We start from the raw sequence: 108,415 nt of genomic DNA on the forward strand, positions 1-108,415 counted from the left end.
CCGGGCTTGTAGTCGCCGGGCACGCCGGGGTCGTTGCGGGTGCCCTCGGGGAAGATGACGATCTGGCGGCCCTCGGACAGTCGATCGTGCGCCTGGCGGGTCATGTCTTTCAGCGCCTTCGCGTGGCCGGCGCGGTCCACCGCGATCATCTTGGCCTTCCAGGCGAACCAGCCGAAGAAGGGCAGGGGCATCAGTTCCTTCTTCATGATGAAACAGGCGTCGGGCAGCACGGCCAGCAGGGCCACGATGTCCAGCATTCCCTGGTGTTTGGACGCGATCAGGGCGGCGCCCGACGGGGCGTGCTCCAGTCCCCACACCTCAACCTCGACCCCGGCGATCCAGCGCAGGCCGAAAAGGACGATCTTGGCCCACAACCGGCACACGCCCTGGGCATAGCGGTGCGGACCCAGCAGGGCGGGCGACAGGCCGACGGCGATGACCGGCATCGACAGATAGAGCCAGGCGGTGAAGAGCAGGGAACGCAGGGTGTTCACTTAGGCAGGGGCCTTTTCGTCAGGAGACGGGTCTGTGCTGGGTGTCTGGGCGGCGGGCCGGTCGCGGGTGATGCGACGCACGCCCTCACGACCCAGGACGGCGAGATATTTCATATACTCCAGCGTCATGCGCCGCGCCGTCACCGCCGCCCGCCACCAGCGGACATTGTCTAGCGACGGGGTAGAAATGGCGTAGGGCGTCAGCTTCACGCCCGGCAGCTGGCCCCGGATTTCGACCAGAGAACGCGGCATATGATAGTCGGAGGTGACCACGATCAGACTGCGATAGCCCTTGGCGCGGGTCCAGGCGGCGATCTCCTGGGCGTTGCCGACGGTGTCCTCGGCCTCGAAGCCCAGATCGACGCAGCAGTTGAACAGACGGCTGGAGCCGGGCGTCAGCTCACGCAGCTCGCGGCGACGCACCTCGCGGTTGACGCCCGAGATGAGGACCCGCTCGCCCTTGCCCTGTTCCAGCAGGCGGATGGCGGTGTTGACCCGTTCGGACGACGGGCCGGTCAGGGCGACGATGGCGTCGGCGCGTGCGGGATCGTCGGCGGGCGTCAGCTCGCGCACCCGATGCGCGAAGGCGAACAGGCCGACCAGCCAGATCAGGGCCGCGATGGCGATGACGCTCAACAGTCTCATGCGCCTCCTCCATCCTTGCTCGAAGCCAGCACTCGCATGGCGGCGAATCTGGCCGCGAGAACCGCAACCGTAGCCGCGAGCAACGGGCATGGCGAGAGCAGCGCAAGGTCGCTCCAGGTGATCGGCAACGCCGCCGACAGCCCGCCCGATCCCCCCAGGAAACGCAGAAAGGCCAGCAGGACCGCGGCCAGCCCGGCGCCGATCGCTCCCGCGCCCGCCGCCATCAGGCCGAATCGCCGCTGGAACAGCCAGGCGATGGCCCCGTCCGTCGCGCCGTTCAGGCTCAGGGTCTCGATCACGCCTTGTCCGGCCGCCAGACCCGCGCGGGTGGCATAGGCGATGGCGGCGGCGGCGGCGAAGGCGATGGCCAGGAAGGCCGCGCCGGCCAGGGCCGTGATCAGGGCGGCGGACCGCTCGACCTCGCCGCGCCACAGGCTGTGGTCGTCCACCGTCGCGTCCAGTCCGGCTTCGGCCAGGGCGCGGCTCAGGGTCACGGCGCTGGCCGGCGCCTGGGCGTTCAGCCGCACCGTCACCAGATGCGGCACCGGCAGGTCGGGCAGGACCGCGTCGCCCAGCCAGGGCCGCAGCAGGTCCTCGGCCGCCTTGCGGCTCAGGGCGGCGGCTTCTTCCACCCCATCGACGCCCGACAGGGTCTCCGCCGCGCGGGCGGCGGCGGTGTCGCCGGTCTCGCCGACACTGGGGCGCACCTGCACCGTGGCCTCGGCGCCCAGTTGCCGGGCCCAGCCGTGCGCGGCGCGATCCGCAGCCGATGCGGCGACGGCGGCCAAGCAGGCCAAGAAACACAGGACCGCGATGACGGTCATCAGCCACGGCTCGCCTGCTGCGGCGGGCGGCAGCAGACCGGGGCGGCGGCTGGACAGGCTGAAGTCGGACAGGCGGATCATGCGGCGGCCCGCGACGGTTCGCTCAGACGCCCGGCGTCCAGCCTCAGGACGCGCGCGCCCGACCGCTGGGCCAGGGCCTCGTCATGGCTGGCGATCAGGACGGTGGCCCCCAGCTTGTTCAACGACTGGAACAAGCGCAGCAGCTTGTCGGCCATGACGGCGTCCACGCTGCCGGTCGGTTCGTCCGCCACGATCAGGCCAGGGCGGGTGATGACGGCGCGGGCGATGGCTAGCCGCTGTTTCTCGCCGCCGGAAAGGGCGGGAGGTCGCGCGTCCATCCGACGGCCCAGGCCGACCCATTTCAGCATCTCCTGCACATCAGCGGCGTAGTCGGTCTCCGACCCGCCGGCCAAGCGCAAAGGCAGGGCGACATTGTCGAAGGCGGACAGGTGGTCCAGCAGGCGGAAATCCTGGAACACCACCCCCATGCGCCTTCGAAAGGCGGGGATGTCGCGCCGGTCGATGTGGGTGACATCCGATCCGAACAGGCGGATGATTCCCGTCCTGGGCCGGTCCGCCAGCGTCAGCAGGCGCAGCAGCGAAGACTTTCCGGCCCCGGACGGCCCGGTAAGGAAGTGGAAAGAGCCACGCGGCAGAATGAGGTTAACGTCCCTCAGCACATCGGGCGCGCCCACATAGCCGAAGCCGACGCCCGACAGGCGAACGGTCTCAGTCACGGGGGCGGGTTCGGCGGGCGAGGGCGGCATGGTATGTGTTTCAGGAACAGGGCGCGGCGTCGCGCCTTACGGGAGGGGGCGACAGCCTCGCAGTCAGCCACATGATACTGACCTGCCCCGCCTGCGCCACCAGCTATTTCATTCCCGACGATGCGGTCGGCGCGAACGGCCGCAAGGTGCGGTGCCAGTCGTGCGGCGAAGTCTGGCGCGCGACCGCCGACGAGCCGCTGGAACTGACGGTCTCGCCCGAGCCGCGTGTCGTCTCTTCACCCGAGCCCGAGGCGGCCCCGGACGCCACCCTGGCCGAGACGCCGGCGCCGGAACTGCCTCGCGCCTTCCGCGCCCGCGCCGAGCAGCAGCGCAAGCTGCGCCGCGCCGCCGCCCACGGCGTGGTCTGGGCGGGCCTGGCCAGCGTCTTCATCGGCCTCATCGTGTCGGCCTTTCTGTTCCGGGTCGAGATCGTCGAGGCCTTCCCCAAGGCGGCCTCGGCCTACAAATTCTTCGGCGCGACGGTGAACCCGGTCGGGCTGGATTTCGAGGCCCTGACTGCAAAGGCGGCGCCCAACCACCCCGGCATGGTCGTGGTCTCCGGCGCCATCCGCAATGTGCGTGACGATGAGATCGTGTCGCCGCCCGTCCGCGTCGCCCTACTGGACGCCCACGGCGCCGAGGTCGGTTTCAAGATCGTGACCATCGACGCGGCGCCCGTCCTGCCCGGCAAGGTCCAGGGCTTTGCGGCCCTCATTCCCGACCCCGGCGGCCACGCCTCCGGTATCGGCGTCGATTTCGCCCCATCACCCGCCCGCAAGCCGACCGTCGCCCAGGGCGCGCATAAGAAGGAGACGACCCAGGCGTCGCCTTCCGCACCCTCACACGACGCCCCGTCACACGCGGCCCCGGCGGCTGACCACTCCGCCCTCCAGCCGAAGACGGCGGCCGGACCGTCGGGGGCGCACGGCCTGCGCTCGGCGACGGCGCCCGGCGTCGATGCGCCAAATGGCGGGGCGCCCATCGACGCCCGCCCCGTGGCCACGGTGGACAACGACCACGGCGAGGCGGTATCGCCCTCGCATCATGGCTGAACCCTCCCCGACGCCGACCGTCCTTCTGCCCGAGGCCGAGGTCGCCTGCATCGTCGCCGACCTTGCCGGGCGCATCGCCCCGGTCATCGACGACGACACCGTCGCCGCCGTCCTGCTGACCGGCGGCTTGTGGTTCGCCGCCGACCTGACCCGCGCCCTCGCCCGCGTCGGCCGCAACGTCCGCTTCGACGCCCTGTGGCTGGCCTCCTACGGCGACGAACAGTCCAGCCGGGGCCGCATCGACGTCTATGCGCCGTTCCAGCGTCCGATCGCGGGCCGTCGCGTCCTGATACTGGACGATGTGTTCGACACTGGCCTGTCGCTGGCCGAAGCCGTGCGCATCGCCCGCGAGGCCGGAGCGTCCGAGGTCCTGACCTGCGTCTTCGCCCGCAAACCCTGGCCCGCGCCCCGCGCGCCCGAACCCGACTTCGTCGGCTGGGAAGCCCCCAACCGCTTCCTTGTCGGCTACGGCCTCGACCACGCCGGAACCCTGCGCGGCCTGCCCGACATCTGCGCGCTGGACTGAGGCGCCAAGACTGAGGATGTTGGGGCGCGACGGCGGGGGATAATCCGTCCGGGGCTGAATTTCAGCCGGGTTCGGCGTTGACTCTCGAACGCCCTTCCGTATATGTCGCCGCTCTTCGCCGCCGGGGTGTCCTCGGACGGCGTATCTTTTTTTGCGTTTGCGCTGAGGCTTCAACATGTACGCGGTGATCAAGACCGGCGGCAAGCAGTACCGGGTCCAACCGGGCGACACCATTGTCGTCGAAAAGCTCGACGGCGACGCCGGCTCGGAGCTGAAGTTCGACAGCGTCCTGATGCTGGGCGGCGACAAGGGCGTGACCCTGGGCGCTCCCCTGATCGACGGCGCCTTCGTCGGAGCGACCCTGGTCGAAACCCGCAAGGGTGAGAAGATCAAGATCTTCAAGAAGACCCGTCGTCAGGGCTATCGCCGTACGAACGGCCACCGCCAGATGGAATCGGTCCTGCGCATCACCGGCATCGACGGCGCCGGCGAGACCGCCAAGTGGGACGGCAAGGTCGATCTGACGACCAAGGCCGAGATCAACCTGCGGGCCCGCAACCTGGCCGCCCGTGACGCCACGTCTTCGCTGGGTTCGACCGAGACGGTCGTGACCGACGTGGACGGCGCCGAGGTCAAGGGCGTCGTGGTCGAAAGTTCGGCCCCCGCCAAGAAGGCCCCGGCCAAGAAGAAGGCTGCGCCCAAGGCTGAAGCCGCCGGCGACGAAGCCTAAGACATTCACCGGCGCCCCACAGCGCCAGACCTAGTTACGGACGCGCTCAAGTAGGCCGAAAGGCCGGTAGCGCCCCAAGAAAGACGGAGCGGCAAGATGGCTCACAAGAAATCCGGTGGTTCGTCGCGTAACGGTCGCGACTCCGAGTCGAAGCGCCTTGGCGTGAAGAAGTACGGCGGCGAGCGCGTGCTGGCCGGCAACATCATCGTGCGCCAGCGCGGCACCACCTTCCATCCGGGTGAGAACATCGGCATGGGCCGCGACCACACCCTGTTCGCCCTGACGCACGGCGCGGTGAAATTCACCAAGAAAGCCGGCGGCCGATGCTACGTATCGATTCTCGCGGCCAATGACGACGCCGCTCAGGCGCTCGCCGCCGAGTAACGCAGTCTGGACAACTCCGGATCGCGTTGCTCTCCAAGCAGCCGATCCGGACCAGGGATGATAATCCGCGGGGAGTCTGGATCACCAGGCTCCCCGTTTGCGTTTCCCCGCCTCGAAGACCGTCCGAGCCCTTCAAGGAGACGGTTGAGCATCCGAGGCAACGCCCATGTGCGTCATCGAAACCTCTCCCGTCGTCGAGACCCGACGCCTGGTGCTGCGCGCGCCCGCGCCCCAGGACGCCCCGCGTATCGCGGCCCTGGCCAACGATCTCGAGATCGCGCGCATGACCAAGCGCATGCCCCACCCGTTCCACATCGGCCATGCCGACGACTTCGTGCTGCAGGTGGCGTCCCAGGATCCCAGGCGGGCCAACACCTTCGTCATCGCCCATGAGGACGTGGGGCCGATCGGCGTCATCGGCCTGTTCGAAGGCGAGGATCGCGTGCCCGAGACGGGCTACTGGATCGGGCGCGAGTATTGGGGTCGGGGCTTCGCCACCGAGGCGCTGGACGCCGCCCTGGTCTGGGCCAGCCGTAAGTGGAAGCGCCGGGCGCTGGTCGCCGGGCATTTCGCCGACAACCCGGCGTCGGGCCGCGTGCTGGAGAAGGCGGGCTTCCTCTACACCGGCGAGACGCGCCGGGCGTGGAGCAAGGCACGTCGGGCCGAGGCGGACACCCGCATGATGGTCTGGCTGGCCTGAGGGCCGGTCAGCCCGCCAGGCTGGGTCCATAGACGGCGACGGCGGCGACCAGGCCTGCCAGCAGCATGGCGCCCGCGCCGGCGATGAAGGTCGCGACGGTCTTGGTGCGGCGCCGCCGCATGCCGCCGGCCTTGTATTTGCGGATGATGACCGACGGCCCTCGCGTAAAGGCCTCGGACCCTATGATGTTGTGTTGGGACAAGAAAGCGCTCCCCGAACTCTCGCACAGAAGCGATGACCAGTCCGGGGCGCTCGTGGTCAGAAGATGGCGATCCGCGTTACCGGGGTCGCATCTTCGTGAATCAGGACCTGACGATCACAGGCTGACGGCGACGACGCGGCCGCCGCGCGTCTGGACGTGGCGCATCAGGACCAGCGGCGCGTCGCCCGCCGTGACCGGCACGATCAGGAACCAGCCGCCGTCCGGCAGGCCGTCGAAGCGGAAACGGCCGTTCTCGCATCGGGTGTCGCGCACATAGGTCCTGTAGTCGGCGTTGACGTCCGGCACGGTGCGGGCGCGGACCACGGCGGCGGGAACGGCCGCGCGCTCGGTCGAGCCGTACAGGGTGCGGAAGCGGGCGCGGGTGTAGGGAGTGTCCGGCGTCAGGCCGACCGAGGCGACGCAGGCGAAGGTCTTGCCGTCCTGGGCGAAGGCGACCTGGCCCTCGATCGCGTTGCGGCCGGGCGCCTGGGACCAGCCGAAGTCGGCCTCGTCGAAGGTCGCCGGTCCGGCATAGGGCAGGCCGCCTCCGGTCGTGGGGGCGCAGGCCGACAGGGCGGCGGCGGTCAGGGCGAGGGCGAGGCCTGGGGCGGCGAAGGGGCGGATCGACATGGGCTTTCCTCCGGGGGATTTCGCGGTCGGGGGGACGACGCGCCCACTATCGCAGACCCGGCCTCCCACTTCCACGGTCAAGACGCCCGCCTCTGGACCCGGACCCGACAACGCGCGAAACAGGCCCGAACAACGCGCCCATTCGTCGAGGCGCGACAGCTCGGAAACGCCCGCATGACCGTCACCTTCGCCGACATCCAAGCCGCCCGCGCCCGGATCGCAGGCCAGGTCGACCACACCCCGACCCGCTATTCCAGGAAGCTGTCGCAGCTGACCGGGGCCGAGGTCTGGGTCAAGTTCGACAACCTGCAATTCACCGGCAGCTTCAAGGAGCGCGGCGCCCTGAACCGGCTGCTGATGCTGAGCCCCGAGGAGCGCAAGCGCGGGGTGGTGGCGGCCAGCGCCGGCAACCACGCCCAGGCCCTGGCCTATCACGGCGGTCGGTTGGGGGTGCCGGTGACCATCGTGATGCCGGAGGGCACGCCCTTCGCCAAGATCAACGGCACCCGGTCGCATGGGGCGACGGTGGTGATCGAGGGGCTGGACTTCACCGGCTCGACCGAGGCGGCCCAGCGGCTGGAGGTCGAGAAGGGCTATGTCTTCGTCTCGGCCTTCGATGACGCGGGCATCGTGGCGGGCCAGGGGGTCTGCGCCATCGAGTTCCTGGAGGATGCGCCGGACATCGAGGCGCTGCTGATCCCCATCGGCGGGGGCGGGCTGATCGCCGGCTGCGCCATCGCGGCCAAGGCGATGAAGCCGGACATCAAGGTGTTCGGGGTCGAGGCGGCGCGCTATCCGTCCTTCACCGCGCGGCGGGCGGGCAAGCCGCCGGTCTGCACCGGCCAGACCATCGCCGAGGGCATCGCCATCAAGGCGGTGGGCGACATCCCGTTCGCCCTGGCCGACCCGTTGGTGGACGAGGTCTTCGTCTGCGAGGAGGCGGACTTCGAACGGGCCGTGGCCCACTACGTCACCTATGAGAAGACGGTTTCCGAGGGCGCGGGCGCCGGCGGTCTGGCGGCCCTGCTGGCCTATCCCGAGCGGTTCAAGGGGATGAAGGTCGGGCTGGAGCTGTGCGGTGGCAATATCGATGCGCGGATGCTGGCCGTGGTGCTGAACCGCGAGATGGTCCGTGAACGGAGGTTGCTGGTTTACCGGATCCTGGGCGATGACCGGCCGGGCATGCTGTCGGCCATGGCGGCGGTGATCGGGGGACTGGGCGGCAACATCATCGACGTGGTCCACAACCGTCTGGCGCTGGATGTGCCGGCCAAGGGCGCCGAGTTCGACATCATGGTCGAAACGCGCGATAGCGCCCACGCTGACGAGATCGGCGAGGCCTTGAAGGAACGCGGCTATGAACTTCGGATGGGGTAAGGCGGTACTGTTGAGCGCGGTGCTGCTGGCGGGCTGCGGCCAGGCCGAGCCGGTCGATCCGAACGCGGGCAAGGCCGAGGCGGTCGCCTTCATGGCCGAGAACGCCAAGGCCGAGGGAGTCGTGACCCTGCCCAGCGGCCTGCAATACAAGGTGGTGCAGGCGGGGCCGGCGAGCGGCGTCAGCCCGGACCGCAACGACCTGGTCAAGGTCGATTACGAGGGCAAGCTGGTCGACAACAGCGTGTTCGACAGCTCGTTCGCGCGCGGCGCGCCGGCGGTGTTCACGCCCGAGGAGGTGGTCAAGGGCTGGACCGAGGCGTTGCAGAAGATGCGCGTAGGCGACGAATGGCTGCTCTATGTGCCGCCCGAGCTGGGCTATGGCGAGCGCAGCAGCCCCAAGATCCCGGCGAATTCGGTGCTGATCTTCCGGCTGAAACTGCTGGACGTGGCCAAGGTGCCGGGCGGTGGATCGGGCACAGGCACGGCGATGGGGTGACGGCTGCCGTCTCCTCCCTGCGAAGCGGGGAGGTGGCGCGGCGCCGCTTGGCGACGTGACGGAGGGGTTCTGAGCCGCATCTCAGGCGCCTGTGGGGCGTCGAGAGCCCCTCCACCACTTCGTGGTCCCCCTCCCCATTTCATGGGGAGGAGACGTGCGCACATTTTTTTAGAGTGCACTTTCGTGCACTTTCTTCGCTGACGAATTGAAGTCCGATGGCGATGTCAAAGACCCGGGCGCAGTATAACCTATTGCGGGACGGCGTTAGGACGAACGGCCACCTCGAAGGCCAGGGCCTTGAAATCGTGGAGTTTCGTCAGCGACATCATGCGCGATGTGGCGTCTCGGGGCCGCGCCATTCGGACAGGACCTGGGGGTCGGTCTCGGTCGTCGCGGCGGACAGCGCCGCGAACGCCGGCTCCGGCATCAGCCGCGACAGGGCCCAGACGGCGGCGCCGCGCACCAGGGGCGAGGGGTCGCCCAGCAGGGCCTGCGTCGGGGGGATCAGGGTCGGGTCGCCCGCGTTGCCGACGGCGTAGAGGACGTTCCGCAGGAAGCGGTCTCGGCCGATCCGCTTGACCGGGCTCTTGGTGAACAGGGCGCGGAAGGCGGCGTCGTCCAGCGCCAGCAGGTCATGCAGGCGCGGGCTTTCAAAGGCCGGGCGGGGCGCCAGCCGGATTTCGCGGGCTTCCTGCGCGAACTTGTTCCACGGACAGACCGCCAGACAGTCGTCGCAGCCATAGATGCGCGATCCGGTCAGGGTGCGGAACTCGATTGGCCAGGGACCGGCGAACTCGATGGTCAGGTAGGACAGGCAGCGCCGGGCGTCGAGCTGGAACGGGGCGGGAAAGGCCTTGGTCGGACAGGCGTCGAGACAGGCGGTGCAGCGGCCGCAGTGTTCAGTCTCGGCCGCGTCCGGTTCGATCTCGGCGGCGGTCAGGATCGTGCCCAGGAACAGCCAGTTGCCGTGGGTGCGGCTGAGCAGATTGGTGTGTTTGCCCTGCCAGCCCAGGCCGGCGCGCTGGGCCAGGGGTTTCTCCATCAGGGGGGCGGTGTCGACGAAGACCTTGATATCGGCGCCGTTGCGAGCCGCGATCTGGCCCGCCAGCTGTTTCAGCCGGCCCTTGATGACCTCGTGATAGTCGTCGCCGCGCGCATAGACCGAGATGTAGCCGGACGCGCGGTCGGCCAGCTGATCCAGCGGGTTCTGCTCAGGCCCGTAGTTCATGCCCAGGACGATGGCGGTCTTCGCCTCGTCCCACATGGCGGTGGGGTGCTGGCGGCGATCCAGCGTCGTTTCCATCCATTCCATGTCGCCATGCCGGCCTTCGTCCACGAAACGCCGCAGCCGCTCGCCCGCCGGCCAGGCGTCGGCCGCCGAGGCGAACCGGCAGACTTCGAAGCCGAGCTCGGCCGCGCGCTGGCGGATGAAGGTTTTCAGGCGGTCGGACACGGGGCGGGGGATAGCACACAATGATGATCGCGATCTTGTGAGACCGGCGCGCGATCCACGCGCTTGCTAAGTCCCTAAGAATTGGCGACCCTTAAGTGGGTCATCCAGCCCAGCTGTCCACAATGGCGAAGCCCAAAGCAGGATATCATTTATCTAGCAACTGACCTTTCCAGGTGCTGGCAGGCCTTGTGGACACGTCTTAATAACGCACCGCTGGATTGGATCAATGCGCCTTCATTTTGCTAACTTGTCGCGGCCTAAGGCTGCTGCACGTCTTTTGTCATCTTCGTCTTTGCACAAGTTGTCGAGTGTGCAGGAGGCCATTGCGCGCTCCTGTGGATACCGCAATTGGCATGACCTGAATCTCAATCACGCCGCATCTGAGGCCTACCCGGATAAAGAGGTAGACGCTTCTGTCGTCGCTTCATTGGCTGATCAGCTCGATACCCTCAGTGATATCGTGCAACGCGCAATTGCAGAGTCGGGTATGATCGACGGTGAAGCATGGGATGATCGACGACATCAAGATTGCCTTAGGCAACTACGGAAATCTCGCGGCCGTCTGACAGCGAACGATATTGCTAGAGGTAAAGAGGCAGCATCTTATCGATCAGATGATCGCTATCATGAGAGCGATGATTGTATTGTTATGGCCTATGAATGGCTTGACGCTCAAGTGATTACTAAGGGTGTTCCAAAAACCACGAGACCAATCAAGCATATCATTGAAAAATGGTCAGGGCGTTATGTTTCATCGTCTGATGTTACAGTTGCAGCCACGCTTCACCCTGATATCAAGGGTGCATATCCTCATTTCAACATCAGTAGTCGGCTAGTTGAGCCTTCCAAAGAACGGCTTGTAGGCGTGGAGCAAGCTTTCAAACATGACTACCATGACCGGTTTGATCCGAAAGCCTATAAGAGCATCGAAAGATCATTCTGATCGTAAGGTCTGATCAGAAATCCAGATCCGCATACCAGGCCGACGGCGGCACGCCGACAAAGCGATCCGCCAGCAGGGGACGGAAGCAGGGGCGGGATTTAAGCTTGGAGTACCAGGTCTTCAGACCGGGCCAGGTCTTCCACTGGATCTCGCCGAAATAGTCCAGCACCGACAGGTGGGCGGCGGCGATCAGGTCGGCCTGGCTGAGGCGGCGGCCGGCCAGCCAGTCGCGGGCGGCGACCAGGTCCTCCAGCATGGCGAGGTGGGATTTCAGGGCGTCGCGGCCGTCGCGCAGAGCGCGGGCCTCGGGCGGGCCGAGCTTGAGCAGGGGTTTCTCCATCCGCTCGTGCAGCAGGACGGCGTCGACCTCGTCCATGAAGCGGCGCTCGAACCAGCCGGTCAGGCGGCGCGCCTCGGCGCGTTCGGCGAGGTCGGCGGGCAGCAGCAGCGGCCCCTTCTGCTGATCCTCGATCCACCCCAGGATGGCGGGCAGTTCGCACAGGACCAGGGGGCGGCCGCGATCCATCGTCTGGATCACCGGCGGAAGACCCGACGGATTGAAGTCGTTGACCGGGCAGTCGGCCTCCCACGGACGGACCGGGGTGTCGGTCCATTCGATCCGCGCCTCGCCCAGAGCCAGGCGCGCGGCGCGCGAGGCGGGCTGGAAGGCGAAGTGGAAGAGAACGCAAGGGTCGGCCATCAGGGGTTGATGCGCCCCGACCCGTTAATGCGCGTTTACCGCATTGAAATTGGACGCAAGGTCAGGACCAGGGGCCCTTTGGCGCGGGTCCGGTTGGTGTTTCGACAGCTTTGGTTTCGGCCGGCGCGGGCGTCGCGACGGCGGGAACGTCCGTCTGCGGACGGGTGCGGCCGCGCGGGTCGGCGTGGATCAGGATGTCGGCCGTGGGGAAGAGGGCCAGCACCCGGTTCTCGGCCGCGACGACGATGGCGTGGGCCGCGTCCAGGGTCTGGTGGGCGTCCAGGTCGACGTGCATCTGGATCATCATCACCTGGCCGGCCATGCGGGTGCGCAACTGATGCACGCCGAAGACCTGGGGATCGGCCAGGACGGCCTGGGTGACGGCGGCGCGGTCGGCCTCGGGCACGGCGCGGTCCAGCAGGTGGTCGGCGGCGGCCTTCAGCATGCCGGTCGCGCCCCAGAACAGCCAGACGGCGACGACGATGCCGGCCGCCGCATCCAGTCCCGGCGCGCCCAGGAAGGCGCCCGAGATCACCCCGATCAGCACGACCAGATTGGCCGCCAGATCCGCCGCATAGTGGGCGCGGTCGCCGGCGACGGCCATGGACCCGGTCTTCTTCAGCGCCTGGGTCTGCATCCACACCAGCCAGGCGGTGATGACGATGGCGGCGATCACCACCCCGGTCGCCCACCAGCCGGAGGCGACGGGACGGGGGTCGAAGATGCGCTGCACCCCCTCCCAGCCGATGAAGACGGCCGAGGCGAAGACCAGCCCGGCCTGGACCAGGGCGGCCAGGGCCTCGCCCTTGCCGTGGCCGTAGCGGTGATCGTCGTCCGGCGGGGCCGCGGCCCAGCGCACGGCGAAGAAGGTGGCCAGAGACGCGACCAGGTCGAGCACTGAATCCGTCAGGGTCGCCAGGATGGAGACCGAGCCGGAGGCGCCGAGCGCGAAGGCCTTCATCGCGATCAGCACGATGGCCACCCCGACCGACAGGCGCGTGATGCGGCGCGTGGCCAGATGGGCGTCGTCGAGAGGCGCAGGGGAAGGCGCGGGCGATGTCGGGGGCGTCGTCATTCGCGCCTCTTCTCGCGCAATCGTGGCCGAATGCCAACCGGCGAGCCGATTTGAGACAATTCCCTGTGACGTTAGGGTTAGGGACACAAAACGACGCTATGTCGGTTGCGGATCATTGGGCAGGCATCGGTCGCGGGGACGGCATGGGCGCTGACGAACGCTGGATCGCACGAAACGAGGCCTTGTCGCGCCTGGGCGTCAAGAGCCAGACCCTGTACGCCTATGTCAGCCGGGGGCGCGTCGCCGCCCGCCCCGATCCGCAGGACATCCGCCGCAGCCTGTACGCCGCCGCCGACGTGGCGCGGCTGTGCGGCGACGCCGATCCAGACGAAGGCGTGCGAAAGCCCGCCGTGGGCGCGGCGGCCCGTGGCGAGGCGGTGATCCAGTCCTCGGTCTCGGTGATCGCCGACGGACGGCTGTTCTATCGCGGCCAGGATGCGGTGGCCCTGTCCGACCAGGCGACGGTGGAGGCGACGGCGCGGGTGCTGTGGGACGCCGGCGAGGAGGATCCGTTTGCGGCGCTGAAGCCCCGCATCGACCCCATCGTCGGCGGTTCGACCCGGCGGCGGATATTGTCGGTGCTGGGCCGTCGCGCCGTCGAGGACCGCTCGATCCGCGCCCACGATCCCGACAGCCTGAAACGCGAGGCCGCTTCGTTGCTGAACGAGGTGGTGGACAGCGTGTCGGGGCCGGGGCCGCGTCTGTATTTCCACCAGCGGCTGGCGCGCGGGTTCAAGGTGGTCGATCGCGACGCGCACCTGCTGCGCCGGGCCATCGTCCTGGGCGCGGACGCCGGGCTGGACGACGCGGTGCTGGCCGTGCGGGCCGCAGCGGGCGGCGGGGCGCCGCTGGCGGGGGCGGCGCTGGCGGGGCTGACGACGCTGGGCGGCGCGACTTTGGCCGAGATCGACGAGGTCGTCGCCTATGTGGGCGAGGCGAGGGGCGGCGCGATCCGGCGGGCGCGGCGCGACGCTGGATCGGGCTGAAGGGTTCGGCGCCGGGGTTCGGCGGCGGCGACATCGCCCGCGTCGATCCGCGCGCGGTCGCCCTGCTGGATGCGGCGGACATGCCCGCTGATCTGGCGGCGGTCAGGACCGAGGGCGAGGCGGCGGGGCGTCAGCCGGCCGATCTTTCCCTGGCCCTGGCGCTGATCGCGCGCCGGCTGGACCTGGGGCCGACGGGGGCGGCGGACCTGACGATGCTGGGGCGGCTGGTCGGCCTGTTGGCCCATGCTGTGGATCAGGCCACGGACGGCTCGCCTATTCGGGCGCGCTTGCGCTATGTGGGGCCTCAGCCGGGCGCGCAGTGATCCCGGCCTTCACCTCGGGGTTCTGATGTCTGACTGGCTGGCGGCGATCATCCTGGGTCTGGTCGAGGGGCTGACCGAGTTCATTCCCGTCTCCTCGACGGGGCATCTGCTGCTGCTGGGCCATTTCATGGGCTTCCAGAGTTCGGGCAAGACGTTCGAGATCGTGATCCAGCTGGGCGCCCTTCTGGCCATCGTCAGCGTCTATTTCCGGCGGCTGTGGACCCTGGCGACGCGCTGGCCCTTCGATCCCGAGGCGCGGCGGTTCCTGATCGGCCTGCTGGTCGCCTTCGCGCCTGCGGCCGTGATCGGCTTCTTCGCCTATGACTTCATCAAGACGGTGCTGTTCGAGACGCCGCAGGTGGTGTGCGTGGCCCTGATCGTGGGCGGGGTGATCCTGTTGCTGCTGGACCGGATGGACAAGCGGCCCCAGTGGCTGGACGCCAACCAGTATCCGATGCGGGTCTATTTCCTGATCGGCCTGGCCCAGTGCCTGGCCATGATCCCCGGCGTGTCGCGATCCGGGGCGACCATCGCAGGCGGCCTGCTGCTGAAGACCGACAAGCGGTCGGCGGCCGAGTTCAGCTTCTTTCTGGCCCTGCCCACCATGGGGGCGGCGGTGGCCTATGATCTGTTCAAGAACCACAAGACGCTGGATTTCAGCGATGTCGGGCTGATCGCCGTCGGCTTCCTGGTGGCCTTCCTGACGGCGCTGGTGGTGGTGCGTTTCCTGCTGGACTTCGTGTCCCGCCACGGCTTCGGCCCGTTCGCCTGGTGGCGGATCGTGGTCGGGGTGGTGGGGCTGGCGCTGCTGCAGATGGGGTTCTGACAGCCACACGGTTTCGGGTGATGCAACCTCCTTCCCGCCGTCATCCTAGGCCTTGTGCCTAGGATCCAGAGACACGAGCGTCTGTCGTGGAGTTCGATCCGAAGACCCGGACACACCGGGAGTCTGGATCCTAGGCACAAGGCCTAGGATGACGGGTTGAGGTGTGTAGCGTCTGAGGGCTTGAAGCCCGGCGGCTGGCGATTTTCGCCTTCACCCTCTAAGGGCGGGGCATGACCACGCTTCTCTATGGCCGTCCGCCTGTCGTTTTCGATCCGCCTGGCGATGCCACCCAGATCTCGCCCCTGATCCCGGATTCCGCCGCGCTGGAGGCGCAGGCCCCCGGTTCGGCCGATACGGTGATGATCTACGCCCCGCCCGGCGTGCTGGAGAGGCGCTATGTGCTGGCCCTGGCGCTGAGGGCGCTGAAGGTCGGCGGGCGGCTGGACGTCATGGCGCCCAAGGACAAGGGCGGATCGCGCCTGGGCAAGGAGCTGAAGGCGTTCGGCGTCGAGGTCGCCGAGACGGCCAAGGCCCACCATCGCCGCTGCATCGTCTTCAAGCCTGAGACGGCCGAGGGGCTGGACGCGGCCATCGGCGCCGCCATCGCGGCGGGCGGACCGCAGTTCGTGCCGGGGCTGGAAGCCTGGTCTCAACCGGGGATTTTCGCCTGGGACCGGATCGATGCGGGCTCAGCGCTGCTGGCCGAACACCTGCCGCCGATGAAGGGCGAGGGCGTCGATCTGGGTTGCGGCTATGGCGCCCTGTCGATCGTGGCGCTGCGTTCGCCGGCGGTGACCAAGCTCAAGCTGGTCGATCTGGACCGCCGGGCCATCCGCGCCGCGCGCGAGAACGTCACGGACGAACGGGCCAAGGTCTGGTGGTCGGACGCCCGCACCCTGGAGGCCAAGGGCGACAAGGATTTCGTGGTCAGTAATCCGCCCTTCCACGACGGCGGGGCCGAGGACCGGCGGCTGGGCCAGGCCTTCATCAGGAAGGCGGCCGAGCTGTTGAAGAAGGGCGGCGTCGCCTGGGTCGTCGCCAACCGGCACCTGCCGTATGAGGCCGAGTTGAACGCGGCGTTCAAGCGGGTGCGGCTGGTGGCGGAAGCGGGCGGGTACAAGCTGTTCGAGGCGGTGAAGTGACGCGCTCTTCTCTGAGCCGTCATCCTCGCCCTTGTGGCGAGGATCCAGACTCCCGGTGTTCGAGGGGAGCGTTGTCTGCCGACGCACCGGGAGTCTGGATCCTAGGGACAAGCCCTAGGATGACGGGTTTGGGGTGGATGACGGATGTGGGCGTGACCGCATGAGCAAGACCCCCACATCCCGCGTCGACCGTCTGCTGGGCTCGATGGGCTATGGCTCGCGGGCCGAGATGGCGCGGATGGCCAAGGCGGGCGGGATCGTGCTGGACGGGGCGGATCTGACGGATGTGTCCAAACGCATCCCGGTGACGCGCGACCTGCCGACGCGGATGGAGATCGACGGCGAGCCGCTGGACCCCGTGCAGGGGCTGGTGATCATGCTGAACAAGCCGCTGGGCATGACCTGTTCGCACAAGGAAGAGGGCGCGCTGGTCTATGACATCCTGCCGGGACGATGGCGGGCGCGCGATCCGGCCATTTCGACCATCGGGCGGCTGGACAAGCAGACGACGGGCCTGCTGCTGCTGACCGACGACGGCGACCTGCTGCACCGGGTGATTTCGCCCAAGCGCCATGTGACCAAGGTCTATCGCGCCGGGCTGGCGCGGCCGCTGGCGGGGACGGAAGGCGAACTGTTCGCCGCCGGGGAACTGGTGCTGGAGGGCGAGGACAAGCCGCTGGCGCCCGCCGTGCTGGAGGTGGTGTCCCCGACCGAGGCCCTGCTGACGGTGACGGAGGGGCGCTATCACCAGGTGCGGCGCATGTTCGCCGCCGCCGGAAACCACGTCGAAACCCTGCACCGCGAGCGGATGGGCGGGCTGGTCCTGTCGGCCGATCTGGCACCCGGACAGTGGCGGTTGCTGACGCCGGATGAGATCGCGTCGATCTTTGTGGAACCGACCGGGGGTTGATTGGACTTTTGGCGGCAGATGGCTATCTTGATGGCCATGTCCAGCTACTCCGTCGCCGAAGCCAAGAACAACCTGCCCAAGCTGCTGGATCGCATGCTGGCGGGCGAGGCCGTGACCATCACGCGGCGCGGCGTGCCCGTGGCGCGACTGGAGCCGGCGCAGGAGGTTGAGCCGACGTCAGGGCCGATGGACATGGAGTGGCTGAAACGGGTGCGGATCAAGTCGGAAGCGTCGATGGACTCCGTCACCCTCTTGCGACGGATGCGGGACGAAGAGATTTGACCGTCTATCTGGACACCAGCGTTCTGATGTCCCTGTTTCAGACCGACAAGCACACGGAGCGGGCGTCGGCCTGGATCGCGGGTGTCGATGCCTTCGTCATGAGCAGTTGGACCCTGACGGAGTTCTCGTCGGCCTTGGCGGTGAGGACCCGTATGCGCAACTTGCTCGATAGGGATCGGCGCGAGTTCGAACTACAGTTGGACCAATGGTTGATGGGCAGAGTCGTCCTTTCGGTCGTTGACGCCGACATGGTGGAAGCACGCCGTTTGGTCAGGAACGACGTGAGATTGCGGGCGCCTGATGCGCTTCATCTCGCGCTGGCGGCGAGGCATGGCTGCAGCCTGGCGACACTGGACGAGGACATGGCCAAGGTCGCGACCGACATCGGCCTGCAGGTGATTGTGCCATGACGACCAAGATCAAGATCTGCGGCCTGACCACGCCGGACACCCTGGACGCTGCGCTGGACGGCGGCGCGGATTTCGTGGGGGCGGTGGTGTTTCCGAAAAGCCCCCGGCATCTGGCGCCCGAGGCGGGGGCCGGCCTGTTCGAGCGGGCGCGGGGGCGGGCGAAGATTGTGGCGGTGACGGTCGATCCCGACGACGCGCTGCTGGACGAGATCGCGCGGGTGTTGAGGCCCGACTTCATTCAGTTGCATGGATCGGAGACGCCCGTGCGGGCGGAACAGGTGCGGGCGCTGACGGGGGCGGGGGTGATCAAGGCCCTGCCGATCCGGCATGGGGATGACTTCGTCGCCGCCGACGAGTGGGATTATCACGCAGATCATCTGATGTTCGACGCCAAGCCGCCGGAGGGGTCTGTGCTGCCCGGCGGGGTGGGGCATAGTTTCGACTGGACCCTGCTGGCGGACCGGGCGTTCCGCCACGACTGGTTCCTGGCGGGCGGGCTGACCCCCGACAATGTGGCCGAGGCGCTGAGGATCACCGGGGCGCCCATGGTCGATGTGTCCTCTGGCGTGGAAAGCGCGCCGGGTGTTAAGGACGCCGACCGGATCGCGGCCTTCATCCAAAACGCGCGCCGGACGTAATTACGACGCCTCCCTGCGTGAAAGTTGGACTCGTGAACGCCCAAACCCCCATCCAAGCTCCGACCTCTGGCCAGCCGTTGTCCAACGCCTACGCCTGGCCGGATGCGCAGGGCCGGTTCGGTCCCTATGGCGGGCAGTTCGTGGCCGAGACCCTGATGCCGCTGATCCACGAGCTGGACGCGGCCTACAAGGTGGCCAAGGCGGACCCCGGCTTCCAGGCCGAGCTGGACGGTTTCCTGACCCACTATGTCGGGCGCGAAAGCCCGCTGTATTTCGCTGAGCGGCTGACCGAACATTTCGGCGGGGCCAACATCTGGCTGAAGCGCGAGGACCTGAACCACACGGGCGCGCACAAGATCAACAACTGCATGGGCCAGATCCTGCTGGCCCGTCGCATGGGCAAGACCCGGATCATCGCCGAGACCGGCGCGGGTCAGCACGGCGTGGCGTCGGCGACCGTTTCGGCGCGCTTTGGTTTGCCCTGCACCGTCTATATGGGCGCGGTGGATGTGGAGCGGCAGCAGCCGAACGTGTTCCGCATGCGTCTGCTGGGCTCGGAAGTCTTCTCGGTCACGGCCGGCGCCGCGACCCTGAAGGACGCGATGAACGAGGCGATGCGGGACTGGGTCACGAACGTCTCGGACACCTATTACATCATCGGCACGGCGGCGGGTCCGCACCCCTATCCGGCCATGGTGCGCGACTTCCAGTCGGTGATCGGCAAGGAGATCAAGACCCAGTCGATGGCGCAGATGGGCAAGTTGCCCGAGGCCGTCGTGGCCTGTATCGGCGGCGGATCGAACGCCATCGGCGCCTTCCACCCCTTCATCGAGGACGAGGCTGTGCGCCTGATCGGCGTCGAGGCGGCGGGCCACGGCCTGGATACGCCGGACCATGCGGCCTCGCTGAAGGGCGGGCGGTCGGGCGTGCTGCACGGCAACCGGACCTATCTGTTGCAGGACGAGGACGGAAACATCGTCGAGGGGCATTCGATCTCGGCCGGGCTGGATTATCCGGGCATCGGGCCCGAGCACGCCTGGCTGCATGATATCGGCCGGGCCGAATATCGGTCGGCGACCGACAACGAGGCGCTGGAGGCGTTCCAGCTGTGTTCGAAGCTGGAAGGCATCATCCCGGCGCTGGAACCAGCCCATGCGCTGGCGCGCACGGGCGAAGTGGCGCGCGAAGTCGGCAAGGGCGGGGATGTCGTCCTGCTGATGTCGGGCCGTGGCGACAAGGACATCTTCCAGGTTGCCAAACATCTGGGAGTGGAACTGTGATCCGTAGCCTTCTGGCGGCGACCGCCGCGCTGAGCCTTTCGACCGCCGTTCAGGCGCAGACACCGATGCCGACGCCGCCCGCGCAGGTTCAGCCGGCCGATGTTGGCCTGCTGCCGGGGGCCGAGCTGTCGCCCGACTGCGGGGCCCTGAACAATCTGGCCGGTCGCGCCTGGTGCGTCACGGCGCCGCTCGGCGCGGTCGGGGCCTTGGCTGACGCCTATATCGCCGATCTGGAGACCAAGGGCTGGCTGGCGGCGGGCGGGGATGACAATCGCGTCGTCCTGGTCAAGCGGCGCGAGGCCGGCGGCTGTGACGGCATGCAGATGGTCGCCTTCTACGACACCACCAAGACCGCCGTGGCCGAACTGCCCGGCTATCTGGGCTTCGCCGTGGTGCCCGGCGACGTGTGCGCCCAGGACGCCGCCGCCGAAAAGCCTGCTGGGGAAGCCGCGCCGCAATGACCACCGCCCGTATCGACGCTCGTTTCGCCGCGCTGAAGGCCGAGGGCCGTGCGGCCTTCATTCCCTATGTGATGGGGGGCGATCCATCGCGCGAGGAGGCGTTGGCGATCCTGACTGGCCTGCCCGCCGCGGGGGCCGACATCATCGAACTGGGCTTTCCGTTTTCGGATCCGATGGCCGAGGGGCCGCCGATCCAGCGGGCGGCGATCCGGGGGCTCAAGGCCGGGTTCGGGCTGCGCTCGACCATGGATCTGGCCAAGGAATTCCGCAAAGGCGACGACGCCACGCCGATCGTGTTGATGGGCTATCTGAACCCGATCGAGAGCCTGGGCTATGACGCCTTCGCCGCCTATGCGGCCGACTGCGGCATCGACGGGCTGATCGTGGTGGACTGCCCGCCGGAAGAGGCCGGGCCGCTGATCCAAGCGCTGGACAAGGTCTCGATCTCGCTGATCCGACTGGCGACGCCGACCTCGGACGACGACCGTCTGAAGATCGTGGTCCAGGGCACCTCAGGCTTCGTCTATTATGTCGCGGTCGCGGGCGTGACGGGGGTCAAGGAGGCGAACGCCGAGGTGGTGGCGCCGGCGGTGGAGCGGGTGCGCAAGGCCTCGGGCCTGCCGGTCGCGGTCGGCTTCGGGGTCAAGACGCCGGAACGGGCGGCTGAGATCGCGCGGGTGGCCGACGCGGTGGTGGTCGGTTCGGCCCTGGTGGACGAGGTGGCGGCCGCGCTGGAGGCCAATGAGCCCGCCGCGCCGCGCGTTCTGGCCCGGGTCAAGGCCCTGGGCGACGCGGTTCGATCGGTCGTCAGTAGTGCTTCCGCCGTGGAAACCGTCTAAGAGCCCGCCCATGGTCGACAAGAACAAACCTCAGGAAAAGCGCGGCGGCTGGCTGAGCCGTTTCGCGCCCGGCGTCCGCAAGATCGTCTCGCGCCGTGACACCCCCGACAATCTGTGGGTCAAGGATCCCGATACGGGCGAGATGTTGTATCGCTCGGATCTGGAGGCGTCGCTGTGGGTGACGCCGTCGGGCCGTCACATGCGGATCGACGCGCCCACGCGCCTGAAGGCCACCTTCGACGGCGGCGTGTTCCAGTCCATCGACACGCCGGACGTGCCGGAAGATCCGCTGAAATTCTCGGACGGCAAGTCCTACAAGGATCGTCTGAGCGCGGCGCGCAAGGCGTCGGGCCGCAAGGACACGATGGCCATCGGATATGGCGTGGTTGGCGGTCAGGACGCGGTCGTGATCGTTCAGGACTTCACCTTCATGGGCGGGTCGCTGGGGATGGCGGCGGGCGAGGCCTTCATCAAGGCCGCGCGCGAGGCGGTGTCGCGCAAGGTTCCGATGATCTGTTTCACCGCCGCCGGCGGCGCGCGGATGCAGGAAGGCGCCCTGTCGCTGATGCAGATGGCGCGCACCACCCTGGCCATCGAAGAGCTGAAGGATGCGAAACTGCCCTATGCCGTGGTCCTGACGGACCCGACGACGGGCGGGGTGACCGCTTCCTACGCCATGCTGGGCGACGTGCATCTGGCGGAACCGGGCGCGCTGATCGGGTTCGCCGGTCCGCGCGTGATCGAGGCCACCATCCGCGAGAAGCTGCCGCCGGGGTTCCAGCGCGCCGAATATCTGCAGGAAAAGGGCATGGTGGACCGGGTCGTGACCCGCGCCGACCTGCCGCGCACCCTGGGTCAGATCCTCTCCATGCTGATGGGCGGCACGCGCGCCGCCGCCTGACGCGTCCTGAAGGGCCAGTCGATCGCGGTCGAGGCCCACAGGCACCACCAGACGATGACCGGCTGAAGCAGCAGGCGCGGGCCGTGATAGGCCCAGCCCAGGCCCGTGCCTGACGTCAGGCCGCTGACGGCGTGCTGGATGTTGGCCGGATAGACGCAGACGCAATACAGGGCCAGGGCCCAGCCGGCGACGACACGCAGGCGCGGGATCATCAGCCCCGCCGCGCCGAGCAGCTCGGCTATCCCCGTCAGTGCGACGACCAGGGCGGGGTCCGACACCCAGTGCGGCGTGATCCGCACGAAGGCGCCGGGAACCATCAGATGCAGCACCCCGGCGCCCAGGAAGACGGTCGCCAGGACGATGCGGGCCGCCGTTCTGATGTGCGGCCTGGAAGTCATGTCGCGGTTCTCGAAATCAGGGGTTAAAGGAGGCGGATGGATCCCGTCTCCGAACGTCTACGTGCGCGCCACCCCCAGCGGATCGACCTGTCGCTGGATCGGATGCGCGTGCTGTGCGCCTCCCTGGGCGATCCGCAGCATCGGCTGCCGCCGGTGATCCATGTGGCGGGCACCAACGGCAAGGGCTCTACCGTCGCCTTGATCCGCGCCATAGCCGAGGCGGCGGGTCTGAAGGTGCATACCTATACCTCGCCCCATCTCGTGCGGTTCAACGAGCGGATTCGGCTGGCGGGCAAGCTGATCGAGGACGAGGCGCTGAACGCCATCCTGGACCGGATCGAGGCCGTGATGGCGCAGACGAACAGCGAGGCGACGGTGTTCGAAAGCACCACCGCCGCCGCCTTCCTGGCCATGGCCGAGACGCCGGCCGATCTGGCTATCATCGAGGTGGGCCTGGGCGGGGTGCTGGACGCGACCAATGTGATCGAACGGCCGCTGCTGAGCGTGATCGCCCCGGTCGATTATGATCATGCGGAGTTCCTGGGCACGGACCTGGCGGGGATCGCCTCGGAAAAGGCGGGGGTGCTGAAGGCGGGGGCGCCGGCCGTGATCGCGCGCCAGAAGGAAGAGGCGATGGCGGCGATCGAGCGGCGGGCCGTCGATGTGCATGCGCGGCTGACGGTGCTGGGGGTGGATTTCGACGCCTGGGCCGAGCGGGGCGGCCTGGCGTTCCAGACGGCCGAACTGTTCATGGACCTGCCGGCGCCGGCCCTGGCGGGGGCGCACCAGATCGACAATGCGGCCCTGGCCGTGGCGGCGGCGGTCGAGCTGGACCTGCCCGAGGCGGCGATCGCGCAGGGGCTGAAGAGCGTGCGCTGGCCTGCGCGGCTGCAGCGGATTGCGGCCGGACCCTACGGCGAGGCGGCCAAGGCGGCGGACGCCGAACTGTGGCTGGACGGGGGGCACAATCCCCATGCGGCGCGAGCGCTGGCGGCCTTTCTGGCCGAGCGTCAAGCGCGGGCGCCGCGTCCCCTGGCCCTGATTTGCGGAATGCTGTCGAACAAGGATGCGGGCGGGTTCTTCGCCGCCCTGAAGGACAGCCAGGCGACGGTGTTCACGGTCGGCTTCGACGGGGCGGCGGCCGATCCGGCGGCCTTGGCGGCCGTGGCGCGCGGGCATGGGTTGGCGGCGACGCCGGCCGGGTCGGTCGGCGAGGCGTTGGAGCTGGCGTTGAGGCTGGGGGCCGGCCGCGTGGCGATCTGCGGGTCGCTGTATCTGGCGGGCGAGGTGCTGGGGGCCAGTCGAGAGACCTGGCCGGACTGACAGATCTCCCTCCCCTTCATGGGGAGGGGCGGCGAAGCGAAAGCGCAGCCGGGGTGGGGCAGTCAGGATCTCGCTCACGCCCTTACGGGCCCCACCCTGATCGCTGCGCGATCGTCCCTCCCCATAAAGGGGAGGGAGAGCTTTACTTGCTCATCCAGGGGCGCGACTTGCCGGCGGCGATGCGGGCGTTCTGTTCGCGCTGGAACCGGCCGCCGCGCGGGGCCTTGGGTCGGCCGTCGAGCGCCGCGTTCTTCAGGCGCAGGGCGCGCTGGACGGGGGTCTCGCCGGGAATCTCCTCGTCGGAAACCGGGGCGGGGATGGGGGTGTCGTCGTCGCTCATGGCGGCATCCTAGCATGAAAAACGCCCGCCGGTCGGGACCGGCGGGCGTTCGATCTTCATAGCGGTCGAAAGGATCAGGCGTCGGCCTTGACGCCAGCCTCGGCCAGCCATTCGACGATCTTGCCCTTGGGCATTGCGCCGACCTTCATCGAGGTCATCTGGCCGTCCTTGAACAGCATCAGGGTCGGGATGCCCTTCACGCCCAGCTTGGACGGGGTCATGGGGCTGTCGTCGATGTTGATCTTGGCGACGGTGACCTTGCCGCCCAGTTCGTCGGCGATCTGTTCCAGCGCCGGGCCGATCTGTTTGCAGGGGCCGCACCATTCGGCCCAGAAATCCACCAGCACGGGGGTGGACGATTTCAGGACGTCGGCGTCGAAGCTTTCGTCGGTGACTTTCACTGTCGCCATGAAATGGCTCCTTGGGCGCTAGCGCTTGGCCCGCGGGGCCTCGCTGCTTGAGCGCATGTTGATGTTGGCCGGAGCGTCCGGGTTCGGATGCAGATGTGGGAGCGAATCGCGGGCAATTCAACTCCTGCCGTCACACCCTCTCTCCGTCCGTCATCCTCGGGCTCGACCCGAGGATCGGATGTTCCGCCGCCCGTGCGAAGACGGCGACGCACAGGCCGATCAATGCTCGATCCTCGGGTCAAGCCCGAGGATGACGGGGGTTAAGGCGCCAGCGCTGCGTCCAGCATCGCCTGCGGGATCGGCATCAGTTTCGGGCCGTCAGTCCAGACCAGGGCGGCCTCGACCGGGCGGTCGGGATAGAGGCGTTTCAGCACCGCGACATAGACGGCGGCCTGAAGCACATAGGCGGCGTCCACGGCTTCGATGGCGTCGGGGGCGGGGCGGTTGGTCTTGTAGTCGACGACCAGAACCCGTTCGGGCGTGACCACCAGCCGGTCGATGCGGCCGTTGATGGCGACGCCGGGCGGCAGGCCGGGTGCGGACCCGGTGAGGGCGACCTCGGCGCGCGAGCCCAGGCCGAAAACGGGGGCGAAGCGGGCGTCGTCCAGCACCGAGAAGGCGGCGGCGATCATCTCGGCGCGCTGGGCCTCGTCCAGATCGGTCTCGCGCGCCAGCAGACGTCGGGCGGCGTCGGAGCGCTCGGCGTGCGCGATCTCAGGCAGGCGTTCCAGCAGCCGGTGGATCAGGTCGCCGCGCCGGAACCGGCCCAGCGACGCCCCGCCCGCCGCGCTGCGGGCCAGGGGCGAGGGGGCGGGAATGCGGATCGCGCCGCCCTCCATCCGCGACGGCGAAGCGAAGCGGGCGGCGGCGTCGGCAAGGGGGCGGGCGCTCGCCCAGGCGGGCAGGGCGGTCGCGGTCGGGGCGGCGAGGGCCTGGCGCGGCACGACCTCCGGATCGACGCCGAAGCGCAAGCGGCCGTCGTCCAGCATCTGCACCGCGTCGGGCCGGTCCTGGGCCAGGCGCTCGAAGGTTCCGGCGATCACGTCCCACCAGCTGCCGGCCTCGAAGCCTTCCTTGGGCGACCGGGTCTTTCGACCCATGACGACAAGCCGATCCCGCGCGCGGGTCAGGGCGACATAGAGCAGGCGCAGGGATTCGGCGTCGGTGCGCTCGACCCGCGCCTGGCGCACGTCGGCGGAGGCGATGCAGTCGGACTTGGCGCTGGACGGGCACATCAGCCAGGCTTCGGTTCCGTCCGGCAGGGCGGCGGGCATCAGGGTCGGCCCCTGCGGCTTCGCCTTGCCGGTCGTGTCGGGAAGGATGACGATGGGCGCCTCCAGCCCCTTGGAGCCGTGGACGGTCATGACACGGACCTCGTCGCGCGCGCCCTCCATCTCGCGCTTCACGACCACGTCGGCCTGTTCCAGCAGGTGAAGACAGGTCTCCAGATCACGCCCGCCGCGCTCCTCGGCCGCCAGAACCTGGGCCAGGGTCTCGTCGATGGCCTCCTCGGCCTCGCGGCCCAGCCGGTCCAGGATGCGGGCGCGGCCCGACCGGCCGTCGGGGCCGACGCGGGTCAGGGCGGTGGAGAAGAAGCTGAACGGATCGCGGTCGCGCGCGGCGATCAGGGCGTGCATCAGATCACGCGCGGCGGTCCAGGCGGGATGTTCATGGGCGCGGCGTTGCAACTCGCGCCACAGGCCGCGACCGTCGCGGCTGACCTTGTCCGCCAGCGGATAGAGGGCGTCGGCGGGACCGAAGTCGGCGACGTCGCAGAAGGGGCTGCGCAGGATTTCGGCCAGCGACAGGTCGTCGTCGGGGAAGAGGGCGAACCGGGCCAGGGCCATCAGGTCGTCGAAGACGATGTGCGCCTTCAGCTTCAGCCGGTCGGCGCCGGCGACGGGCAGCCCTTCCGTCTTCAGGGCGCGGATGATCTCCTCGAAGGTGGCGTCGCGACGGCGGACCAGCACCAGGAAGTCGCCGTAGCGGACGGGGCGCATCGCGCCGCGGTTCTTTGGATCGTGGATGGCGACGGCGTCGGCGACCTGACGCTTGATGTCGCGCGCCAGGGCCAGGGCCAGCTTCTTGCGCGCGTTATGTTCGCCCTCCTTGTCCACCGGGGCGTTCCAGGCCTCGCGGTCGGGGGCGGCGGGGTCCTCGAACAGGGGCCACAGATCGACCGAGCCGTACTGGCCCAGGCGGGCGGGACGGTGGACAGCGATGTCGCCGGTCTCGCCGACCAGGGCGCGGGTCCGTTCCGGCCCGGCGAAGGCGGCGTCCACGAAGGTCAGCACCTCTTCCGTCGAGCGGAAGGAGGTGTCCAGCGGCACTTCGCGGAAGTCGGCCCCGGCCTCGCGCACCAGGGCGTCATAGGTCCGGGCCTCCTGACGCAACCGCTCCGGCCGGGCGCCCTGGAAGGAGTAGATCGACTGTTTCTCGTCGCCGACGGCGAAGACGGTGCGGGGAATGGCGGCGTCGCGGCGCTCGGCGCCCGATCCCGCGAAGAAGGGCTCCGTCAGGGCGCGGACGATGTCCCATTGATCCGGCGCCGTGTCCTGGGCCTCGTCGATGAGGACGTGCTCGATGCCACCGTCCAGCTTGTACAGCACCCAGACGGCGGTGGCGCGTTTGGTCAGCAGTTCGACCGTGCGCCCGACCAGGTCGGTGAAGTCCAGCGCGCCTTGCGCCCGTTTGGCGGTCTCGTAGAGGGCGGCGTGGACGCGGGCCAGCGTCAGGACCTTTTCCGTCTCGTCCGCCACGCGGGCGGCGCGCACCCGGTCCAGGGTCGAGAGGTATTTCAACGACACGTTGGCGAGATAGGTCGCGGCGCCGGGCGGGGCCTTGGACGTGCCGAACTTGTCGCGTGGCTGGCCCTTGGAATCGATGAAGATCGGCGTCATGGCCGCAAGCGTCGCGGCAGGCGGGACGGCCTCGCGCATCAGACCGGCGATCTTATTGTCGTTGATACCGCCCATGGCGAAACCTTCGGCGGCGGCCAGCCAGTCGGCGGGGTTCAGCCAGGCCATGAAGTCGGCCTCGATCTGATCCGGCGTTTCGTCGCGGCTGACGCCGACCAGGGCGTGCGGATCCGGCGCGGTCCCGGCGTCGATGCGGGCCAGATAGTCCAGCAGGGGCTCGCGCTTGGCCTCCACCGTATCGAGCAGCGAATGAAACGCGTCCCAGGCCAGTTCCACGGCGAAATGAGCATAGGCGCGGCCAACCGGACCGTCGCCGTCGTTCAGGGCGTAGCGGGCCAGATCCTCGCGCGCGGCGTGCGACAGGTTCAGGGCGGCCTGATCCTCCAGCACCGTAAAGCCGGGCGCGACGCCGGCCTCCAGCGGGAAACGGCGCAGCAGTTTTTCGCAGAAGGCGTGGATGGTCTGGATCTTCAGACCGCCCGGCGTCTCCAGCGCGCGGGCGAACAAGATTCGGGCGTCCGACAGCTCGTCGCCGGTCAGGGCCGCCGGATCACGCCCGTCCAGCTCGGCCAGCTGCTTGGCCAGCGCCCGGTCGTCGGCGACGGCCCATTCGCCCAGCCGTTCGAACAGCCGGGCCTGCATCTCGGCCGCCGCCGCCTTGGTGTAGGTGACGCACAGGATCTCGCCGGGCCGGACGCGCTTCAGCAGCAGGCGGGCCACGCGGCTGACCAGGGTGGTGGTCTTGCCCGAACCGGCGTTGGCGGTGACGAAGACCGACAGGGCGGGATCGGCGGCGGTGGCCTGATGGGCCCGGGCCATATCTACGGGTGAAAGCTCGGTCATTCGGGCGCCTCGTCCTCGCCGCCGACGACGTGCCATTCCCAGACGCGCGCCAGGTGGTCGTAGTTGCCGCCGAAGTTGCCCATGAACTGCGGCGCGACCCATGAGGTGTAGGGCGTGGCCTCGTCATCGAAGGCGGCGACGCCCAGCTTCAGCCGGTCCAGTTCGCGGTGGGCCAGTTGGGCGGCGGTCTGGGTGTTGCCCCGGCCCTGGCGCGAGACGTCCTCGACCTTGCCGGGATCGCGGCGGCCGGTGACCTTCACATAGAGGAGTTCGGTCGCCTCGGTCGGCGGGGCGGGGAAGCCGCCCTCGGCCAGGATGGCGGCGGTCAGTGTCAGCTGGGGGGCGAAACCCTGGACGACCTGTCTCTGGCTGGGCGTCTGGCCGGTCTTGAAGTCGAGGACAGCCGCGCCGTCCGCGTCCAGTTCGATCCGGTCGGCGCGGGCGGTCAGGACGAAGGGACCGCCGGGGGCGGAAAAGGCGATCCGGCCCGACTGTTCGATCAGCAGGGTGGCGCCGCGCGCCCGGCGATCACGCTCGAACCGCTCCAGCCAGCGGGCGCAGTTCCTGGCCAGGGGGCGTTCGCGGGCGAGCGCCGAATCCTCGAACCCGGCCTCGATCATGGCGTCGACGATGAAGTCCGCGATCTGGTCGGCGCAGTCCTCGGGCAGGACGTCGGGCCAGACGCGCACGATCTGTTCGATGGCGTCATGGACCGCATTGCCGCGCGCCATCGCCTCGGCCGAGGCGCCGGGCCGGTCCAGCACCCGCAGACCCAGGATGCGTTGGGCGTAGACGGCGTAGGGGTCGCGCACCCAGCGTTCGACCCCGGTGACGGGCAGTTCGCGCGGACGCCGCTCGACCGGCGGGGTCGGCGCGGGACGGCGGGCGTAGTCGGGCGTGGCGCGCGCGGGGGCGTCCAGGGCGCGGGTCCAGGCGGCGACATGAAGGGGGGCGGCGACGGCGACCGGCGTCTCCTCGGTGTTCGCCCCGCGGGTCAGCATGTCCAGCCGCCACAGCCAGCGCGAGCGCAGGGCCGGCTGGCCGCCGCGCCGTTCGGTGTGGATCAGTATGGCTTCGTCGGCGCAGGCGGCCTGGACGAAATCCTGGGCGCTCTGGCCGATGCGGCGCTCGGGCGGGGGCAGGCCCAGGGTCTTGCGCATCGGGCGCGACAGGAAGGGGTCGATGGGCGCGCCCTGGGGCCAGACGCCTTCCTCCAGTCCGGCCAGGATCATGCGGTCGGCCCGCACCAGACGCGCCTCGATGGCGCCGAGGATGCGCAGGGACGGATGGGTCGCCCCGCCGGTGCGAACCACGGCGTCGGCCAACAGGCCCTGGACCAGCTCGACCAGATCCTCGGGCGTCACGGCGCCCAGCGAGGCCCCGCCGGCGATCAGGTCGGACAACAATCCGGCGGCGCATTCCCCGTCCGGCCCGCCCCAGGCGTTCTGGCCCGCCAGCGCCTCGATCAGCAGGGTCAGGGCGCGGGCGGCGGCGTCCAGCGGCGCATCGGGCGTGAACGATGCACGGGCGGACGTGACCAGGCCTTCCAGATGGTCCGACAGGGCGCGGGCCAGGGCGATGCGGTTCAGCTTGCTCTCGGACGGGGGCTGGCCGTCGCGGTCGGGACCGGCGGCCTTTTCCAGCTTCTTGCGCAATCGATCGAAACTGCTCAGGCGCGGGCCGCGCAGGGCCAGGCTTTCGAAGGCGACGATGGCGCGCTCGGCGTCGATCTCGCCCAGATCGACCCTGACAAGCGGGTGTTTCAGCAAGCCGAGCAGCACCTGGGGGTCGGTCGGCGTCGCCATCCAGCGCACGCACAGTTCGACCAGAACGCCCGCCGGCATCCGGTTCAAAGGCTGACCGGCCGAGGCGTCGGCGGTGATCCCCCACCGCTCCAGCCGGGCGGCGACGCGACGACCCAGGCCCTGATCCGGGGTGACGAGGGCGCAGGTCTGACCGGGCGTTTCCAGCGTCTCGCGCATCATCAGGGCGATGGCGGCGGCGGTCTCCTCGTCGTGGCGCAGGGTCAGGACCGACAGGCCCTCCAGTCCCTCGGCGATCGGGTCGGCGGCCCGCCCGGCCTCGGCGGCGCGGGCGCGGATATGGCCGATTTCGGCGCGCCAGTCGCCGGTGGCGTCGGCGGGACGCAGGGCCTCGTTCAGCAGGCGTTGACGCGCCAGGCCGCGCTGTTCGACGCGGGCTTCGACGGCGGGACGGAACCAGGGACGCACGGCGTGGCGGTCGATGTCGTGACGTTCCAGCAGGCGTTTGAGCGCGCGCTGGGGATGCTGTTCGTTCTCCGCGTCGATCTGGTCCCAGACCCGGTCGTCCAGGTCGAGATCCAGACCGGGCAGGACGACGCAGCCCAGCGGCGCGCGGGCGACGGCGCCCAGGACGTCGGCGGCGGCGGGGACGGTGCCGGTCGAGCCGGCGGCGATGACGGCCTGGGTCGGGGGGTGGGCGTCCCACAGTTCGGCGAGGCGGCGCAGCAGGGTCGCGCGACGCCAGGCGGGATCGACCAGGCCCAGTTCGGCGAGGCGTTTGGGCCAGGCGGTGACGGCGAGGCCCAGGAACTCGGCTGACCGCTCCCAGTGTTCGGCCATCTCGCCGTCGACCAAGGTGGCGATCCGCTCGGGGTTGGGGACCTCTTCCAGCTGACAGGAATCGAGGAAGCCGCCCAGGGCGTCGGCTAAATCTAGCGCGCGCATCGGGGTCAGGTCGCTGTCGAACTGTTCGACGATCATCCGCGCCATCTCGAACCGGCGGGTCAGGGCGGGGATGGCGGGCGGGAGGTCGAGGCCCAGGGCGCCGGGTGTGAAGGGCGGCTCGTCCTCCTCCAGATCGCCCAGCGGGCGGACCTGGGGCAGCAGGATGGGGCGGCCCTGCGAGAGTTTCGACAGGGCGCCGGTGAAGGCGCGGGCGGCGCGGCGATTGGGCAGAAGGATGGTGGCGTCGGACAGGGTCTCGGGCGGAAGATCGCCCAGCCAGGCGAGGACGCCGGCGGCCAGGTCTTCGAGGAAGGGCCGGTGCGCGGGGATGGCGTACCAGCGCGGGCTGGACGCTGAGAAGGGGTTGAAGGACATGGGGGCGTTCACCGTCATGCCCTGCTCTCACAATCCGTCATCCTAGGCCTTGTGCCTAGGATCCAGAGACACCGTCGAGGCCGGTGGGCCACGATCGACACCGTGAGTCTGGATCCTCGGGACAAGCCCGAGGATGACGAGAAAAGAAGAGGCGTCGTCACCCCAATCCCGCCAGTTTCGACTCGGCCTGATCCCGCGCCTGGGGATCGCCGACGTGCATCCAGTCGCCGTTCAGGACGCAGCCGAACAGACGGCCCTGGGCGGCGGACTTGCGCCACAGGGGGCTGAGGGAGAAGGGGCCTTCGCAGCCGTTGTCGGCATAGCCGGGCCGGGTGATGTGGACGCCCATATAGGCGTAAGGCGCGGAAGCGGCCGCGCCCCGGAAGGCCAGGCCGCCGTCATCACGCAGGAAGAAGTCGCCGTCGCCCTCGAAGCCGATGGAGCCTTCGCGGCGGGCCAGCAGCAGGGCGGCGTCCATCGTCTCGGGGTTCCACAGACGGACCAGATCGGCCAACGCATCGCCCCGGTCGATCCAGACGCTGTCGATATTGGCGACGAAGACGGGATCCTCGCCCAGCAGGGGGTGGGCCTTCTTCAGCCCGCCGCCGGTCTCCAGCAGTTCCGCGCGTTCGTCGGAAATGACGATCTGCGGGCCGCGATTTTTAGGGTTTTGGCCGCGCGCGGCCAGATGGCTTTCCAGACGATCCGCGAACCAGTGGACGTTGACGACCGCCTTTTCGACGCCGGCGTCCGCCAATCGGTCCAGCACATGGTCGATCAGGGCGCGGCCCTGGACCTCGACCAGGGCCTTGGGCCGGTCGTCGGTGAGGGGGCGCATCCGGGTGCCCAGGCCGGCGGCGAGGACCATGGCCGTCTTGGGTGCGGTCTTTGAAGCGGTCATGCGCGCACCTCGGCAGGGACGTAACGGTCGAACCAGCGGGCGACGGGCGCCAGGGCCGGCTGTTCCAGATTGGCGTTCAGATGCCGCCACATGCGCGGCAGGAACTGGCGGTAACGGGGCTTGTCGTCGCGGGCGATCAGACGGGCGAAGATGCCGATGATCCGCGCCTCGTTCAGGGCGGCCAGCCCGGCGTAGTCGGCCATGAAGGCGGCGCGGTCCACGCCGGGGCGCAGGGCGAAATAGCGGTCCAGAGCCTGGGCCTCCAGCGCACGCGACACGTCGCGCCGGGCGTCCTGCAGCAGGGAGTGCAGATCCCAGCTTGGGTGGGCGCGCACCGCGTCCTGGAAGTCGATCATGCCGACGCGGGCGGGGCCTTCACGCCGAGGCAACCAGATCAGGTTTTCCGCGTGATAGTCGCGGTGGGCCATGACCGAGGCCCCGGCCGCGCCCGAGGCGACGATGGGCGCCCAGGCCGCGCGCCAGTCGGCGACGGCGGCGTCGTCGAAGCTGACGCGGTCGTCGAGCCGGGGCAGCCAGTCGACGAACAGATCCGCCCCGCCCTGAAGCGCCGTCTCGTCATAGGTTAGCAGCGGCCAGTCGCCGCCGGGCCCGTGCAGGGTTTCGGGCGGAGCGCCCGCCTCGTGCAGAACGGCCAGGGCCTCGATGGCGGCCAGGTAAAGCGGCGTCTCGTCGGCGTCGTCCTCGATCACGCGGGCGAACAGATCGTCGCCGAAATCCTCCAGCACGGCCAGGCCGTTGGCGGCGTCCAGGGCCGGGATTTCGGGAGCGGACAGGCCGAGCGATTTCAGGTGGGCGGCGACGGCGGCGAAGGCCTCGATCCGTCCAGCGGACAGGCGGGCGACGGCGTTCCAGCCGGCGGCGTGGCGCTGCTGCGGCGTCCAGGCCGGATCGGCGGGCGGGCTTTCGGCGGCAGGGGCCTGATCCATCAGCATCAGGGTCGGGCCGGTCGCGGGCGTCAGCCGCTCGTAGCGCCGCGTCGAGGCGTCGCCGGGCAGGGGGGCGCGCACGGCGTCGGCCAAGCCGGCGGCCTTCAGGAAGTCGAGACGGAGGGGTTCGCGGTCAGAAACGGACATGGTCGATCAGCTCTTTCCATCGGCCTATGCCGGAAACGGTCGCAAGGCGGCCTTCGCCCTGTTCCGAAATCGTAACGGTGAGTTGGTCAGGCCCCAGGAATCGGCCCGGTTCATCGCCCAGCCGTTCGGGCCATTCGATGACGGTGCAACCCTCGTCCAGCGCCTCGTCCAGGCCGATCTCGAACGCCTCTTCCGGTCGGGTCAGGCGATAGAGGTCGAAATGGGCGACGGGCGGGTCGGATTCGTAGAACTGGACCAGGGTGAAGGTCGGCGACGGCACGTCCTCGTCCGGCGTGGTCAGGGCGCGGATCAGGCCGCGCGCCAGGGTGGACTTGCCCATGCCCAGCGGCCCGTACAGCAGCAGGCTGTCGCCCGGCGCCAGCAAGGGGGCGATGGCCTGGCCCAGGGCGGTGGTGGCCTCGGCGTCGGGCAGGGCGATCTTCATGGGAACACCGCGTCGGGATTGGCGGCGAGGTCCCGTTCGGTGAAATGTTTCAGGGCCACGGTGGCCTTGACGGCATCCACGTCCAGACGGTCGGCGGGGATGGGCAGGCCGACATCGACGCCGAACGGCTTGCCCGCCTTGTTCAGCAGTTCGTGGAACAGGGTCACGTCGCGCAGCTCCTGCGAGACCTTGTCGAATAGGTGGAACAGGCGGCTGTAGGGGCCGGTGACGTGCATGGGGACGACCGCCGCACCGTATTTGCGCGCCATCGAGGCGGCGGTCGGCGCCCATTCGGGATCGGTCAGGACGCCGTTCCTCTCGCGCGCCAGACGCCCGGCGGGGAACATGACGACGCAGCGTTCGGCCTCGAACGCCTCCTTGGCGGCGGTCAGGGTGGCGCGGGTCTTGTCGCGTTTGCGTTTGTCGTGGACCCATTCGACGGGGATGATGGTCTCGTCCAGCCGGGGCGAGACGCGGATGGCGTCGGCGTTGGCGAAGAAGATCATGTCGCTGCGCCGCTGTTTTATCGCGTCGAACACGGCGACCCCGTCGGCGATGCCGGTGGGGTGGTTGCACACGACGATGCAGCGGCCGGTCGCGGGCAGGCGGTCCAGGTTCGTCGTCGTCACCTTCAGCTTCAGCAGGTCGGAGACGTAGTCGAAGGTCTGCGTCCCCGACAGGGGCTGGATGGCGTCGGCCATCCGCACCGCCGCCCCATAGCCCAGCACTCCATACAGCGCCGGCCGCAACACGGGCCACAGGGGCGAGGCGGTCAGGCGCGGCGCACGTTCGGCGATCAGCACATCGACGATGTGTGGCTGGCGTCGGGTGGGGAGCGGGGTGGCGGTCATGGATGACCGCTTGTCGCCGGTTCGGTCGGAGGGGGCAAGATGCGCGAGCGCCTCAGCGGGTCACCAGATCCGGGCCACGCCGAAACTGTCGAACAGGCGTTCGTTCGACACGAGCGTCAGTTCGTTGAGCAGGCCCTGGGCGATCAGCAGGCGGTCGAACGGATCGCGGTGCTCGCCTTCCATGCGGCCGGCAAGGCTCGCGTCCCGCCAGCTTACGGGAAGTTCGGCGAACGCTTCGTTCTGCATGACCTGAAGAAAATGTTCGGCCAGCATCTCGCCATTCGGCAGTTTGCCGATGCGATATTTGATGGCGATCTCGATGGCCGAGACGCTGCTCACGAAGATCGTGTCGGCGGATCGAATGGCCTGTCTCGCGGGCTGCGTCAGGCGCTCGTCGTCCCAGACCCACCACATGAGGGCGTGGGTATCGAGCAGGACATTCAATCGCCGCGTCCTTCCCACAGCCGCAGTTCTTCCTCGGGCAGGGGATCGAAGAAGCTTTCGTCGAACTTGCCCATACCCTTCAGCCGCCCCGGCTTGCGATCGGGCTTGGCGGCCGGTTCGAACGGCACGATCCGCACGGCCGGCTTGTCGCCACGGGCGATGACGACCTCTTCGCCGCGTTCGGCGGCGGCGATCAGTTTGGACAGGTGGGTCTTGGCGTGGTGGACGGTGACGGTGGTCATGTCGCGCTCCCCCGAGTTCGAGTGGGTCCAACCATCTTAGCTAAGTCGGGCGTTCACGACAACTTCCGCCCGGCGAACGGCGGTGCTACGCCTTGCCGCAGCAAGATTTCCGAGGAAGAGCTTGATGCGTCACCGTTCCCTTCTGTCCGCCGCCTGCGCGGCTGTCGCGCTTATGAGCGCCATGCCGGCCCTGGCCCAGGTTCCGCCCGCGCCGGTCCCCGCCGCGGCCGCGACGCCGGACGCCTTCACCTATCAGGACATGATCTCGGCCAACCGGCTGGGCGATCCGCAGGTGTCGCCGGACGGCCGCTATGTCGTCTATTCGGTGACGACCACGGACGTGGAGGCCAACCGCCGCGCGGGCAGCCTGTGGATGCTGGACCTGAACACGCCGGACGCCGCGCCGCGCCGCCTGGCCATTTCGGACCAGGGCGCCAATACCGCGCGCTGGGGCGGGGACGGCAATCTGTATTTCCTGTCGGGCAAGTCGGGGGCCAGCCAAGTCTGGCGTGTGGCGTCGCCGACGGCGACGCCGGTGCAGGTGACCAATCTGCCGACCGATGTGAACGCCTATCGGATCAGCCCCTCGGGCGACAAGGTGGCGGTGTCGCTGGCGGTCTATCCCGACGCGGCCGACCTGAACGCCTCGATCGAACAGGGCAAGGCCATCGCCGAGCAGAAGACGACGGGCAAGGTCTATGACCGGATGTTCGTACGCCACTGGGACACCTGGAACGACCACACCCAGAACCACCTGTTCGTCCAGTCGATCGGCCGCGACGGCAAGGCGACCGGCGCGCCGGTCTGGGTCACCAAGGGTTTTGACGGCGACACCCCGTCCAAGCCGTTCGGGGACGAGAGCGACTTCACCTTCACGCCGGCGGGCGACGCCGTGGTCTTCTCGGCCCGTCTGGCCGGTCAGACCGAGCCGTGGAGCACCAATTTCGACCTTTGGAAGACCAACGGCCTGACGGGCGACGGCACCTTCGCCAACCTGACCGACGACAACGACGCCTGGGATGCGGGTCCGGTCTTCTCGCCGGACGGCCGGACCCTGGCCTATCGCGCCATGGCGCGGCCGGGCTTCGAGGCTGACCGCTACCAGATCGTGCTGATGGACGTTGCAACCGGCCAGAAGCGCGAGATCGCCTCGAACTGGGATCGTTCGGCAGACGGTCTGCAATGGTCGCGCGACGGCCAGACGCTGTACACCACGGCCGGCGACGTCGGTTCGACCAAGCTGTTCTCGGTAGATACGCGCAACGGGGTGGTGACCCCGATCACGGGCGCGGGCCATGTCTCGGCTTTCCAGCAGACGCCCTCGGGCTTCGTCTTCGCCCAGGACAGCCTGCGCGAGCCGGGCGACCTGTATTTCAAGACCTATCTCGGCCGCGAGATGCCGCGTCGCCTGACCACGGCCAATCCGGCCTTCGCCGCCAAGGCGTTCGGCGAATACGAGCAGTTCAGCTTCCCCGGCTGGAACAATGAAGAGGTCCACGGCTACGTCATCAAGCCGGCGGGCTATGTCGAGGGCCGCAAATATCCCGTCGCCTTCCTGATCCACGGCGGGCCGCAGGGCTCGTTCGGCGACGGCTGGTCCTATCGCTGGAACCCCGAGACCTACGCCGGGGCCGGCTATGCGGTGGTGATGATCGATTTCCACGGCTCGACCGGCTACGGCCAGGCCTTCACCGACGCGATCAGCCAGCACTGGGGCGACCGTCCGCTGGAAGACCTGAAGAAGGGCTGGGCGGCCGCGCAGCAGAAGTACGACTTCCTGGACGGCTCCAATGCCTGCGCGCTGGGCGCCTCCTACGGCGGCTATATGATCAACTGGATCGCGGGCAACTGGTCCGACGGCTTCAAATGCCTGGTCAACCACGACGGCGTCTTCGACACCTTCGGCATGGGCTATGCGACCGAGGAACTGTGGTTCACGGAATGGGAATACGGCGGCACGCCGTGGGCCAATCCGGACGGCTATCAGAAGTTCAACCCGGCCAACCACGTCGAGAACTGGAAGACGCCGATGCTGGTGTTCCAGGGCGACCACGACTTCCGCATCCCGACGGCGCAAGGCCTGTCGACCTTCACGGCCCTGCAACGCCGGGGCATCGACAGCCGCCTGATCGTCTTCCCGGAGGAGAACCACTGGGTGCTGAAGCCGGCCAACAGCCTGCAATGGCACAATGAAGTGTTCGGCTGGCTGAACAAATACCTGGCCCCGACGCAATAAGGCGGGGGCCTAGAGCTAACAACGACGAGGGCGCGGCCTGTGAAGGCCGCGCCCTTTTTCGTGTCCGAATGGCGGTGGCTTAAAGCGAGGCGCGCGTCCGGGTCGTGGCGATCAGGCGGTTGTATTCGCGTTCGGTCATGCAGCGCGGCCGGCTCCAGGCCTCGCCGGCCTCGCGGGCGGCCACGGTCTCGCGGGCGGTGACGAACACGGGCGAAACGCCGTGCTCGCGCTCATAGGCGCGGCGGGTGGCGACATCGGTTCGACAGATCATCACCGACTGGCGCGCGACCGCGCGTTCGGTCCGGGGTTGCTCGGCCAGGGCGGGGGCGGCGGCCGCCGCGAAGGTCAGGGCGATCAGGGCAGGCGTGGCGAAACGGGTCATCAGGGCATCCTCCATGGCCTGAATTAAGATCAGGACTCTGACGAATTATGCGCCACAAATCTCATTTGTAAAGATTATGCGACAAACAAGCGTCAAATCGGTGACTGACGATGGGATTGCGCCGCGACGGCGCCAAACCGCCGCTGGCGCGTTCCTTCTGGCTGACGGAGCGGGATGATTGTCCAAATCACTGAAATGGCGAGAGATGTTGTCCGGCGTGCGCGAGCGGGCCTTGGTCCCGGCGGGCGCGCGGGCGCGGGTCTGGCGCGACTGGGTCCGCGATAACGATCCGGTTTACGCCGCCGCGCGCCGCCCGGGATCGGCCGAGAAATGGGCGGCGGCCGTCACCCTGCTGCTGATCGCGGCGGTCCTGCTGTTCCTGGCCCTGTTCGACTGGAACATGCTGCGCGGCCCCATCGGCCGGTGGGCCTCGGCGAAATACGACCGCGAGATCGCCCTGACCGGAGACCTTGACGTCGATCTGTTCAGCTGGACGCCGTCCACCGTCGTGCGCGGCCTGAAGGTCGGTGGGCCCGACTGGGCGCGTGAGAGCGACACCGCCGACATCGACGAGATCCGCGCCTCGGTGCGGCTGCGCAAACTGCTGGCCGGCCAGATCGAGATGCCCTTGCTCAGCTTCACCCGCCCCCGCGTGGTGCTGATCGCGACCAAGGACGGAAAGAAGAGCTGGGAGTTGAACCCCAACGACCCCGACACCGGCGAGGGGATGAAACTGCCCGTCATCCAGCAGTTGATCATCACCGACGGGGTTCTGTCCTTTGACGAACAGCGGCGCGGCCTGACGCTGGAAGCGGCCGTCAATGCGCGCGAAGCGGCGGGCGGCGACGCCGGCTTCCTGCTGGACGGCCAGGGCACGGTCAACGGTTCGCCCCTGACGCTGAAGGTCCAGGGCGGGCCCTTCATCAATATCCGTCGCAACCGGCCCTATCAGTTCGAGGCCGTCGTCAGCGGGGCCGGCTCGTCCCTGACGGCCAAGGGCGCCATCACCCGCCCGTTCGATCTGGGCCGGTTCGATGCGACCCTGACGATGGAAGGGCGGGACCTGTCCGACCTCTATCTGCTGACAGGCGTGACCCTGCCCAATACGCCGCCCTATCGCCTGTCGGGCGCGCTGAACCGCAACGAGCGGGTCTGGACCTTTAAGGATTTCGACGGCCGCGTCGGCGCGTCTGACCTGTCGGGCGAGGTGCGAGTGGATTCGGCCGAACGCCTGCGGGTGGACGCCCAATTGACCTCGCGGCGGCTGGACATCGACGACCTGGCCGCCGTGCTGGGCGCGCGGACCCGCACCAATGCGGCGGCGACGGACACCGAGGCGCCGGTGGCGGTGGGCGGCAAGCTGCTGCCCGATGCGCCGCTGCAGACCGAACGCCTGCAGACCATGGACGGCACCCTGACCTATCGCGCCGCCTCGGTGAAGGCGAATGAGTTCGATGTTCGCGCCGTGAACCTGGGCGCCGATCTGAAGGACGGCATACTGAAGCTCGACCCGATCAGCTTCAACTTCAACCGGGGCGAGATGAACGGCACGGCGCGGATCAACGCCACCAAGGCCACGCCCTACAGCACGGTCGATCTGCGGCTGGCCGGCTATCCGCTGGAATCGATCATCCCGGCGCGCAACGGTTCGGTCCCCCTGAGCGGCCGCGCCCTGGGCCGGGCGAAGCTGGAGGGGCCGGGCGCCTCGATCCATGACTTCGCCGCCGCCTCCAAGGGCTCGCTCAGCCTGGTGGTGCCCAATGGCCAGATGCGGGCGGCGTTTGCCGAACTGCTGGGCATCAACGCCAGCGCGGGTCTGCTGAAGCTGCTCAGCGGCGACCAGTCCACCAGCCAGATCCGCTGCGCCGTGGCCGATTTCACCGTCAGCGGGGGCACGGCGACGGCCCGCACCTTCGTCATCGACACCGACGTCGTCCTGGCCCAGGGCAAGGGCACGATCAACCTGGGCGCCGAGACGCTGAACCTTCGGATTGACGGCGACTCCAAGAAGCCGCGCCTGCTGCGCCTGTGGGCGCCGATCACGGTGTCCGGCCCGCTGACGGCGCCCAAGGTCGGGGTGGACGTGCGCGAGATGGTGTCGCAGGGCGGGCTGGCGGGCCTGCTGGGCGCGGTGGTGGCGCCGGTGACGGCCCTGTTCGCCTTTGTCGATCCGGGCCTTGCCGAGGACGCGAACTGCGGCCAACTGATCGCCGGCGCCCGGTGAGCCGAAACGGCCGCGCAGACGTATTGAGCCTGATGGAACGCATGACATGACACGCCGGGGCCTGTTCGCGCCCGCCCTGGGCTTCTTCGCCGCCGCCTGTTCGCCGCTGGGCCTGCTCAACGCCCTGGGACCGCGCGATCCGGGCGTGCGGCGGGTGGCGCGCGACCTCGCCTATGGCGACGATCCGCGCCAGCGGATGGATATCTACGCTCCCACGGCGCCGGGACCCTATCCGACGCTGGTCTTCTTCTATGGCGGCGGCTGGGATTCGGGATCGCGGGACCAGTATGGCTGGGCCGCGCAAGCCCTGGCGGCGCGCGGTTTTGTCGTGGCCTTGCCGGACTATCGCGTCGTGCCCCAGGTGGTCTTCCCGGCCTTCATCGAGGACGCCGCCGCCGCGACGGCTAAGGCGGCGGAGGTTGCGGGTCAGTACGGCGGCGACCCTGACCGGATGGGCGTGCTGGGCCATTCGGCGGGCGCGCATCTGGCCATGATGATCACGCTGGACCGGCGCTATATGGCCGCCGTCGGCCGGCCCGACCTGATCAAGGCGGCGGCGGGCCTGGCGGGGCCTTACGACTTCCTGCCGTTCGACGTGGCGGCCTCCAAAAACGCCTTCGGCCGGGCGCCCGACCCGACCCTGACCCAGCCGGTCACCTTCGTACGCCCCGACGCCCCGCCCATCTGGCTGGGCCACGGCACGGCGGACACGGTGGTCCACGACGAGGACACGGTCATTCTGGACGAGCGGATGCGGGCGGTCGGCGGACGCTCGGAGGCCAAACTCTATCCGGGCCTGGATCACGCCGACCTGATCGCGACCTTCTCGCCCCTGTTCCGCAAGAAGGCGACGATCCTGGCCGATGTGACGGGGTTCTTCCACCACCAACTGGGCTGATCAGGTTTTCAAGAAGGTGGTGCGGGCGGCCGGGGTCGAACCGGCACTCCTTTCGGAACAGGATTTTGAAGCCGGTCTAAGCGGTCTTTTTGCCGTTGTTTTCGCTGGCCTTTTCGTCGTCGCACGCCTCTGGTGTGGCGTATGCGTGACGTAGCGCCGTGCGAAGGTCGTCCCGCGATGTATGGGCGTAGCGCATGGTGGACTGGATAGCCTCGTGGCCCAGCAGTTCCTTCACGCTGGCCAGATCGCCCTTGCTGAGGCGCAGCAGCATGGTCCCAGCATGGTGACGCGCGTCGTGGGCGGGGCGGGCGTTGATGCCGGCGCGATCAAGGGCGAGGTCAGACGCCGACTGGAAGCCGCGCCAATGGATCGGGCGCAGGCTGCCGTCCTTCATTTCGCGGAACCACGGCGTCGTCAGTTGCTCGGACGCCGGCCGTCCGACGTTGAAGGCGCGAGCGCGGCCGATGCGGGCGCGCATCTCCCTGGCGTCCTCGTCCAGCAGGGCGACAACGTGCGGCCCGTTCTTGCGGTCGCGGGTGTAGATATCCATCCCGGCCGGGCTGTCGTGGATCGCTTCGTCGAAGTCGAAAAACGCCTCGCGCAGCCGGACGCCGTAACGCAGCATGAAGCGCAGGATGGGGCGGTGCCAGTGGGGCATGTGCGCCGCCCAGGCGTCGATCTGCTCGTCCGTGAACCAGATGACCACGCCGCGCGGCTCGGACAGGCGCAGGTCCGACCAGGGGATGTCCTTGACCTTGGCCTCAAGGTTGCGGCTGGCGTAGCGGATGATCGGGCGCAGGGTGCTGTCGATCAGGTCGCGGTTGATGGTGCTGTTGGTGGGCAGCTTGCCCGTGTCCTTGCGGTTCTTGCCGCGAAGGATGGGTTCGAAGCGCCGGGCGTTCATTGCCTCGGTGATGGTGCGCGCCCCAATCTCCGCCAACGGCGTCGCGCCGGGGATATGGCGCAGCAGTATCCGAATGCGGCGCGCGGTGTTGACGGCGTCCTTGCGTCCCGCCTTGCGGGCGGCGAACCAGAGGTCCGTCGCCTCCTCTAGCGTGAGGGGTTTATATAGATCTCCCAAGAGCGCGGCGTCGTATTCGCGGCGTTCGAGTTTGACGGCGACCTCTTTCGACCGCGCGCCCGTGGACCCACGGAACCGCTCGCCTTTGACGGTGAAGTCGTACCACCAGATGTCGCCGCGCTTATAGACGGGCACGTCAGAGCCTCCAGATAGGCGTTGAGATCGTCGCGCCGGATGCGCCACGTGCTGCCGATCTTGCCGGCGCGCAAGGAACCACTCGCGATCAGACTCCGCAAGACGTGCTCGCCAACCTGTAGTTCGGCGCAGGTCTGAGCGAAGGTCAGGACGGCCGTCATCGCGTCACCGCCGCCCCTGCCGATAGCCCATGTCAGCAAGCATGGCGGCGACCAGATTCCAGATGTGGAAGTCGTGACGACGCCAACCGCGCACCTCGCCGCGTTTGGACACCCGCCCCTTGTCCAGGGCGGCGGTGTCGCGCCCGATGAAGGTCTCGCCCTGGTAGTCACCGAGGCGGGAGTTGGCGATGGTGGCGCGGCCGTCGTTGGCGATGTGCATGCGCGCCAGTTCGGTCTTGCGGCCGTCGATCGCGCTCCAAAGTTCGACGCGAACGACGATCATCAGTCGCCCTCCCCATCATAGGTTTCCCGGTCTCGTTGCAGTGAGCGCTGGGTTAGAAACTCATCGTCTTCGGCGAGCTGCTGTGCAGCGGTCGCTTTCAGGGCGCGGTATGCCGGGTCGTTGTGAGACTGGATGCCGACCGGCAGGAACCATGCGCCCGAGAACTCGTCTCCGTAGGGGCTATAGTTGGGCGACACCCTGACCAGTTGAGGGTGATCCACCCTTACGCCGGGCGCTGCCCGAACAGCGATTATCGTCGTGGGCTTGTTCGTGTTAGGACACCACGTCCTGCAATGGTCCATGACGGAAGGAACGTGCCACCAGACCTCGTCGCCGACGTTGAACCTCTCTGAATGCGTCATCTACTTCCGCTCCGCTTTCAGGGCGGCGATGGCTTGGTCGATGATCCATTTGTCCTCGCCTAGCGCCTCGAACGAATAGCCGTGCAAGGGGGTGTCGCTGGCGTTCGTCTTCGAAATCCAAGCCGCCATGTGCTGGATATGTTGGTTTGCAACGTCCAAGGCCTGCGACCCGGCCTCCAGGGTTTTTCGAAGATTGGCCGCTTCGAGGACCGCCGCCTCACACCGCTCGGCCATATCCCGTGCGTGTTGCTGCCAAGTCATGGGCCAAAGCGGGCCGCAGCCATTCGGGCAGGGCTCGGTCTTGTTGTCGCCCGGTCCCGTCGTTCCGGCGCGGACGTAGAGATTAGTCCTGACCAACACGAAGCCGCATTTGGCGCAGCGCATCATGCCGGGAATGAAGCTGCGATCTCGGCCCTCTGCTGTCTGCCCGGACGCTTCGCCAGCAGGGTTGAGGGCGTCCATTTTCTGCGAGAATGAAAACGCTGTCTCGGCCTGTTCAATGATCTCAGCCGCCGTCCAGATGTCCTTGTGCAGGCCCGGACGGTCGGTCGGGATGCCCCTGCCAAGGCGCTCGGCTTCCTTGCGTAGGAGCGGAACCAATCGGGTGCTCTCGCAGTGAAACGCCAAAACGCTCACCGGACCGGGTGTCGAGGCCTGCGTCATGCACCTGCCTCCCACTTTGCAGATGGCAGGCTATCCCAACGATAGGTGCGGCCTTGGGCGTCAGGCAGGACTTCGCCGGTTCCCAAATCGACGACCGGCGAACCTTCGAGGCAGGCAGCGTGGCATGGCCCCATGTCTACGTCTGTGGCGCAGAGGTCAGGGCCTTTGATGGCCTGACCGCAGATGTCGCAATGACCGTCCTTGATCGTGCGCGACTCAAGGTGCGTCAGGGCGATGCAGCCCGACACGCCGTCCAGCCATGCGACCGGCGTATGTCCGCCGAGGAGTTCAGCCGGGGCGCGCAGGATGCAGGCGATGGGGTTATCGCCCTTGGGGCCTTTGTAGGCCCAGAACGCGTCGCCGATCGCGTGGCGGGCGTTGAAGTCATCGACGATGGTTTTGGTCACAGCAGGCGCTCCTTGCCGGTGAGGATGAGGATCAGTTGGTGGAGGAAGGTCAGGATCACGGCCGCGCTCCGGCCTCGATCAGTTCGGCGACCGTGATCTCGAACAGGTCGGCGAGGCGGCGCAGCGGGACGCCGGCGGTGCGGTAGGCGTTGATCCAGGCGAGCAGTCGCGGGTGGCGATCGGGGATCGGGTCGAAGGTGCGAACGGCGTTCGTCATCACGCCCGCCCCGCCTTGCGATCGGCCTCGATGCGGGCTTCGCGCAGGGCGCTGGCCGGGCTGTCGCCCTTGCCGGTGACGCTGAGGCCGCCGTGGGTGGTGAGGTGGAAGTCGGGGCTGGTCAGGCTGGCGATATACTGGCCGCCCATCTTGCGCATGTTCCAGCCCCAGCCGGGGTGAAGCGCCTCGACCAGGGCGACTTCCTCAGCCAGAACTTCGGACGGCGGCGGGCCGTCCATGACCAGGCGCCAGAGCGAGGCCTTGTCGGAGACGTGGCTGAACACCGCGCCTGTGGACATGCCCATGCGTTCGGCGATGTCGCGGATGCCGACGTCGAAATAGCCGACGTTCTCGAACAGGAAGCGCCCCTCGGTCTTCAGCTTTGCGAGGCTGCGTTCCTTGGCCAGCTGGCGACGGTTCTTGGTCGGCGCGGCATCGGCGTCGATGATCGCGGCGGCGGTCATGCGGCGGCCCTCAGGGCGGCGAACAGGCGACCGGCCCAGACGGCCTGGTGGCGGGCGTCGTCCAGGGCGTTGTGGTGGGTGCCGATGCGCAGAGGCTCTTCGGCCTGGGCGATGTTCTTCAGGGTGCGGAAGCAGCGGCTGTTGTTGTAGGACCATGGCTGCATCTTCCGCGTGATGGCGTAGAGGTGGATCAGGATGGCCGGGTCGAAGTCCGCGCCGTTGCCCCACACCTTGACGCTGTGCAGATTGCCATGGTCGCGAAGCCAGTCGGTGAAGGTGTCCAGCACCTCGCCCAGCCCCATCGGCGCCGTCTCGACGTCCGTCAGGATCTGGCGGGCCTCGGGGGATTGCCTGTCCCACCAGGCCGCCGTCTCGGGGTCTTCATGCAGCCCCAGGGCGCGGCACGACCCGATATTGATGACGGCCTCGAACTGTTCGCCTAGGCGTCCCGTGATGGGGTCCCAGAAGACGGCTCCAAGAGAGAGGACGACGCAGCCGACGCGCGTGCCCTTGGTTTCCATGTCGATCATGACGTCGTTCATCGTCGGGGTCCTTATCGGGTGGTGACGGGCTGGCCGTCCTCAGGCGTGGAGGGGCGGCGGCCGTCTTCCGGCGTCCGGGGCGGTGTGATGGGCGAGGCGGGTTCAGGCGGCGGCGGCGCGTCGGTCGGCTTTTCGTAAGCATCGCCGCAGAAGGGGCAGAAGCTGGCGATGGCCACGGGCGGCTGGCCCCGCTTCTTGCTGTCGATCTTCTCGCTGCCGATGACGGCTCGCGGCGTTCCGAACAGGGTGGTGACAAGGTGGCCGTTACGTTCGGCGAGTCGGGCGTTCATTGTCCGGATGCAATCGCAAGGCATCAGTTCGCCCCTCCGCCAAGACCCATCCTCGCCGCCAGTTCAGCGCGATTCCGGGCGAAGTTGGGCGCCTGCATCGGATAGTCCGAGGGCAACCCCCAGCGGGCGATGTAGTCCTCGGGGCTGAGGTCGTAGCGGGTGCGCAGGTGGCGCTTCAGCGACTTGAAGCGGCGACCGTCCTCCAGGCAGACCAGATAGTCCGGCTGGATCGACTTGCGGATCGGCACGGCCGGATTGTCGGGCGCCGACACCTGGGAAAGGTCGATGTCCGTCGTCAGCGGAGGTGCAGCGTCGCCGCCGAACACGACGCGGCAGGCCCATGCGACCAGCATGCCGATGGCGCGGGACCGGTCGTCCGGCATGGTGCGGTCGATGTCGATGAAGGCGAGGGCTTCGACCTTGCCGTTGACCAGAGCGGTCAGGCCGCCGTCGCCGTCCTCTTCGAACGGGCCGGTGACGCCCAGACGCCGCATCAGGTCCATGGCCGCCGCTTCGTCCGGCTCTTCGTCGTCGTTGTGGTAGAAGCTCTGGACCTCGCCCAGCAGGGCGATATCCGCCGCGACGGCTTCAGCGTCTCGACCGAAGTCGTCGCGGTCGTCGTCTGCGTCCTGCTCGTCCTGCTGGGCGGCCTCGGGCGCAGAGGCGGGGCGAGACTCGGTCTCCAGCCATCCGGTGAAATAGTCCTGCCCCTCGGGCGGGAGAAGCGAACCCGTGACGGGCTGAAGCGCGACGCCCTGGCTGAGCATGTTGGGCGGCAGATAGTCGCCCAGGAAAGCGACACCCTTGTCGGTCAGCGCTGCAAGGGTCGGCTGGCCATACTTCTGATGCACGACTCGGATCAGCCCGGCCTTGGTCAGTTCGGCGAAAGCGGGGTCAGTCCAGTAAGCCCCGATCGGCGCGCCGTATCGCGCCCAGGCGCCGGGGAGATCGGATGACGACAGCGGACGTTCAGGATCGTGGGCGCCGTCGATCGGCTTGGGCGCGAGCTTGATCTTGATGGTCAGTTCTACCAGTGCGAGGCGGGCAAGGGCGGTCAGTTCGACGGGTTGATCAGGGACGGGCGTGACAGGGGCTGATCCGCCGCTGTTGGCAGCGGGCGTCGGGTCGATGCCCGCTGCGCGACGGGCCTCGGCGGCCCGGCTGGCGTTGTGGTAATCGACGCCGTTGACGACGTGTTCGCCCGTAGGCGCAGTCGGGTTGTCGAGCCAGCGACGCAGCGCCCCTGACATCCGGTGACTAAGATGGCCTTCCACCCGCGAAGTCGCTGAGGCCAGAGCGGCTTCGCGCGACGGATAGGCGTCCATATGTGCGCCCCAAACGCCGTTCAGTGTCGAGCTGAACCCGCTGGTCGAGTCCTGACAGCTGGACCCCGAAACCCACAGGTCACTGCCTTTGAGCTTCGCGACTTGAACGCTGGCGCGGACCCGCGTCAGCTCATGGCTGAAGCTCCATACCTCTTGGGTCAGCCCGTCGAGCCAAGCTGCGGCTTCATGGACGTTGGCGGCTCGCCATTCCGGCGGCACGCCGCCATCGGTCACTTTCAAGGCCGGGCGAACATCCTGATCCTCAAACATCGGCAACTGATCGGGATCGGCTTCGACCGACGGCTGAGCGTCGGCGGCGTAGGCACCGCGCCGCAGGACGCGGTCGCGGAAACCGTCCCACGAGCCGGCGCGGTGATAGTCGGCGATCTGGTCCGGCGTAGCCTCGCGGGCGATGCGCAGCTTGTCCGTGACGTCTTTCGCGCCGTTCTTCTTGGTCTCGCTGAGACGGCCGGTGCGGCGAGCAACCTCGGCCCCGCTCCAACCCGTCGCCTCCGCCAGTCGCAGCAGCTGCTGCGCGTCATCCCAAGGCGAAAGGTCCTCGCGAGCGCTGTTCTCGACGATGGTGATCAGGATGGCTGTGGCGTCATCCGCTTCACGCTCCACAAACGGCAACCCATCCCGCAAAGCCTCCGGCAGGCCGACGCCTCCGGTGCGGTGGAGAGCGGACGCGAGCGCGCCGTCGCCTAACGCGCCGGACAACATCGCCGTCGCCCGCCAGCGCCGTTCGCCCGCAAGGATGGTGCGAACGCCGTTCGCGTCCGGATGGGTGAGCGTTAGTGGCTGGATGATGTCGCCAAAGCCGACGATGGCGTCGATCATGTCCAGAACGCTGGCGACACTGATCTCACGGTTGGCGGGGTTGCGGCGGATCTTAGCAATAGGCCAGCGCGTCGCGATCGCTGCGCCGTCGCCATTGGACGCCACGCCTTCGGCGACGTCGATGCCGTGCAGGACCTGACGACCGAGATCGGTGAGGGTGGGGCGCTCGGCCTCGGGGCGCAGGATCAGGCCTTCGCTTTCGAGCGCCTTCATCGTCTTGCGCAGGTTGGACGGGTCGCGGCCGAACTCTGTCGCCAGGGCGGTGTGGGACTCGATCGGGTCGTCGCCGGCGATGCGGCGCAGCACGTCGGCATGGGTGAAGGCGGTCGCGGTCATTGAACCGTCCCCACGATTTCACACCGCGCGCCCTGTTCGTCGTTCAGGAACTTGATCCGCAACCCCGGCAGGTCTTGGACGCATGCGAAAAAGAGCGGGCCGTCGTCGGTGTCTATGCAGTCCGTTGCGTCGGCGATGGTGCTGGCGGAGTGTTCAACATCCCAGCCCTGACCGCCCTCTTCCCAGCGCAGGAAGAAAAGCGAGGTGCCGTCAGGCACGGCCTCAACCGCTTCCCAATCGCCGTTGCGCCACTCGACACGGATGTCGCCCAGCACCTTCAACGCACTAGCGTCATACTCTTGACCGTGAGCTTCGGCCGCGTCCCGGCTATAGCTGTCGTCAGGCTCTGAGAGCCATTCAGCCCACCCTTCCAGCGACGGCTCGCAAGGGATGATCTCATCATTCCACGGTTCGAGGTAGTAGAGGGTGGTCACTGCGCGTTCTCCAGTTCGAACTGGGCCGCGTCGGGCGCGGGCATCCAGAGTTTGAGGCGGTTGAGGTAGGGGGCAGGCGACGCGCGACCGGCGAGGACGGTCAGGTCGGCGACGGTGGCGTCGGCGAGGGCGGCCATGCGGCGGGCGTGTTCACGGGCGCGGGGCGCGGCGTTGTTGCGGATGACCAGACGCCGCTGGCGCTCGGCCTCGGCCTTGGCCCAGCCGATCTGGCGGATCAGGCGCGGGGTCATGACTTGCGGCGCTTCAGATTGGCCGCACCGACGGCGATGACGGCGTCGATGAAGGCGTCGAGGTCCATGCCGTAGACCAGTCCGACGCGGCGCCCGCCGATCATCAGGTGGAAGGCCTCGGGGTCGGGATCGCCGGGGAAGACGGCGTCGAACTCGGCGTCCAGCGCGCCAGGGAAGACGCCCAGGGTGCGAGCGGCCTTGCGCACGACATCCGCAGGGGCGGGGCCGTGGGGCGCGTCGAGGATTTCGAGGCGGCTGGAGGCGCAGACGCCGGGGTTAAAATCGATCAGCACGGACGGGCTGTCCAGTTGCTCGGACAACGACAGGAAGCGTTCGGCGGCGGGCTGAAGCGTGCGGACGGCTGCGGCGGCCATCAGAGACCGGCCTGGGTCAGGGCAGTCAGGAAGGCGACGACGACGGTGCCCCAGACCAGAACCCAGAGGCCGTCGCGCACCAGGCGCAGCAGCGGCAGGATCAGCGGGGTCACGGTCGGGCGCGACGGTCCCCATTCGACACCTGCCCACGGGGCAGGGTAATGGAAGGGCTGTGAAGTTTGACGTTTCATCATCATGCTCCGTCGCCGCATCGGTGCGGCGTCAGGGCATAGTCAGACATCATGTCATGACGTTATGTCAATACAGATTGTCAGGCGTAGAACGCCGTCATGCGCGCTAACTTCGCGGCAAGTCTGCTGGGAGGGGTGAAGTGATCGACGAAAAAGACCTGGAGATCGCCCGACTTAAGGGCCGACTGGAGGTCGCCGAAGGCCGACGCCCGAGCGTTGCCATTGGCACGCTCAAGGTCGTGGGAACGCTGGTGGTTCTGTCGCTCGCCGTCATCGCGGCGCTGGTCGCTTTCGGGTCTGCAAACCCACGCCGAACCTATCCGGAGCGTCTGGAGGTTTGGCGCAAGGAGATCGATCGCATCTGCGAGGTTCGAAGAACAGGATCTGAAGATGCGCGAGACGCTTGCGTCGTCCATCTGCGTCAGACCCGACCGGTGCCTGACGCCTGAAGCGGCTAGTTTCTGCCGACGACGGTGTGGATGGCTTCGATTTCGTCGATGCCGACCTGAATGTCCTGGTCCGGGTTCAGCTGGTGCAGGGTGATCGTCTTGTGATCACGCCCGACGTAGCGCTTGAGCAGGCCTTCGCCTTCCTTGGTGACGACCACGCAATCCTGATCGCGTGAAGGCCAGCGGTTCGGCGCCAGGTAGACCATTTCCCCCGGCTCGTATCGGGGCGACATGCTGATGTCGTTGACTTCCAGCGCGAACGCTTCTCGCACGTGCTGTTGGGCGGGGTGCATGGGCACATAACCTCTCAGGTTCTGCTCCGCGAGGGTCAGGCGTCCTTCTGACGCTGCACCCACGTAGCCGTAGAGAGGAATCATATTGGGTCCAGCCACGACGATTCCGGACGTAGGGGCTTGCAACTGCATGCCGGCCTCGCCCAACCACTGATCGATCTTGATCCGTTCGTGATACTGGATGCGGCGCTTGCCGTTGAAGATCCGATTGACCTGAGAACTGTCGAGACCCAGCAGCCGGCCGAGATCGGCGCGGGTCTTGCCCTGTTCGGACATTCGGTCGGCGATATGCGTTAGGTCAGCATCCATACGGTGGATATCTGACAGAACGTCATGACGTCGTCGTTGACGTTGATCTCGAATCACGGGCTTTGTCTGTCCTGACAAAATGTCAGGACGATATGTCATGCCCGAACCCGGTTGTCACGCCCTAGCTTCCACCGCCTCGACCGAGAGCGCCAAGGACGCGCGCGACCTGATCCTGCGCATCCTGCTGGTGCGCCGCATTTCCCGCTGGTGCGACGTCAGCGAGTCCGCCGTCCATCAGTGGCTGCATCGCGGCACGGAGCAAGCGCCTGTCCCCGTGGCGCGCGTTCCGGTGATCGCCGGAAACGCCGCTGCCGAAGGCTTGGACTTCGACGTCGGGCTGTTGTGGCCCGCGATGGCGGGAACGCCCGCCGCCGCATTCAAGACGATCGTCGCGAACGCCGTTCGTGAGCCTGCGCAATGACGCCGGGTCATCGCTATCGCGGCGCAGGGTCGCGCAAGGTCAAGGCTCCGGTCGTGCCGTCGGAAACCCACGTCAAGCAATGGCGCAAGCTGGTCGCTAAGGCGCGCGCGGTGGCGGATGCGCCGCTGTCGGACGCCGTCGGCTTCGTCCAGGCGGCGGAGAAGGCGGGAAGCTGCGTCGCGCCGGTCGGGCATCGCGGCGAGAGCAGCCCCTTCATGAAGCTGGTCCGGCTGGGCAAGCGGTTCCTGCTGCTGACCGGCGTGCAGCGGCAGGAAGAGGCCGAGCAGATCGGCGAGTGGGCCGAGACGATCTCGCTGGCGCTGGACCAACTGGGCCAGCCCGCCGCCCGCCCCTACGCCGGGGACTGACATGGCCCCGCGCGTCATCGGCCCTCAACACCCCGTTCCGTCCGGCCCGCCTGCAGTCAAGGGGCCGCACCCCGGCGACGCCGCCGGCGAAGCCTTCGTGCGCGACTATGTGATGGCCGGACGTCGCCGTCGCGTCAGCTGGCAGAACCTGGCGCATCAGCTGGGCCGCGCGGAATGTGACCTGCGCAACGACTATCAGGGCCTGTTCGGCTGATGCGCGCCCGAGACGCCAAGGTCCGGGGATGCCTGTCCAAGTCGCGGTTCAGCGACGAAGCGACGGCGCGCGCGGTGGCGATGCATATGCTGTCGTCAGGCATCATCACGACCAAGCGGGCGTGGGTCTATCAATGCGGTTCCGAGTGCCGGGGCTGGCACATCACCTCGTCGTCCAGCGGCAACTATCGCGCCGCCTCGGTGCGGGCGGACAATCCGTGGGTCGCGCCGGAGTTTCCGGCATGACGATGCGCCTGACCGGACCGTCAGCAGGGGGGGGCACGGCGCAACTGCGCGCCTGGCTGGAATATGTGGCGCAGACGGCCATCGACTGGCTGGACCTGCTGGACCGCCCGACCGAGGACCTGGAAGACGACGAGACGGAGACGCCGTCGTGACCGGCATGATCTTCGATGCGCCGGGTTCGCCGCGCAATGCCCGGGCCGTGATGGCGCACCGCGATCCCGACGCGGACGACGTCGATTTCTTCCCTACGGCGCCCTGGGGCGCGCGGGCGGGCGGCGAGATCATCCGCCTGTTCGATCCCACGGCCCGGACGTGCTGGGAGCCGGCGTGCGGGCCGGGGATGATGGTCCATGCCCTGCGGGACTATTTCGACATCGTCCACGCCTCGGACGCCTATCTGTATGACGGCAACGTCATCCACGACTTCGTCGGCGACGCGCCCAGCCCCTATGTCGCGGACTGGATCGTCACCAATCCGCCGTTCGCGCCGTGCGAGGCTTTCATCCGCCGGGCCTATGCCGAGGCGCGGCGGGGCGTGGCCATGCTGCTGCGGACCGGCGTGCTGGAAGGGCAGGGGCGTCACCGGCTGCTGTATGCCGACTGCCCCCTGACGGCCGTGGCGCCGTTCAGCGAACGCCTGCCGATCCTGAAGGGCCGGTATGATCCGGAGACGTCGTCGGCCGCCTTCTACAGCTGGTTCATCTGGGTGAAGCCGACGCTGCGCCCGCAGCGGTTCATGGCGCGGGTCGGCGGCGTCTATCGCCCCGCCGTGGTCGACATCGCGCCGGGCGCACGGGCACGGCTGTTTCGCCAGAGCGATCTCCAGTTTGCCGCTTCGGGGATCAAATCGTGATCCGCCCTTACCCTCTCATGGAGGCGAGGGTGGTCAGCAGCAGCAGCCGCTTCGTTGACGATGTTGTCCTTCAGCTCCGGGCCTCGACGAACTTCGCTGATCCTAAGCGAGTGGCTATCTCCAAACACGTCTTCATATTCGACGACCGAGAAAACCTGGACGCCTCGGTCGCCCATCTGGAAGCTGTGGCGGAGCGGTTCTGTCAGGCTTTGCGAGAAGATGACGCGAAAGCTAGCGGTTCCGCCCGGCATGATGTCGGGAACATTGGCCCACTCGAAATCGTCGGGGATCCGGATTTCCGGACGGTCCATATCGCCAGCAGGAATGTTCCGAACACTCATACGTCGGATGTTGAGAGCCGGCGTCGCGCCGAAGTTTTTGTAACGGTAAAGGACGCGCACGGGGTGCCCCTCAATGATGGGGTCCACCAACGTTTCCAAGATGCCGAGATAGGCGCGAAGCTCTCGCTTCGCGGTGTTCTGCTGATCTCGAAGGGCGTCCTGAGTGACCCTGACGGACCTCGCGGTGAGGGCGATTGTCAAGAACAGTCCGACTGTGCCGAACACGGTCAGGACGACTTGCAGTTTCGTGAGGTCGGCCATGCGGTCGGCCGCCACGCGCATGCCGATCTGCGCCTGGAGGTCTGCAACCTCTCGCGCCTTCTGCTCCGCTGTAGGGGCGGCCTTGGCCTGTCCACAAAGCGCCAAGCCGAGAACAGCGGCCGCGATCAGTCGTTTCATAAGTCCCTCCGTCGGGCCGTAAAGCACAACCCGACGCTGAATGCGAACGGCGTTCGCATCGGGGCAGCGGCATGACCGAGTCGATGTTCGATATCGCCAAGCGCGAGGTCAGTCTGGACGCCGTGGCGGGCCGGTATGTGAAGCTGCGCGGGCCGGACAATAATCGGCGCGGGGCGTGCCCCTGGTGCTTCCCCAAGCGGGCGCTGGCGGGCGGCGGATCGACGTTCCAGGCCAAGCTGGGCAAGCGGACGTGGCGGACCTTCTGCTGCGGCAAGTTCGGCGACGTGGTCGATCTGTATTGCGAGATGGAGCGGGTCGCGCCGGTCGAGGCGGTGCGCGATCTGGTTGGGTCAAGCGCCCTGCCTGCGCCTAATCCGCGTGCGCAGCCGGCGTCGCCGGAGGTGGTCGAGGGGCCGTCGCTGGCGGATCGGATCGCCATCGACCTGTGGAAGACGGCCCAGCCGTTCGCCGGATCGCTGGGTGAGAAATATCTGCTGGGGCGCGGCATCGCGCCGGAAGTGGTCAAGGCCGCGTCGGGGAATCTGCGGTTTCACCCGCGCGCCCAGCGGTGCTGGGACGACGTGAAGCGGCGGTGGATCTTCGCGCCCGCCATGCTGCTGCTGGTCGTGGTGTGGGACGTGGAGAAGGCTCGCGCCGTGGCGACGGGCGGCATTCACGCCACCTATCTGACCCCCCAGGGCAAGAAGGCCGCAGGCGAGGACGCCAAGCGGATGTGGGGGCCGCAACAGCGTGACGGCCGTCCGGGCGGGGCATGGCTGATCGGGCCGGGCTGCGACGGCGTGGATGGTCCGGAAACGGCGACGGCGGAGGGGGCGGAGAACGCCCTGTCGCTGGCCTCGCTGGAGTTTCGGCGCAGCGGCCGGATCATCCGCACCTGCGCCGCCCTGTCGCTGGGCCGGCTGCAAGGCGGGGTGTTGCGCGACAACGAAGGGCGGATCGACCCGTATGATCCGCAGCCCGATCCGAAGGTCCCGCCCTTCGTGTGGCCCGGCCTGGGCGCCGTGCTGATCGGCATCGATCGCGACATGAAGCCGGTCCAGGTCAAGGCCGTGACCCCGCGCGGCCGGACCTCCCACTACTGGCTGGAAGCGGAGGCGAGGGCGCGACTTTGCGCGCGCCTGGCCTGCGCCGCCTGGGCCGCCGTCGGCGCGACGCCCCGGCCCGTCTGGCCCAGCAAGAACTCCGATCTGAACGATGACCTGCGGCGCGTGATGGCGCTGTCGGGTCAGCCCCTCAAGTCCAAGCGTGCCGCATGACCGAAGCCGAACCGATCGACTATCTGGGCCAAGCCCCCGACGACAGCGAGAAGATGCTGGGGGCGTTTCCGAACCCGGACGTGACGATGTCGCCCGTCGTGCCCCTGGGGTTCGACGGCGGGCGGGTGATCTTCGCCATGCCGGAAGGCGAGATCCGCAAAGAGATCGCCGCCAAGATCGGCGGCATGCTGAGAACGGACATCTTCGCCTGTCAGGCGGGGCAGTCGTTCCTGTCCTACTGGCGCGACAAGGACGACAAGTTCCAGCGCGAGCTGGCGGCCGTCTGGTTCAACCGGGCCTGCCGCGACGCCGGCAAGTGGGATGCGAACCGGCCGATGCGGTCGCTGGGCGTCTGGCCCGGCGGCGACGGCGGCGTGGTGCTGCATCGGGGCGAAGAGATCATCCTTTATCGGTATGACGGCACGACCGTCAGCCGCACGATCGCAGAGGCGTTGAAGGTCAAGCGTGGGCCGTTGTATCAGCTGCGCCCCCCGGCCCCCGAGGCGGGAGAGCCTTTGTCCAGGCGGCATGGCCGATGGATCAGGCGGCAGCTGGACTGGTGGCGGTTCGAAGCGATCGGCGACGACGGTCTGACCGGGGCGGACGTGGTCGCGGGATGGCTGATGGCGTCCCTGCTGGGGGCGGCGGCGCCGTTCCGGGGGCACGTCCTGATGCATGCGCTTCAGGGGTCGGGCAAGACGACCTTCCTGGAGTTCTGCCATGGGCTGCTGTCGGCGCTGGCCGGGGACATCGTGTCCAGCTTCTCGGAGGCCGGATTCCGGGCGGATGTCTCGGGCATGGCGCGGCCCCAACTGGTGGACGAAGCCGAGGCGGGCGGGTCGGACGGGCCGGGCGCGGTCGAGCAGGTGCTGAACCTGCTGAGGCTGATGACCACGGGGGCGGGCGCGCGGCGGGTCCAGAGCGACAGCGCCGGCGGGACGATGACCCAGACGGCCGTGGGCTGCGTGATGATGGTGGCGATCACGCCCGCGAAGATGGATGCGGCCCTGGCCTCGCGTGTGGCGGAGTTGCGGTTGATGCCGCTGACCGGGACGGACCTCGCGCCCAATGCGCCCCAGCCCCGTTTGGCCAGCCGACGACAGCTGGGCCGGATCATCCGCCATTCGCAGCGCCTGGCCCCGCATCTGCTGGGGCGGGCGCTGACGCATGCGGGGCGGTATCGCGACGATGTCGCCTCGATCGTGACGGCCCTGGTCGAGCAGGGAGAGGAACCGCGCAACGCCGATCTGATCGCCATGCTGGCGGCCGGCCGGCGGCTGCTGCTGGAGGATGAGCCGCTGACGGCGGCGACGGCCGTGCTGGAGGCGGCGCGGTGGCGGCCGCTGCTGGAGCATCGTCAGGCCCGAGAGGTGGTGACCAATGTGGGGGCTGAGGCGCTGGCGCACCTGATGGGCTGGGACAGCCGTCAGCATCGGGGGGACCGCCACGTCACCCTGGGCGAGGTGATCAAGACCCACGTGATCGACCGCACCTGGCAGGACGAGGTGCTGAAGGCGCACGGGCTGAGGATCTTCGAAGGGCCAGCCAAGGACGGACGGTCCGGGCCATGGCTGCTGGTCTGCAACAATCACCCGGTGCTGGATCGCATCTATGGGAAGACGCGCTGGGGCGATTACCGGACTGCGCTGGAATACCTCGACGCCATGGGGCCGGAATACCGGACCTGGGCCGCCAAGCCGCTCTCGTTCGGCGTGGGGATCAAGCAGCGCTCCCTGGCCATCCCCCTTACCCCCTGGATGGAGAAGGCCTCTCGGCGTTCCGAGGGCGTTCCGTCAAGCGTTCCGGGTGAAGTCTATGAATAGGCAGCGGAAAGCGGCGTCCGGAACGGTCGGAACGGTCGGAACGCCAAAATGGACTCCCCGGCGAGCGCACAGGCAGGCAGGCACACGACGCCACAGGTGCGTTCCATGCGTTCCATGCGTTCCCCCTCTCTCTAATCTTAAGACAATCAATAAGTTAAATAGGAACAGGGGCCGGAACGCCGTGGAACGGTCGCTCCGGCAGGGGGGCGGCGCATGTCTGTGATGTCCAATCGTCAGCGCAGGCTGGCCCGCAAGGCTTCACGCCAAGCCGAAGCTGCCCGTCCGCAAGTCGGGGCCGTGGTCGAACAGGCCGTGGTCATCAGCGACATCGTCGATGGCGATGTGATCGGCGCGGCCTATCTGCGCGAGGAAGCCGCCGCCAAGGCCGCTGTCCAGGACGCCGAACGCGAGGCGGTCTCTCGGGGTGAGAAGCTGACGGCGACGGACCGTCGCGACATCCGCGCCGAATACGGCGTCTCCCGGCTGACGGGGAAGGATGCGCCCGCCGCCTATCGGATGCGCAGCCGGGATGGCCTGACCTCGGCAAAGGACACCGGCGTCATCACCGCCGCCCAGCACAAGGCCGGGCTGGCCTATCGCCTGTGCTTTGAGGCGCAGGCGGGCGGGCTGAAGTCCGCACTGGCCAACGCCGGGATGATCGGCGGCGGACGGTCGGCGGCCGAAGGTCTGGCGATGCGCAGCCCGGCCGCTCTCCAGCAGGCCTACCTGATGGGGCGGTTGCGCGGCATGGAGGCTGGCGCGTCCGACCTCGAACTGATGGTCTTGCGTGCTGTGGCTGGCGAGGGGCTGACGCTCCGGTCGCTGGGAACGGGCGGTCAGGCCAAGGCTGCCAACCGCAAGGCGCTGGTCTCCGCTCTCGACCGTATCGAAGGGGGCTTGCGAATCACGGCCCACTAAGTTCACAAACCACCTACCGCTTGAACTGCGCCAATGACCCGCCCGACACCTACGTCGAGGCGGGTTTTTCGTGGCCGCATCCCCGAAAAGCTGAACCCGATCAGTCGCTTCATCGGCCTGACCGGCCGCACCCCCACCCCGACGGGTCCTTTCCAGGGGGCCGGTCCCTATACGGTGGGGCTGAGCGCTTTCTGTGCGTGGTTCACACCGTTTCAGGATTTTGAACTCCGTGAACACGCCCCGCCTGATGACCCAGACGGAGTTTGCCAAGCACCGTGGTGTGGGGCGCTCTGCCGTCTCCAACTACAAAACCAAGGGCCTGCTCGTGTTCGGCGAGGGCGAGGACGGCTCGGTCCTGGTGGACGTGGCGCGGACTGAGGCCCGGCTGAACGCCAAGGTCGATCCGACGCGCGGTCGGCCGACGACATCGCAAGTCGGCGGCGGGCAGGACGCCCTGCCGCTGGAGCAGGCTGCGCCCGCGTCGGCTGTGTCTCACCAGATGCGGGATGTCGCCAACGTCCGCACCGATCTGGTTCGGCAACAGGTCATCGAAAAACAGATGGCCAACGCCCGGAGGGCTGGGGAGTTGGTGGCGGTCGCGGAATATGAAAAACGCGCCACCGAACTGGGCCGGGTGGTGCGGGAGCGCATGCAGTCGATGCTCCGCACGATGTCGGAGCGGTTCGCTGCCGAAAAGGACCCGCGTCAGATCGTTTCGGTCGGCGCGCTGGAGATCGACCGCATCTTCACCGAACTGGCGGACCAGGCGGAGGCGGGGACGCTGTCGGTGGATGACCAACTGGAGGCCGAACTGGCGGCTGAGGTGACGGCGCAGGACGATGCTGACGAAGAAGGCGGCGAGGTCGAACTGGCTGAGGCCGGCTGATGGCGTTCGATTACACGGCCTTCGGCGATACGGGCGAGGTCATGAAGGCGAACGCCGTTCGTCTCGACCGTGCGACGGCGCAAGGCCTGCGTCCGCCGGCGCGGCTGACCGTGTCGGAGTGGGCGGAGAAGTATCGCCGGTTCAGCGAGGATGCGCCGATCCCCGGCGCCTGGCGGCACGAAAACGCGCCTTACCTCGTCGAGATCATGGACGCGCTGTCCACCCACGATCCCTGCGAGGAAGTGGACATCATCAAATGCTCGCAGTCGGGCGGCACGGCGGCCATCGAGAACTGGCTCGGCTATGTCGCGGATCTCGCGCCCGGCCCGCTGCTGTTCGTCCAGTCCACACTGAAGGCGGCGCTGGAGTGGGCGACTGAGAAGTTCTGGCCGATGGTCGAGGCGTCGCCTCGGCTGGGGCATCGCCGCGACGGCGTGATCAAGCCCCAGGGCGGCGCTGACGGCGGCGGATCGACCAAATACCGGTTCAACTTCATGCGGTCGTCCAGCTACATCGCGCTGGCCGGCGGGAACTCTGGCCCGTCCCTTCGCCAACGCACGGTGCGGTATGCGGTCGAGGACGATCTCGATCAGTTTCCGGACGACGTCGATCGGCAAGGGTCGCCTGAGGCGATGGTGGACAGCCGTCTGAAGGTCTACCGCAATCGGGGCATGTCCAAGCGTGCGAAGATTTCGACGCCCACGATCAAGGGGTCGAGCAAGATCGCGGCGGCCCACGCGCTGTCTGATCGGCGCGAATTCTTCTTCGTCTGCCCTCACTGCGCATCGCGGTTCCGCATCGGCTGGGAACCGGAGGCTGACGGTGAGCGGGACATTCACTGGCCCGACGGCAAGCCAGAAGAAGCCTATCTGGTCCCGCGTTGCTGCGGGTCGCCTGTCGAGCATTGGCAGAAAAAGGCGGGGATGGTCCGCAGCGACGGCTGGCTCTCCATCGAGATCGACGGCGAGCCCACACCGACGCACATGGACGAGGCGACCTTCCAGGCCTTGCGGGCGCGGATGCCGCTGAGCCGCCGTCGCGGCTTCAACATCCACGGGATGCTGACTTACTTCCAGACCTGGGCCGATATGGCGGTCGAGTGGGAGGACGCCCAGGGCGATCAGAACAAGCTCAAGGGCTGGACGATGCTGACGCTGGGCGCGCCGTTCGAGTTGCGCGGCACGGCTCCGGATCATGAGCTGCTGAAGGAACTGAAGGAACAGGACTGGGGCTTCGATCGCGCGCCTGTCGGCGTCGTCGTGGTGACGCAGGCCTCCGACGTGCAGGGCGACGGCATCTACACCGAACGGGTCGGCTGGGGGGCTAACGCCGAAAGCTGGCAGCTGGGCGCGCGGTTCATACCCGGGGCCACGGATGTGGAGGGTGAGGGCGCTTGGCGTGATCTGGACGCCTATTCTCGTCGTCTGGTCGAGTATCCTGGCGGCAAGACCTACCCGATCGATCAAGAAATGGTCGATGCGGGTTACAACACCAAGGCGGTCGAGGCCTATTGCGCCATGCGGCCCAACCGGACCGCTGTGTTCGGCCGGGCGGGTTGGAGGCTGCCGGTCCTGGGGCGTGGCGAGAACCTTCGATACGAACAGCAGGGCAGCCGCACCGGCTATGCGTCCAAACGGTCCGAGGACAAGGCCTATCTGGTCGGCGTCGATGGGGTGAAGCTGACTTGGTATGGCTATCTACGCGCCACGTTGAAGGCGGCGCAGGCCTTGGCCAAGGGTGAGCAGCCCGATCAGACGCGCGGCTTGGTCCACTTCTCGAAAGACACGCCCGACGACTGGTTCGAAATGGTCACGGCTGAGGCGATCATCGTCGAGATCGTGAACAGCTGGCCCAAGAAGAAATGGGCGCCGCTGCCGGGGCGGCAGAACCACTATCTCGACTGCCGCGTCTACAACTTCGCCGCCGCCGAAAAGCTGATGCTGGATACGCTGACGGACCAAGACTGGGCCGCGTTGCGGGCCGAACGCTATGCGCCGCGCGATCCCAGTCAGGGCGACCTGCTTTCGATGATGACGGGCGTCGCTGCGCCGTCTGCCTCGCCGCCTTCACCTCAACCTGAACCGGCGGCTCCGCCGTCGTTCGTCGATGCCGGGGAGGATTATCTCTGATGCCAGCGCCTGATTACGCCGTCGAGATCGCCGCCCTGGAGGCCGCCGCTGCGTCAGGCGAACTGACGGTGGAGTCGGATGGCGATCGGGTCACCTACCGTTCCACGTCCGACCTGCTGAAGATGCTGGACTACTTCAGGACCAAGGCGTCCGTCGTGTCCGTGACGCCGCCGTCGCTGGCGACCTTCGCCGTGTTCTGCGGAGACTGACCGATGAACTTTGGCAGGATGATCGACAGCGCCGTCGCCCTGGTTGACCCCGAGGCCGGCGCGAAGCGCATGGCGGCCCGGATCTCGGTCGAGGCGATCCGGGGATACGACGTCGCCAAGTCGGGGCGCGGCACGAAAGGCTGGAACCGCCCGCGCACTAGTGCCGACGTGGAAAATCAGCGCGCAGTCTCGATTACGGCCGCTTCTGCTCGGGACCTCGTCCGCAACAACAAGTACGCCGCAACGGGCGTCCGGCAGATGGTGGCGTCGGCCTGGGGCGACGGTATTGCGCCGATGATGCTGCACCCCGACAAGGCCGTTCAGCGGGTCGCGCAGGACGACTGGGACCGCTGGGCGGAAAGCCCGATCAGCGGTCAGCAGGACTTCTACGGCCATGGCAAGCTGTCGGTGCGCGGCGCCTATGTGGACGGGAACAGCCTGACGGTCTGGCGTCCTGACGATAACGGACCGGATGGCCGGTTGCTGGGGCGGACCGGGGAGCATCTGGACACCGCCAAGACCGAGACGTCCGCGAACGGCGTTCGTATCATCCAGGGCGTCGAACTGGACGAAGATGACCGGCGTCTGGCCTATCACCTGTTCCGTGATCATCCGTCGAGCCTGCTCTATTCCACAGCCCTGACGTCGGAGCGGATCGACGCCCAGCACGTCGATCATATGTTCGAACCGCTCGAACACGGTCAGACGATCGGGATTTCACGCCTCGCCTCGGTTGCGCTGACCCTGCGCGACATCGCCGATGTCGAGGACGCCAAACGGCTTCAGGAAAAGGTGGCGGCCTGTGTCGCTCTGATCCTGAAGCGCAAGGAAGGTCAGGCTCGGTCTCCGCTTTCCGCCAAGTCGGCCGACGAGGTCGATCGTCGTGGTCCTGATCTTCAGACCGTGCGTCCGGGCATGATCCTGGACCTGGGCGAAGGGGGCGAGGCCACGGGGTTCACGCCCGCGCCGTCGTCGAACGGGGTCGAGTTCATTCGCCAGCAGTTGGGCGCCGTGTCCGCTGCGATGGTGCCCTATCACGTCATGACGGGAGACGTGTCCCAGGCCAACTACTCGGGGCTGCGCGCCTCATTCCTGGGGCAATGGGCGCTGCTGGACGATGACCAGCAGAACATGATCATTCCTCAGCTGTGCCTGCCGGCGGTTCGCCGTCGTCGCCGCCTGCTGGCGCTGCGGACTGGTGATCGTCGGTTCCTGGATGTGCGGCAGACCTGGGCGCTGCCGGTGCGGCGCCAGGCCGATCCGATCAAGGATCTGATGGCCGAGGTGATCGAGATCCGTTCCGGGCTGAAGCTGTTGGCCCGATCGCTGGCGGAGCGCGGCATCAACAGTGATGAGCACATGCTCCAGATCAACGCCATGAACGTCATGATCGACGAACTGGGGCTGGCGCTGGAAACCGATCCGCGCCGCTTGACCGACTCCGGCGTCCTGCAACAGGCGACCGGTTATCTGCTGCCTAAGGGACAGCAAGCCCAGGGCCTCGCGGCCTAGCACCAAGGAAACCTCATGAAGATGACCGCTGTAACGGCGGCGGCGCTTCTCGCCGTCCAGCCGATGATGACGCGTGACGCCGATGCGGGCGTCGAGACGCGTAACGCCCCGCCTGCGACGCGGCAGGTACGCGACGCCGCTTTCCGGCCTGCGACCTATGACGCCGCAGCGCGAACCGTCGAACTAGTCCTGTCGGTCGGTGCGCCGGTTTCGCGCTGCGGCTTCGTCGAAGAGTTGGAGATCACGGCGGCGGCCATCGATCTGGGTCGGGTGGGGCGGGGTGTCGTCCCGCTACTCAACACCCACTCGCGCTGGTCGATCGGCGACATCCTAGGGACCGTCGTCAGCGCGCGCGTTGAAAGCGTCGATGGCGTTCCGGCTTTGGTCGCGACGGCGAGGTTTGCCGACACGCCCGCCGGTCGAGAGGCCGAGGGCATGGTGCAGCGCGGCGAGTTGCGCGGCGTGTCCATCGGTTACGACGTCAAGGTTTGGACGGTCGTCCAGATCGAAGAAGAGACGGGCATCCACACCTGGCGCGCGACCGCCTGGGAGTTGCTGGAGGCCAGCCTCGTTCCCGTTCCCGCAGATCCGAGCGCCGGGGTGCGTTCTGCGGCCAATCCCAACCCCGCAACTCCAAGCCCTGGCGCTACCGCCAACTCCGAAGAGGATGAAGACATGAGACGTTCCCTGATTGGCGGTATGGCCGCCCTGGCGTTCGGTGCGGCTGCTGCCGTTCTGGACCCCAACGCCGCTGAGCGCGGCCTGCCGCCTGCGCCGGCTCCTGCTCCGGCCGATCCTGCGCAAGCTGCCGCCGCAACTGGTGAGCGTGCTGCGCCGATTGCACCGGCCGCGTCGGCTGCGTCCGCCGTTCGCGCCTTCTCCGGCGTCGAGGCGGTCGAGTTCGTGGACCTTGCCCGGTCGCTGGGCGTCGATGTCCGCGCGTCTGAACTGGTCGCGCAGAACGGGCGCGGCGAGATCGGGCCTGAGGCCGCCCGCGATGCTCTGTTGCGCGCCGCTGCCGAACGTCAGCGCACGGAAACCGCCTCGGTGGCGTCCGGCGCTGCCGCCCGAGCCGTCGACAACGAACAGGTTCGCACGCAAGGTCTGGTCGTCGAGGCGCTGGTGGCGCGCGCGACGAACGCCCAGCCCAGCGAGGGGGCGCGTCAGTTCATGCACATCCCCATGCTGGAACTCGCCGCCGAACGCGCCGGCCTTCCACGCACCGAGCGCGATCCACACACCATCCTGCGTGCGGCTCACACCACGTCGGATTTCCCGATCATCCTTGAGTCGGTCGGTCAACGCATCGTCCAGCGTCGGTATGAGGTTCGACCGGCCACCTATCAGGCGATCTCCCGTCGTCGCGACCTGCGCGATTTCCGCCCAACCAAGCTGCTGACTGTCGGTGATTTCCCGACCCTGCTTCCATACCAGGAAGACGGGGAGATCAAGTCGGGCACGATCAACGAGGGCAAGGAGTCCGTGGTTCTCGGTTCCTATGGACGGATCGTCCGCATCACGCGTCAGATGATCGTCAACGACGATCTGGGTGTGTTCGACGAAGTCTTCGGCACGATCGGCCGGACGGTTCGCAACTTCGAGAATGCCACGGCCTGGGCGGTAAAGAATCTGAACAGCGGCCTGGGTCCGAAGATGTCGGACGGCAAGACCTTCTTCCACGCGGATCACGGCAACCTCGCCGCCTCGGGCGCGGCTCCCACGATCGCGTCGCTGGGCGCTGCTCGCGCCAAGATGATGGTTCAGAAGGATATCGACGGCAACATCATGAACCTGATGCCCTCGACCTTCCTGGTGGGCGCGGATCTGCTGACGGTGGCGGAGCAGCTGACGTCGTCGATCCAGCCTGTCGTGCAGGGCGAGGTCAACCCGCTGGCTGGCCGCCTGACTCCCGTCGGTGAAGGGTCGATGGTCGGCAATGCGTGGGAACTCTATGCAGACCCGAACGAAGCCGCCGCCTGGAACTATGGCTATCTGGCCTCGTCGCCTGGTCCGCGTGTCATGACCGAAGAGCAGTTCAACACCGACGGCATGAGCATGCGCGTCACGCTGGACTACTACTTCGGCGGCGCTGACCCCCACGCTGCCTTCCGCAACCCCGGCGCCGCTTAAGCGCCCTCCGATCAGCGGGGCCGGTTCGTCCGGTCCCGCTGATTTCGTCGTTTCAGCAAAGGACGTTTCGACATGCGTAATCACTTCCAACCGGGCAACGCCCTGGACTTCGTCGCCCCCGCCGGCGGGGTGGTGTCTGGTAAGACCGCCAAGAAGGGCGGCCTGATCCACGTGCCGTCCACCACGGCCGCCGAGGGCGTCCCCTATTCGGGCGATATCGAGGGCGTCTTCATCGCGGACGCCGCGACCAGCCAGGCCTGGACGCAGGGCGACACCCTGTATTGGGACGACACCGGCAAGGTCTGGACCAAGACGGCGACCAACAACAGCAAGGGCGGCATGGCCGCCTATGACAAGCTGGCCGCTGAAGCTCTGGGCAAGGTCCTGCTGGTTCCGACCATCTGACCATGACGTCGTTCGCCGGGCGCGTGGCGCGCATGCAGGATGCGGTGTTCCAAACGCTCGGCGAGGACGCGGACTGGGTCGGGTTTCCCGATCCCGTCCGCGTTCGCTACCGCGAGTTCGATGCGGTCGAGGGGTTTGGCGGCAGTCAGGTCCTGGTGGCCGATCGGGTGGTCATGGTTCGTCGTTCCGAGGTCCCGTCTCCCGTCGATGGCAATCTCGTCGTTTTGGTCGCCAGCGGCCGTCGCTTTCGGGTGACGGGTGATCCGAAGATCGACCGCAAGGGCCGCTGGGTCTGTGTGGTGGCGGAAGAGTGATGCGCCACAGCGTAGGTGGTCGCGAGAGCTTGGACGGACTGGCGCGCGGCACGGAAGACGAGGTCGCAGGCTTCGTCACCGGCGCGATCCGCGAGGGCGCCAACGAACTGAAACAGGACTGGCGCGATCAGGTCATGGACGCCGGGCTTGGCGAGCGGCTGTCGCGCACGATCCGCAATGAAGTCTATCCCCGGGCGCAGAACAGTCTGGACGCCGCAGGCCTGATCTGGACGACGGCCCCCGACATCATCGACAGCTACGCGCGCGGCGCGACGATCCGCCCAGTGAATGGCGCGCGGTATCTCTGGATTCCCACGGACGACGTGCCGAAGAAACGGCAGGGCAATCGACTGTCTCCCCAAGAGGTCGAGGCGCGGTTCAATCGTCAGTTGGTCGTCATCAATCCCGGCCATCATCGCCTCAAATCAACGCCGTCGCGTGTCGGTCGAGGCGTCGGTTTCGCCGGCTTCACCGGCCTGGTCGTGCGGCGGGCTTCAAGCCGGTGGCGCAACGCCTCGGTCAATCAACGCACCAAGGGGCATCGGTCGTATCGCGAAAGCTCGCAGGCCTTCGTCGTCATGTTCACCCTCGTTCCGCTGGTTCGGGTCTCCAAACGGCTGGATCTGGACGCCCTGGCGACGGCGGCGGACGCCCGATACCCCGCTCTGCTGAGCAAGCACTGGAGATAGGATGTCCAGTCACCGCGAACAGGTCGTCGTCGCGTTGGTCGCGGCGCTCAGGGCTGCCCTTCCTGATGCTGAAGTCGAGCGTGACGCCCCCTGGCCAACGCGGTCAAGTCCGGGCGGTCTGATCATCGTCAGGGACGGCGATCCGGGGCAACCCGAACAGACCTTTTCGCCCTCCGCCTTCACCTATCAGCACCCCATCCCCGTCGAGTTCTTCAGTCCGGATGGCGCGGGGGATCGTCATGCCTTGCTGGACGCCATGCTGATCAAGGCCGGAGCGGCCATCGTCGCGGATCGCAGCCTGGGCGGGCTTTGCAACTGGCTGGAGGCCACGGCCCCCGCGCCTGAGGACATCGTCTCGTCAGGCTCCCAACCCTTGCGAGCGGCCGTCGTCAACATCGTCGCCGAATACACCACCTCGAACCCGCTCGCCTGAGGCTTCGGCCCAGCGGCATCTTTCATGGAGAACTGATATGGCTGGTGGTCGCGCTCGCGGCGCCAATGGGCGCTTTCTGCTGGGCATGGAGGCGTCCTATGGGGTGCTGGATTCCGTGCTGGCCTGGTTCCAGACACCATTCGTCAGCGCCAATCTGGGCGACGAACAGGGGCTGGTTGAAAGCGATGTGCTGGGCTTCGGCCGCATGCCGCAGGAGCCGGGTCGCGATGCGGTCAACAATGCCGGCGACGTCGTCGTGCCGCTGTGCGCCCGCAACATCGGGCTTTGGTATACGCTGCTGTTCGGCGCTCCGACCACGGTGGCGGGCGTGGCCGCCTCGGGCGATCTGACCTTCTCGGCCCAGCCGGCGAACAATGGGACCATCACGGTCGGCGGTCAGCTGTTCACCTTCACCACGGGCACGGTCGGGGCCAATCAGATCAAGATCGGCCCTACCCTCAAGGCAACGATTGCGAACGCCGTTCGCGCCCTGAACGCCAGCGCCGTTCCCGGTGTCGCGGCCGCCTCCTACTGGGGCGATGACGCTGTGCGGAAAATCTATGTGCTGCACGACGCCGTCGGCGTTGGCGGCAACAGCTTCGCCCTGGCCGCCAGTGCAACTGCAGTGACGGTGTCGGGCGCGACCCTGGCTGGCGGCGCGGCGACGGGCGGCTATCGTCACACCTGGAAGGTGGACGCGACGTCGCTGACCACGCCGTCCGCGACGGCGGAAGTCGGCATGCCCGAGGTGCCCAGCTACACCCAGAACTACGGGCTGAAGGCCAACACCTATGGCGTGCCGCTTCAACGCAGCGGGAATCTGAACGCCACGATCGGCGCGATCGCCCAAGGCGAGACGCCGGTCGCCGCCGCCACGATCAAGGCCGATCCGTCTGTGCTGGTCATGCGCAAGTTCTCGGCATTCTCGGGCACGGCGCGGCGCAATGGCATGCCCTTTGGCCCCTCGCTGGTCAGCGGTCAGTTCAACTATTCGAACGGCGCGGACCCGGTTCCGACGGTCGGTCGCGGCGACGGTCGGATCGGCGGCGTGGATGAGGGGATGGCGGGAGTCAGCGGGTCGGTCGGCATCCGTTACGACTCCACCGAAATGCAGACACAGGCGGAGAACGGCGAGGCCTGCGAACTGGCGTTCAGCTGGGCCATCCCCGGCACGACGTTCGCCCTGCGACATGTCGCGCACGCCGTCTATCTGCCGAAGGCCAAGCGTCCGATCACCGGTCCGGGCGCCGTCCAGGCGGACTACAACTGGCAAGGCGCGCAGGACTCGGTCACCGGGCGCTTGGTGACCTTCGTCCTGGACAACGACGTCGCCGAATACGTCGTGCCGGCCGCCGCCTGATGTTCCAAATCGCAGCGCCGGTCCCGCCAAAATGGATCGAACTCGCCCCCGGTCTCCGGGGGCTTTTTCGCCATGGTCCGTCCGAGGCCATGGTCTCGGCCCGCCGTCACGCACGGATGGTCATGGAGGCAGACGATCGGAGCGATCCCGAGTTCGCCTTCATCACCGGCTGCGTGATCTGGGGGCTGGTCGAGTGGGAAGGCGTTGGCCATTCCGCCCCTGTTCCGCCTGAAGAGGTCCAGCACGGCTCTCCCGAGGGACTTGCGGCGTGGATTGAAGCCAACCCCTCCCCGGAAGGTGTGGCCGATCTGACGGCCGACAATATCATCGCCCTGATGCGCCAGCGCCCGGACATCTACGACCATCTGGACCGCACCTATGTGCAGTCGATCGTGGACGCCGCCGCCGAAAAAAAAGGATCAGGGCGCTCGCAGACTGGCACTTCGACGGCGGCCCCGCCTTCTGCGACGCCTGCGGTGACTGCGCGGAGTGCCCCTACCGCGAAAACGACCCGCGCACCGAGGCGGGCCAAAGGGTCTGGGCGATCGCCGAAAGCTGCTCCGGCCAACTGAGGGTCGGCATGAACGGCGTGATCGGGCTGGATTACCCGGCCTGGATCGCCTTCGCCCAACTGACCCCGATGGACGCCGCCACGGCCGACCTGCTGTCCGCATGCCTGCCTGAGATCGAGGGCGCGGTCCTGAAGGGCATGCGCAAGGAGAGCGACGAATGACCACGCGCCAGATCGCCTATCGCCTGAAGGCAGAGGGCAAGACCGAACTGCGCCGCGACCAGCAGGAGGTCGCGCAGGGCTTCAAGGAAACCTACGCGGCGGCCGAACATGGCGCGGCGCAGGCGACGTCGGCGGCGGAACGCCTGGAGAAGCGCTATCGCGCCATGGCGCAGGCGGCGCAGGATTCAGCCCAGGCGCAGGCGTCGCAGGCGCGGTTCAACACCATGCTGGGCGTGCAGGAACCGACGCGAGGATCGGCGGCCGCTTCCGCCAGCGTCTTCATGCAGGACGACACGGACGTGCGCCGGGTCGAGGCTCTGCGTGCGGCGATCGACCCGCTGACGGCGGCGAACAACAAGCTGAACCATGAGCTGAAGGAATATCAGACCCTTGCGAACGCGGGGAAGATCACGACCGGCGAACTGGCGCAACTGCAGGGTCAGGCGCGGGTCCGTTTCGACGAAACGACGGCGGCCATCGCCCGCAACGAGAAGGGATTAACGCGCCTGGCGCTGGCGTCACGCCTGAACCTGACGCGTCAGGCGTCGGACGTGTTCGTCACGGCCGCCATGGGCATGAACCCCGCCATGATCGCGATCCAGCAGGGGCCGCAAATCCTCGACGCGCTGGCGACGAGCGGGTTCAAGGCGAGCGCTTCGATGATCGCCATTGGCGCCGGTCTATCAGTCGCGGCGGCAGGCGTGATCCTTTTGGGGGCTGCGTGGGTAAAGGGCGAGGCTGCGGCTGCGGCATACGAAGACGCTGCCAGCGGAATCGGCCGGACCGCAAACCTGACCGCGAGCCAGTTGCGCGATCTTACGGTCGCAGCAGCCGAACAGGGCGAAGTGTCTCGATCTGCAGCCCGAGAGCAGGCCGCCGCCTATCTGGCGACGGGTCAGATCGGCGGGGAGGTTCTTGGCGGACTGATCGCGATCGGCCGCGACTATGCGTCGGTCATGGGGATGGATGCTGAAGGGGCGACGAAGTCCCTGGCCAAAGCCATGGAAGACCCGAAGGCGGCGGCGCATGCGTTGACCGCGCAGATGGGCCTGCTGGACCAGGCGCAGCTGCGCGACATCGACAACATGATCGAGCAGGGCAATCTGCTGGGGGCCCAGCGTCTTCTGCTGGATGAGTTGACGGGCGCTGTTTCCGGGCACGCCAGTCGCGCGAGCGAGATCACCGACGTCTGGAACGACATCGGCCGATCGATCTCGGACGCTTTGGACAAGCTGGGTGAGTTTCTTCACACGTCGCAGGACGAGCGGATCGATAATCTTCGTCTGATGGCGGGAGCGGCCGCGACGCCGATGGCCCGTCGCCGTTTCGAAAGCGAGCTGTGGGTCGAGGAACGTCAGCGCGGTATCCGGGACATGCTGGATGCCGGCGTGGCGTCGGAGGCCGCTGCAAATCAGCAGGCCGAGCGGGATAGGATCGCTCGCGAAGGCCGCGAAAAGAAGGGGGCGGGCGCCGCGAGATCCGCCCGCGCCGCCGCCGCTCGTGAGGCTCGTGAAGCCGAGCGGGAGCGCAAGGAGGCGCTTCAGAAAAGCCGCCGCGAGGAGGACCGTGTCAGCACGATCGATCTGGAAGTCGCGCGCGCGAAACAGGATTATCCCGAAGTGCAACGGCTCGAAGATGCGAACGCCGTTCGCACTCGGGAGCGCCAGCTGATCGACGATGGCACGGCTGCCGAAACGGCCCGGTCCAAGGCGATGGAAGAGCAGCAGCGCCTGATCGAGGCTCGCGGCGAAATCCGGGAGCGGGAGACACGCCAGATCATCGACGGGGTCGAACTGGAGGCGAGCCGCATCGACGGACTGACGCGCTTCGTCACCCGAAAGGAACGTGAAGCCGAGATCGAGGCGCGCATCCTGTCTTATCGCAAACAGGAAAAGGATCTCGCTTCGGCAACGGCCCTGGCGATGTCGGATCAGGCTGTGATCGACGAGGCGCGGGCGACCGCTGCTGAACGAAACGCCGCCGTCCGTGAGCGGGAATGGAAGATGACCTTGGCGTCGGCCTCGGGCAATCGCGGTGCGCTTCGGGGCCTGGATCGTGACGATTGGATCGACCGTCAGGCACGCCAGATCGAAAGTGATGGGAAGCTGAACTATGGAGAAGGCCGCGACCAGGCCGTCGCGGAATATGGTCAGCTGATGCGGGCTGAGACGACCGGCGCGTTCCGTGACGGGATCAGGGGCATGATCGACGATCTGAGGTCGGGCGGCCTGCGTGACGCCCTGGCCAGTCAGTTCGACAACGCCGCCGACCGCCTGCTGAACAAGCTGATTGACGGATTTCTCGACATCGACTTCAGCGGCGGCTCCGGAAAGGGTGTCGGAAGCTGGATCTCGAAGGGCGTGAATTTCCTGTTCGGCAAGAACGCCGAAGGGACGGACTTCTGGACCGGCGGGCCGACGTGGGTCGGGGAGCGGGGGCCGGAGTTGATCGACCTTCCGCGTGGCGCGCGCGTGACCGAACATGCTCGGTCCATGGACCTGGCGCGCAAGGCGTCGGCCGCCGGCGGCGGTGTGACCGTTTCGGCGGTCTTCGCGCCCCAGCTGAGCGTGCAGGGGTCAGGTCCGGAGGTCGAGGCCTTGCGGCGGGAGTTGGTCACCATGCAAGCCGGGTTCCGCTCGAACGTGATCAGCGCCGTGCAGGACGGCATCGCGAGACGGGAGATCACCGGCTGATGGCGCTGACCTTTCCCCGGCTGATGCCGGAAGGCTTTGCGGCCGAGCAATATTTCGAAGTCGAGCGGACCGATTTCGGATCTCCCGAGACGGGCGGGCGCCTGGGCGGCGTTCAGGCCGGCTTCCCCGTTTGGGCGGGCCGGTGGGCCTTTGGGCAGTCGATATCGCGCGACCTGTCCGACCAGATGCGCGCCTTCGTCGCCACCCTGCGCGGGCAGCAGCGCACCTTCTACGCCTGGGACCATTCGCGGCCTCTGCCGAAGAAATATCCCAACGGCTTCGGCGGCATGACCCGCGCCGGCGGCGGAGCCTTCACAGGCGCGGCGACATCCTGGAGCGTGAACGGGACGCGGGACGTGGTGACGTTGAACGGGCTGCCGGCCGGATTTGCGCTGTCGATCGGCGACTACATCATGTTCCGCTGGGTGACGTCCGGGCAGCAGCGCCGGGGGTTGGCGCGCGCCGTGGAAGCGGTGAACGCGACCGGCGGCGGGGTGCTTGCGATCACCGTCGAGCCTGCATTGTCCACGGTGATTCCGGCTGGCGCGGTGGCCGACTTGCTGAACCCGGTCTGCATCATGAAGGCCGTCGCCGAAGAGACGAAGATCGGATCGATGCGCCGGACCCAGAAGGTCGATGGCGCCCTGGTCGGACGACAGGAGCTGTTGCCATGAAGATCTACAGCACCGCCGCGCTCGATGCGCTGGAGAGCGGATCGGCCATCGTGTCGGGCGCCGTGTTCATCGACCTGACGCCGGCCTTCCGGGTATGGGGCGGATACGGATCGCTGACGATCGACGGGCAGACCTTCGTCGGCATTGGCGACAAGGGCTTGGTCAGCACGTCGGGCGGCACGCTTGGGACGGCGGAACAGGGCTTGGAAATGTCGCTGTCGGGCGTCGATCCCGACGTGCTGTCGCTGATCGACTACCCCAGCGTTCGCGGCGCCGCCGTGGTGCTGTGGGAGCTTATCTTCGATGGTTCCGGCGCCAACCTGCTGGCGGCCAATGTGGACAAGCGCGGGCGGATCGACCGCATGCCGCGCGAGGATACGCCGGGCGGCATGTCTGTGCTGAAGGTGATGGTCGAGGGCGCGGTTCGCGGTTTGGGGCGCAGCGGCGCGCGGATGCGCACCGATGCCGATCAGCGGCTGTTCCTGGGCACGGACGGGGGCTTCAAGCGTGTCGCTTATGCCGGGCAGAAACAGCTGATGCTGGGCGGCAAGCCGCCACAGGCTGCCGGGTCTGCCATAGGCGGCGTCATCACGGCCATAGGCGGGTCTGGCGCAGGCCGCACCTACGAACGCATGCAGGGCCTCTGACATGCGGGACATGGATGGTCTGATCGCCTTCATCGAAGGCCGCTCGCGCACGCCGTTCGCCTGGGGGCGGTCGCGCAACGATTGCATCAGCTATGGCCTCGGCTGGGTCGAGGCCCAGACCGGCGTTGATCTGCTGGAGGGCAGCGGGCTGCGCTGGCGAAGCGCCTTGGGCGCCAAGCGGGTGATCGATCGGCTGGGCGGCCTTGAGGCGGCGGTGGACGCCTATCTGCCGCGTATCGGCGGCGCCATGGCGAAGCGCGGCGATGTCGGCCTGATCCGCAGCGACGGCGCCACGGCGCTGGCCGGGTTCACCCTGGTCGGTATCGAAGGCGACACCGTGGTCGGTCCCGGCCTGCTGGGTTCAGAGCGCCGTTTGCGGTCCGAGCTGGTGATCGCCTGGTCGATCGAGGACGTGCGCCGATGAACCTGATGTCGTTCCTGCCGCGTCGCGCGCGACTGCTGGCCTGCACCGCCTTCACCGCCATGGCCATCGCTGCGCCGGCGCGCGCGGACCCGATCTCCGCCTCGATCGTCGCCGTCTTCAGCACGATCGGCGTCACCGTCACGGTCGCGGCCGTCAACAGTTTCCTGATCAGCGCCGCGTTGAGCGTGGGCCTGAGTCTGGCCAGCAAGGCGCTCCGCAAATCGTCGTCGGATGTTCAGGAACGTCAGGCCAGCGTCACCACGATCCAAGTGGGTGAGGTCGCGCGCGAATTTCTGTTCGGGCGCGTCTGCACGGCCGGCTCGCTACTCGACGGGTTCAACTACGGCGGCGAATACGGCACCGACTGGGAGTGCCTGGTGATCGACGTCGCCTCGCACCCGATCGATGCCCTGGAAGGCTTCTGGATCTACGACAAATACTACGCCTTCAGCGCGAACGGCGTTCAGGGCTGGTCGGATGGCGGGCTGGATATTCAGTTCGTCAATGCGACGCCAGCCGGGTCCGCCCCGCCCGCGCGTTTCTCCGCTTCGGGCTGGTCCTCGACCGATCGTTGCGCCGGCGAGACCGTCATCTGGTTCGCCTACTCCGCGAAGTTCGTCGAGAAGTATGGCGGCCGTCCGCAGCCGCGCTTCGTGGTGCGCGGCAAGCGCCTGTATGACGCCCGCAAGGATTCCACCGTGCCGGGCGGATCGGGGTCGCATCGCTGGACCAATCCGGCGACCTATGAGTGGTCCGAGAACCTGGCGATCGCGCGGGATAACTGGGTGCGCGGCATTTACGCCGGGGATCAGGTGACGACGCCGCAGCACCTGTTGGTCGGGCGCGGCCTGAGCGCGGTCGAGGCGCCGCCTGAGCGGGTCTTCGCCGCCGCCAACCTGTGCGACGAGGACGTTGCGCTGAAGGCTGGCGGGACGCACAAACGCTATCACGGCGGCGGCGTCATCCGGTCAGACGAAGATTTCGCCAACGTCGAGCAGATGTTCGCTGACGCCATGGGCGGCGTCGTCGTCCAGCGTCAGGGCGGCGTCGAGATCGATCCCGGCGCGGCGAAGGCCGTGGTGATGGAGATCACAGACGCGGACTTGGTTGTCGGCGCCAAGATCAACTTCGAAGAATTCCTGCCTGATCCCCAGCGGATCAATACGGTGATCGGTCGCTACATCGAACCCGACCAGCGCTGGAACGACCATGCGGCGCCGGTGCGCCGCTCGATCGTCGATATCCAGACCGACGGGCGGCCCAAGGAAGAGCCGCTGTCGCTGAACTTCGTCACGAACGGCGTTCGCGCCCAGCGCATCGCAGAGTCGCGACGCCGTCTACACCGGATGGAACGGCGGGCCGGGATTACGCTAGGCCCCCGCTTCGCCGCTTTGGAAGAGGGCGACTGGATCGGCTGGACGTCGGACCGCTACCATAAGGGTGGACGGGTCGTTTATCGGATCGAGCAATATGGTCGATCCGCTGCGTGGCAGAAGACCCTGAACCTGCGCGAGATCGCCGCGTCGATCTCCAGCTGGACCGCCGCAACGGACGAAATCACTCCCGGCGCCGCCCTGCCGCCCGAGCCCGCCGCGCCCGCGCCGGTGGCGTTGTCGGACGTCTCGTTCCAGGGGGCGTCCCTCGGCGGCGTGCCGGGAATACGCGCGACCTACGCCACCCCGGTCGATCCGGCGGTCGAGGGCGTGCGTCTGGAAATCCGCGGCGTGGATCAGGCCGAGATTGCGCCGACCATGACGCGCGATCTGACCGGCGCGATCGAGACGACGAACGGCGTCCCCTCGGCGCAGGACATCGAAGTCCGCCTGCTCCCGATGACGGCGCCGCACCGCGCGGCGGCATTCGTGGATTGGACGACGATCACCACGTCCCAGCTGGTCGCTGGCCAGATCGTCAATCAGGGGCCGGGCGCGACAGACCCTCGCGATCCGGACGATATCGCGGGCAATCGGGTGTTTGCGCCGCGCCTCACCCTGACCTCGTTCAACTCCTCGACCGCCGGGCAATATGCGCTGGTCGGCGCGACGGGCTCCATTCCGCCGGGGACGAACACCGGCAAGGTGCGGATGACGGCGGCCGGTAACTCCTACCTGTCGATGAACGCCGGCAACTTCGCGGGCATCGACGGCTTCTACCTGACCACTTTCCGGGCAAAGGTCCGCGCCCCCGTGGACGCGCCGATCGCGCAGCAATGGCGCGGCCTGATTTGGGTCTACTCCCCTTCCTTCGCCAGCGGCCGGAAGGAGAAAACGGTCACCTTCCCGAAGCAAAAGAACGGGTCCGACCGCATCCCGACCGACGCTTGGCCGTGGGTGGAATGGGACTTCAGCGGTGATGCGGACTTTGAAGGCGCCACGATCACCGAGGCGCGTTTCTACCTGCTGCCGGTCGGCGGCGGCGCCATCGACATCGACCAGGTGCTGATCGGCAACCGCACCAGCGACGCCCTAGGCCTGCGCGGCGTCAAGGAGAACGCCGATCCCACCGCCCAAAACGTCGCGGCGGGCTTCGTTGGTCAGAAGGCGTTGTCGCTTCTGGATAAGGTCTCATACGCTGAGTTGGTGACGGCGGATGCGGGCGGGAACGAGTATCCCGACCCCGACCTCCTGGGAACCGTGGGATACACACCCGCGAACGCCGCCACGGTCTGGAGCATCCAGGCCAACACCTCGGCCAAGGGCACGTCGAAAAACGAGATGCGTCTCGACGCGTCCCCCGCGACCAGCAGCGTTGCGGTCACCAGTCCGCCCATGGGCATCGATGCAGACGGCGCGACCTACATCTTCATGTGTAATCTCGGCTCGGTCGGGGGTGACGCCAACGTCTCGGCCCGCCTCTATGTGAGATGGTTCTCTGACCGGGCAGCCTCCGCTGCGATCGGCTCTCCCGTCCTGCTGATGGAAAGTTCGGTCACGGGCGGTGATGATGTCACGAAGATCGCCATGGCTGCGGCTCCGGTGGGGGCCGTGAAGTTCGCGCTCTATTTCTATCGCGTCGGGCAGGACACGACCGATCGCGCACAGTTCAACTCGCCGATCGTCCGCCGCGCAACCGACCAACAGATGCTCGCCGCCAAGGCTGCCAAGCTGGGCGTCCATGTCACCCGAGAGGACGGCACAACGGCTTTGACCGACGCCGCTGCTGTGACGACGCTAGGTGTGTCAGCTGGTTTCCAAGGCCAAAAAGGTCTCGCCACACGCGATGACGTGGTGGCCGGGGTGCATATCCGATCCTCGGCGAACGTTCTGTTGCGTGGACAGGATCTGGTGAACGGCGATGCTGTGATCCGGCAAGGCGGGTTGCTGCCGAACTGGACCTTCGAGATCGCGGACAGCGAAGACAAGCCGGCCGGCATCATCCCAGTCTACAGCTCAGGTGGAAACCGTAATCATCTGGGCTTTCAGGGCGCCGCTCGGAACACACTCCTCGTCGGCAGCGTCCAGTTCGGCGAGAGCGACTCCAACGTGGGCTGCGGCTTCCCCGCCATCCCCGTAAGCGACAAGCTGACCTACCGACTGACGATCCGTCACAGACGGCTCCAAGCGCTCACGACGCCGCCGACCAGCGGCTACTACTTCCGCATGTTCGAGGCCGTGGCCCTGGACCCGGGCACAACCCACGTCGGCTATCCGAGCCATCCGGGCTGCACGCCTTTTGTCACTGTCAAGACGCCGATCGACAACGCCGCCTTCCCCGGCACGGCCTTCACCGTGCAGACCTTCGACTACACGCCGACGCCCGGCACCAACTACATGACAGTCGGATTCCTCAACACCGTGGCGACGACTTGCGATGTTGAGATCGACTATGTGCTGGTGACGCCGGACATCCCGCGCATCCAGTGGTTTAACGACGCCGGCCGAATGTTCGACGGGCGGGGGTTGCCCCTCAACGCCGCGACCGGCAAGGGCCTGACGATCTCGCCGACCGTCATGCTTTCCGCGCCCGCGACGAACGCGAACACCTCGATTTCCGTGGCGGCTTCGACGGTCACCTATCCCGGCGGTTTCAGCCAAAGTCTGCCGGCGGCGACAGTCACGGGACTGACGGCTGGCACCGACTACACCGTCTATCGGGACTTGCTGACCAATAGCTACGTCGCACGCACCGGGTCGCAGACGGCCTACAAAACTTCGGCCGACCGCTACCTCTGGATGGGTTTGTTCACGACCGCGCTGACCAGCGGCGGCGGCTCATACCCCAGCCCGCCGCCGCCGCCTCCGGGCTGGGGCGGTGGAACCGGGGACCGCCCCTACACGACCTTCGAATAAGCATCGGGTGTGAGATCGCATGACCATCCACAACATCACCGACCAGTTTGAAGGTCTCAATCCGCACGACCGGGTCTATCGCTCGGACAGCGGCTACACCGTGAAGGTCAAGGTCGTTCAGCGCGAGACCGGCGCGCCCGAGCGGCTGTGTTTCGCTGTCACCGGATCGCTCTGCGACGACGCGACAGCGCTGGCCCAGACGCTGGGGGACGGATGGTTCATCCTGCCGGCCGTCGAACTGGCGCCTCATGCCGAAACCCTGACCGACCTGGCGACCGTGGTGGAAGACGCCCGCCTCGACATGGTCCGTCGGGTCGAACTGGCCGCCATCAACCGCGCCGCCGCCCAGGCTCTCGACGGCGTCCTGACCGCCTGAACCCAAGGAAAAGACCATGATCCAGACGACCGACAGCCTGCCGGACCTGACCGGCGGGGTAAACCGCCACTACGCCCTGCGTGCCGCTCAGCTGCAGAAGTTCGAACCGGCGCGTCCGCACTTTGACGCCGCCTTCAATCATCTGTCGCCGGTCCAGCGGGTCGCCGCCTATGGCGAAGCGCTGTGGGCCTGTCGCGATCAGTTCGCCGCCGAAGACCGCGAGTTGATGGGCCAGATCGGCCACTACTGCGCCAGCTATAGCCTGTTCGGCTATGCCGATGAGGACCGGGGCTATCGCATGCTCGCGGCCCTGCGCCGTGACGGCGGCGAGGATGGGGCCAATCAAGACCCGGCGCTCGATCCGGCGCCCAAGGTTGTGCTGGCGACGCAAGACGACAACTGAATCCAGTAAGCCGCCCAACGGCTGTTCCACCACGGCCTGATTATCGGAGACCTCCATGGCTCGTTTCATCCGCTGGGTGGCGGAACCCTTCACCGTGTTCGGGATCGGCGCGCTGCTGAACCTGATTTTGAGCGCGGCGGCCTATGCCGGCGTGATCGGGGCGGACCGAATCGACCCCGACTGGATCTTCCTGGCCGGCGCGGCCGGGGGGATCGTCTCCGCCCTGGTTCACGTCGGCGTCGTGTCGCTGGGGTCCGAACCGGCGACCTCGCGGGAGATCGTCCGGGCCGTGATCGAGGGCGTGTTCGCCGTCGTCGTCGGAGCGCTGGTCGCCCGCTTCTGGGCCGCGCCCATCGCCTTGCGCCTGGCGCCCGACATCAACCCATCCGACCTGCGAGCCATCGGCTTCGGGATCGGCATGGGGGCGTGGCGGTTCGCGCCGGGCCTGTTCGGGGCCGTCAAACTGCTGTCCAACCCCGCCACCCTTCGCGACCTGGCCCTGCGCTGGTTGGGCGGCACGAGGGCCAACACATGACCCCAGTCGATATCGTCACCGTCATCACCGCCGGCATCGTCGGCCTGACCGTGTTCGCCCGTGCCGAGATCGTTTCGCCCCGCGTGCGAAGTTCCTACGCCAGCAACTGGGTCGTTCGGCGACTGATGGACGCTGTGTCCCTGGTGACGGTGTTCGTCATCTTTGAAATCGTTGGGGGCGCGCATGTGCCCGACGCCGTCGCCTGGTTCTTCGTCTTCGCCGCCCTGACCTCGACCGCCATGCTTGTCAGCATGTTCGTCCACGACGGGCGTGAGGTGCTGGAGGTTCGGCGGGCGGAGACGCGGGCCGCCGATGTTCAGGACATGAAGGACGCGGTGGCGGAGACGGTGCCGCCGGTCGTCGAGCGATCCCTGGAAAAGGTGGTCACAAACTTCGCCGAACCTGCGCCGGATTACGACCGGTTGATCCGAGTTGAGCCGGTCCCTCCCGTCGCGCCGTCTGGCGACTGACGAACCGGGTTCGCGAACGGCGTTCGCCCCCGAGCTGCGAACTGGATGAACGAGACAGGCCGCACAGACAATATCGCCTTGCGGATACGCCTGCGATGATTGTCGCGTAGATGGCTACGCCTCCTCTAGGTAGGCATGGCTACGCCTGTGATCGCGGCGGGATCAGCAGGGAGGAGAAGCTGCTGCACAGACGTTACAATACCAAGTGTTTCGGCCTCCAGCGGGAGGAGGCGGCGCTCCTCTCTGCCAAAATAATGATCGATTTGCAGGTCCCGCCACGCAAGGCGCTCTCTAAACGGTGCGGCGATTAGGTCGGTGTTCGGCGCGCGTTGCCCCGCGTTGGGACCGTCGGTAAAACTCGCCATGTGGAGCACGAAGGCGCTGATCGGGGCGCACGTCCTTTCATGCCCGGCCATGAACACGGTCGCTGCGATCGACTCGCATGGTCCGAAGGCGTGCGTATCGACCCGCAAGGGAAGGCTACGGATGAAATTGTAGAGCCCGACGCCGGAAGTCACGTCACCGCCGCCGCTACAAATGTGGAGCACGATGCGCGAGGCACCTTCGCGCATCGCCAAAACCAGTAAAGTTTCCGTGTTCCGAGCGCTGACGGGTGTCATCGGTCCATGAAAAATCAGGTGGCGGTCCATCTCGGCAATCTCCCGTTCGCATCCTGCCCTTAGGCAAAGGTCTGACTGATCAACTGGTCGGTCAGGTCCAGATGGACCTCTAGAGCGGCAAGGGCTTCGGTTCGTGCGCGCTCCGCTGCGGCCCGATCGCCGGCCGTCAGGTGCGCCCCGAACTCGGTGATCTTGGCGGCGACCAGTTGCTCCGCACCCATCGCGCGCCGTTCCAGCGTCCCGTCAACCATTTGCGTGCTCCCGCCCCAGGTGACGCGACCCGGCCAGTGTCGCCACTGACCAGGCCGCCTGACGCCGTTCCAGCACGAACCGCGACGGCGGCGACTTAGCCGCGAAATCCAACCTTCACAATCCGGAGACTGACCATGGACGTTCACGCGCTCCAGCGCTTCCTGCTGTCCCAAGGTTTCGACCCTGGCGAGATCGACGGCCAGTTCGGCATGAAGACCGAGGCCGCCCTGCGCGCCTGGCAGGCGTCACGCGGCATGAAGGCGGACGGCGTGATCGGGCCGTTGACGCGAACGGCGCTCACCCTCGCCGGGCTGGTCTTCGCCGCTCTGCGCGTGACCACGCGGTGCGTGGACTTGATCAAGGCGTGGGAGGGATTGGAAGACGGCGACCCGGCGACGGTGCTGCTGGAGCCCTATCCTGACCCGGTCGGCATCTGGACCGTCGGCTGGGGCCATGCGCTGCAGAACCCGGACGGATCGTGGTGTCGGACCCGCGCCCGGGCCGAGGCGGCCATGAAGCGCCTGTTCGGCGCGGCGGCCATCACCCGCGACCAGGCCAAGGCGCTTCTGGCGGCCGACATCGAGGTGCGGTTGCCTTCGCTGCTGGCCCTGCTGGACGGGGTGACGACGTCGCAGGACCAGCTGGATGCGCTGATGTCGTTCGTCTTCAACGTCGGCGCGGGCGCCAAGGGCTTCGCCGGATCGACACTGAGGAAGCGGCATGCGAACGGCGTGCGCGTCTCGGCGCGGATCGACTACGGCAGGGCCAAGGCTCTGAGCCAAGCTGGTGACCCGAGCGGTCCGACCGAGCATGCGTTCGGGGCCTGGTCCAAATCGTCGGGCAAGTGGTTCCTGGGCCTGTTCCGCCGGCGCATGTGCGAGGCGATGGTCTATCGCGGCGACGCCCTGGACACGGCGCTGGCGCATGCGGGGGCGCTGAAGTGATCCGCGCCGTTCATATCCCTGATCGGGACGCGTTCATGAACGGGCGCATCGCGGGATCATTCTTCGTCTCTGAACCTGATCCAGACGATGGTGTTCGGTCGTTTTGGTATTGTTGCCCTTGCGGGTGTGGGCGCCGCGCGCCGCTGCTGGCAGGCGAGAAGTTCAAGCCCGAGGACGGACCTTCTTGGAACTGGAATGGGTCGTTCGACGTGGCCACGCTGATGCCTAGCGTCAATCACATTGACCACTGGCACGGCTGGCTGATCGGCGGTGAGTGGCGCTCATGCTGACGGATCATCGCCATTCACCAGAATGCCCTTGGCAGTGGTTCAACCCTTGTCGGTGCCATCTGGCGTCGGCGCGTGATCGGATCGTCCGTGAGGTTGCCGAGGCCTTCGCCGGTGACCTTCGTCGCATCCTTGAGAGGAAACCATGACCCGCACCCTAACTGCCCTCGCCGGATGGAAGGGCTACGCCCTGACGGCCGCCGTCATGCTCGCCGTAGGCTTCGGCGTGGGCTGGACTGTGCGGGACTGGAAACAGGGCCGCATCGACGCCGACGGCGCCCAACAGCAGATCGTCTATCGCGACCGCATCATCGAGCGCGAACGCGACCAGGCCGCCGTCACCTCAGACGTCGAAACCAAGGCCGCTCAGGCCCAGGTGCAGATCCGCACCGTCACCCAGACCATCATCAAGGAGGTCCCTGTCTATGTCCCCGCTGAAGCTGATGCTGCTTGTGTCGTGCCTCGCGGCGCTGTCGTCCTGCTCAACGCCGCAGCCGCCGGCGACCCGCTTCCCGAATCCTCCCGCCAGCCTGATGCAGCCGCCGCCAACGCTGAGGCCTCTGGAATTGCCCTCTCCGGGCTAGTCGCGGTCACGGCCGAAAACTACGGCGCCTATCAGTCGGTCGCCCGCCAGCTGGTCGATCTACAGGACTGGGTCCGTCAGCAGCAGGCCGTGACCAACGCTCCCTGACCCTGCGTTGAGCCCCTCACGCTCCGCTATCAAGGCCCGTCATCCGAAAGGGTGGCGGGCCTTTCGTCGTTTCGTCTGACGAAAATGCATGTGCCCGTGTCCCGGATATAACCGTCCGTGGCGTGATCTCCGGATGGTTCGAATGAGGTCACGTCGAAGAGGATTGGGGCGATCCCGCTAAGTTGGGTCATCGCGTCATAGTGGGGCAACTCGCGCTGCCCTGGATCTGGACCGATCCCTTCGACAGCAATATCCAGATCCGGAACAGGTGAGGGACTGGCCTTCGGCCGCCGGACGCCGGTGACCCGAGATCCGAACAGCCAAACCGAAGCCACATCGCTTCGGGAATGAGCCCAAGCAATAATCCCGGCGACCCACAGCGGATCGGTGTCGAAATGCAGTGCGCTCACAGGGCGGATCATACACGACTTCATCCTGCAACGCCCTGGGTTCGTACCGAGGGCGTTGTGCGTTCGAATGGTCTAATGCCCGCTTTCGCCAAGTCCTCATCGGCGCACATGCCGGTGATGGCGCGTCTATAATTCCATATGTCCGACTCGACCTCATTGAGCCATGCGTTCAGCCGACGCGCCCAGATGATCTGGCCAGGCTCCGCAGTCGATACGTGGAAGCCCTCGCCGCCCGGATCGCGCTTCGAATAGACCATGACATGGCGGGACTGGCAGGCGCCGCAATGAAGCGTCGCAGCCCATTCGCTGACCTGGGCGGGCAACCACTTCGTGAAGCGGGTGACGATTTCACGGCCTGAAATATGGACGTCCCTGCTGCACCCCCTGCACTGAACGACCAGTTGATTGCCGCGATGGGGCAGGTCGATCATCCGGCCTGAGACGCCAGAGAGGTAGGGCGCGCCGGTCATCGCCGCGAGAGGCGGGCCGCGAGCATGTGGGTCTCGTCGGCCGTCATCTTGGCAAACTGGCCCATGCCCAGCGCGAGGGCGGCGCTGACCAGGCGGTCGTTCTCTTCCTTTGACACATAGGCGACGTTCGATCCCGGCCCCGGTGTCGCCGGCAGGCTGGGGTGCGGTGGCGGGTTGCGCACGGCGTTCGCGGCCAGTTCGGCCTCCAGCTGCATCAGTTCTTCGCTCGATAGGGGTTCCGACATTCCATCCTCCGTCGCGCCACCGACTGGAGCGCGGCATAGCGCGATGGGAACGTGAGGTGAACAGGCTGTGCCGTCAGTGTGACGCGGCGTTCGCGTTTCGTGTCGGAAGTCGTCGGGAGGTCGCGGATCGCGAACCTCCCGAACTCAGGCGGAAAGCCTGAAAAAGCTTGGTGCGGGCGGCCGGGGTCGAACCGGCACTCCTTTCGGAACAGGATTTTGAATCCAGCGCGTCTACCAATTCCACCACGCCCGCAGAGGCCGCCTCATGCCACAAGGGCGGACGCGGCGTCTAGCCTGAACCTTTAGGCTGCAACCTCGACATGGCTGTCGGTTCCGCCCGCCAGGACGCGGCGGGCGCGGATGTACATTTCGACGCGCTGCATGACGATCAGGCCCATGGCGAAGACCAGGAAGGCGTCGGTCACCGCCATGGCGTTCAGATGCCATTGGGCGGCGTGTCCCTCGATCAGTTCGCGCAGGAAGGACCGCCCGGCGAACAGCACCACCACCAGGATCAGGCCCAGCGGCGAGGCCTGGGCCATCAGGGAACCGTTCGGCTCCTTTTCGATGGTGACGGTCTTGCCGCGATACCAGCCGGCGACGCCGCCCAGGACGCCGCCGAGCGCCAGCACCGCCCAGGCGTCGGGGCCGAACGGGGCGTGGGCCATGTTGGGGTTCTGCGTCGTGCCCCACAGGCCCAGGCCGATCAGCGGCAGGACGATGGCCGGCATGACCCACAGCAGATGCGTCTTCAGCACCCGCTTCCTGCGGTTCTTCAGCAGGACGAGCACCAGCATGACCGGAATGATCGCCAGCGGGATCAGTTTTTCAGGCGGCACGTCGTCTCTCCCCAAGGACCTTTGGCGGCCTCCCCCGAGGCCGACGCGACCAGCCTAGCCCTGTCAGCCCGCGCTGGAAAGCGGGCTCACCGTCTGTTCGATGGCGCCGAAAATCGAGTGGTGGTGGGCGTCCAGCATCTCGATCCGCACCGTGTCGCCGTGCTTGAGGAAGGGGGTCTCGGCGGCGCCGCGCAGGATCGTCTCGACTGTGCGGACCTCGGCGATGCAGCTATAGCCCAGGCCGCCTTCCGACACCGGCTTGCCGGGGCCGCCGTCGGCGTCCTTGTTCGACACGGTGCCCGATCCGATGATGGTCCCGGCGCCCAGCGACCGGGTCTTGGCCAGGTGGGCGATCAGGGTGCCGAAGTCGAAGGTCATGTCCACGCCGGCGTCGGCCTTGCCGAAGTCCTGGCCGTTCAGCTGGACGGTCAGCGCGCCATGCAGCTTGCCGTCTTTCCATCGGTCGCCCAGGGCCTCGGGCGTCACCAGGACGGGCGACAGGGCGCTGGCGGGCTTGGACTGGACGAAGCCGAACCCCTTGGCCAGTTCTGCGGGGATCAGGTTGCGCAAGGATACGTCGTTGACCAGGCCGACCAGGCGGATGGCCTCAAGCGCCTGTTCGCGCGTCGCGCCCTGGGGCACGTCGCCGACGACCACGACCACCTCGGCCTCCAGGTCGCAGCCCCAGGCCTCGTCGGCCAGGGGGATGGCGTCGCGGGGCGCCAGGAAGCTGTCGGAGCCGCCCTGGTACATCAGCGGATCGGTCCAGAAGGTGGCGGGCATTTCGGCCCCGCGCGCGCGGCGCACAAGCTCGACGTGGTTCACATAGGCCGAGCCGTCGGCCCACTGATAGGCGCGGGGCAGGGGCGATGCGGCCTCATGCTCGCGGAAGCGGCCGCGCGGGACGGCCTCATGCTCCAGGCTTTCGGCCAGGGCCTGAAGCCGGGGGCCGCAATGGTCCCAGTCGTCCAGAGCGGCCTGCAGGGTCGGGGCGATCAGGAAGGCGTCGGTGAACCAGTTCAGGTCCTGCGAGACGACCACGAGGCGGCCGTCGCGGCCGTGCTTGAGCGAGGCGAGTTTCATGCTTTAGGCCTAGACCGGATTTGCAGGATTGGAAACCGAGCGTCGATCACCCGTTGGGCGTCAGCAGGGCGCGGGCCTCGGCGCCGGTACGGGCGGCCGCGTCGCGCACCTCGACCTCGACGATGACGCCGCCCTCGGGCTCGACGGCCCACAGGTAGCGGCGCTCGACCTCGACCGTGCGGCCGGACGGGGCGAAGCCTTCGTAGCTGTCGCCCCAGGGGGTGATCTTTTTCAGCTCGACGAAGGGCATGGCGCAGGCGGCGTCCAGCTCCTCCTGGGCCATTAGGGTCAGTTCGTCGTCGGATGCAGTCATGGGCTCGGTCTGGAAAAAAGAGAGTCTCAAACGTCTGAATAGTCTGAAATCAGGGCTCAGGGTTCATCGGCGTATATGGCGACGCGGGCCGGAGAGGTCGAGGAGACCGCGCCGCGATACATGCCTGAGGTCGACAGGGCGAAGGCGGGGGCGCCGCCCGTGGTCATGACGATGACGCCGCCCAGGCCGCCGAGGGCTTTCGCCTCATCGATCTCGGCCTGGGCCGCCGTGTCGGCGGCTGTCGCGCCGCCGATCCGGGCGCAGATGTCGCGGGCCACGGTGGCGCGGATGAAATATTCGCCGTCGCCGGTGGCGGACACGGCGCAGCCGTCGGCGTTGGAGGCGTATGTGCCCGCTCCGATGATCGGCACGTCGCCGACCCGGCCCCACTGTTTGGCGGTCATGCCGCCGGTCGAGGTGGCGGCGGCGAGGCGACCCTGGCTGTCCAGGGCCACGGCGCCGACCGTGCCGAACTTCTTCTCGTTCAGAGGCGGGGCGGCGGGGTCGTCGGCCGCCATGGGCGTGGTCGGCTCGGCGGGTGCGCCGGCCGGCCGGTCGGGGATCGGCAGGCGCTTGGCCGCCAGGGTGTCGATCAGGCCCCGCCAGCGGCGCTCGGTGAAGAACCAGGCCGGCTGAACCTGTTCCAGCCCGACGGAGGCGGCGAAGGCGTCGGCGCCGGGGCCGATCAGCATGACGTGGGGCGAGCGCTCCATCACTGCGCGGGCGGCGGCGACGGGATGGCGGGTGGTGGTCAGGCCCGCCACCGCGCCGGCGGTCAGGTCCGAACCGTCCATGACGGCGGCGTCCAGCTCGTTGCGGCCCGCCGCGGTGAAGACGGCGCCGCGCCCGGCGTTGAACAGGGGATCGTCCTCCATGATCTCGATGGCGGCCTGGACCGCGTCCAGCGCCGAGCCTCCGCCGTTCAGAACGGCCGACCCGGCGTCCAGCGCGCGTTGCAGCGCCGCGCGATAGGCGGCGTCCTGCTCCGGCGTCAGGCTGGAGCGTTCGATGACGCCGGCGCCGCCGTGGATGGCCAAGGACCAGCGGGGCGCGGCGTCCTGGGCGTGGGCCGGGGAAAAACACAGTGCAAAAAGTGCAATCAGTCCAGAACAGACGGCGCGCATCATCAAACCCCCGCCCGGCGCGACAACAGGGTGCAGGTCGTGCACTTCCTCTCGAAGAGGCCGGTCGGGAACAGTCTAACCCAGCGCGCGAGCGTGTCAGGTCGATTGGCCGAAGAAAAATGAAAACGACGCGAAGTCAGGGTGTTGGTTCTCGGCGGTATGACAGTTCGCCTGCGCGATAGGGCGCTCTTCGCCCTCCCGAGGGGGCCAGCTTACGCCAAGGTGTTCTTGTAGACGCGCCCGTCCTTCATGATGATTTTCATGTTTCTGTCAGGGTCGGCGACGAGATTGACGTCTGCGATGGGGTCGCCCTCGACCAACAAGACGTCAGCGAAGGCCCCTGGTTCAATGACACCCAATTTGCCCGGATACGGATTGCGCGGACCGGACATCGCCAGCAGTTCGGCGTTCGTGCTGGTCGCCATCACCAGAATCTCCGCATTGGAATACCAACGGGACATGGTCGCGAGGATCGCCCCCTGATTTGGCGTCATCGCGGGGTCAAACAGTATGTCCGTGCCCCATGCGGTCTTCAGATTGTACTTCCGAGCCAAGCCGTAGGCATTGTCCGTGCCGGCAACCATGGTGCGCAACTTCGCCTGGTTTGCCGAGCCTTCGGGATAGGAGTTGGAAAACTCGTTTTCCAGGAAGGGCTGCGACGAAAACCAGACGTCGTTATCGGCCATGATCTTGGCCGTTTCTTCGTCGATCAGCTGACCGTGCTCGATGGCGCGCACCCCGCCGCGAATAGCGGTTTGGATCGCGCGCGGCGTGTAGGCGTGCACGGCGACATAGGTTCCCCAGTTCTCGGCGCATTCGACCGCCGCCCGGAACTCGGCCTCCGTGTATTGGCTCACATCAAGAGGGTCGAAGTTGGAGGCGACGCCGCCGCCCCCAGCCAGTTTGATGCTGGCGCCGAGCATCAGTTGCTCGCGGACGCGCTTCATCACCTGATCCGGTCCGTCAGCGATCATTCCCGCGCCGAGGGACTCGCCTCGCGACAACGCCGCGCCGGGGTGCGCCGGGATCTCGTAAGGATAGCGATAGTCTCCATGACCGCTCGTCTGCGAGATCATGGCTCCAGAAGGCCAAATACGCGGGCCGGGATTGAGCCCGCCGTCGATGGCGCGCTTAAGGCCGAAGGAGGGTCCGGCGAGGTCTCGAATGCTGGTGAAGCCCCGCATCAGGGTCCTCTGGGCCTCCTGGGCCGCAGAGAGATTGATGTAGCCCACATCCGCCGTCATCAGATCCATCATCGGCATCGCGGCCATCATCGCCAGTGGGCGTCGATGAGCCCAGGCATGAGCGTGCGACCTCCGCCATCGATGATCTCGGCACCATCGGCGACGGCAGTGGAAGCCGGATCAAGGGAAAGGATCTTGTTGCCGTCAACGACGACATTTCGCCCTTCAATCAGGCGATGCGACTTGCCATCGAAGATTTTGACATTGGTGAAGACGACCCGCCCCTGCGGCGCGGCCGGCACGTCGGCCCTCGCCTCTTCGGGCCAGAAGGCGGCCGCGCTAACGACTGAAGCCGCGCCGGCAAGGAACGAACGCCGCGAGAACCTGCTCTCCACGAGCGCATTCAATCGCGCAAACCCTGGACTATGACACAGGCAAGTCAGCGCCTGAGCATCGTGCCCTGAGCTGGAGTACATTTGAACATCGAGAGCCCCTCCAAACGTCGCCGCTAGGAACTCACAATCCTGCGTTGGATGTCAATGGGAGCAAGCGCAACCGGCGGGAGCCGTCCTTTGTCGTCCATTTCAAACATCCGTTCAGCCTGCTCTCAGCGCAGCGCCGCCGCGCGGCCCCTCACCCCCCGTGGTGCCGCCGTTTCCACACCTGATAGCCGACGATGGGGGCGAAGCCGCAGAGGAGGGCGGCGATCAGGACCATCCAGAAGCCGCCGCCCAGCCAGTATTCGCCGGCCAGGGCCCCGGCGCCGGCCGCAAGGACCGGGCCGAGCCAGGGCAGCCACGTGGGCGGCCGCATCTTCATTCAGGCGTCGACCTTGATGACGCCGCGACGGATCTGGTCCAGCTCGATGGAGTCGAACAGGGCCTGGAAGTTGCCGTTGCCGAAGCCCTCGTTGCCCTTGCGCTGAATGATCTCGAAGAAGATCGGGCCGAAGGTGTCCTGGGTGAAGATCTGCAGCAGCAGGCCGTCCTCGTCCGAACCGTCGATCAGGATGCGGTTCTTGCGCATCCGCTCCACGTCCTCGCCGTGGTTGGGCAGGCGTTTGTCGATCAGTTCGAAATAGGTCTCGATGGTGTCCTGGAAGTCGACGCCGCGCGCGCGCATGGCCTCGACCGTCTCGAAGATGTTCTCAGTGGTCAGGGCGATGTGCTGGATGCCCTCGCCGTTGTAGCGACGCAGGAACTCCTCGATCTGGGAGTTGTCGTCCTGGCTCTCGTTCAGGGGGATGCGGATGGCGCGGTCGGGCGCGATCATGGCCTGGGAGAACAGGCCGGTCGCCTTGCCCTTGATGTCGAAATACTTCTGCTCTTCGAAGTTGAACACCGAGCCGTAGAAGCCCGACCAGGTGCGCATCTCGCCGCGACGCACGTTGTGGGTCAGGTGGTCCAGGATCTCCAGGCCGACCGAATTCTTGCGCTCGGATTCCTCCCAGCCCTCGATCTCGTCCCAGGCGTCGTACAGGGAGCCGGCGTCGCCATACTGGTCGATGACATAGAGCAGCGAACCGCCGATGCCTTGCAGGATATAGGGATAGTCGTCGCCCAGGGCGCCGCCCGAGACGCCCTGCGCCGGCTTGGCGCCGCGCTCGACCGCGCCCTCATAGGCGGCCTTGGCGTCGCTGGTGCGGAAGGCCATGCCATTGGCCGACGGTCCGTGATCCTTGGCGAAGTCGGCGGCGTGGGCCGCAGGTGAGCGGTGCACCAGGAAGCTGATGTCGCCCTGCTTCAGGCGCACCACGTCGGTCCTGGGGTTCACGTGCGTCTGGGTGAAGCCCATCATCTCCAGACGCGAAATCATCGCCCTGGGCTCGGGGCCGGTGAATTCGACGAATTCGAAACCGTCGACGCCGAGGGGGTTTTCAAGGTCGAGCTTTTCGACCTGAGCCTGGGTCATGTCGTTCATGGCGCGTCTCCCGCACTGATTTTTGAGGCGGGCTTAACCGAAAGGGGCCGCCGATTGGCGCGGAACCTAGTCACAGAAGACGACGGAGCCAAGACGAAGGCACAGGGTCGTGATGGATGCGGCTTGCCAACGGGTGGCGTCATCTGGTCGAAAAGGCGCTGCGGGGAGCGCGGGGGGATCGGTATGGCGGACGCGGAAACGGGGGAGTGCGTGAGAGCGCAGGCCGACTTATGGACGCTGTGGCGCCGGCTGAAAGATCCGTTTCCTGCATGGAGCCTCATTCCCTCAAGCTTTTATACGCCCGGCGCCTGGGGCTATGCAGGCGTGGACTTCCTGAGCGGGTTCCGGCGCAATCCCTCGACCATCAAGGTCTTCGACCTGCTGAAGGACGTGGACGCCGCGACGTTCGACGCCCTGTCGGCCCTGGCCAATCTGAACGCCCGTCGGCAGGACCAGATGCTGCGCGCAGTGATCGTCGCCTATCTGACCATTCCGCTGTCCGTCATCGCCCTGCTGGCCGAAGTCATGGGCGATAGCCTGTTGAGCTTCGTTCGCGAGTATCCCCAGCTGGTGTTTTCGGTCGGGGCGGGGGCCGCCCTGGGGCCGCTGCACTACCTGATGACCCACTGGCGGTCGCGCCAGATCATTGGCGTGCTGGACCTGATCCGCATCGAACGCGGCCAGGCCCCGTTCACCGCGCTGGAATTGCGAGACGAATAGCGTTCAGCCCGGCAGCAGCCGGGTCGCCCATTCGGCGCCGAGGAGCAGGCCGGTCGCGACGGCGCCCAGGATCGTCAGCCAGACGGTGGCGACGGCGCAGCCGGCCAGGACGAACAGGCCGTCGCGCTGGATCAGGCCGACCGACAGCAGGGCCAGGGCGACCGAGGGGATGGTGTTGGTCAGGGGCAGGACGATGGTGACGGTGGCCAGGATCATGAAGACAGCCGCCAGCTTCTCGCCCGGCCCGTCGGCGAAGCGACGCAGGCGCGGGCGCGACAGGCGGTCGATCCAGCCCAGTTTCGTCTCGGCGAAGTCGGCCATGGCCTTCAGCCACTTGCCCTTGCAGCGCAGGTTCAGGAACCAGCGCGGCAGCCACGGCTCCTCGCGCCCGACCAGCATCTGGCCCGCCAGCAGGATGACGATCAGTCCGACGATTTGCGGCACCCCGTAGAGGCCGGGCACCAGGCAGGGGATGGAGAGCAGCAGTATCAGCAGCCCATAGGCGCGCTCGTCCAGCCGGTCGCGGATCTCGTGCAGCGTCAGCCCCGCCTCGCCGCCGTCGTCGGCCAGACGCCGCAACAGGCGGGTGATGTTGTGGCTGACGTCGTCCTGTTGCGCGCCGGGTGTCAGGGGGGCGGGGGTGGTCATGGAAAAGCGCTCTAGCAGGTGGCGGCCAGGCCCGAGGATGACGGAACGCCGCAGGGGTGCTAACGCGCCGTGCCGCCGTAAGGATCGCCATGCTTCGCCTGCTCTATGACCGCGTCTTCGACCTGGCGCGCAGCCGCCATGCGACGAAGGCCCTGGCCGTGGTCTCGTTCGCGGAGAGTTCGTTCTTTCCCATTCCGCCCGACGTGATGCTGGCGCCGATGATTCTGGCGCGGCCGGAGCGGGCCTATTTTTACGCCGGCGTCTGCACCGTCGCCTCGGTGCTGGGCGGGATTCTCGGCTACGCCATCGGCTATTTCCTGACCGATGTCGGTCTGGCGATCATGCGGGTGCTGGGCCATTCGGACGGGCTGGCGCAGTTTCGCGCCTGGTTCGACCAATGGGGGCTGTGGGTCATACTGATCAAGGGGCTGACGCCGATCCCCTACAAGCTGGTTACCATCGCCTCGGGACTGGCCGCATTCAGCTTTCCGGTCTTCATGGGCGCGTCGATCGTCACGCGCGGCGGGCGGTTCTTCCTGGAGGCCTGGATCCTGAAACGCTGGGGGGCGGCCATGCTGGCGCAGGTGGAGAAGCGGCTGGCGTTGTGGAGCGGGATCGCCCTGGTCGTGCTGGTCGGACTGATCGTCGCCGTGAAGCTTCTGTAAGTCGACGGCGGCTTCGGCGCGCGGTAAGGCTTTTCACGATGATCGACGTCTATCGCCTCCTGACCCGTTGGTGGACCGCCTTCGCCCTGGCCGCGTCGCTGGCCATGCTGGGCGCGGCCCATGCCTTCGAGCGGTTCGGCGGGCTGGCGCCCTGCAACCTGTGTCTGAAACAGCGCGAGGTCTATTGGGGCGCGGTCGCGGTGGCGGCGGTCGCCACGGCCTGGACCCTGATCAGCGGCAGCCGACGCGGCACGCCGCGCATCGCCGCCTTCCTGCTGGCGGCGGTCTTTGCGACAGGCGCGGTCACGGCGGTCTTCCACATGGGCGGCGAATACGGCTGGTGGGCCCTGCCTGCGACCTGTTCGTCGGTCGGCGGCTCGGTCGATATGGACAGTCTGACGGCCCTGGCGCTCGGCACGGGTCCGGTGGTCAAGGTGATCGGCTGCAGCGACGTGGCCTGGAGTTGGCTGGGCCTGTCGATGGCGGGATGGAACGCCCTCATCGTCTCCGCGCTTGCGGTGTTCAGCCTGCTGGCGGCCAAACGCCCCAAGGACGCCCGCGCGCCCCGTATCGAGAAGGCCTGATCCGATGAGCGGCTCCATCCCTCTGCCCAGACCCGGACGCGGCGCCGACAAGGCGCGGATGGACGAGATCCTGCGGGTCGATCATGCCGGGGAATACGCGGCCGTCCTAATCTATCGCGCGCAGAAGGCGGTGTTCGAGGGACGCAAGGCGCACGGCGACATGGTGCGCGACCTGGGCGAGATGCAGGACCAGGAAGCGGTGCATCTGGCCCGGTTCGACCGGCTGCTGAATGAACGCCGGGTGCGGCCCACGGTCATGACGCCCCTGTGGCGGATCGCGGCCTCGGCGCTCGGCGCCGGCACAGCCCTGATGGGCGAGAAGGCGGCGCACGCCTGCACCGAGGCGGTCGAGAGCGTGATCGAGAAACACTATGCCGACCAGATCGCCGAGATCGGCGACCGCGACCCGGCCCTGGCCGCCGAGCTGAAACAGTTCCGCGACGAGGAACTGGCGCACCACGACCACGCCATCGACCATGGCAGCCGCGAGGCGCCGGCCTATCGGCTGCTGAGCGGGGTGATCAAGGCGGGGTGCCGGGTGGCGATCAAGGTCAGCGAGAAGGTCTAAAGACCACGCCCGCCCATCGTCGCCGCAGCCACCTATAATCGTCATCCTCGCCCTTGTGGCGAGGATCCATACTCCCGGTCTTTGAGGCCGGGACCCCTGTGGATGTACCGGGAGTATGGATCCTAGGGACAAGCCTTAGGATGACGGAGCCAGGGGTGTGCGGTCCCCTTCAGTAAATCTCGAACAATCCCGCCGCCCCCATGCCGCCGCCGATGCACATGGTGACGACGCCGTATTTGGCGCCGCGGCGTTTGCCCTCGATCAGGACGTGGCCGGTCATGCGGGCGCCGGACATGCCGTAGGGGTGGCCGATGGAGATGGCGCCGCCCGAGACGTTCAGCAGGTCGTCGGGGATGCCCAGCTGGTCGCGGCAGTACAGGACCTGGACGGCGAAGGCCTCGTTCAGCTCCCAGATGCCGATGTCGTCCACCGTCAGGCCGTGGCGCTTCAACAGCTTGGGCACCGCATATACCGGGCCGATGCCCATTTCGTCCGGTTCGCAACCGGCCACCGCCATGCCGCGATAGACGCCGAGCGGCTGCAGATTGCGTTTCACCGCCTCGCCGGCCTCCATCAGCACGCAGGCCGAGGCGCCGTCGGACAGCTGCGAGGCGTTGCCGGCGGTTATGAACTCGCCCTGCTCGATCTCTTCGCCGCCGCCGAAGACGGGCTTGAGGGACTTCAGGCCTTCCAGGGTGGTTTCGGGACGGTTGCCCTCGTCCTTGGACAGGGTCACGGCCTTGGACGAGGTCTCGCCGGTCGCCTTGTCCGTCACCAGCATGGCGGTGGTCATCGGCACGATCTCGGCGTCGAACCGTCCGGCCGCTTGGGCCGCGGCCGTGCGCTGCTGGGACTGAAGCGCGTATTCGTCCTGGCGGTCGCGGTCGATGCCATAGCGACGCGACACGACCTCGGCCGTCTCCAGCATCGACATATAGATGTGGGGCGACAGCTTCAGCAGCTCTTCGTCCTTCATCCGGTACAGGTTCATGTGCTGGTTCTGGACCAGGGAGATCGACTCCAGCCCGCCGCCGACCGCCATCTTCTGCTGATCGAACACCACCTGTTTGGCCGCCGTGGCGATGCCCATCAGGCCCGAGGCGCACTGGCGGTCCAGGCTCATGCCCGGCACGGACGAGGGCAGGCCGGCGGCCAGGGCGACCTGGCGGGCGATGTTGGTGCCGGTCGAACCCTGCTGCAGGGCCGCGCCCATGACAACGTCCTCGATCTCGGCCGCCTCGACGCCGGCGCGGGCCACGGCGTGTTTCACCGCATGGGCGCCCAGCTGCTGCGCCTGGGTGTCGTTGAAGGCACCGCGATAGGCCCGGCCGATCGGCGTGCGGGCGGTGGAGACGATGACGGCTTCGCGCATCTTCGATGCTTCCTTTGCTTGGCCTATCGCGCGTTCGCGCTACTTGAGGCCGTTTCCTCTGGAGTGAAGTTAGGCGCCTGCCGCCACGTCAACGCAACCCTCTCCCATAGGGAGAGGGCTTGAGCACCCGAGAGCCGTCAGGCGATCGGTCTTGGTGCGAAAGGGTGAGGGGTTAGGCTGTGCGACGCGATTGACACCGTACCCCCTCATCCGGCCCTACTGGCCAACTTCTCCCCATGGGAGAAGGGGCAGGATCAGATCGTCAGCCTGCGTGCGCCTTCTGGGCCTTGGTCAGTTCGATCATGCCCTGGGCGGCGCCCATGTCCGGAACGATCTCGTCGGCGCGATCCGAGATGGCGTCGAAGCGGGCGGCGACCTGTTCGGGCGCATCCTCGCCTGCGATGAACGTTCCTTGCGTCAAGGTGACATAGGCGCGCTCGAACCCGCCGGCGCCGGCGGCCAGGATGGCGCGGCTGGGGGCGTCACGGCTGACCAGGTACAGAAGACCCGGCGTCACCAGGGAAGGAGACAGGGCCTCCAGCGGAAGCGCCGCGCCGAGGTCCTCGGTCATGCGGGTGTGGGCGGTGGGCGCCAGGCAGTTGACGCGAATGTCGTTCTTGGCCCCCTCGATCGACAGGGTCTGCATCAGGCCGACCAGGGCCATCTTGGCCGCGCCATAGTTGGCCTGGCCGAAGTTGCCGTACAGGCCCGAGGACGAGGTTGTCATCACGATCCGGCCGTAGTTCTGCCCCCGCATGATCTCCCACACCGCCTTGGTGCAATTGACCGCCCCCATCAGATGGACGTCGAGGACGAAGCGGAAATCCTCGATCTCCATCTTGGCGAAACTCTTGTCGCGCAGGACGCCGGCGTTGTTGACCAGAATGTCGATCCGGCCCCATTTGGCCATGGCCTGATCGACCATGGCCTGAACCGCCGCGAAGTCTGTGACGGAGGCCGCATTGGCGATGGCCTCGCCGCCCGCGGCCTCGATTTCGGCGACTACGGCCTCGGCGGCGCTGGCCGATCCGCCCGAGCCGTCGCGCGCGCCGCCCAGGTCGTTGACCACCACCCGGGCCCCGCGCGCCGCCAGCGCCAGAGCATGCTCTCGCCCCAGGCCTCCGCCCGCGCCCGTCACGATCGCCACCTGTCCGTCAAATCGCATCGCCATAATCATCGTCTCCAGCGGGCGGCCATGTGTTGAAACGGCGCCACAGTCGTCACAATCCTAGCCCGAGTGCGGAACCGCGCGCCAGCGACCTAGTTTAGCTCGGGAACGTCGACTATATTGCTCGGCTTCAGACACATTATGAATGAGGAAGCAGATGAAGCTGAAACTTCTGGCATCCGTAGCGGCAGCGGGGCTCTTCGTAGCCGGCGCGGCTTCGGCGGAACCCAATGGCTGGTATGGCGCGATCGACGCCGGTTACCGTGTGATGGACGACATCAACATGGAAGCCGCTTCGACGGGCTTCAACCATGTTTATGAAGCTGAGCAAGGCTGGGCGGCGTTCGCGCGTCTGGGCTATCGCTTCAACCCCAACTGGCGGGTTGAGCTGGAAGGCGGCTATCGCTCGGGCGATATCGGCACCGTGCGCGCGCCCAACGACGGCGTCGGTGGCGTCTGCAACCTGACTCCGGCGACGGGTCCTTGCTACTCTCCCGAAGGCGACATCGAGTCGACGACTTTGATGGCCAACGTCATCTATGACTTCGGCTACGAAGCTTGGGGCATCCGTCCGTTCGTCGGCCTCGGCGCCGGTGTGAACCGCGTCAAGACCAACACCATCGGCAACCTTCGCGACAATCGCGGTGCGACGTTCACGGTCGATGACGACTCCACCGAGTTCGCCGCTCAGGCGATTGCGGGTCTGGCCTGGGCGATCGGTGATCGCACCAACATCGATCTGACCTATCGCTATCTGACCGGCGACATGTCCTTCAACAGCTCGGCGGTCGGCGATGCGCGCTACACCACCGAATGGGACGGCGACTACGATCAGTCGCACACCGTGACCCTGGGTCTGCGCTACAGCTTCGGTGCGGAAGAGATGGCTCCCCCGCCGCCTCCCCCGCCGCCTCCGCCTCCCCCGCCTCCCCCGCCGCCTCCGCCGCCTCCGCCGGCCCCGGCCGCGCCGGTCGCTCGTCAGTTCGTGGTCTACTTCGACTGGGATCGCTCGGACCTGACGGCGGAAGCCCGCTCGGTGGTCACTCAAGCCGCCAACTACGCCAAGTCGGGCGCTCCGACCCGCGTCCTGATCGTCGGCTACACCGACACCTCGGGTTCGGCCGCCTATAACGTGGGTCTGTCCAACCGCCGTTCGCGCACCGTCGCGGACTCGCTGGTTGCTGCAGGCGTCAACGGCGGCGTCATCGCCCTCGACGGCAAGGGCGAGACCAACCTCGCCAAGCCGACCGCCGACGGTGTGCGCGAACCGCTCAACCGCCGCGCGACCATCGACATCAACTTCTAAGACCCGAAGGTCGCCGGTCAGGTTCGTCCAGACCGGCGACCACAGGATCATGGAAGACGTCGAATCCAAGACATCGAACCGTCGTCGCCGTCCTGGCGTCGGCGGTTTTGATGTTAGAAAAGCACGTGCTGCATCAGGTTTAGGTGAACGACGCTTGTGTCGTCGATTTCGGTTGATCGGCCTTAATCCGCGCGACACAAGGGCGGCGATGATCCGGTTTTTTAAACGTCCTGATTGCGCCGGTCGCGCCCGATCCCAGATTGCGAATATCGTGTCGGACATGAGAGGCTCCGCCTAGTGGTGGACCTTCGTTCTTCCTCCAGGCTCTTGTCGGCGCGTCGCCGCCGTCGGTATCGCCTGCGCGCCGAAGCCGGTCGGCCGGATGCGCACCTGCGCCTGCGGGGAGTGGAGACGTCTGTTTCCGCCAGTGTTTCCAACTTTCCCGTGCCCATGCGCCGCGGCGTCAGCGCCTTGGCCGGGCGTCGATTCCTGATCGTTTCGGCGCCGTTCGGATCTTTCGGCAGGGTGATGGCGTCGGTGCTGGAGGCGCGCGGAGCTTCAGTGAACCGCATGATCTTCAACGCCGGCGACGTCCTGAACTGGATGCGGCCGGGCGGGCTGACCTTCTCGGGCACCGCCCAAGCCTGGGCGGACGGCTTGGCCGATCTGGCCGCAGGTTTCACCGACATCATCGTGTTCGGAGAGGCCGGTCCCTATAACCGCGCTGTGCTGGCGGCGTCCGAGGCGCTGGATTGCCGGGTGTGGGTGCTGGAGAACGGCTATTTCCGACCCGACTGGGTGACGGTCGAGCGCGATGGCGTCAACGGGTCCAGCCCCTTGCCGCGCTTCCGCGACGGCTATCCGGAGCCGGCCCCGAAACTGGCCGAACCGATAACGGTCGGAAAGATTCTGCCGCACCATGTGACCAACATCAGCGCCTATCATGCGGTCCAGATCCTGGGCGGGGCGCTGTTTCCGCACTACGTCGCCCCCTATGTCTTTTCCCCCCTGAAACAGTGCGTCGGCCATATCCGCCGCTATGTCGGTCTGGCGTTCCGTAGGGCCGAGACCTGTGACGCGCAGGTGATCCGTGCGCGCGGGGATTTCTTCATCGCGTGCCTCCAGCGCGAAGGCGACGCGCAGTTGCTGCGCTATTCGCGTTACGCCGACAACCGCACTTTCCTCGTAGCGGTCATGGCCAGTTTCGCGGCGCATGCGCCGGCGGGCGCGCGGCTGGTGGTCAAGAATCACCCGCTGGATCCCGGCCTGGTGAACCTGCGCGCCGTGACGCTTCGACTGGCGCAAGAGCACGGACTGCAGGGACGGGTGGACTTCATCGACGGCGGCAATCTGGCCTCTTTGTGCCGGGCGTCGCGGGGGATGGTGGTCAACAACTCCAGCGCCGCCCTGTCGGCCCTGGGCTTCCATACGCCCGTCAAGGTGATGGGAGACGCCTTCTTCGACTTCGATGGCCTGACCGACCAGCAGCCGCTCGATCGATTCTGGTCCGCCCCCCAGGCGCCGGACACGGCGCTGTTCGCGCGGTTCCGCGCCCATGTGATCGCCCAGAGCCAGGTCAACGGCAACTTCCACGAGCCCAAGGCCATCGCCCGCACGGCGGTTGGCATTGCGGACGTTTTCGAACGCGCGGCCGTTCCGGCCTCCAGCCGAAGCTGAGTGTGACCCTTACGCCACCCTGTGGCGTTGTCATCGCTCTGTCACACAACTGTCGTCCAGCGGTTCAACATCGGTCCTAGAGGGGGCGGGATTGAGACATGCAGGTCGCATGTCCCAGACCATTTTCGGTCCACCAGCTGGGGATAGCTAATGACCTTCCGTAAACTGGCGTACGGCGCTTCGGCCGCCGCCATCATGATGTCGGCCTCGACGGCCGTGTTCGCGCAGGAAACCACCGGGGCGATCTCCGGCGGCGTCTATGACGCGGCCGGCATGCCTGTCGCCGGCGCCACCGTCAGCGTGACGCACGTTCCGACCGGCACGGTGTCGACAACCGTCACGGACGCCAACGGCCAGTTCTCGGCGCGCAACCTGCGCGTCGGCGGCCCCTTCATCGTCCGCTCGGCCTCCAGCGCCGGTGAAGCGGTCAGCCAGGTGGCTTCGATCGGCATCGGCACGCCCGCCTCGGTCGAACTGATCATCGCCGGTTCGGAAGCCAGCAGCGCGTCGGATCTGGGCGACATCGTCGTGACCGGCGTCGCCGGCGGCGGTCTGCGGACCTCGCCGCGTTCGAACATCGGTCTGGACGGCATCGAAACCCTTCCCACCGTCGCTCGCGACATCCGCGACTTCGTGCGCACCACGCCCTTCGCCACCGTTGACGCGTCGAACAACGACGCCCTGTCCATCGGCGGCCAGAACAACCGCTACAACGCCTTCCTGGTGGACGGCACCCGCCAGGGCGACGATTTCGGCCTGCAAAGCAACGGCTATCCGACGCAGCGTTCGCCCATCTCCATCTCCGCCCTGCAAGCCGTCAGCGTCGACGTCGCCCCTTATGACGTCCAGTACGGCAACTTCACCGGCGGCGTCGTCAACTCGGTGACCAAGTCCGGCACCAACGAGTTCCACGGCGAAGTCTTCTACGAGAAGACCGATCAGGACCTGCAAGGCGACACCTACACCTACGACGACTTCCAGACCGGTCAGACCCGCAGCGTCGATCTGTCGGAATCCGAGTTCGAGGAAAAGACCTGGGGCGCCACCCTCAGCGGCCCGGTCATCAAGGACCGTCTGTTCTTCCTGCTGAACTACGAAAAGTATGAATCCTCGCAGCCCGTGCTGACGGGGCCTGAAGGTTCCGGCGCGCCCGTCGAAGTGCCCGGCATCACCCAGGCCCAGGTCGATCAGGTTCGCGCGATCTCCCAGGACGTCTACGGCTATGATCCGCTGGGCGCCGTCGCCGACGCGCTGGAGATCACCGACGAGAAGTATTTCGGCAAGCTCGACTGGAACATCAACGACCGCCACCGCGCCGTTGTCTCGTATCAGCAGACCGAAGGCGGCGACCTGCGCCTGAACAACACCAGCACCAGCACCTCGACGCCCAGCGTCGGCCTGCTGTCCTCGGCCTATGTGCTGGAATCCAACCTGAAAACCTACAAGGCCCAGCTGTTCTCGGACTGGACCGACCGCCTGTCGACCGAACTGTCGGTGTCGCGCAAGGAAGTCGAGAACATCTCCAGCCCGCTGGCCGGCGCTGATTTCGCCGCCTTCCAGGTTTATCTGGATGATCCGGGCGGTCCGAACCCGCGCCGCTCGATCCGTTTCGGGCCGGAGCGTTCGCGTCACGCCAACCAGCTGACCAACGACGTCGACCAGTTCCGCGCGGTCGCCACCTACCGCGCCGACGGCGGACATAACTTCACCTTCGGCTACGAGCGTGAAAACACCGAAGTCTTCAACCTGTTCGTCCAGTTCGCGAACGGCGAGTACGAATTCGCCTCGCTGGAAGACTTTGAAGCCGGCCGCGCCTCTTCGATCGGCTATCAGAGCGCCGCGTCGAACAACAAGAACGATGCGGGCGCCCAGTTCAGCTACGCGCTGAACACCCTGTTCTTCCAGGACGAATGGCAGGTCAACTCGGCCCTGACCATCAACGCTGGTCTGCGCTTCGACTGGTACGAATCCGATGACAAGCCGCTGGCCAACCCGGCCTTCGAGGAAACCTACGGCTTCGCCAGCAACGAGAACATCGACGGCATCTCGGTGCTGCAGCCGCGTCTGGGCTTCAACTGGCGCGCCACCGACAGCCTGACCGTCTACGGCGGCATCGGTCGCTTCCAGGGCGGTTCGCCGAACGTCTGGATCTCGAACAACTACACCAACACCGGCAATCTGGTGGGCATCTTCCAGTGCCGCCGTGACGGCTATTCCTCGCAGTTCGCGGGGTCCTTCCCGGTCTGCTCGGCCGAGGAACTGGCGGCCCTGGACAATGTGGACGGCTTCAACGTCGCCCCGATCGCCCAGCAAGGCGTGACCGAAAGCGCCGCTCTCGGCACCGGTACGATCAACGTCATCGACCCGACGTTCCAGACGCCTTCCATCTGGAAGACGTCGCTGGGCGCCATCAAGACCTTCGACCTGAACCGCTGGGGCATGGGCGACGGCTGGACCGTGAGCGCCGAATACGTGCACTCGGAAGCTGACCGCGCCATCGGCTGGGTCGATCTGAACCTGGAACGTCAGCGCAGCCAGGACGCGCCTGACGGTCGTCCGACCTTCTTCGGCCCGGTCGACAATCCGACGCAAACCACGCTGATGCTGACCAACACCGAAGGCGGCGAGACGGATCAGTTCGCCATCTCGCTGAACAAGGATTGGTATGACGGCTGGGCGCGCGGCCTGGGCTTCAACTTCTCCTACACCTACCTGGACTCGACCGAACAGAACCCGGGCACCTCGTCCGTGGCCCTGTCGAACTATCAGCAGGTTGCGGCCATCGACCCCAACCAGTTGGAAGTCTCGCCGTCCAACTATGAGGTCAAGGACGCCTTCAAGCTGAACCTCAGCTACAGCCGCGCCTTCTTCGGCGACTACATGACCCGCATCAATCTGTTCGGTCAGCGTCTGTCGGGTCACAACTTCAGCTACGCCTACGGCACCGGTGTGAACCAGATGTACGGGGAAATCTCCTCGCAACAGCGCGGCCTGTTCTATGTGCCGCAAGCTGACGGTTCGGGCCTTGTCACCGCCGCCAGCGATCCGATCGTCACCTATGCGGCCGGTTTCGACTTCGACGGCTTCAACGAATATCTGCAGCGCACCGGCCTGATCGGCTACGCGGGACAGATTTCGCCGCGTAACGCCTTCCAGTCGCCCAAGATCACCACCTTCGACCTGCACATCGAACAGGAACTGCCGGCCTTCTTCCCCGGCGGCGCGCGCCTGTCGCTGTATGCAGACGTCGAAAATATCGGCAACATGCTGAACGACGAGTGGGGCGTGATCCAACAAGTCGGCTTCCCCTACTATTCGACCGACGTCACGGCGGCGAACTGCCAAGTGGCGGGCTCGGGCTGCGCCGCAGGCGTGGGGAACTTCTACGAGTACCGTGGCGTCTTCCAGGACTCCGCCGCATCGTCGGGCTTCAGCAGCGCGTCGGTCTGGCAGGCCAAGATCGGCGTCCGCTACAAGTTCTAAGCGAACGTCATCGACAAGAAGGAAGGGCGGTCCGTTCGCGGGCCGCCCTTTTTCTTTGCGCCTGTCCGCCGTTGAAGTCGGGGGCGGTTGGGGCCATATGGCGCGGCTCCGTGTTTCGCCCTGATGAGGCCGCCGTCATGACCGCTCCGATCGCCGCCGCCATCCCCGCAGAGTGGGCTCCCCACCGCGCCATGTGGGTGGGGTGGCCCAGCCATGCGGAATACTGGTTCGAGGCGCTGGAACAGGCGCAGGACGAGGTCGAGGGGCTGGTGCGGGCGCTGGCCGGGCCGGGGCGTGAACAGGTCAAGCTGATGGTCGGGGCGCCCGAACTGGCCGAGGGCGTGCGGGCGCGGTTTGACGGGGTCGCCAATGTCGAGGTGGTGCCGGGCGTGTTCGGCGACGTGTGGCTGCGTGACACCGGGCCCATCTTCGGCGCGGGATCGAAGACGGCGGCGGCGTTCAAGTTCAACGGTTGGGGCGGCAAGTACGATATGCCGGGCGACGATCTGGTCGCGGGCCAGATCGGCGAACATTCGAGTGTGCCCCTGACGTGGAACGACTTCGTCATGGAGGGCGGCTCGCTGGATCACGACGGAGAGGGGACGGTGCTGACCACGCGCCAGTGCCTGCTGAACCCCAACCGCAACCCGGCCTGGAACCAGGATGAGGCGGTCGCGACTGCTGCGCTGGAGAAGGCCATCGGCGCCAAGGCCGTGCTGTGGCTGGGCGACGGCCTGCTGAACGACCACACCGACGGGCATGTCGACAACTTGGCCCGCTTCGTCGCACCGGGCGTCGTGGCCTGCCCGGTCGCCTGGGGCAAGAACGACCCGAACGCCGAGGTCTATGACGCCACGGCGCGCGATCTGTCGGGCATGACCGACGCGGCGGGGCGCAAGCTCCGTGTGCTGAGGATCCCGTCGCCGGGCCTGGTGCTGGACGAGGATGAGCGGCCGATCCCGGCCAGCCACATGAACTTCCTGATCGCCAACGGCGCCGTGGTGGTGCCAACCTATGGCGACGACCGGGCGGCCGACATGGCCTGCAAGGCGTTGAAAGAGGCCTTCCCTGATCGCGAAATCATTCCCCTGCCGTCCAAGGCCATCCTGACCGGCGGCGGCTCGTTCCACTGCATCTCCCAGCAGGAGCCCGCATGACCCGCACCATCTCCGTCGCCGGCATCCAGACCTCGTACGACGAGGACATGCAGGCGAACATCAGGAAGACCATCGACTTCGTGCGCGAGGCGGCGGGCAAGGGTGCGCAGGTGATCCTGCCGTCGGAACTGTTCCAGGGGCCCTATTTCTGCGTGTCGCAGGAGGAGCACTGGTTCACCCAGGCCTATGAATGGCGCGAGCATCCGTGCGTCACGGCCATGGCGCCGGTGGCGAAAGAACTGGGCGTGGCCATTCCGGTCTCGATCTTCGAGAAGGACGGTCCGCAGTACTACAACTCGCTGGTCATGCTGGACGCGGACGGCGAGGCGCTGGGCGTCTATCGCAAGAGCCATATCCCCGACGGCCCCGGCTATCAGGAAAAGTATTATTTCCGGCCCGGCGATACGGGCTTCAAGGTCTGGAACACCCGGTTCGGCAAGGTCGGGGTCGGCATCTGCTGGGACCAGTGGTTCCCGGAAGCCGCGCGGGCCATGATGCTGATGGGCGCCGACGTGCTGATGTATCCGACCGCCATCGGCACCGAGCCGCATGATGCGACCCTGCACACGGCCCAGCCGTGGCGTCGGGCCATGCAGGGGCACGCGGTGTCCAATGCGGTGCCCGTGGTGGGCGCCAACCGGATCGGTCATGAGACGGTGACGGAGACGGGCCAGACCTTCTACGGCCACTCCTTCATCGCCGATCAGCAGGGCGATTTGGTCGAGAGCCTGGGGGCCGAGGAGGAGGGGGTGCTGGTACACCGTTTCGACCTGGATGAACTGGACAAGTATCGCGCGGCCTGGGGCTTCTTCCGGGATCGGCGCACGGATCTGTATGGGGCGCTGACGGGCAAGGGCTGACTCTTCGATCCTCACCCGCGCAGCGGGGGAGGATCTAGCTCCGCATCGCCTCCACCGCCTCGACCAGCCGGTCGAGGTCGGTCGGCGTTGAAAGCCGATGGTCGCCGCCTTCGATCAGGTCCAGCCGCACGTCGCCGCCTTTCAGCCGCTCGATCAGCTCGATCTGATGCCGCCACGGCACGACGTCGTCGGCGCGGCCCTGAAGGATGTGAACCGGCGCGGCGATGTCGATCACGCCGTCCAGCAGCAGCCAGTCGCGCGCCTCTTCGAACATGCGACGGGTCAGGACATATTCGCCAAGGCCTTCCTCGACGACCAGGGTCTCGCCCTCGCGCAGGATGGCCTGGCGCTCGTGGTCGGCTAAACCGGGCCACATCAGCCGTTCGGTGAAGTCCTGGGCCGGATTGACCAGGACCAGACCTTTGATCCGTTCCGGCCGCGCCAGGGCCGCCAGAAGCGACACCCAGCCGCCCATCGATGACCCGACCGGGATGACTGGGCCGGACAGGCTGTCGATCAGAGCGATCGCATCCTCGCGCCAGCGGCCGATGGTCGCCTGCTTCCAGTCGCCGGAGGACTGGCCGTGGGCGAAATGGTCGTAGCGGACGTAGGACCAGCCGCGGTCGCGTGCGGCGGACTCCAGCGCCAGAGCCTTGGTCCCCTCCATGTCCGAGCGGAAGCCGCCGACCCAGATCACGGTCGGGCCGTCGCCCCCGATGCGTTTGAAGGCCAGGGTTTCGCCGTCGGGGCGGGACAGGTGCTGGATGTCGGTCATGGCGCCCTTGTGCCGCGACTTTGAGGCTCCGTCACCCTTGACCGCGACGCGGGATGGCGGAACTACAGGCGCATGTCCTCGCCCCAAGTCCTGTTCGTCACCTCCAACCGCATCGGCGACTGCGTCATCTCGTCGGGCGTGATCCGCGAGATCGCGCGCCAGGTTCCGGGGGCGCAGATCACCGTCGCCTGCGGTCGGCCGCCTGCGCCCTTCTTCCGCAATGCGCCGGGCGTGGTGCGGACCATCGTGCTCGACAAGAGGAAGATGGCTGGACACTGGCTCGATCTGTGGCGACAGGTGGTCGGCACGCGCTGGGATCTGGTCATTGATATCCGGGGTTCGGCTCTCAGCTATCTGGTCCCGGCCAAACGGCGCATCGTCTACAATCGCTCGTGGGAAACGGGCCTTCGCAAGGTCGAGATGGTGTCGCGCCTGATGGGGTCGCAGACGCCGCTGGATCCCGAAATCTTCCTGGACGGCCAGGCGCGGTCTGAGGCCGCCGCCGTCATCGATCCGCAGTTGGCGGGCGGCGCGGGTGCTGGCCGGATCATTGCGCTCGCCCCCATCGCGCATCAGCCGGGCAAGAGCTGGCCCGCGGACCGCTGGGGCATGCTGGTCGAGAAGCTGAAGGCCGAGCCGCGCTTCGATGGCTGGCGGTTCATGCCTGTTGGCGGGCCGGGCGACCGGCCGCCGGCGACCCCGGCGCTGGAGGCCGCAGGCGCGCGCGGCATCGACTTCGTGGGCAAGGGCGATATCCTGGCCTCGGCCGCCGCCATCGACCGGGCGGATCTGTTCGTCGGCAATGACAGCGGCCTGATGCACGTCTCGGCGGCGCTGGGCCGGCCCACGCTGGGCCTGTTCGGTCCGACCGAATGGTGGCTGTACGGGCCGTGGGGTCCCAAGACGCGCACGGCGGCGTCCAACGAGACGCGCGGGCAGTTCGCGCCCATCGAGGACCTGAGCGTGAATCATGTGTTCGAGGCGGTGCTGACGCTGCACGACGCCTATATCGGCGCCCCGCCCGCGAAGCCTTGAAAAACTGGCCTTCCGGGCGCATATTGCGGCCCTAAGGGGAACGCGGCGCAGGCTGCGCCATTCCGCTTATCAAGACACACGCATTCTCTGACCACATAAGGAAACGACGCCCATTCGCCGTCCCATGCAAGCGCCACCCGTGAAAGACGGGCCGCGTATGAACCAGGATATCCGCGCCCCTCGCGTTCTGCTCATCGACCAGAACGGCGAGAAACAGGGCGTCATGCCCACCTCTTCCGCGCTCGAAGCCGCCGAAGAAGCCGGGATGGACCTGGTCGAGATCGTCTCCACCTCCGAACCGCCGGTGGCCAAGATCCTCGATTACGGCAAGCACCGTTTCCAGGAACAGAAGAAGAAGGCCGAGCAGCGCAAGCGCCAGAAGGTCGTCGAGCTCAAGGAAATCAAGCTCCGTCCGAACATCGACACCCACGACTATGAGGTGAAGGCCAAGGCCATGCACCGCTTCTTCGACGAGGGCGACAAGGTCAAGGTCACGCTGCGCTTCCGCGGTCGTGAAATGGCGCACCCCGAACTGGGCATGAAGCTGCTGAACAAGGTCCAGGCCGACTTCGACGAAGTCGCCAAGGTCGAGTTCTCGCCCAAGATGGAAGGCCGCCAGATGATCATGATCCTGGCCCCGCGCTGATCGCGATCCATCGCTGAATACGGGACGCCCCGGTCGCAGGACCGGGGCGTTTGCGTATGCGCTGCGACGCGCTAAGCCTTGGCCATGACCACGACCTCGACCACCCCGCCCAAGCTCAAGACGCCGGCTCTGGCCGTGCTGTTTTCGGTGGTCTTCATCAATCTGGTCGGGTTCGGGCTGGTGGTGCCGCTGCTGCCCTTCTTCGCCCAGAGCCTGCAGGCCGAGGCGTGGCAGATCACGCTGATGTTCTCGGCCTATTCGCTGGGTCAGTTCTTCGCCGAGCCGTTCTGGGGGCGGCTGTCGGATCGGATCGGGCGAAAGCCGGTGCTGTTGATCACCCTGATCGCCAATACGCTGGGCTATCTGATGCTGGCCTTCGTGCCGAACATCTGGCTGGCGATCGCGGTGCGGCTGTTCACCGGGCTGGGCGCGGGCAATATCTCGACGGTCCAGGGCTATGTCGCCGACGTGACGCCGCCGGAACAGAGGGCGGGGCGGATGGGGTTGATCGGGGCGGCGTTCGGCCTGGGCTTCATCGTCGGGCCGGGCCTGGGCGGGCTGCTGACCCAGCCGCAGCTGGGGCGTCTCGGCTATCAGCTGCCGATCTTCCTGGCGGCGGCGCTGGCGGCCGTGGCGGCGGTGGGGGTGGTCGTCTTCCTGCGCGAGAGCCGGGCCAAGGCCGATCCCGCCACGCCGCGCCCGGCCTTCCTGGCGGGGCTGAAGGATGCGCGCGACAACGACGTGGTGTCGCGGGTGCTGGTGGTGACCCTGATCTATATGGCCGGGTTCTCGGCCATGGAGAGCGTGTTCGGCCTGTGGGCCGAGAGCCGTTACGCTTGGGGCGCGCGCGAGGTGGGGCTCAGCTTCATGATCGTGGGCATCGTCTCGACCCTGAACCAGGGCTTCTTCGCCGGTCGGCTGGCGCGATGGTTCGGCGAATCGCGCGTGCTGGCGACCGGCATGCTGCTGTTCGGAAGCTCGCTGGTGCTGCAGGTGCTGGCGCCCGTCGCCTGGTTCCCGGCGACGCGGCTGGAGCTGGGCGCCCTGTCGCTGCCCATCGTCCAGGGCTGGAGCATTCCCATCATCATGGCCGTGGGGGCGTGCGGCATGTCGATGGCCATGCCCAATATCTCGGCCATGATCAGCCGCGCCTCGCCGCCCGACCGGCAAGGGGCCATGCTGGGCCTGAACATGGCCTCCAGCTCGGTGGCGCGCATTTTCGGGCCGATGATCGCCGGGGCGCTGTTCTCGGGCCTGGGGCACGACTGGCCTTTCCTGGTCGGGGCGCTGCTGACCATCCCGGCGGCGATCATGGCGATCAACGCCGGGCGGGCGATCCGGCGGGGGCTGGTCGCGGCGGATGCACCCGCCAAGTCCTTGTCCTGACTCACGTCTTGCGTCGGCAGGCGTCTTCGCCTACAAGCCGCGCCTTCGCGTACCGAACCGCCGGGCGAACAGGCATGCCTGGGCGGTTCTTAAACTCTGAGGAAACACCACGACGCGGGCTCAAGTAGCTCGCAGAGCGGTAGCCCCTCAAAAAGGAGACTGAAATGCCGAAACTGAAGACGAAGTCAGGCGCCAAGAAGCGCTTCAAATTCACGGCCACGGGCAAGGTGAAGTCGGGCGTTGCAGGCAAGCGTCACCGCTTGATCAGCCACAACTCGAAATACATCCGCCAGAACCGCGGCACCAAGGTCATGGCCGACGCCGACGCCAAGAAGATCAAATCCTACATGCCGTACGCCTGATCGGCGCGCGCTGTACGACTGATCTCCATCCCAAAGAATTTGAAGGAATAGCGACATGGCTCGCGTTAAACGTGGCGTAACCTCGCACGCCAAGCACAAGAAGGTTCTGGAGCAGGCCAAGGGCTTCTCCGGCCGCCGCAAGAATACGATCCGCACGGCCAAGGCCGCCGTCGATCGCGCCGGGCAATACGCCTATCGCGACCGTCGCACCAAGAAGCGCAACTTCCGCGCCCTGTGGATCCAGCGCATCAACGCCGCCGCTCGCGTCGAAGGCTTCACCTACAGCCAGTTCATCAACGGCCTGAACAAGGCCGGCATCGAACTGGACCGCAAGGTCCTGGCCTCGATCGCTGCTGACGCGACCGGCTTCAAGGCCGTCGCCGACAAGGTCCGCGCCGCTTTGGCTTAAGGGCCGCGCTCAAGCCGCGAGCGACCGCGTCGCGAGCGTAGCGCACAAGAAATGACGCCCGCTCCGGTTTTCCGGGGCGGGCGTTCTTCGTTTCAGCATGGTGATGATCGTCAGGCGGCGACGGCGACGCCCGTCTCGCTGTCCGCCGCCGCATTCGCCTGCGCCAGGACCAGGCGGATGGCGTTCAGCAGGGCGTCGGGCTGGATCGGCTTCTGGGCCACGCCGTTCATGCCGGCGGCGACATAGTCCAACTCGTCGCGCTCGTCGGCGTTGGCGGTCAGGGCCAGGATCGGCAGGCGGCCGACGGGGCCGGGCAGGGCGCGGATCGCCCGCGTGGCGGCCACGCCGTCCATCACCGGCATCTTGATGTCCATCAGCACCAGGTCGAAGCGACGCTCGCGCACGGCGATCAGGGCCTCCTGCCCGTTCTCGGCCATTTCGGCGGTGCAGCCGAACATCTCCAGCAGTTTGGCGGCGACGAAGCGGTTGGTGGCATTGTCGTCGACCACCAGCACATGAAGAGTGTCGTGCGGCGTCGGCTCGGCCATGATCGCCGTCTGGGGATCGGCCGCCTCGGCGATGCGCA

Annotated in this window: 126 protein-coding genes, 1 tRNA gene and 1 pseudogene (2 of these 128 cut by a window edge); 72 read left to right on the forward strand and 56 right to left on the reverse strand. The window is 67.2% G+C overall.

Features of this window, described 5'->3' with window-relative positions; translation table 11 throughout:
* The 4 genes in view from ACODSC_RS10680 to ACODSC_RS10695 are tightly spaced (each overlapping or abutting the next) and all read right to left on the reverse strand, a layout consistent with a single transcriptional unit that may run on beyond the window.
* A protein-coding gene (locus ACODSC_RS10680; RefSeq protein WP_488813883.1) for a lysophospholipid acyltransferase family protein crosses the window boundary here: on the reverse strand, window positions 1-494 show its 5' portion. 220 nt of this gene lie to the left of the window's left edge; 494 of the gene's 714 nt are visible here — the first part of the coding sequence; its start codon is at window positions 492-494; its stop codon lies off the left edge, out of view.
* Window positions 495-1,139 carry a YdcF family protein gene (locus ACODSC_RS10685; RefSeq protein ID WP_488813884.1) on the reverse strand — a complete coding sequence of 215 codons (645 nt, stop codon included), beginning with the start codon at window positions 1,137-1,139 and terminating at the stop codon, window positions 495-497.
* Window positions 1,136-2,044, reverse strand: coding sequence for a cell division protein FtsX (locus tag ACODSC_RS10690; RefSeq protein WP_488813885.1), 909 nt, complete (start codon window positions 2,042-2,044; stop codon window positions 1,136-1,138). Before ACODSC_RS10690 ends, ACODSC_RS10685 begins: the two co-directional genes overlap by 4 nt.
* Entirely contained in the window at window positions 2,041-2,751 is a 711-nt protein-coding gene (locus tag ACODSC_RS10695) for a cell division ATP-binding protein FtsE (protein ID WP_488813886.1), read from the reverse strand. The genes ACODSC_RS10690 and ACODSC_RS10695 overlap by 4 nt, the downstream gene beginning before the upstream one ends.
* 71 nt (window positions 2,752-2,822) lie before the next feature.
* Between ACODSC_RS10695 and ACODSC_RS10700 the strand changes: the two genes are divergently transcribed.
* From ACODSC_RS10700 to ACODSC_RS10720, 5 genes are all read left to right on the forward strand, one after another.
* Window positions 2,823-3,803, forward strand: a complete 981-nt coding sequence (locus ACODSC_RS10700) for an MJ0042-type zinc finger domain-containing protein (RefSeq protein WP_488813887.1) — start codon at window positions 2,823-2,825, stop codon at window positions 3,801-3,803.
* The gene (locus ACODSC_RS10705) at window positions 3,796-4,329 is read left to right on the forward strand and encodes a phosphoribosyltransferase (RefSeq protein WP_488813888.1); all 534 of its coding nucleotides are present in this window, start codon (window positions 3,796-3,798) and stop codon (window positions 4,327-4,329) included. Before ACODSC_RS10700 ends, ACODSC_RS10705 begins: the two co-directional genes overlap by 8 nt.
* A gap of 175 nt (window positions 4,330-4,504) precedes the next feature.
* Complete coding sequence (gene rplU / locus ACODSC_RS10710; protein ID WP_488813889.1) at window positions 4,505-5,059, forward strand: 50S ribosomal protein L21; 555 nt, start codon at window positions 4,505-4,507, stop codon at window positions 5,057-5,059.
* 96 nt (window positions 5,060-5,155) lie between these two features.
* The gene (gene rpmA / locus ACODSC_RS10715) at window positions 5,156-5,443 is read left to right on the forward strand and encodes a 50S ribosomal protein L27 (RefSeq protein ID WP_267515499.1); all 288 of its coding nucleotides are present in this window, start codon (window positions 5,156-5,158) and stop codon (window positions 5,441-5,443) included.
* A gap of 166 nt (window positions 5,444-5,609) precedes the next feature.
* Window positions 5,610-6,143, forward strand: a complete 534-nt coding sequence (locus ACODSC_RS10720; RefSeq protein WP_488813891.1) for a GNAT family N-acetyltransferase — start codon at window positions 5,610-5,612, stop codon at window positions 6,141-6,143.
* Window positions 6,144-6,150: 7 nt separating this feature from the next.
* Here ACODSC_RS10720 and ACODSC_RS10725 read toward each other — a convergent pair whose 3' ends face one another.
* The gene (locus ACODSC_RS10725; protein ID WP_488813892.1) at window positions 6,151-6,345 is read right to left on the reverse strand and encodes a hypothetical protein; all 195 of its coding nucleotides are present in this window, start codon (window positions 6,343-6,345) and stop codon (window positions 6,151-6,153) included.
* A gap of 114 nt (window positions 6,346-6,459) precedes the next feature.
* Window positions 6,460-6,975 (reverse strand): hypothetical protein, encoded by a 516-nt coding sequence (locus ACODSC_RS10730; protein WP_488813893.1) that lies wholly within the window; start codon window positions 6,973-6,975, stop codon window positions 6,460-6,462.
* Window positions 6,976-7,149: 174 nt separating this feature from the next.
* Here ACODSC_RS10730 and ACODSC_RS10735 point away from each other — a divergent pair, with 174 nt between their 5' ends.
* Both ACODSC_RS10735 and bamJ read left to right on the forward strand, forming a co-directional pair.
* Window positions 7,150-8,352: a threonine ammonia-lyase gene (locus ACODSC_RS10735; protein ID WP_488813894.1), complete on the forward strand. Its 1,203-nt coding sequence runs from the start codon at window positions 7,150-7,152 to the stop codon at window positions 8,350-8,352.
* Window positions 8,333-8,848, forward strand: coding sequence for a BamJ family beta-barrel-assembly machinery protein (bamJ, locus tag ACODSC_RS10740; RefSeq protein ID WP_488813895.1), 516 nt, complete (start codon window positions 8,333-8,335; stop codon window positions 8,846-8,848). Before ACODSC_RS10735 ends, bamJ begins: the two co-directional genes overlap by 20 nt.
* Before the next feature lie 325 nt (window positions 8,849-9,173).
* Here the strand turns inward: bamJ and queG are convergent, their stop codons facing one another.
* Entirely contained in the window at window positions 9,174-10,301 is a 1,128-nt protein-coding gene (gene queG, locus ACODSC_RS10745; protein WP_488813896.1) for a tRNA epoxyqueuosine(34) reductase QueG, read from the reverse strand.
* A 226-nt stretch (window positions 10,302-10,527) separates the two neighbouring features.
* Between queG and ACODSC_RS10750 the strand changes: the two genes are divergently transcribed.
* A complete protein-coding gene (locus ACODSC_RS10750) occupies window positions 10,528-11,244 on the forward strand; it encodes a hypothetical protein (protein WP_488813897.1) in 717 nt (238 codons plus the stop codon).
* Between the two features lie 13 nt (window positions 11,245-11,257).
* Here ACODSC_RS10750 and fzlA read toward each other — a convergent pair whose 3' ends face one another.
* Both fzlA and ACODSC_RS10760 read right to left on the reverse strand, forming a co-directional pair.
* Window positions 11,258-11,944, reverse strand: a complete 687-nt coding sequence (gene fzlA / locus ACODSC_RS10755) for an FtsZ-binding protein FzlA (RefSeq protein WP_488813898.1) — start codon at window positions 11,942-11,944, stop codon at window positions 11,258-11,260.
* A gap of 61 nt (window positions 11,945-12,005) precedes the next feature.
* Entirely contained in the window at window positions 12,006-13,019 is a 1,014-nt protein-coding gene (locus ACODSC_RS10760) for a cation diffusion facilitator family transporter (protein WP_488813899.1), read from the reverse strand.
* 143 nt (window positions 13,020-13,162) lie between these two features.
* Between ACODSC_RS10760 and ACODSC_RS10765 the strand changes: the two genes are divergently transcribed.
* From ACODSC_RS10765 to accD, 12 genes are all read left to right on the forward strand, one after another.
* Window positions 13,163-14,005 carry a citrate synthase family protein gene (locus tag ACODSC_RS10765; RefSeq protein WP_488813900.1) on the forward strand — a complete coding sequence of 281 codons (843 nt, stop codon included), beginning with the start codon at window positions 13,163-13,165 and terminating at the stop codon, window positions 14,003-14,005.
* 80 nt (window positions 14,006-14,085) lie between these two features.
* Window positions 14,086-14,328: a hypothetical protein gene (locus ACODSC_RS10770; RefSeq protein ID WP_488813901.1), complete on the forward strand. Its 243-nt coding sequence runs from the start codon at window positions 14,086-14,088 to the stop codon at window positions 14,326-14,328.
* A 25-nt stretch (window positions 14,329-14,353) separates the two neighbouring features.
* Window positions 14,354-15,154: an undecaprenyl-diphosphate phosphatase gene (locus ACODSC_RS10775; RefSeq protein WP_488813902.1), complete on the forward strand. Its 801-nt coding sequence runs from the start codon at window positions 14,354-14,356 to the stop codon at window positions 15,152-15,154.
* A gap of 230 nt (window positions 15,155-15,384) precedes the next feature.
* Complete coding sequence (locus ACODSC_RS10780) at window positions 15,385-16,296, forward strand: class I SAM-dependent methyltransferase (RefSeq protein ID WP_488813903.1); 912 nt, start codon at window positions 15,385-15,387, stop codon at window positions 16,294-16,296.
* Window positions 16,297-16,456: 160 nt separating this feature from the next.
* Window positions 16,457-17,206 carry a pseudouridine synthase gene (locus ACODSC_RS10785; RefSeq protein ID WP_488813904.1) on the forward strand — a complete coding sequence of 250 codons (750 nt, stop codon included), beginning with the start codon at window positions 16,457-16,459 and terminating at the stop codon, window positions 17,204-17,206.
* 18 nt (window positions 17,207-17,224) lie between these two features.
* Complete coding sequence (locus ACODSC_RS10790) at window positions 17,225-17,488, forward strand: type II toxin-antitoxin system Phd/YefM family antitoxin (protein WP_488813905.1); 264 nt, start codon at window positions 17,225-17,227, stop codon at window positions 17,486-17,488.
* Complete coding sequence (locus ACODSC_RS10795; protein ID WP_488813906.1) at window positions 17,485-17,898, forward strand: type II toxin-antitoxin system VapC family toxin; 414 nt, start codon at window positions 17,485-17,487, stop codon at window positions 17,896-17,898. Before ACODSC_RS10790 ends, ACODSC_RS10795 begins: the two co-directional genes overlap by 4 nt.
* On the forward strand, window positions 17,895-18,536 hold the full coding sequence (locus tag ACODSC_RS10800; RefSeq protein WP_488813907.1) for a phosphoribosylanthranilate isomerase: 642 nt from the start codon (window positions 17,895-17,897) through the stop codon (window positions 18,534-18,536). The genes ACODSC_RS10795 and ACODSC_RS10800 overlap by 4 nt, the downstream gene beginning before the upstream one ends.
* A 77-nt stretch (window positions 18,537-18,613) precedes the next feature.
* Window positions 18,614-19,816, forward strand: a complete 1,203-nt coding sequence (trpB, locus tag ACODSC_RS10805; RefSeq protein WP_488814062.1) for a tryptophan synthase subunit beta — start codon at window positions 18,614-18,616, stop codon at window positions 19,814-19,816.
* Entirely contained in the window at window positions 19,813-20,277 is a 465-nt protein-coding gene (locus ACODSC_RS10810; protein WP_488813908.1) for a hypothetical protein, read from the forward strand. The genes trpB and ACODSC_RS10810 overlap by 4 nt, the downstream gene beginning before the upstream one ends.
* Window positions 20,274-21,116, forward strand: coding sequence for a tryptophan synthase subunit alpha (gene trpA / locus ACODSC_RS10815; protein ID WP_488813909.1), 843 nt, complete (start codon window positions 20,274-20,276; stop codon window positions 21,114-21,116). Before ACODSC_RS10810 ends, trpA begins: the two co-directional genes overlap by 4 nt.
* A 10-nt stretch (window positions 21,117-21,126) precedes the next feature.
* Window positions 21,127-22,017 carry an acetyl-CoA carboxylase, carboxyltransferase subunit beta gene (accD, locus tag ACODSC_RS10820; RefSeq protein WP_488813910.1) on the forward strand — a complete coding sequence of 297 codons (891 nt, stop codon included), beginning with the start codon at window positions 21,127-21,129 and terminating at the stop codon, window positions 22,015-22,017.
* Here the strand turns inward: accD and ACODSC_RS10825 are convergent.
* Window positions 21,972-22,415 (reverse strand): DoxX family protein, encoded by a 444-nt coding sequence (locus ACODSC_RS10825; protein ID WP_488813911.1) that lies wholly within the window; start codon window positions 22,413-22,415, stop codon window positions 21,972-21,974. The two genes, accD and ACODSC_RS10825, sit on opposite strands and share 46 nt — an antisense overlap.
* Before the next feature lie 36 nt (window positions 22,416-22,451).
* Here ACODSC_RS10825 and ACODSC_RS10830 point away from each other — a divergent pair, with 36 nt between their 5' ends.
* Entirely contained in the window at window positions 22,452-23,738 is a 1,287-nt protein-coding gene (locus ACODSC_RS10830; protein WP_488813912.1) for a bifunctional folylpolyglutamate synthase/dihydrofolate synthase, read from the forward strand.
* 142 nt (window positions 23,739-23,880) lie between these two features.
* Here the strand turns inward: ACODSC_RS10830 and ACODSC_RS10835 are convergent, their stop codons facing one another.
* The 10 genes from ACODSC_RS10835 to ACODSC_RS10880 form a co-directional block, all read right to left on the reverse strand.
* Window positions 23,881-24,078, reverse strand: a complete 198-nt coding sequence (locus ACODSC_RS10835) for a hypothetical protein (protein ID WP_488813913.1) — start codon at window positions 24,076-24,078, stop codon at window positions 23,881-23,883.
* A 74-nt stretch (window positions 24,079-24,152) separates the two neighbouring features.
* Window positions 24,153-24,488 carry a thioredoxin gene (trxA, locus tag ACODSC_RS10840; protein WP_135193854.1) on the reverse strand — a complete coding sequence of 112 codons (336 nt, stop codon included), beginning with the start codon at window positions 24,486-24,488 and terminating at the stop codon, window positions 24,153-24,155.
* Between the two features lie 260 nt (window positions 24,489-24,748).
* Window positions 24,749-28,249 carry a double-strand break repair helicase AddA gene (gene addA / locus ACODSC_RS10845; protein ID WP_488813914.1) on the reverse strand — a complete coding sequence of 1,167 codons (3,501 nt, stop codon included), beginning with the start codon at window positions 28,247-28,249 and terminating at the stop codon, window positions 24,749-24,751.
* Window positions 28,246-31,350, reverse strand: a complete 3,105-nt coding sequence (gene addB / locus ACODSC_RS10850) for a double-strand break repair protein AddB (protein ID WP_488813915.1) — start codon at window positions 31,348-31,350, stop codon at window positions 28,246-28,248. The genes addA and addB overlap by 4 nt, the downstream gene beginning before the upstream one ends.
* Window positions 31,351-31,489: 139 nt before the next feature.
* On the reverse strand, window positions 31,490-32,200 hold the full coding sequence (gene murU, locus ACODSC_RS10855) for an N-acetylmuramate alpha-1-phosphate uridylyltransferase MurU (protein WP_488814063.1): 711 nt from the start codon (window positions 32,198-32,200) through the stop codon (window positions 31,490-31,492).
* Between the two features lie 29 nt (window positions 32,201-32,229).
* Window positions 32,230-33,327 (reverse strand): N-acetylmuramate/N-acetylglucosamine kinase AmgK, encoded by a 1,098-nt coding sequence (gene amgK / locus ACODSC_RS10860; RefSeq protein WP_488813916.1) that lies wholly within the window; start codon window positions 33,325-33,327, stop codon window positions 32,230-32,232.
* Window positions 33,314-33,772 (reverse strand): tRNA (adenosine(37)-N6)-threonylcarbamoyltransferase complex ATPase subunit type 1 TsaE, encoded by a 459-nt coding sequence (gene tsaE / locus ACODSC_RS10865; RefSeq protein ID WP_488813918.1) that lies wholly within the window; start codon window positions 33,770-33,772, stop codon window positions 33,314-33,316. Before tsaE ends, amgK begins: the two co-directional genes overlap by 14 nt.
* On the reverse strand, window positions 33,769-34,623 hold the full coding sequence (locus ACODSC_RS10870) for a GNAT family N-acetyltransferase (RefSeq protein WP_488813919.1): 855 nt from the start codon (window positions 34,621-34,623) through the stop codon (window positions 33,769-33,771). Before ACODSC_RS10870 ends, tsaE begins: the two co-directional genes overlap by 4 nt.
* Window positions 34,624-34,683: 60 nt before the next feature.
* Entirely contained in the window at window positions 34,684-35,067 is a 384-nt protein-coding gene (locus tag ACODSC_RS10875; protein WP_488813920.1) for a type II toxin-antitoxin system VapC family toxin, read from the reverse strand.
* Entirely contained in the window at window positions 35,064-35,309 is a 246-nt protein-coding gene (locus tag ACODSC_RS10880; protein WP_346495819.1) for a type II toxin-antitoxin system Phd/YefM family antitoxin, read from the reverse strand. Before ACODSC_RS10880 ends, ACODSC_RS10875 begins: the two co-directional genes overlap by 4 nt.
* A 124-nt stretch (window positions 35,310-35,433) precedes the next feature.
* Here ACODSC_RS10880 and ACODSC_RS10885 point away from each other — a divergent pair, with 124 nt between their 5' ends.
* Window positions 35,434-37,545, forward strand: a complete 2,112-nt coding sequence (locus ACODSC_RS10885) for a S9 family peptidase (RefSeq protein ID WP_488813921.1) — start codon at window positions 35,434-35,436, stop codon at window positions 37,543-37,545.
* A 79-nt stretch (window positions 37,546-37,624) separates the two neighbouring features.
* On the opposite strand, the gene ACODSC_RS10890 is transcribed toward ACODSC_RS10885, so the two are convergent.
* The gene (locus tag ACODSC_RS10890; protein WP_488813923.1) at window positions 37,625-37,927 is read right to left on the reverse strand and encodes a hypothetical protein; all 303 of its coding nucleotides are present in this window, start codon (window positions 37,925-37,927) and stop codon (window positions 37,625-37,627) included.
* 178 nt (window positions 37,928-38,105) lie between these two features.
* Here ACODSC_RS10890 and ACODSC_RS10895 point away from each other — a divergent pair, with 178 nt between their 5' ends.
* Both ACODSC_RS10895 and ACODSC_RS10900 read left to right on the forward strand, forming a co-directional pair.
* Window positions 38,106-40,151, forward strand: coding sequence for an AsmA family protein (locus ACODSC_RS10895; RefSeq protein ID WP_488813925.1), 2,046 nt, complete (start codon window positions 38,106-38,108; stop codon window positions 40,149-40,151).
* A gap of 46 nt (window positions 40,152-40,197) precedes the next feature.
* Window positions 40,198-41,049 (forward strand): alpha/beta hydrolase, encoded by an 852-nt coding sequence (locus tag ACODSC_RS10900; protein WP_488813926.1) that lies wholly within the window; start codon window positions 40,198-40,200, stop codon window positions 41,047-41,049.
* A gap of 76 nt (window positions 41,050-41,125) precedes the next feature.
* Here the strand turns inward: ACODSC_RS10900 and ACODSC_RS10905 are convergent, their stop codons facing one another.
* From ACODSC_RS10905 to ACODSC_RS10970, 14 genes and pseudogenes are all read right to left on the reverse strand, one after another.
* Window positions 41,126-42,265, reverse strand: a complete 1,140-nt coding sequence (locus ACODSC_RS10905; RefSeq protein ID WP_488813927.1) for a tyrosine-type recombinase/integrase — start codon at window positions 42,263-42,265, stop codon at window positions 41,126-41,128.
* Window positions 42,266-42,282: 17 nt separating this feature from the next.
* A pseudogene (locus ACODSC_RS10910) lies at window positions 42,283-42,426 on the reverse strand (helix-turn-helix domain-containing protein); the annotation flags it as partial.
* Window positions 42,427-42,430: 4 nt separating this feature from the next.
* Window positions 42,431-42,709 (reverse strand): hypothetical protein, encoded by a 279-nt coding sequence (locus ACODSC_RS10915; RefSeq protein WP_488813928.1) that lies wholly within the window; start codon window positions 42,707-42,709, stop codon window positions 42,431-42,433.
* Between the two features lie 362 nt (window positions 42,710-43,071).
* The gene (locus tag ACODSC_RS10920; RefSeq protein ID WP_488813929.1) at window positions 43,072-43,734 is read right to left on the reverse strand and encodes a hypothetical protein; all 663 of its coding nucleotides are present in this window, start codon (window positions 43,732-43,734) and stop codon (window positions 43,072-43,074) included.
* The gene (locus tag ACODSC_RS10925; protein WP_488813930.1) at window positions 43,731-44,141 is read right to left on the reverse strand and encodes a hypothetical protein; all 411 of its coding nucleotides are present in this window, start codon (window positions 44,139-44,141) and stop codon (window positions 43,731-43,733) included. Before ACODSC_RS10925 ends, ACODSC_RS10920 begins: the two co-directional genes overlap by 4 nt.
* Window positions 44,142-44,196: 55 nt before the next feature.
* Window positions 44,197-44,358, reverse strand: coding sequence for a hypothetical protein (locus ACODSC_RS10930; RefSeq protein ID WP_167762482.1), 162 nt, complete (start codon window positions 44,356-44,358; stop codon window positions 44,197-44,199).
* A complete protein-coding gene (locus ACODSC_RS10935) occupies window positions 44,358-44,822 on the reverse strand; it encodes a TetR/AcrR family transcriptional regulator (protein WP_488813931.1) in 465 nt (154 codons plus the stop codon). The genes ACODSC_RS10930 and ACODSC_RS10935 overlap by 1 nt, the downstream gene beginning before the upstream one ends.
* Window positions 44,819-45,364, reverse strand: a complete 546-nt coding sequence (locus tag ACODSC_RS10940; protein WP_167762481.1) for a 3'-5' exonuclease — start codon at window positions 45,362-45,364, stop codon at window positions 44,819-44,821. Before ACODSC_RS10940 ends, ACODSC_RS10935 begins: the two co-directional genes overlap by 4 nt.
* A gap of 11 nt (window positions 45,365-45,375) precedes the next feature.
* A complete protein-coding gene (locus tag ACODSC_RS10945) occupies window positions 45,376-45,654 on the reverse strand; it encodes a hypothetical protein (RefSeq protein WP_488813932.1) in 279 nt (92 codons plus the stop codon).
* A gap of 23 nt (window positions 45,655-45,677) precedes the next feature.
* Window positions 45,678-46,049 (reverse strand): Ros/MucR family transcriptional regulator, encoded by a 372-nt coding sequence (locus tag ACODSC_RS10950; RefSeq protein WP_488814064.1) that lies wholly within the window; start codon window positions 46,047-46,049, stop codon window positions 45,678-45,680.
* Window positions 46,050-48,151: 2,102 nt separating this feature from the next.
* Complete coding sequence (locus tag ACODSC_RS10955; protein WP_488813933.1) at window positions 48,152-48,589, reverse strand: hypothetical protein; 438 nt, start codon at window positions 48,587-48,589, stop codon at window positions 48,152-48,154.
* Window positions 48,586-48,840 (reverse strand): hypothetical protein, encoded by a 255-nt coding sequence (locus ACODSC_RS10960; protein ID WP_488813934.1) that lies wholly within the window; start codon window positions 48,838-48,840, stop codon window positions 48,586-48,588. Before ACODSC_RS10960 ends, ACODSC_RS10955 begins: the two co-directional genes overlap by 4 nt.
* Complete coding sequence (locus tag ACODSC_RS10965; RefSeq protein WP_488813935.1) at window positions 48,837-49,214, reverse strand: hypothetical protein; 378 nt, start codon at window positions 49,212-49,214, stop codon at window positions 48,837-48,839. Before ACODSC_RS10965 ends, ACODSC_RS10960 begins: the two co-directional genes overlap by 4 nt.
* Window positions 49,214-49,405: a hypothetical protein gene (locus ACODSC_RS10970; protein WP_488813936.1), complete on the reverse strand. Its 192-nt coding sequence runs from the start codon at window positions 49,403-49,405 to the stop codon at window positions 49,214-49,216. Before ACODSC_RS10970 ends, ACODSC_RS10965 begins: the two co-directional genes overlap by 1 nt.
* 140 nt (window positions 49,406-49,545) lie before the next feature.
* On the opposite strand from ACODSC_RS10970, the gene ACODSC_RS10975 reads away from it, so the two are divergent.
* Window positions 49,546-49,854: a hypothetical protein gene (locus ACODSC_RS10975; RefSeq protein ID WP_488813938.1), complete on the forward strand. Its 309-nt coding sequence runs from the start codon at window positions 49,546-49,548 to the stop codon at window positions 49,852-49,854.
* A gap of 5 nt (window positions 49,855-49,859) precedes the next feature.
* On the opposite strand, the gene ACODSC_RS10980 is transcribed toward ACODSC_RS10975, so the two are convergent.
* Complete coding sequence (locus ACODSC_RS10980) at window positions 49,860-50,423, reverse strand: LexA family transcriptional regulator (protein ID WP_488813939.1); 564 nt, start codon at window positions 50,421-50,423, stop codon at window positions 49,860-49,862.
* Between the two features lie 130 nt (window positions 50,424-50,553).
* Between ACODSC_RS10980 and ACODSC_RS10985 the strand changes: the two genes are divergently transcribed.
* Genes ACODSC_RS10985 through ACODSC_RS11010 form a run of 6 tightly spaced genes read left to right on the forward strand, consistent with a single transcriptional unit; the run spans window position 50,554 to window position 52,557 of the window.
* A complete protein-coding gene (locus tag ACODSC_RS10985; RefSeq protein WP_488813940.1) occupies window positions 50,554-50,877 on the forward strand; it encodes a hypothetical protein in 324 nt (107 codons plus the stop codon).
* Complete coding sequence (locus ACODSC_RS10990) at window positions 50,874-51,245, forward strand: hypothetical protein (RefSeq protein ID WP_488813942.1); 372 nt, start codon at window positions 50,874-50,876, stop codon at window positions 51,243-51,245. The genes ACODSC_RS10985 and ACODSC_RS10990 overlap by 4 nt, the downstream gene beginning before the upstream one ends.
* 1 nt (window position 51,246) lies before the next feature.
* Window positions 51,247-51,459: a hypothetical protein gene (locus ACODSC_RS10995; RefSeq protein WP_488813944.1), complete on the forward strand. Its 213-nt coding sequence runs from the start codon at window positions 51,247-51,249 to the stop codon at window positions 51,457-51,459.
* Window positions 51,459-51,704, forward strand: a complete 246-nt coding sequence (locus tag ACODSC_RS11000; RefSeq protein WP_488813945.1) for a hypothetical protein — start codon at window positions 51,459-51,461, stop codon at window positions 51,702-51,704. The genes ACODSC_RS10995 and ACODSC_RS11000 overlap by 1 nt, the downstream gene beginning before the upstream one ends.
* On the forward strand, window positions 51,701-51,856 hold the full coding sequence (locus ACODSC_RS11005) for a hypothetical protein (protein WP_167762477.1): 156 nt from the start codon (window positions 51,701-51,703) through the stop codon (window positions 51,854-51,856). The genes ACODSC_RS11000 and ACODSC_RS11005 overlap by 4 nt, the downstream gene beginning before the upstream one ends.
* A 5-nt stretch (window positions 51,857-51,861) precedes the next feature.
* Window positions 51,862-52,557, forward strand: a complete 696-nt coding sequence (locus tag ACODSC_RS11010; RefSeq protein WP_488814065.1) for a hypothetical protein — start codon at window positions 51,862-51,864, stop codon at window positions 52,555-52,557.
* Here ACODSC_RS11010 and ACODSC_RS11015 read toward each other — a convergent pair.
* The gene (locus ACODSC_RS11015; protein ID WP_488813946.1) at window positions 52,461-53,297 is read right to left on the reverse strand and encodes a hypothetical protein; all 837 of its coding nucleotides are present in this window, start codon (window positions 53,295-53,297) and stop codon (window positions 52,461-52,463) included. The genes ACODSC_RS11010 and ACODSC_RS11015 overlap by 97 nt on opposite strands.
* Before the next feature lie 71 nt (window positions 53,298-53,368).
* Here ACODSC_RS11015 and ACODSC_RS11020 point away from each other — a divergent pair, with 71 nt between their 5' ends.
* The 24 genes from ACODSC_RS11020 to ACODSC_RS11135 all read left to right on the forward strand — a co-directional run bounded on the left by ACODSC_RS11020 (window position 53,369) and on the right by ACODSC_RS11135 (window position 78,626).
* Window positions 53,369-54,574, forward strand: a complete 1,206-nt coding sequence (locus tag ACODSC_RS11020; RefSeq protein ID WP_488813947.1) for a DUF7146 domain-containing protein — start codon at window positions 53,369-53,371, stop codon at window positions 54,572-54,574.
* Window positions 54,571-56,397, forward strand: a complete 1,827-nt coding sequence (locus tag ACODSC_RS11025; protein ID WP_488813949.1) for a hypothetical protein — start codon at window positions 54,571-54,573, stop codon at window positions 56,395-56,397. The genes ACODSC_RS11020 and ACODSC_RS11025 overlap by 4 nt, the downstream gene beginning before the upstream one ends.
* 213 nt (window positions 56,398-56,610) lie before the next feature.
* Window positions 56,611-57,315: a hypothetical protein gene (locus tag ACODSC_RS11030; protein WP_488813950.1), complete on the forward strand. Its 705-nt coding sequence runs from the start codon at window positions 56,611-56,613 to the stop codon at window positions 57,313-57,315.
* A gap of 229 nt (window positions 57,316-57,544) precedes the next feature.
* Window positions 57,545-58,201, forward strand: a complete 657-nt coding sequence (locus ACODSC_RS11035; protein WP_488813952.1) for a hypothetical protein — start codon at window positions 57,545-57,547, stop codon at window positions 58,199-58,201.
* On the forward strand, window positions 58,201-60,330 hold the full coding sequence (locus tag ACODSC_RS11040) for a terminase gpA endonuclease subunit (RefSeq protein WP_488813953.1): 2,130 nt from the start codon (window positions 58,201-58,203) through the stop codon (window positions 60,328-60,330). The genes ACODSC_RS11035 and ACODSC_RS11040 overlap by 1 nt, the downstream gene beginning before the upstream one ends.
* Window positions 60,330-60,539, forward strand: coding sequence for a phage head-tail joining protein (locus ACODSC_RS11045; RefSeq protein WP_488813954.1), 210 nt, complete (start codon window positions 60,330-60,332; stop codon window positions 60,537-60,539). Before ACODSC_RS11040 ends, ACODSC_RS11045 begins: the two co-directional genes overlap by 1 nt.
* 3 nt (window positions 60,540-60,542) lie before the next feature.
* Window positions 60,543-62,051 carry a phage portal protein gene (locus ACODSC_RS11050; protein ID WP_488813955.1) on the forward strand — a complete coding sequence of 503 codons (1,509 nt, stop codon included), beginning with the start codon at window positions 60,543-60,545 and terminating at the stop codon, window positions 62,049-62,051.
* A gap of 15 nt (window positions 62,052-62,066) precedes the next feature.
* Complete coding sequence (locus ACODSC_RS11055) at window positions 62,067-64,181, forward strand: prohead protease/major capsid protein fusion protein (RefSeq protein WP_488813956.1); 2,115 nt, start codon at window positions 62,067-62,069, stop codon at window positions 64,179-64,181.
* A 72-nt stretch (window positions 64,182-64,253) separates the two neighbouring features.
* Complete coding sequence (locus ACODSC_RS11060) at window positions 64,254-64,586, forward strand: DUF2190 family protein (RefSeq protein ID WP_488813957.1); 333 nt, start codon at window positions 64,254-64,256, stop codon at window positions 64,584-64,586.
* A 2-nt stretch (window positions 64,587-64,588) separates the two neighbouring features.
* Window positions 64,589-64,900, forward strand: a complete 312-nt coding sequence (locus ACODSC_RS11065) for a head-tail joining protein (protein WP_488813958.1) — start codon at window positions 64,589-64,591, stop codon at window positions 64,898-64,900.
* Window positions 64,900-65,589, forward strand: coding sequence for a DUF6441 family protein (locus tag ACODSC_RS11070; RefSeq protein ID WP_488813959.1), 690 nt, complete (start codon window positions 64,900-64,902; stop codon window positions 65,587-65,589). Before ACODSC_RS11065 ends, ACODSC_RS11070 begins: the two co-directional genes overlap by 1 nt.
* Window position 65,590: 1 nt before the next feature.
* Window positions 65,591-66,022, forward strand: coding sequence for a hypothetical protein (locus ACODSC_RS11075; protein WP_488813960.1), 432 nt, complete (start codon window positions 65,591-65,593; stop codon window positions 66,020-66,022).
* Window positions 66,023-66,059: 37 nt separating this feature from the next.
* Window positions 66,060-67,382 (forward strand): phage tail tube protein, encoded by a 1,323-nt coding sequence (locus tag ACODSC_RS11080; protein ID WP_488813961.1) that lies wholly within the window; start codon window positions 66,060-66,062, stop codon window positions 67,380-67,382.
* 122 nt (window positions 67,383-67,504) lie between these two features.
* Window positions 67,505-67,954 carry a hypothetical protein gene (locus tag ACODSC_RS11085; RefSeq protein WP_488813962.1) on the forward strand — a complete coding sequence of 150 codons (450 nt, stop codon included), beginning with the start codon at window positions 67,505-67,507 and terminating at the stop codon, window positions 67,952-67,954.
* Between the two features lie 8 nt (window positions 67,955-67,962).
* Entirely contained in the window at window positions 67,963-68,115 is a 153-nt protein-coding gene (locus tag ACODSC_RS11090) for a hypothetical protein (protein ID WP_488813963.1), read from the forward strand.
* Window positions 68,112-70,808 carry a phage tail length tape measure family protein gene (locus tag ACODSC_RS11095; RefSeq protein WP_488813965.1) on the forward strand — a complete coding sequence of 899 codons (2,697 nt, stop codon included), beginning with the start codon at window positions 68,112-68,114 and terminating at the stop codon, window positions 70,806-70,808. The genes ACODSC_RS11090 and ACODSC_RS11095 overlap by 4 nt, the downstream gene beginning before the upstream one ends.
* Entirely contained in the window at window positions 70,808-71,482 is a 675-nt protein-coding gene (locus tag ACODSC_RS11100) for a hypothetical protein (RefSeq protein WP_488813966.1), read from the forward strand. The genes ACODSC_RS11095 and ACODSC_RS11100 overlap by 1 nt, the downstream gene beginning before the upstream one ends.
* Entirely contained in the window at window positions 71,479-72,129 is a 651-nt protein-coding gene (locus ACODSC_RS11105) for a hypothetical protein (protein WP_488813967.1), read from the forward strand. Before ACODSC_RS11100 ends, ACODSC_RS11105 begins: the two co-directional genes overlap by 4 nt.
* Before the next feature lies 1 nt (window position 72,130).
* On the forward strand, window positions 72,131-72,553 hold the full coding sequence (locus ACODSC_RS11110) for a DUF6950 family protein (protein ID WP_488813968.1): 423 nt from the start codon (window positions 72,131-72,133) through the stop codon (window positions 72,551-72,553).
* Window positions 72,550-76,842 carry a hypothetical protein gene (locus tag ACODSC_RS11115; RefSeq protein ID WP_488813969.1) on the forward strand — a complete coding sequence of 1,431 codons (4,293 nt, stop codon included), beginning with the start codon at window positions 72,550-72,552 and terminating at the stop codon, window positions 76,840-76,842. The genes ACODSC_RS11110 and ACODSC_RS11115 overlap by 4 nt, the downstream gene beginning before the upstream one ends.
* Before the next feature lie 19 nt (window positions 76,843-76,861).
* The gene (locus tag ACODSC_RS11120; RefSeq protein ID WP_488813970.1) at window positions 76,862-77,218 is read left to right on the forward strand and encodes a hypothetical protein; all 357 of its coding nucleotides are present in this window, start codon (window positions 76,862-76,864) and stop codon (window positions 77,216-77,218) included.
* Between the two features lie 16 nt (window positions 77,219-77,234).
* Window positions 77,235-77,621 (forward strand): hypothetical protein, encoded by a 387-nt coding sequence (locus ACODSC_RS11125; protein ID WP_488813971.1) that lies wholly within the window; start codon window positions 77,235-77,237, stop codon window positions 77,619-77,621.
* Between the two features lie 55 nt (window positions 77,622-77,676).
* Window positions 77,677-78,156 carry a hypothetical protein gene (locus ACODSC_RS11130; RefSeq protein ID WP_488813972.1) on the forward strand — a complete coding sequence of 160 codons (480 nt, stop codon included), beginning with the start codon at window positions 77,677-77,679 and terminating at the stop codon, window positions 78,154-78,156.
* Window positions 78,153-78,626 carry a hypothetical protein gene (locus tag ACODSC_RS11135; RefSeq protein ID WP_488813973.1) on the forward strand — a complete coding sequence of 158 codons (474 nt, stop codon included), beginning with the start codon at window positions 78,153-78,155 and terminating at the stop codon, window positions 78,624-78,626. The genes ACODSC_RS11130 and ACODSC_RS11135 overlap by 4 nt, the downstream gene beginning before the upstream one ends.
* Window positions 78,627-78,751: 125 nt before the next feature.
* Here ACODSC_RS11135 and ACODSC_RS11140 read toward each other — a convergent pair whose 3' ends face one another.
* The gene (locus ACODSC_RS11140) at window positions 78,752-79,276 is read right to left on the reverse strand and encodes an ATP-dependent Clp protease proteolytic subunit (RefSeq protein ID WP_488813975.1); all 525 of its coding nucleotides are present in this window, start codon (window positions 79,274-79,276) and stop codon (window positions 78,752-78,754) included.
* Between the two features lie 29 nt (window positions 79,277-79,305).
* Complete coding sequence (locus tag ACODSC_RS11145) at window positions 79,306-79,497, reverse strand: hypothetical protein (protein ID WP_488813977.1); 192 nt, start codon at window positions 79,495-79,497, stop codon at window positions 79,306-79,308.
* 135 nt (window positions 79,498-79,632) lie between these two features.
* On the opposite strand from ACODSC_RS11145, the gene ACODSC_RS11150 reads away from it, so the two are divergent.
* The 3 genes from ACODSC_RS11150 (at window position 79,633) to ACODSC_RS11160 (ending at window position 81,420) form a co-directional block, all read left to right on the forward strand.
* The gene (locus tag ACODSC_RS11150) at window positions 79,633-80,442 is read left to right on the forward strand and encodes a glycoside hydrolase family protein (RefSeq protein WP_488813978.1); all 810 of its coding nucleotides are present in this window, start codon (window positions 79,633-79,635) and stop codon (window positions 80,440-80,442) included.
* Between the two features lie 35 nt (window positions 80,443-80,477).
* A complete protein-coding gene (locus tag ACODSC_RS11155) occupies window positions 80,478-80,732 on the forward strand; it encodes a ubiquitination-like system serine protease family protein (RefSeq protein ID WP_488813979.1) in 255 nt (84 codons plus the stop codon).
* Between the two features lie 142 nt (window positions 80,733-80,874).
* Complete coding sequence (locus ACODSC_RS11160) at window positions 80,875-81,420, forward strand: hypothetical protein (protein ID WP_488813980.1); 546 nt, start codon at window positions 80,875-80,877, stop codon at window positions 81,418-81,420.
* Window positions 81,421-81,449: 29 nt separating this feature from the next.
* Here ACODSC_RS11160 and ACODSC_RS11165 read toward each other — a convergent pair whose 3' ends face one another.
* The 12 genes from ACODSC_RS11165 to hppD form a co-directional block, all read right to left on the reverse strand.
* Window positions 81,450-81,842 (reverse strand): hypothetical protein, encoded by a 393-nt coding sequence (locus ACODSC_RS11165; RefSeq protein ID WP_488813982.1) that lies wholly within the window; start codon window positions 81,840-81,842, stop codon window positions 81,450-81,452.
* An 8-nt stretch (window positions 81,843-81,850) separates the two neighbouring features.
* Window positions 81,851-82,261, reverse strand: a complete 411-nt coding sequence (locus ACODSC_RS11170) for a hypothetical protein (RefSeq protein ID WP_488813984.1) — start codon at window positions 82,259-82,261, stop codon at window positions 81,851-81,853.
* Between the two features lie 35 nt (window positions 82,262-82,296).
* On the reverse strand, window positions 82,297-82,545 hold the full coding sequence (locus tag ACODSC_RS11175; RefSeq protein ID WP_488813985.1) for a hypothetical protein: 249 nt from the start codon (window positions 82,543-82,545) through the stop codon (window positions 82,297-82,299).
* Window positions 82,546-82,713: 168 nt separating this feature from the next.
* A tRNA-Leu gene (locus ACODSC_RS11180) sits at window positions 82,714-82,798 on the reverse strand.
* 49 nt (window positions 82,799-82,847) lie between these two features.
* The gene (locus ACODSC_RS11185) at window positions 82,848-83,384 is read right to left on the reverse strand and encodes a CcdC protein domain-containing protein (protein WP_488813986.1); all 537 of its coding nucleotides are present in this window, start codon (window positions 83,382-83,384) and stop codon (window positions 82,848-82,850) included.
* Window positions 83,385-83,447: 63 nt separating this feature from the next.
* Window positions 83,448-84,467 (reverse strand): fumarylacetoacetate hydrolase family protein, encoded by a 1,020-nt coding sequence (locus tag ACODSC_RS11190; protein ID WP_488813987.1) that lies wholly within the window; start codon window positions 84,465-84,467, stop codon window positions 83,448-83,450.
* A gap of 46 nt (window positions 84,468-84,513) precedes the next feature.
* Window positions 84,514-84,780, reverse strand: coding sequence for a hypothetical protein (locus tag ACODSC_RS11195; protein WP_488813989.1), 267 nt, complete (start codon window positions 84,778-84,780; stop codon window positions 84,514-84,516).
* 56 nt (window positions 84,781-84,836) lie between these two features.
* Window positions 84,837-85,949 (reverse strand): isoaspartyl peptidase/L-asparaginase family protein, encoded by a 1,113-nt coding sequence (locus ACODSC_RS11200; RefSeq protein ID WP_488813990.1) that lies wholly within the window; start codon window positions 85,947-85,949, stop codon window positions 84,837-84,839.
* Window positions 85,950-86,116: 167 nt separating this feature from the next.
* The gene (locus ACODSC_RS11205; protein WP_488813991.1) at window positions 86,117-87,166 is read right to left on the reverse strand and encodes a metal-dependent hydrolase family protein; all 1,050 of its coding nucleotides are present in this window, start codon (window positions 87,164-87,166) and stop codon (window positions 86,117-86,119) included.
* Between the two features lie 8 nt (window positions 87,167-87,174).
* The gene (locus ACODSC_RS11210; protein ID WP_488813992.1) at window positions 87,175-87,495 is read right to left on the reverse strand and encodes an amidohydrolase family protein; all 321 of its coding nucleotides are present in this window, start codon (window positions 87,493-87,495) and stop codon (window positions 87,175-87,177) included.
* A 226-nt stretch (window positions 87,496-87,721) separates the two neighbouring features.
* Complete coding sequence (locus ACODSC_RS11215; protein WP_488813993.1) at window positions 87,722-87,901, reverse strand: hypothetical protein; 180 nt, start codon at window positions 87,899-87,901, stop codon at window positions 87,722-87,724.
* Window positions 87,902-87,907: 6 nt separating this feature from the next.
* Entirely contained in the window at window positions 87,908-89,008 is a 1,101-nt protein-coding gene (gene hppD / locus ACODSC_RS11220) for a 4-hydroxyphenylpyruvate dioxygenase (protein ID WP_488813994.1), read from the reverse strand.
* 183 nt (window positions 89,009-89,191) lie between these two features.
* On the opposite strand from hppD, the gene ACODSC_RS11225 reads away from it, so the two are divergent.
* Window positions 89,192-89,728, forward strand: coding sequence for a hypothetical protein (locus ACODSC_RS11225; protein ID WP_488813995.1), 537 nt, complete (start codon window positions 89,192-89,194; stop codon window positions 89,726-89,728).
* A 3-nt stretch (window positions 89,729-89,731) separates the two neighbouring features.
* Here the strand turns inward: ACODSC_RS11225 and ACODSC_RS11230 are convergent, their stop codons facing one another.
* Complete coding sequence (locus ACODSC_RS11230; RefSeq protein ID WP_488813996.1) at window positions 89,732-90,376, reverse strand: exopolysaccharide biosynthesis protein; 645 nt, start codon at window positions 90,374-90,376, stop codon at window positions 89,732-89,734.
* Between the two features lie 89 nt (window positions 90,377-90,465).
* On the opposite strand from ACODSC_RS11230, the gene ACODSC_RS11235 reads away from it, so the two are divergent.
* Genes ACODSC_RS11235 through ACODSC_RS11245 form a run of 3 tightly spaced genes read left to right on the forward strand, consistent with a single transcriptional unit; the run spans window position 90,466 to window position 92,193 of the window.
* On the forward strand, window positions 90,466-91,041 hold the full coding sequence (locus tag ACODSC_RS11235) for a YqaA family protein (protein WP_488813997.1): 576 nt from the start codon (window positions 90,466-90,468) through the stop codon (window positions 91,039-91,041).
* Between the two features lie 38 nt (window positions 91,042-91,079).
* A complete protein-coding gene (locus tag ACODSC_RS11240) occupies window positions 91,080-91,625 on the forward strand; it encodes a disulfide bond formation protein B (protein WP_488813998.1) in 546 nt (181 codons plus the stop codon).
* A gap of 4 nt (window positions 91,626-91,629) precedes the next feature.
* Entirely contained in the window at window positions 91,630-92,193 is a 564-nt protein-coding gene (locus ACODSC_RS11245) for a demethoxyubiquinone hydroxylase family protein (protein WP_488813999.1), read from the forward strand.
* Between the two features lie 169 nt (window positions 92,194-92,362).
* Here ACODSC_RS11245 and ACODSC_RS11250 read toward each other — a convergent pair whose 3' ends face one another.
* Both ACODSC_RS11250 and ACODSC_RS11255 read right to left on the reverse strand, forming a co-directional pair.
* Complete coding sequence (locus tag ACODSC_RS11250) at window positions 92,363-93,565, reverse strand: acetyl-CoA C-acyltransferase (RefSeq protein WP_488814000.1); 1,203 nt, start codon at window positions 93,563-93,565, stop codon at window positions 92,363-92,365.
* Between the two features lie 262 nt (window positions 93,566-93,827).
* A complete protein-coding gene (locus tag ACODSC_RS11255) occupies window positions 93,828-94,736 on the reverse strand; it encodes an SDR family NAD(P)-dependent oxidoreductase (protein WP_488814001.1) in 909 nt (302 codons plus the stop codon).
* A gap of 154 nt (window positions 94,737-94,890) precedes the next feature.
* On the opposite strand from ACODSC_RS11255, the gene ACODSC_RS11260 reads away from it, so the two are divergent.
* From ACODSC_RS11260 to aguB, 5 genes are all read left to right on the forward strand, one after another.
* Window positions 94,891-96,039, forward strand: coding sequence for an OmpA family protein (locus ACODSC_RS11260; RefSeq protein ID WP_488814002.1), 1,149 nt, complete (start codon window positions 94,891-94,893; stop codon window positions 96,037-96,039).
* A gap of 570 nt (window positions 96,040-96,609) precedes the next feature.
* Window positions 96,610-97,716, forward strand: coding sequence for a capsular polysaccharide export protein, LipB/KpsS family (locus ACODSC_RS11265; RefSeq protein ID WP_488814066.1), 1,107 nt, complete (start codon window positions 96,610-96,612; stop codon window positions 97,714-97,716).
* A 150-nt stretch (window positions 97,717-97,866) separates the two neighbouring features.
* A complete protein-coding gene (locus ACODSC_RS11270; protein ID WP_488814003.1) occupies window positions 97,867-101,199 on the forward strand; it encodes a TonB-dependent receptor in 3,333 nt (1,110 codons plus the stop codon).
* A 137-nt stretch (window positions 101,200-101,336) separates the two neighbouring features.
* Complete coding sequence (locus ACODSC_RS11275; protein ID WP_488814004.1) at window positions 101,337-102,356, forward strand: agmatine deiminase family protein; 1,020 nt, start codon at window positions 101,337-101,339, stop codon at window positions 102,354-102,356.
* Window positions 102,353-103,216 carry an N-carbamoylputrescine amidase gene (gene aguB / locus ACODSC_RS11280; RefSeq protein WP_488814005.1) on the forward strand — a complete coding sequence of 288 codons (864 nt, stop codon included), beginning with the start codon at window positions 102,353-102,355 and terminating at the stop codon, window positions 103,214-103,216. The genes ACODSC_RS11275 and aguB overlap by 4 nt, the downstream gene beginning before the upstream one ends.
* 34 nt (window positions 103,217-103,250) lie before the next feature.
* On the opposite strand, the gene ACODSC_RS11285 is transcribed toward aguB, so the two are convergent.
* Window positions 103,251-103,991 carry an alpha/beta fold hydrolase gene (locus tag ACODSC_RS11285; protein ID WP_488814006.1) on the reverse strand — a complete coding sequence of 247 codons (741 nt, stop codon included), beginning with the start codon at window positions 103,989-103,991 and terminating at the stop codon, window positions 103,251-103,253.
* A 72-nt stretch (window positions 103,992-104,063) separates the two neighbouring features.
* On the opposite strand from ACODSC_RS11285, the gene ACODSC_RS11290 reads away from it, so the two are divergent.
* From ACODSC_RS11290 to rplT, 5 genes are all read left to right on the forward strand, one after another.
* Entirely contained in the window at window positions 104,064-105,026 is a 963-nt protein-coding gene (locus tag ACODSC_RS11290) for a glycosyltransferase family 9 protein (RefSeq protein ID WP_488814007.1), read from the forward strand.
* A gap of 124 nt (window positions 105,027-105,150) precedes the next feature.
* Window positions 105,151-105,672 carry a translation initiation factor IF-3 gene (gene infC / locus ACODSC_RS11295; protein WP_463434198.1) on the forward strand — a complete coding sequence of 174 codons (522 nt, stop codon included), beginning with the start codon at window positions 105,151-105,153 and terminating at the stop codon, window positions 105,670-105,672.
* A gap of 84 nt (window positions 105,673-105,756) precedes the next feature.
* A complete protein-coding gene (locus ACODSC_RS11300; protein WP_488814008.1) occupies window positions 105,757-107,058 on the forward strand; it encodes an MFS transporter in 1,302 nt (433 codons plus the stop codon).
* 164 nt (window positions 107,059-107,222) lie between these two features.
* Window positions 107,223-107,420: a 50S ribosomal protein L35 gene (gene rpmI, locus ACODSC_RS11305; protein WP_135193772.1), complete on the forward strand. Its 198-nt coding sequence runs from the start codon at window positions 107,223-107,225 to the stop codon at window positions 107,418-107,420.
* Window positions 107,421-107,475: 55 nt separating this feature from the next.
* Window positions 107,476-107,829, forward strand: a complete 354-nt coding sequence (gene rplT / locus ACODSC_RS11310) for a 50S ribosomal protein L20 (RefSeq protein ID WP_488814009.1) — start codon at window positions 107,476-107,478, stop codon at window positions 107,827-107,829.
* A gap of 110 nt (window positions 107,830-107,939) precedes the next feature.
* Here rplT and ACODSC_RS11315 read toward each other — a convergent pair whose 3' ends face one another.
* Window positions 107,940-108,415, reverse strand: partial view of an ATP-binding protein gene (locus ACODSC_RS11315; RefSeq protein WP_488814010.1) — the final stretch only. 1,135 nt of this gene lie beyond the right edge of the window; 476 of the gene's 1,611 nt are visible here — the last part of the coding sequence; its start codon lies beyond the right edge, outside the window — the gene reads right to left on this strand; it ends in the stop codon at window positions 107,940-107,942.

The sequence above is a fragment of the Brevundimonas sp. FG128 genome, assembly GCF_057809775.1.

Coding starts and splice junctions, on each gene's coding strand:
- ACODSC_RS11130 (WP_488813972.1), top strand. CDS start 77,677: ATGGCTCGTTTCATCCGCTGGGTGGCGGAACCCTTCACCGTGTTCGGG.
- ACODSC_RS11110 (WP_488813968.1), top strand. CDS start 72,131: ATGCGGGACATGGATGGTCTGATCGCCTTCATCGAAGGCCGCTCGCGC.
- ACODSC_RS10825 (WP_488813911.1), bottom strand. CDS start 22,415: ATGACTTCCAGGCCGCACATCAGAACGGCGGCCCGCATCGTCCTGGCG.
- ACODSC_RS10835 (WP_488813913.1), bottom strand. CDS start 24,078: ATGAGCGACGACGACACCCCCATCCCCGCCCCGGTTTCCGACGAGGAG.
- ACODSC_RS11105 (WP_488813967.1), top strand. CDS start 71,479: ATGAAGATCTACAGCACCGCCGCGCTCGATGCGCTGGAGAGCGGATCG.
- ACODSC_RS11150 (WP_488813978.1), top strand. CDS start 79,633: ATGGACGTTCACGCGCTCCAGCGCTTCCTGCTGTCCCAAGGTTTCGAC.
- amgK (WP_488813916.1), bottom strand. CDS start 33,327: ATGTCCGTTTCTGACCGCGAACCCCTCCGTCTCGACTTCCTGAAGGCC.
- ACODSC_RS11195 (WP_488813989.1), bottom strand. CDS start 84,780: ATGACTGCATCCGACGACGAACTGACCCTAATGGCCCAGGAGGAGCTG.
- ACODSC_RS10760 (WP_488813899.1), bottom strand. CDS start 13,019: ATGACGACGCCCCCGACATCGCCCGCGCCTTCCCCTGCGCCTCTCGAC.
- ACODSC_RS10720 (WP_488813891.1), top strand. CDS start 5,610: ATGTGCGTCATCGAAACCTCTCCCGTCGTCGAGACCCGACGCCTGGTG.
- ACODSC_RS11265 (WP_488814066.1), top strand. CDS start 96,610: ATGATCTTCAACGCCGGCGACGTCCTGAACTGGATGCGGCCGGGCGGG.
- ACODSC_RS10930 (WP_167762482.1), bottom strand. CDS start 44,358: ATGACGAACGCCGTTCGCACCTTCGACCCGATCCCCGATCGCCACCCG.
- infC (WP_463434198.1), top strand. CDS start 105,151: ATGCAAGCGCCACCCGTGAAAGACGGGCCGCGTATGAACCAGGATATC.
- ACODSC_RS11160 (WP_488813980.1), top strand. CDS start 80,875: ATGACCCGCACCCTAACTGCCCTCGCCGGATGGAAGGGCTACGCCCTG.
- rpmA (WP_267515499.1), top strand. CDS start 5,156: ATGGCTCACAAGAAATCCGGTGGTTCGTCGCGTAACGGTCGCGACTCC.
- ACODSC_RS10705 (WP_488813888.1), top strand. CDS start 3,796: ATGGCTGAACCCTCCCCGACGCCGACCGTCCTTCTGCCCGAGGCCGAG.
- ACODSC_RS11135 (WP_488813973.1), top strand. CDS start 78,153: ATGACCCCAGTCGATATCGTCACCGTCATCACCGCCGGCATCGTCGGC.
- tsaE (WP_488813918.1), bottom strand. CDS start 33,772: ATGAAGATCGCCCTGCCCGACGCCGAGGCCACCACCGCCCTGGGCCAG.
- ACODSC_RS11075 (WP_488813960.1), top strand. CDS start 65,591: ATGTCCAGTCACCGCGAACAGGTCGTCGTCGCGTTGGTCGCGGCGCTC.
- rplU (WP_488813889.1), top strand. CDS start 4,505: ATGTACGCGGTGATCAAGACCGGCGGCAAGCAGTACCGGGTCCAACCG.
- ACODSC_RS11065 (WP_488813958.1), top strand. CDS start 64,589: ATGACGTCGTTCGCCGGGCGCGTGGCGCGCATGCAGGATGCGGTGTTC.
- ACODSC_RS10985 (WP_488813940.1), top strand. CDS start 50,554: ATGCCCGAACCCGGTTGTCACGCCCTAGCTTCCACCGCCTCGACCGAG.
- ACODSC_RS11015 (WP_488813946.1), bottom strand. CDS start 53,297: ATGAAACGACTGATCGCGGCCGCTGTTCTCGGCTTGGCGCTTTGTGGA.
- ACODSC_RS11140 (WP_488813975.1), bottom strand. CDS start 79,276: ATGGACCGCCACCTGATTTTTCATGGACCGATGACACCCGTCAGCGCT.
- ACODSC_RS11010 (WP_488814065.1), top strand. CDS start 51,862: ATGATCTTCGATGCGCCGGGTTCGCCGCGCAATGCCCGGGCCGTGATG.
- ACODSC_RS11145 (WP_488813977.1), bottom strand. CDS start 79,497: ATGGTTGACGGGACGCTGGAACGGCGCGCGATGGGTGCGGAGCAACTG.
- ACODSC_RS11215 (WP_488813993.1), bottom strand. CDS start 87,901: ATGCGGCCGCCCACGTGGCTGCCCTGGCTCGGCCCGGTCCTTGCGGCC.
- ACODSC_RS10935 (WP_488813931.1), bottom strand. CDS start 44,822: ATGACCGCCGCCGCGATCATCGACGCCGATGCCGCGCCGACCAAGAAC.
- ACODSC_RS10735 (WP_488813894.1), top strand. CDS start 7,150: ATGACCGTCACCTTCGCCGACATCCAAGCCGCCCGCGCCCGGATCGCA.
- ACODSC_RS11285 (WP_488814006.1), bottom strand. CDS start 103,991: ATGACCGACATCCAGCACCTGTCCCGCCCCGACGGCGAAACCCTGGCC.
- ACODSC_RS11005 (WP_167762477.1), top strand. CDS start 51,701: ATGACGATGCGCCTGACCGGACCGTCAGCAGGGGGGGGCACGGCGCAA.
- ACODSC_RS11240 (WP_488813998.1), top strand. CDS start 91,080: ATGATCGACGTCTATCGCCTCCTGACCCGTTGGTGGACCGCCTTCGCC.
- ACODSC_RS11255 (WP_488814001.1), bottom strand. CDS start 94,736: ATGGCGATGCGATTTGACGGACAGGTGGCGATCGTGACGGGCGCGGGC.
- ACODSC_RS11125 (WP_488813971.1), top strand. CDS start 77,235: ATGATCCAGACGACCGACAGCCTGCCGGACCTGACCGGCGGGGTAAAC.
- ACODSC_RS10970 (WP_488813936.1), bottom strand. CDS start 49,405: ATGAAACGTCAAACTTCACAGCCCTTCCATTACCCTGCCCCGTGGGCA.
- ACODSC_RS11230 (WP_488813996.1), bottom strand. CDS start 90,376: ATGACCACCCCCGCCCCCCTGACACCCGGCGCGCAACAGGACGACGTC.
- ACODSC_RS10980 (WP_488813939.1), bottom strand. CDS start 50,423: ATGTCCGAACAGGGCAAGACCCGCGCCGATCTCGGCCGGCTGCTGGGT.
- ACODSC_RS11070 (WP_488813959.1), top strand. CDS start 64,900: ATGCGCCACAGCGTAGGTGGTCGCGAGAGCTTGGACGGACTGGCGCGC.
- ACODSC_RS10885 (WP_488813921.1), top strand. CDS start 35,434: ATGCGTCACCGTTCCCTTCTGTCCGCCGCCTGCGCGGCTGTCGCGCTT.
- ACODSC_RS11290 (WP_488814007.1), top strand. CDS start 104,064: ATGTCCTCGCCCCAAGTCCTGTTCGTCACCTCCAACCGCATCGGCGAC.
- ACODSC_RS10770 (WP_488813901.1), top strand. CDS start 14,086: ATGCCCGCTGATCTGGCGGCGGTCAGGACCGAGGGCGAGGCGGCGGGG.
- ACODSC_RS11165 (WP_488813982.1), bottom strand. CDS start 81,842: ATGATCCGCCCTGTGAGCGCACTGCATTTCGACACCGATCCGCTGTGG.
- ACODSC_RS10765 (WP_488813900.1), top strand. CDS start 13,163: ATGGGCGCTGACGAACGCTGGATCGCACGAAACGAGGCCTTGTCGCGC.
- ACODSC_RS10940 (WP_167762481.1), bottom strand. CDS start 45,364: ATGAACGACGTCATGATCGACATGGAAACCAAGGGCACGCGCGTCGGC.
- ACODSC_RS10960 (WP_488813934.1), bottom strand. CDS start 48,840: ATGACCCCGCGCCTGATCCGCCAGATCGGCTGGGCCAAGGCCGAGGCC.
- ACODSC_RS10730 (WP_488813893.1), bottom strand. CDS start 6,975: ATGTCGATCCGCCCCTTCGCCGCCCCAGGCCTCGCCCTCGCCCTGACC.
- ACODSC_RS11260 (WP_488814002.1), top strand. CDS start 94,891: ATGAAGCTGAAACTTCTGGCATCCGTAGCGGCAGCGGGGCTCTTCGTA.
- ACODSC_RS10700 (WP_488813887.1), top strand. CDS start 2,823: ATGATACTGACCTGCCCCGCCTGCGCCACCAGCTATTTCATTCCCGAC.
- ACODSC_RS10900 (WP_488813926.1), top strand. CDS start 40,198: ATGACACGCCGGGGCCTGTTCGCGCCCGCCCTGGGCTTCTTCGCCGCC.
- murU (WP_488814063.1), bottom strand. CDS start 32,200: ATGGTCCTCGCCGCCGGCCTGGGCACCCGGATGCGCCCCCTCACCGAC.
- ACODSC_RS10920 (WP_488813929.1), bottom strand. CDS start 43,734: ATGACGCAGGCCTCGACACCCGGTCCGGTGAGCGTTTTGGCGTTTCAC.
- ACODSC_RS10695 (WP_488813886.1), bottom strand. CDS start 2,751: ATGCCGCCCTCGCCCGCCGAACCCGCCCCCGTGACTGAGACCGTTCGC.
- addA (WP_488813914.1), bottom strand. CDS start 28,249: ATGACCGAGCTTTCACCCGTAGATATGGCCCGGGCCCATCAGGCCACC.
- trpA (WP_488813909.1), top strand. CDS start 20,274: ATGACCACCGCCCGTATCGACGCTCGTTTCGCCGCGCTGAAGGCCGAG.
- aguB (WP_488814005.1), top strand. CDS start 102,353: ATGACCCGCACCATCTCCGTCGCCGGCATCCAGACCTCGTACGACGAG.
- ACODSC_RS10880 (WP_346495819.1), bottom strand. CDS start 35,309: ATGACCACCGTCACCGTCCACCACGCCAAGACCCACCTGTCCAAACTG.
- ACODSC_RS11245 (WP_488813999.1), top strand. CDS start 91,630: ATGAGCGGCTCCATCCCTCTGCCCAGACCCGGACGCGGCGCCGACAAG.
- ACODSC_RS11020 (WP_488813947.1), top strand. CDS start 53,369: ATGACCGAGTCGATGTTCGATATCGCCAAGCGCGAGGTCAGTCTGGAC.
- ACODSC_RS10690 (WP_488813885.1), bottom strand. CDS start 2,044: ATGATCCGCCTGTCCGACTTCAGCCTGTCCAGCCGCCGCCCCGGTCTG.
- ACODSC_RS11175 (WP_488813985.1), bottom strand. CDS start 82,545: ATGTCGGAACCCCTATCGAGCGAAGAACTGATGCAGCTGGAGGCCGAA.
- ACODSC_RS11270 (WP_488814003.1), top strand. CDS start 97,867: ATGACCTTCCGTAAACTGGCGTACGGCGCTTCGGCCGCCGCCATCATG.
- ACODSC_RS10750 (WP_488813897.1), top strand. CDS start 10,528: ATGCGCCTTCATTTTGCTAACTTGTCGCGGCCTAAGGCTGCTGCACGT.
- ACODSC_RS10945 (WP_488813932.1), bottom strand. CDS start 45,654: ATGAACGCCCGACTCGCCGAACGTAACGGCCACCTTGTCACCACCCTG.
- ACODSC_RS11300 (WP_488814008.1), top strand. CDS start 105,757: ATGACCACGACCTCGACCACCCCGCCCAAGCTCAAGACGCCGGCTCTG.
- ACODSC_RS11275 (WP_488814004.1), top strand. CDS start 101,337: ATGACCGCTCCGATCGCCGCCGCCATCCCCGCAGAGTGGGCTCCCCAC.
- ACODSC_RS11155 (WP_488813979.1), top strand. CDS start 80,478: ATGAACGGGCGCATCGCGGGATCATTCTTCGTCTCTGAACCTGATCCA.
- ACODSC_RS11120 (WP_488813970.1), top strand. CDS start 76,862: ATGACCATCCACAACATCACCGACCAGTTTGAAGGTCTCAATCCGCAC.
- ACODSC_RS11170 (WP_488813984.1), bottom strand. CDS start 82,261: ATGATCGACCTGCCCCATCGCGGCAATCAACTGGTCGTTCAGTGCAGG.
- ACODSC_RS10915 (WP_488813928.1), bottom strand. CDS start 42,709: ATGATCGTCGTTCGCGTCGAACTTTGGAGCGCGATCGACGGCCGCAAG.
- fzlA (WP_488813898.1), bottom strand. CDS start 11,944: ATGGCCGACCCTTGCGTTCTCTTCCACTTCGCCTTCCAGCCCGCCTCG.
- ACODSC_RS11030 (WP_488813950.1), top strand. CDS start 56,611: ATGTCTGTGATGTCCAATCGTCAGCGCAGGCTGGCCCGCAAGGCTTCA.
- addB (WP_488813915.1), bottom strand. CDS start 31,350: ATGACGGTGAACGCCCCCATGTCCTTCAACCCCTTCTCAGCGTCCAGC.
- trxA (WP_135193854.1), bottom strand. CDS start 24,488: ATGGCGACAGTGAAAGTCACCGACGAAAGCTTCGACGCCGACGTCCTG.
- ACODSC_RS10990 (WP_488813942.1), top strand. CDS start 50,874: ATGACGCCGGGTCATCGCTATCGCGGCGCAGGGTCGCGCAAGGTCAAG.
- ACODSC_RS11225 (WP_488813995.1), top strand. CDS start 89,192: ATGGCGGACGCGGAAACGGGGGAGTGCGTGAGAGCGCAGGCCGACTTA.
- ACODSC_RS11025 (WP_488813949.1), top strand. CDS start 54,571: ATGACCGAAGCCGAACCGATCGACTATCTGGGCCAAGCCCCCGACGAC.
- bamJ (WP_488813895.1), top strand. CDS start 8,333: ATGAACTTCGGATGGGGTAAGGCGGTACTGTTGAGCGCGGTGCTGCTG.
- ACODSC_RS10685 (WP_488813884.1), bottom strand. CDS start 1,139: ATGAGACTGTTGAGCGTCATCGCCATCGCGGCCCTGATCTGGCTGGTC.
- ACODSC_RS11040 (WP_488813953.1), top strand. CDS start 58,201: ATGGCGTTCGATTACACGGCCTTCGGCGATACGGGCGAGGTCATGAAG.
- ACODSC_RS11190 (WP_488813987.1), bottom strand. CDS start 84,467: ATGAAACTCGCCTCGCTCAAGCACGGCCGCGACGGCCGCCTCGTGGTC.
- ACODSC_RS10780 (WP_488813903.1), top strand. CDS start 15,385: ATGACCACGCTTCTCTATGGCCGTCCGCCTGTCGTTTTCGATCCGCCT.
- ACODSC_RS11205 (WP_488813991.1), bottom strand. CDS start 87,166: ATGCCGATGATGGATCTGATGACGGCGGATGTGGGCTACATCAATCTC.
- hppD (WP_488813994.1), bottom strand. CDS start 89,008: ATGAACGACATGACCCAGGCTCAGGTCGAAAAGCTCGACCTTGAAAAC.
- ACODSC_RS10790 (WP_488813905.1), top strand. CDS start 17,225: ATGGCTATCTTGATGGCCATGTCCAGCTACTCCGTCGCCGAAGCCAAG.
- ACODSC_RS10830 (WP_488813912.1), top strand. CDS start 22,452: ATGGATCCCGTCTCCGAACGTCTACGTGCGCGCCACCCCCAGCGGATC.
- ACODSC_RS10775 (WP_488813902.1), top strand. CDS start 14,354: ATGTCTGACTGGCTGGCGGCGATCATCCTGGGTCTGGTCGAGGGGCTG.
- ACODSC_RS11000 (WP_488813945.1), top strand. CDS start 51,459: ATGCGCGCCCGAGACGCCAAGGTCCGGGGATGCCTGTCCAAGTCGCGG.
- ACODSC_RS10890 (WP_488813923.1), bottom strand. CDS start 37,927: ATGACCCGTTTCGCCACGCCTGCCCTGATCGCCCTGACCTTCGCGGCG.
- ACODSC_RS11235 (WP_488813997.1), top strand. CDS start 90,466: ATGCTTCGCCTGCTCTATGACCGCGTCTTCGACCTGGCGCGCAGCCGC.
- accD (WP_488813910.1), top strand. CDS start 21,127: ATGGTCGACAAGAACAAACCTCAGGAAAAGCGCGGCGGCTGGCTGAGC.
- ACODSC_RS11055 (WP_488813956.1), top strand. CDS start 62,067: ATGAAGATGACCGCTGTAACGGCGGCGGCGCTTCTCGCCGTCCAGCCG.
- rplT (WP_488814009.1), top strand. CDS start 107,476: ATGGCTCGCGTTAAACGTGGCGTAACCTCGCACGCCAAGCACAAGAAG.
- ACODSC_RS11095 (WP_488813965.1), top strand. CDS start 68,112: ATGACCACGCGCCAGATCGCCTATCGCCTGAAGGCAGAGGGCAAGACC.
- rpmI (WP_135193772.1), top strand. CDS start 107,223: ATGCCGAAACTGAAGACGAAGTCAGGCGCCAAGAAGCGCTTCAAATTC.
- ACODSC_RS10800 (WP_488813907.1), top strand. CDS start 17,895: ATGACGACCAAGATCAAGATCTGCGGCCTGACCACGCCGGACACCCTG.
- ACODSC_RS11090 (WP_488813963.1), top strand. CDS start 67,963: ATGAACGGCGTGATCGGGCTGGATTACCCGGCCTGGATCGCCTTCGCC.
- ACODSC_RS11045 (WP_488813954.1), top strand. CDS start 60,330: ATGCCAGCGCCTGATTACGCCGTCGAGATCGCCGCCCTGGAGGCCGCC.
- ACODSC_RS11100 (WP_488813966.1), top strand. CDS start 70,808: ATGGCGCTGACCTTTCCCCGGCTGATGCCGGAAGGCTTTGCGGCCGAG.
- ACODSC_RS11115 (WP_488813969.1), top strand. CDS start 72,550: ATGAACCTGATGTCGTTCCTGCCGCGTCGCGCGCGACTGCTGGCCTGC.
- ACODSC_RS10965 (WP_488813935.1), bottom strand. CDS start 49,214: ATGGCCGCCGCAGCCGTCCGCACGCTTCAGCCCGCCGCCGAACGCTTC.
- ACODSC_RS11060 (WP_488813957.1), top strand. CDS start 64,254: ATGCGTAATCACTTCCAACCGGGCAACGCCCTGGACTTCGTCGCCCCC.
- ACODSC_RS11050 (WP_488813955.1), top strand. CDS start 60,543: ATGAACTTTGGCAGGATGATCGACAGCGCCGTCGCCCTGGTTGACCCC.
- ACODSC_RS10785 (WP_488813904.1), top strand. CDS start 16,457: ATGAGCAAGACCCCCACATCCCGCGTCGACCGTCTGCTGGGCTCGATG.
- ACODSC_RS10870 (WP_488813919.1), bottom strand. CDS start 34,623: ATGACCGCCACCCCGCTCCCCACCCGACGCCAGCCACACATCGTCGAT.
- ACODSC_RS11250 (WP_488814000.1), bottom strand. CDS start 93,565: ATGCGCGAAGCCGTCATCGTCTCCACCGCCCGCACGCCGATCGGCCGG.
- ACODSC_RS11080 (WP_488813961.1), top strand. CDS start 66,060: ATGGCTGGTGGTCGCGCTCGCGGCGCCAATGGGCGCTTTCTGCTGGGC.
- ACODSC_RS10995 (WP_488813944.1), top strand. CDS start 51,247: ATGGCCCCGCGCGTCATCGGCCCTCAACACCCCGTTCCGTCCGGCCCG.
- ACODSC_RS11085 (WP_488813962.1), top strand. CDS start 67,505: ATGGAGGCAGACGATCGGAGCGATCCCGAGTTCGCCTTCATCACCGGC.